Source organism: Rhizobium sp. YJ-22 (genome assembly GCF_029601685.1).
Lineage (GTDB): Bacteria > Pseudomonadota > Alphaproteobacteria > Rhizobiales > Rhizobiaceae > Metarhizobium.
In genome coordinates, this window is sequence record NZ_JARRIR010000003.1 from 233776 (window position 1) to 323480 (window position 89705).

General features: G+C 65.3%; 76 protein-coding genes and 1 pseudogene (1 of these 77 running past the window's edge). 29 read left to right on the forward strand and 48 right to left on the reverse strand.

Translation table 11 applies throughout. The features are described 5' to 3' along the window. The 4 genes in view from P7F60_RS09110 to P7F60_RS09125 are tightly spaced (at most 10 nt apart) and all read left to right on the forward strand, a layout consistent with a single transcriptional unit that may run on beyond the window. On the forward strand, window positions 1-6649 hold the 3' portion of the coding sequence (locus P7F60_RS09110; protein ID WP_277917417.1) for a hypothetical protein. The gene continues 581 nt to the left of window position 1, outside the view; the window shows 6649 of its 7230 coding nt (coding positions 582-7230); its start codon lies beyond the left edge, outside the window; its stop codon occupies window positions 6647-6649. Window positions 6650-6659: 10 nt separating this feature from the next. After that, a complete protein-coding gene (locus P7F60_RS09115; RefSeq protein ID WP_277917418.1) occupies window positions 6660-8513 on the forward strand; it encodes a hypothetical protein in 1854 nt (617 codons plus the stop codon). Then, window positions 8510-9103 (forward strand): SCO family protein, encoded by a 594-nt coding sequence (locus tag P7F60_RS09120; RefSeq protein ID WP_277917419.1) that lies wholly within the window; start codon window positions 8510-8512, stop codon window positions 9101-9103. The genes P7F60_RS09115 and P7F60_RS09120 overlap by 4 nt, the downstream gene beginning before the upstream one ends. Continuing rightward, on the forward strand, window positions 9100-10404 hold the full coding sequence (locus tag P7F60_RS09125; RefSeq protein WP_277917420.1) for a hypothetical protein: 1305 nt from the start codon (window positions 9100-9102) through the stop codon (window positions 10402-10404). Before P7F60_RS09120 ends, P7F60_RS09125 begins: the two co-directional genes overlap by 4 nt. 33 nt (window positions 10405-10437) lie before the next feature. Here the strand turns inward: P7F60_RS09125 and P7F60_RS09130 are convergent, their stop codons facing one another. After that, on the reverse strand, window positions 10438-12423 hold the full coding sequence (locus tag P7F60_RS09130) for an oleate hydratase (protein ID WP_277917421.1): 1986 nt from the start codon (window positions 12421-12423) through the stop codon (window positions 10438-10440). A gap of 104 nt (window positions 12424-12527) precedes the next feature. Here P7F60_RS09130 and P7F60_RS09135 point away from each other — a divergent pair, with 104 nt between their 5' ends. The 8 genes from P7F60_RS09135 (at window position 12528) to P7F60_RS09170 (ending at window position 18395) form a co-directional block, all read left to right on the forward strand. Continuing rightward, entirely contained in the window at window positions 12528-12725 is a 198-nt protein-coding gene (locus P7F60_RS09135; protein ID WP_277917422.1) for a hypothetical protein, read from the forward strand. A 139-nt stretch (window positions 12726-12864) separates the two neighbouring features. Then, window positions 12865-13722: an amino acid ABC transporter permease gene (locus P7F60_RS09140; RefSeq protein WP_277917423.1), complete on the forward strand. Its 858-nt coding sequence runs from the start codon at window positions 12865-12867 to the stop codon at window positions 13720-13722. After that, the gene (locus tag P7F60_RS09145; protein WP_277917424.1) at window positions 13719-14483 is read left to right on the forward strand and encodes an amino acid ABC transporter ATP-binding protein; all 765 of its coding nucleotides are present in this window, start codon (window positions 13719-13721) and stop codon (window positions 14481-14483) included. The genes P7F60_RS09140 and P7F60_RS09145 overlap by 4 nt, the downstream gene beginning before the upstream one ends. Before the next feature lie 31 nt (window positions 14484-14514). Next, on the forward strand, window positions 14515-15372 hold the full coding sequence (locus tag P7F60_RS09150; protein WP_277917425.1) for an ABC transporter substrate-binding protein: 858 nt from the start codon (window positions 14515-14517) through the stop codon (window positions 15370-15372). A 21-nt stretch (window positions 15373-15393) separates the two neighbouring features. Beyond that, window positions 15394-16176 (forward strand): GntR family transcriptional regulator, encoded by a 783-nt coding sequence (locus P7F60_RS09155; RefSeq protein WP_277917426.1) that lies wholly within the window; start codon window positions 15394-15396, stop codon window positions 16174-16176. A gap of 28 nt (window positions 16177-16204) precedes the next feature. Beyond that, entirely contained in the window at window positions 16205-16945 is a 741-nt protein-coding gene (locus P7F60_RS09160; RefSeq protein ID WP_277917427.1) for a BtpA/SgcQ family protein, read from the forward strand. After that, entirely contained in the window at window positions 16942-17442 is a 501-nt protein-coding gene (locus P7F60_RS09165; protein WP_277917428.1) for an ureidoglycolate lyase, read from the forward strand. The genes P7F60_RS09160 and P7F60_RS09165 overlap by 4 nt, the downstream gene beginning before the upstream one ends. Continuing rightward, entirely contained in the window at window positions 17439-18395 is a 957-nt protein-coding gene (locus tag P7F60_RS09170) for a carbohydrate kinase family protein (RefSeq protein ID WP_277917429.1), read from the forward strand. The genes P7F60_RS09165 and P7F60_RS09170 overlap by 4 nt, the downstream gene beginning before the upstream one ends. 35 nt (window positions 18396-18430) lie before the next feature. On the opposite strand, the gene P7F60_RS09175 is transcribed toward P7F60_RS09170, so the two are convergent. The 20 genes from P7F60_RS09175 to P7F60_RS09270 form a co-directional block, all read right to left on the reverse strand. Continuing rightward, the gene (locus P7F60_RS09175; protein ID WP_277917430.1) at window positions 18431-19309 is read right to left on the reverse strand and encodes a 3-keto-5-aminohexanoate cleavage protein; all 879 of its coding nucleotides are present in this window, start codon (window positions 19307-19309) and stop codon (window positions 18431-18433) included. 1 nt (window position 19310) lies between these two features. After that, the gene (locus P7F60_RS09180) at window positions 19311-19694 is read right to left on the reverse strand and encodes a RidA family protein (RefSeq protein ID WP_277917431.1); all 384 of its coding nucleotides are present in this window, start codon (window positions 19692-19694) and stop codon (window positions 19311-19313) included. Between the two features lie 13 nt (window positions 19695-19707). Beyond that, window positions 19708-21033 carry an aspartate aminotransferase family protein gene (locus P7F60_RS09185; protein ID WP_277917432.1) on the reverse strand — a complete coding sequence of 442 codons (1326 nt, stop codon included), beginning with the start codon at window positions 21031-21033 and terminating at the stop codon, window positions 19708-19710. A gap of 13 nt (window positions 21034-21046) precedes the next feature. Next, complete coding sequence (locus P7F60_RS09190) at window positions 21047-23086, reverse strand: FAD-dependent oxidoreductase (RefSeq protein ID WP_277917433.1); 2040 nt, start codon at window positions 23084-23086, stop codon at window positions 21047-21049. Between the two features lie 56 nt (window positions 23087-23142). Continuing rightward, window positions 23143-24630, reverse strand: a complete 1488-nt coding sequence (locus P7F60_RS09195) for an aldehyde dehydrogenase (RefSeq protein ID WP_277917434.1) — start codon at window positions 24628-24630, stop codon at window positions 23143-23145. 188 nt (window positions 24631-24818) lie between these two features. Further along, window positions 24819-25622 (reverse strand): IclR family transcriptional regulator, encoded by an 804-nt coding sequence (locus tag P7F60_RS09200; RefSeq protein WP_277917435.1) that lies wholly within the window; start codon window positions 25620-25622, stop codon window positions 24819-24821. A 14-nt stretch (window positions 25623-25636) separates the two neighbouring features. After that, complete coding sequence (locus P7F60_RS09205) at window positions 25637-26986, reverse strand: FAD-binding oxidoreductase (protein WP_277917436.1); 1350 nt, start codon at window positions 26984-26986, stop codon at window positions 25637-25639. A gap of 5 nt (window positions 26987-26991) precedes the next feature. Beyond that, window positions 26992-27792: an ABC transporter permease gene (locus tag P7F60_RS09210; protein ID WP_277917437.1), complete on the reverse strand. Its 801-nt coding sequence runs from the start codon at window positions 27790-27792 to the stop codon at window positions 26992-26994. Window positions 27793-27794: 2 nt separating this feature from the next. Further along, window positions 27795-29069, reverse strand: coding sequence for an ABC transporter permease (locus tag P7F60_RS09215; RefSeq protein ID WP_277917438.1), 1275 nt, complete (start codon window positions 29067-29069; stop codon window positions 27795-27797). Window positions 29070-29114: 45 nt separating this feature from the next. Continuing rightward, window positions 29115-30170: an ABC transporter substrate-binding protein gene (locus P7F60_RS09220; RefSeq protein WP_277917439.1), complete on the reverse strand. Its 1056-nt coding sequence runs from the start codon at window positions 30168-30170 to the stop codon at window positions 29115-29117. A 15-nt stretch (window positions 30171-30185) separates the two neighbouring features. Further along, entirely contained in the window at window positions 30186-31298 is a 1113-nt protein-coding gene (locus tag P7F60_RS09225; RefSeq protein WP_277917440.1) for an ABC transporter ATP-binding protein, read from the reverse strand. Window positions 31299-31532: 234 nt separating this feature from the next. Next, complete coding sequence (locus tag P7F60_RS09230; protein ID WP_277917441.1) at window positions 31533-32102, reverse strand: cytochrome b; 570 nt, start codon at window positions 32100-32102, stop codon at window positions 31533-31535. 223 nt (window positions 32103-32325) lie between these two features. Further along, complete coding sequence (locus tag P7F60_RS09235) at window positions 32326-33516, reverse strand: serine hydrolase (RefSeq protein WP_277917442.1); 1191 nt, start codon at window positions 33514-33516, stop codon at window positions 32326-32328. A 28-nt stretch (window positions 33517-33544) separates the two neighbouring features. Continuing rightward, a complete protein-coding gene (locus P7F60_RS09240) occupies window positions 33545-34471 on the reverse strand; it encodes a MurR/RpiR family transcriptional regulator (RefSeq protein ID WP_277917443.1) in 927 nt (308 codons plus the stop codon). A gap of 12 nt (window positions 34472-34483) precedes the next feature. After that, a complete protein-coding gene (locus P7F60_RS09245; protein ID WP_277917444.1) occupies window positions 34484-35935 on the reverse strand; it encodes an amidase in 1452 nt (483 codons plus the stop codon). Then, window positions 35925-37589: an ABC transporter ATP-binding protein gene (locus P7F60_RS09250; RefSeq protein WP_277917445.1), complete on the reverse strand. Its 1665-nt coding sequence runs from the start codon at window positions 37587-37589 to the stop codon at window positions 35925-35927. The genes P7F60_RS09245 and P7F60_RS09250 overlap by 11 nt, the downstream gene beginning before the upstream one ends. Continuing rightward, on the reverse strand, window positions 37586-38437 hold the full coding sequence (locus P7F60_RS09255) for an ABC transporter permease (RefSeq protein WP_277917446.1): 852 nt from the start codon (window positions 38435-38437) through the stop codon (window positions 37586-37588). Before P7F60_RS09255 ends, P7F60_RS09250 begins: the two co-directional genes overlap by 4 nt. A gap of 11 nt (window positions 38438-38448) precedes the next feature. Further along, on the reverse strand, window positions 38449-39387 hold the full coding sequence (locus tag P7F60_RS09260; protein ID WP_277917447.1) for an ABC transporter permease: 939 nt from the start codon (window positions 39385-39387) through the stop codon (window positions 38449-38451). Between the two features lie 65 nt (window positions 39388-39452). Next, on the reverse strand, window positions 39453-40997 hold the full coding sequence (locus P7F60_RS09265; protein ID WP_277917448.1) for an ABC transporter substrate-binding protein: 1545 nt from the start codon (window positions 40995-40997) through the stop codon (window positions 39453-39455). Between the two features lie 516 nt (window positions 40998-41513). After that, a complete protein-coding gene (locus tag P7F60_RS09270) occupies window positions 41514-42593 on the reverse strand; it encodes a D-TA family PLP-dependent enzyme (protein ID WP_277917449.1) in 1080 nt (359 codons plus the stop codon). Between the two features lie 193 nt (window positions 42594-42786). Between P7F60_RS09270 and P7F60_RS09275 the strand changes: the two genes are divergently transcribed. From P7F60_RS09275 to P7F60_RS09300, 6 genes are all read left to right on the forward strand, one after another. After that, window positions 42787-43626, forward strand: coding sequence for a transporter substrate-binding domain-containing protein (locus tag P7F60_RS09275; RefSeq protein WP_277917450.1), 840 nt, complete (start codon window positions 42787-42789; stop codon window positions 43624-43626). Window positions 43627-43739: 113 nt separating this feature from the next. Further along, window positions 43740-44402 carry an amino acid ABC transporter permease gene (locus P7F60_RS09280; RefSeq protein WP_277917451.1) on the forward strand — a complete coding sequence of 221 codons (663 nt, stop codon included), beginning with the start codon at window positions 43740-43742 and terminating at the stop codon, window positions 44400-44402. 6 nt (window positions 44403-44408) lie between these two features. After that, window positions 44409-45068: an amino acid ABC transporter permease gene (locus P7F60_RS09285; protein WP_277917452.1), complete on the forward strand. Its 660-nt coding sequence runs from the start codon at window positions 44409-44411 to the stop codon at window positions 45066-45068. Between the two features lie 13 nt (window positions 45069-45081). Further along, window positions 45082-45852 (forward strand): amino acid ABC transporter ATP-binding protein, encoded by a 771-nt coding sequence (locus tag P7F60_RS09290; RefSeq protein ID WP_277917453.1) that lies wholly within the window; start codon window positions 45082-45084, stop codon window positions 45850-45852. A gap of 69 nt (window positions 45853-45921) precedes the next feature. Continuing rightward, entirely contained in the window at window positions 45922-46311 is a 390-nt protein-coding gene (locus P7F60_RS09295; RefSeq protein WP_277917454.1) for a RidA family protein, read from the forward strand. A gap of 17 nt (window positions 46312-46328) precedes the next feature. Continuing rightward, window positions 46329-47123: an IclR family transcriptional regulator gene (locus P7F60_RS09300; RefSeq protein WP_277917455.1), complete on the forward strand. Its 795-nt coding sequence runs from the start codon at window positions 46329-46331 to the stop codon at window positions 47121-47123. Window positions 47124-47126: 3 nt separating this feature from the next. Here P7F60_RS09300 and P7F60_RS09305 read toward each other — a convergent pair whose 3' ends face one another. The 7 genes from P7F60_RS09305 to P7F60_RS09335 form a co-directional block, all read right to left on the reverse strand. Next, window positions 47127-49610: a serine/threonine protein kinase gene (locus P7F60_RS09305; protein ID WP_277917456.1), complete on the reverse strand. Its 2484-nt coding sequence runs from the start codon at window positions 49608-49610 to the stop codon at window positions 47127-47129. Then, on the reverse strand, window positions 49610-50362 hold the full coding sequence (locus tag P7F60_RS09310; protein WP_277917693.1) for a protein phosphatase 2C domain-containing protein: 753 nt from the start codon (window positions 50360-50362) through the stop codon (window positions 49610-49612). The genes P7F60_RS09305 and P7F60_RS09310 overlap by 1 nt, the downstream gene beginning before the upstream one ends. Next, window positions 50362-51015: a type VI secretion system-associated protein TagF gene (tagF, locus tag P7F60_RS09315; protein ID WP_277917457.1), complete on the reverse strand. Its 654-nt coding sequence runs from the start codon at window positions 51013-51015 to the stop codon at window positions 50362-50364. The genes P7F60_RS09310 and tagF overlap by 1 nt, the downstream gene beginning before the upstream one ends. Window positions 51016-51017: 2 nt before the next feature. Continuing rightward, window positions 51018-54599 (reverse strand): type VI secretion system membrane subunit TssM, encoded by a 3582-nt coding sequence (tssM, locus tag P7F60_RS09320; RefSeq protein ID WP_277917458.1) that lies wholly within the window; start codon window positions 54597-54599, stop codon window positions 51018-51020. A gap of 21 nt (window positions 54600-54620) precedes the next feature. Continuing rightward, the gene (tssL, locus tag P7F60_RS09325; RefSeq protein WP_277917459.1) at window positions 54621-56192 is read right to left on the reverse strand and encodes a type VI secretion system protein TssL, long form; all 1572 of its coding nucleotides are present in this window, start codon (window positions 56190-56192) and stop codon (window positions 54621-54623) included. Window position 56193: 1 nt separating this feature from the next. Further along, the gene (gene tssK / locus P7F60_RS09330; protein ID WP_277917460.1) at window positions 56194-57519 is read right to left on the reverse strand and encodes a type VI secretion system baseplate subunit TssK; all 1326 of its coding nucleotides are present in this window, start codon (window positions 57517-57519) and stop codon (window positions 56194-56196) included. A 250-nt stretch (window positions 57520-57769) separates the two neighbouring features. Continuing rightward, a complete protein-coding gene (locus P7F60_RS09335) occupies window positions 57770-58183 on the reverse strand; it encodes a DUF1036 domain-containing protein (RefSeq protein ID WP_277917461.1) in 414 nt (137 codons plus the stop codon). Window positions 58184-58223: 40 nt separating this feature from the next. On the opposite strand from P7F60_RS09335, the gene P7F60_RS09340 reads away from it, so the two are divergent. Continuing rightward, window positions 58224-58397, forward strand: coding sequence for a hypothetical protein (locus tag P7F60_RS09340; RefSeq protein WP_277917462.1), 174 nt, complete (start codon window positions 58224-58226; stop codon window positions 58395-58397). 6 nt (window positions 58398-58403) lie between these two features. On the opposite strand, the gene P7F60_RS09345 is transcribed toward P7F60_RS09340, so the two are convergent. Together P7F60_RS09345 and tagH are read right to left on the reverse strand one after the other, a co-directional pair. Further along, window positions 58404-59168 carry a hypothetical protein gene (locus P7F60_RS09345; protein ID WP_277917463.1) on the reverse strand — a complete coding sequence of 255 codons (765 nt, stop codon included), beginning with the start codon at window positions 59166-59168 and terminating at the stop codon, window positions 58404-58406. Window positions 59169-59197: 29 nt separating this feature from the next. Further along, window positions 59198-60448 (reverse strand): type VI secretion system-associated FHA domain protein TagH, encoded by a 1251-nt coding sequence (tagH, locus tag P7F60_RS09350; protein WP_277917464.1) that lies wholly within the window; start codon window positions 60446-60448, stop codon window positions 59198-59200. A gap of 253 nt (window positions 60449-60701) precedes the next feature. Here tagH and tssI point away from each other — a divergent pair, with 253 nt between their 5' ends. The 4 genes from tssI to P7F60_RS09370 all read left to right on the forward strand — a co-directional run bounded on the left by tssI (window position 60702) and on the right by P7F60_RS09370 (window position 65272). After that, window positions 60702-62702 carry a type VI secretion system tip protein TssI/VgrG gene (gene tssI / locus P7F60_RS09355; RefSeq protein ID WP_277917465.1) on the forward strand — a complete coding sequence of 667 codons (2001 nt, stop codon included), beginning with the start codon at window positions 60702-60704 and terminating at the stop codon, window positions 62700-62702. A 30-nt stretch (window positions 62703-62732) separates the two neighbouring features. Beyond that, a complete protein-coding gene (locus tag P7F60_RS09360) occupies window positions 62733-63491 on the forward strand; it encodes a PAAR domain-containing protein (RefSeq protein WP_277917466.1) in 759 nt (252 codons plus the stop codon). Window positions 63492-63510: 19 nt separating this feature from the next. Beyond that, window positions 63511-63801, forward strand: a complete 291-nt coding sequence (locus P7F60_RS09365) for a YrhB domain-containing protein (RefSeq protein ID WP_277917467.1) — start codon at window positions 63511-63513, stop codon at window positions 63799-63801. 139 nt (window positions 63802-63940) lie between these two features. Further along, complete coding sequence (locus P7F60_RS09370; RefSeq protein ID WP_277917468.1) at window positions 63941-65272, forward strand: APC family permease; 1332 nt, start codon at window positions 63941-63943, stop codon at window positions 65270-65272. On the opposite strand, the gene P7F60_RS09375 is transcribed toward P7F60_RS09370, so the two are convergent. After that, window positions 65273-66040, reverse strand: a complete 768-nt coding sequence (locus P7F60_RS09375) for a LuxR C-terminal-related transcriptional regulator (protein WP_277917469.1) — start codon at window positions 66038-66040, stop codon at window positions 65273-65275. Between the two features lie 105 nt (window positions 66041-66145). On the opposite strand from P7F60_RS09375, the gene P7F60_RS09380 reads away from it, so the two are divergent. Beyond that, complete coding sequence (locus P7F60_RS09380) at window positions 66146-67576, forward strand: amidase (protein ID WP_277917470.1); 1431 nt, start codon at window positions 66146-66148, stop codon at window positions 67574-67576. A 98-nt stretch (window positions 67577-67674) separates the two neighbouring features. After that, complete coding sequence (locus P7F60_RS09385) at window positions 67675-69129, forward strand: CHAD domain-containing protein (protein WP_277917471.1); 1455 nt, start codon at window positions 67675-67677, stop codon at window positions 69127-69129. 3 nt (window positions 69130-69132) lie between these two features. Here P7F60_RS09385 and phnN read toward each other — a convergent pair whose 3' ends face one another. The 12 genes from phnN to phnG form a co-directional block, all read right to left on the reverse strand. Beyond that, a complete protein-coding gene (gene phnN / locus P7F60_RS09390) occupies window positions 69133-69732 on the reverse strand; it encodes a phosphonate metabolism protein/1,5-bisphosphokinase (PRPP-forming) PhnN (RefSeq protein ID WP_277917472.1) in 600 nt (199 codons plus the stop codon). After that, window positions 69722-70861, reverse strand: coding sequence for an alpha-D-ribose 1-methylphosphonate 5-triphosphate diphosphatase (locus P7F60_RS09395; protein WP_277917473.1), 1140 nt, complete (start codon window positions 70859-70861; stop codon window positions 69722-69724). Before P7F60_RS09395 ends, phnN begins: the two co-directional genes overlap by 11 nt. Window positions 70862-70880: 19 nt before the next feature. Then, a complete protein-coding gene (gene phnE / locus P7F60_RS09400) occupies window positions 70881-71714 on the reverse strand; it encodes a phosphonate ABC transporter, permease protein PhnE (RefSeq protein WP_277917474.1) in 834 nt (277 codons plus the stop codon). 173 nt (window positions 71715-71887) lie between these two features. Next, window positions 71888-72874, reverse strand: coding sequence for a phosphonate ABC transporter substrate-binding protein (gene phnD, locus P7F60_RS09405; protein ID WP_277917475.1), 987 nt, complete (start codon window positions 72872-72874; stop codon window positions 71888-71890). Between the two features lie 25 nt (window positions 72875-72899). Next, a complete protein-coding gene (phnC, locus tag P7F60_RS09410; RefSeq protein WP_277917476.1) occupies window positions 72900-73739 on the reverse strand; it encodes a phosphonate ABC transporter ATP-binding protein in 840 nt (279 codons plus the stop codon). Further along, window positions 73736-74437 (reverse strand): DapH/DapD/GlmU-related protein, encoded by a 702-nt coding sequence (locus tag P7F60_RS09415; RefSeq protein WP_277917477.1) that lies wholly within the window; start codon window positions 74435-74437, stop codon window positions 73736-73738. The genes phnC and P7F60_RS09415 overlap by 4 nt, the downstream gene beginning before the upstream one ends. Further along, on the reverse strand, window positions 74437-75165 hold the full coding sequence (gene phnL, locus P7F60_RS09420) for a phosphonate C-P lyase system protein PhnL (protein WP_277917478.1): 729 nt from the start codon (window positions 75163-75165) through the stop codon (window positions 74437-74439). The genes P7F60_RS09415 and phnL overlap by 1 nt, the downstream gene beginning before the upstream one ends. Window positions 75166-75167: 2 nt before the next feature. Then, a complete protein-coding gene (gene phnK / locus P7F60_RS09425) occupies window positions 75168-75944 on the reverse strand; it encodes a phosphonate C-P lyase system protein PhnK (protein ID WP_277917479.1) in 777 nt (258 codons plus the stop codon). Further along, complete coding sequence (locus tag P7F60_RS09430; protein WP_277917480.1) at window positions 75941-76840, reverse strand: alpha-D-ribose 1-methylphosphonate 5-phosphate C-P-lyase PhnJ; 900 nt, start codon at window positions 76838-76840, stop codon at window positions 75941-75943. Before P7F60_RS09430 ends, phnK begins: the two co-directional genes overlap by 4 nt. Next, complete coding sequence (locus tag P7F60_RS09435) at window positions 76837-77937, reverse strand: carbon-phosphorus lyase complex subunit PhnI (RefSeq protein ID WP_277917481.1); 1101 nt, start codon at window positions 77935-77937, stop codon at window positions 76837-76839. The genes P7F60_RS09430 and P7F60_RS09435 overlap by 4 nt, the downstream gene beginning before the upstream one ends. 3 nt (window positions 77938-77940) lie before the next feature. Beyond that, entirely contained in the window at window positions 77941-78546 is a 606-nt protein-coding gene (phnH, locus tag P7F60_RS09440; protein ID WP_277917482.1) for a phosphonate C-P lyase system protein PhnH, read from the reverse strand. Beyond that, entirely contained in the window at window positions 78546-78998 is a 453-nt protein-coding gene (gene phnG, locus P7F60_RS09445; RefSeq protein ID WP_277917483.1) for a phosphonate C-P lyase system protein PhnG, read from the reverse strand. The genes phnH and phnG overlap by 1 nt, the downstream gene beginning before the upstream one ends. 102 nt (window positions 78999-79100) lie before the next feature. Here phnG and phnF point away from each other — a divergent pair, with 102 nt between their 5' ends. Both phnF and P7F60_RS09455 read left to right on the forward strand, forming a co-directional pair. Beyond that, window positions 79101-79880: a phosphonate metabolism transcriptional regulator PhnF gene (gene phnF, locus P7F60_RS09450; protein ID WP_277917484.1), complete on the forward strand. Its 780-nt coding sequence runs from the start codon at window positions 79101-79103 to the stop codon at window positions 79878-79880. A 245-nt stretch (window positions 79881-80125) separates the two neighbouring features. Next, window positions 80126-80605, forward strand: a complete 480-nt coding sequence (locus P7F60_RS09455; protein ID WP_277917485.1) for a DUF882 domain-containing protein — start codon at window positions 80126-80128, stop codon at window positions 80603-80605. A 26-nt stretch (window positions 80606-80631) separates the two neighbouring features. Here P7F60_RS09455 and P7F60_RS09460 read toward each other — a convergent pair whose 3' ends face one another. From P7F60_RS09460 to P7F60_RS09480, 5 genes are all read right to left on the reverse strand, one after another. Then, window positions 80632-81123, reverse strand: a complete 492-nt coding sequence (locus P7F60_RS09460; RefSeq protein WP_277917486.1) for a GAF domain-containing protein — start codon at window positions 81121-81123, stop codon at window positions 80632-80634. A 79-nt stretch (window positions 81124-81202) separates the two neighbouring features. After that, window positions 81203-81709, reverse strand: a complete 507-nt coding sequence (locus P7F60_RS09465; protein WP_277917487.1) for a hypothetical protein — start codon at window positions 81707-81709, stop codon at window positions 81203-81205. A 262-nt stretch (window positions 81710-81971) separates the two neighbouring features. Beyond that, window positions 81972-83504: a SpoVR family protein gene (locus P7F60_RS09470; RefSeq protein WP_277917488.1), complete on the reverse strand. Its 1533-nt coding sequence runs from the start codon at window positions 83502-83504 to the stop codon at window positions 81972-81974. Window positions 83505-83516: 12 nt separating this feature from the next. Next, the gene (locus tag P7F60_RS09475; protein WP_277917489.1) at window positions 83517-84839 is read right to left on the reverse strand and encodes a YeaH/YhbH family protein; all 1323 of its coding nucleotides are present in this window, start codon (window positions 84837-84839) and stop codon (window positions 83517-83519) included. 69 nt (window positions 84840-84908) lie between these two features. Then, complete coding sequence (locus tag P7F60_RS09480) at window positions 84909-86858, reverse strand: PrkA family serine protein kinase (protein WP_277917490.1); 1950 nt, start codon at window positions 86856-86858, stop codon at window positions 84909-84911. A 360-nt stretch (window positions 86859-87218) separates the two neighbouring features. Between P7F60_RS09480 and P7F60_RS09485 the strand changes: the two genes are divergently transcribed. Next, window positions 87219-88910 (forward strand): amidase, encoded by a 1692-nt coding sequence (locus P7F60_RS09485; RefSeq protein ID WP_277917491.1) that lies wholly within the window; start codon window positions 87219-87221, stop codon window positions 88908-88910. Between the two features lie 413 nt (window positions 88911-89323). Next, window positions 89324-89705, forward strand: a pseudogene (locus P7F60_RS09490) (plasmid partitioning protein RepA); the annotation flags it as partial.

Below are 89705 nucleotides of genomic sequence, written 5' to 3' on the forward strand. Positions count from 1 at the left end.
TTGCCTCACGGACACGGCCGGCACGCGCGCCGAGGCGAAGGCTGGGAGGGAGCCGGACACCGATGCGCCGGCGACACGCCTGCTTTCCATGGCGATCCAGGGGCTGACGCTGGTGCCGAGCGGCGTGGAGGCGGACGACCGGGCCTGCCTCGGCCAGCGCGGCATTTCGCCCGGCGCATTTGCGGTCTGCACCTACCGGGTGGATGACGAGGGCACCTATTTCCTTTCCAGCACGGCCGCCCCCGCGGGCGGCGAAGGCGACGGCGGCTCGATCACCTATGGGCTCTTCGGCGCGGTGATCGGCGAGCCGAAGGGCTCGGCCTGGTATCGCAGCCAGATCACCGCCAAGGCGTTTCGTGACCTGTGGGGCGCGAAATCCATGCCCCGGCATGCGGTACGGGAGCTGCGCGACACGTTCGATGGCCTGCCGGACGGCGTCGGAGGCGTGCCGATCCTGGCGATGGCGAAGCGGGTGAACGACGGGCTGCTCGAAATCGTCCATTCCGACCTCAACGCCATCGTCGAACGCGATCCCGCAACGCGCCTCGACGGCCGGCCGCAGAGCTTCCGCGAATTCTCGGTTTTCTTCCATGACGAGCTCAAGACCTTCTACACGCGCAATTTTTCCGAGCTGAGCAAGTTCGGCGAGGGCCAGCTCGCCGGCGTTCGCGACGGCTTTGCCATCAACTACGGCTCCAGCGGCATGGGGGCGGCGCTGCTTGCCAACCGCAAGGGCATCGGCCCGGCCGCCAATTGCGCCGAATGCCTCTATGAGGAATTCTTCCTCACATCGTGGGCCAATGGCGATCCGGCGCTGCTCGAACAGTTCAGTGACGACCCCTCCAACGTCCACCATTCCTACCTGAACGACCCGATCGTTTTCCGCAACTTCCATGCCGGCCCGAAGGAGACGCATGTCTTCCACCTGCACGCCCATCAATGGTTCTCGGGCAACGATGCGAACCGGGGGACCTATCTCGATTCCCAGACGGTCGCGCCGCAGCAGGGCTTCACGTACGATATCTACGGTGGCGGCATGCAGATCTACCGCCGGGGCGCGGCCGGCGAGAGGGGCTGGTACGAGACGCTCGGCTCCGGCAACCGCAACCGCACGGTCGGCGATTCGATCTTCCACTGCCATCTCTATCCGCATTTCGCGCAGGGCATGTGGGAACTCTGGCGCGTTCACGACGCGCTGGAGGATGGCACCCGCAAGCTGCCCGACGGACAATGGGAAGCGGGCCTTTCGCTCGCCGAGATGAGCAAGGATACCCGTGCGCGCAAGCGGCCGGGCTCGGTCAGCGCGAACGGCGCGTGGATCAATCCGACGGCGGGCGCCCCCGGTTATACCGTGGGAACGCCGACGCCGGCGCTCGTTCCCCTGCCCGGCGAAGCCTGGCCGCTGCTGCCGACCTATAGCGGCGAGACGACCGTCGCCGCCGTCACCGAGGGAAGCACGCCTGAAGTCGCCGAGATCCACGCCTTTCCGGGCTACCCCTACTATATCGGCGGCAAGCCCGGCCACCGTCCGGCGCAGGCGCCGCTCGACATCGCCAGGGCCACGGCCGGCGATGGCGTGCCGGAGGGCGAATATCTCGATGGCGGTCTGCCGCGCCACATCATGCTCGACGCAGCCGAACGCAAGCCGGGCGTCGCGGTGCCCGAAGGCTTCCTGGAAGCCTATGCCCCTGACGAGGTAACGGACCGCGCCGGCGCCGAGAACAATGTGGCGCTGCGTAAGCGCGAAGCCCGCCAGACGCAGCTCGTCGCCAAGATGCTGGCGCTCGGCGACCTGACGATGCATATCGAGAAGGCGCCGCTGAAGCTGTTGCCTTATGACGGGACGGCGCTGGAAAAGGCCGCCATGGCCTTCCACCACAACGGCTCCGGTCTCGATCTGCTCCTCGCGGACGGGGCGAAGGCCGAATACGACCTTACGCGCGGCGGTTATGCGCGCGCGGCGGCAAGCGCCGGCCCGCTCTTTGCCGTCAATGGCGGCAAGGCCAAGCCCGGCGCCCCCTTCGCCGATCCCTGCGCCGCGCCCGACAGCTACCGGACGCTGGTGCGCGTTCCGGGCTCGGGAAGCGATCCGGCCAGCTACACGTTCGAGGACCGGCCGCTCTACTTCGCCGCCGGCCCGGTGGATGCGATCCCGGCGGGCGCGACGCCGGTTGCGGCCCGCGACGAGGAGGTCTCCAACTGGGTCAAGTGGCGCCGGTCGGACAGGCGGATCGCCAAGCGGCCGACCCTTTACTATCTCGACGACAACCAGCGCCCGACCGCGCTTGCCAGTGGCGAGATCGTCATGGTGAGCGAAGTCGATCCCTTCACCGGCGAGGCGGGCCTGACGACCGATCCCGGCGTCATCGGCTTCCGCCGCTACAAGGCGTCCGCCGTGCAACTGGACATGGTGACCAACAGGGCCGGCTGGCATGATCCGCAGGCGCGCATCAACGTCTTGACCGAGCGTTCATATGCCTACAAGGGCGAGATCGGCAGCCGGCGCATTTCGCCGTTGATCAGCGCCAGCGAGCAGCCATTCTTCTTCCGGGCGCTGTCCGGCGAATGCATCGAGTTCCGCCACACGAACGAATTGCCGAAGGAACTGGCGCTCGACGATTTCCAGGTCAAGACGCCGACCGACACGATCGGCCAGCACATCCATCTCGTGAAGTTCGACGTGACCTCGTCCGACGGCTCGGGCAACGGCTTCAACTACGAGGACGGCACCTTCGCGCCGGACGAGATCGCAAGCCGCATCTGCGCCGCCAAGAACGCCGGCATGGCGACCTATGCGGAGGGGAATGCGACCGAGCCCCGGCTGCGCGAATTCCCCGGCCTCTGCCGCAACGATGCGGCCGCCGACGAAGACCCCCACTGGGTCGTGGACCGGCAGGAAATCTGGCGGCTTTCCATAAAGGAGGGTAATCAGCGCCGCCTGTTCCAGACGACGACACAACGCTGGTTCGCCGATCCCCTGCTCTCGCCCGTGCGCCGCAAGGGCGACGGCGGCGCGCAGAAGAAGGACGAAGATTTCGTCGACCGCACGCTTCGCACCGTCTTCAGCCACGATCACTTCGGCCCCTCCTCGATCCAGCAGCACGGCTTCTACACGGCGCTGCTGATCGAGCCGCAGGGATCGCAGACCTGCGAGGTCGATGGCAAGGACTGCACCAGGCCCCGCATCGACCGCACGCTGGTCGAGGCCGGGCCGATCGATGTCGGCAGGGACAAGATCATTGTCGATTTCGACGCACTGGACGACGTGTCCACCCGGGAATTCGCCCTGGCGGTCGCCGATTTCGCCACGCTCTACGATCCGAGCGACACGATGGCGAAGGAAACGCTCCTTGCCGCCTTCCCGGACAGGAAGGTCGACAGCACGAAGTCCGAAGCCGCGCTGGAGGAACCGAGGCTGGCAAAAGGCATGGCAACGCTCTATTGCGAGGCGAAATATGCCCGGCTCGGCCAAACCGGCAACATGAACGAATTTTGCGGCTCCGGCCTCATGCGGGACAAGGGCGCGGTCTTCGCCGCGCCGGGCGACGTTTCGCCGGCATGGCTTGCGGCCGCCATGCCGCACGATACGAAAACGCATTCCGCAGACCTCCTGCCCGGGCTGATCACCGCCGACGACGTCGACAGCCTGCGCGACTATCTGATTGCCTATCGCCAGAAGGCGGCGGGCAATGACGGAAATGGCGTGATGGCCCGGCCGGTCGCCGCCGTGAAGCGGCCGGAGAGCATTTCGGTCGATCACCACGACCCCTATCTCCTGAACTATCGCGGCGAGCCTATCCCGCTGCGCATCGGCACCGACGATGCGCAGAAATGCCAGTTCAAGGACGACACGCCCGAACAATGGGTCGGCAAGCTGGAGGCGGGCATTTCGGGCCGCGACTCCTGCAGCATCGCGGTGCAGAAGAAGGGACCGGAGGGCGATCTCGCCAACGTGTTCCTGTCGGCCTACCACAACGATCCCGCCACCCACACGATGAAGACGATGACGGGCGACCGGGTGCTCTTCAGGCTCATCCAGGGCGCGCAGGAGGTCCAGCATACCTTCAATCTGGAAGGCTACACCTGGCCGCGCAACATCGACCAGCGTTTCCCGGCCGCCGCCTGGCCGCGCGACGAGACCGCGCCGCGCGCGACCCTGACCCAGAAATGCGATGACGTTACCTTCCTTGCCGGCGGCAATGCGATGCGGCTCATCGATGCCGGCCATGCGGATGAATATTTCTACTGGCTGCGCAATGGCGCCGCGAGCCTGCCGGAGTCACTCGATTTCTGGGAGGCGGCCGAAGAGGGCATGGCGTCCTGTCTCAACCGCGAAGGCCGCGTCAGCGCCCAGGAAGTGGGGATCTCTGAGCATTTCGAATTCGCCGGCACCTATCGCAACGACGTCAATACGGAACGCTTCGGCGCGGCGGACGCCCTTGCGAACGCCGCCGATCTTCCCTCCGATACGCTCCAGCACTTCGGCTCGCAGGACGCGCTATGGAACGGCGCCTGGAGCCTGCTGCGAACCTATCCCAAAGGCAGCGAGGATCTCGTTGACATCAGGAAAGTGCAGGCGAAGGCCAAGACGCTGAAATTGGCACTCGGTGATTCAGCGAAGAACGCGCTCATCAAGGACAATCCCATCGACGAAGCCACACAGGCGGGCGCCTTCGCCAACACCCAGCCCGCCGCCTGCCGCTACGAGGCGCCGGTGGTCCATGCCGCCGTAGTTGCTATCGAGACGCGGACGGTCTTCGGCCCGGACGCTTCCCTCGGAGACACCGGTGTCGCCTATGGCCCGGGGCTTTACGACCGCAACGGCCTGTTCCTGGCGCAGGTCGATCCGATGGCGGTCGCCAATCGCAAGCCGGCCGATATCGCCTGGCCTGACTATCTTGAAAGCCCCGACGCCTGGCGCGACATCAGGCTGGAAACGGTGGTCGGCGCCGTCAAGGCGGCCTATGCGCATCCCGAACCGCTCGTCCTGCCGGTGAAAGCCGGCGATTGCGTCGTGCTGACGGTCATCAATGCGCTCCGAGACCATACCGGTGCGAAAGGCCTGATCGACGATCTCGGCGACGCGCGGATGCCGGCGATCACCGCCCTTAACACCGAGCCACAATGGGCGACCGGCGACAAGGAGAAGGAACTCGGCCCCTGGCATTTCACGCAGGAAGACGGCGCGAATGTCCGGCCGTCCTCGCGTCTTGCCCTGATGCTGCCGCTGCCGACGCTGAGTTATACCAATGCGATCGCCCGGCCCTTCGGCGCCAATGCGACGGGCGCGCTTGCCGGCCTTCCCGCCGGCGGCACGATTTTGACCATGGACGAGGCCGGCACCGGCATTCGGCGCACTGCGCAGATCGAGCAGATATCATTCTATGCCGGCCGCGCGGCGGCGAAGTCCAACGAGGATCTGACGACTGTCACGCTCGACGAGAACTATGCCGAAGATTTTGTCGCTGCATTGAATGTGGCGCTTGCCGGCGCGTCCGGGGCACGCACCGTCGCGAAACTGAGCGGCATCGACCTTGCCGAGGACGGCGCCTTCGTCTTCGCCGGGCGCCGCTACAAGGTCAGCGTGAGCCTCGGCGACGGCAGCGTGGCCGATCTTGCGAGCCTTGCGTCCGCAAATGCCGCCGCCCGGCCGGCCGTGGATCGGTTGTGGCGGGCCTATGCGCGGCTCGCCCTCAGCGAGAAGATCAATTTCATTCCCTATGCCTATGGCGCGTTGCCCCTGAAAAGCATGGGCGACATCATCGGCCATCCGACCCATGGCCTGATCGGCGCGATCGACGTCCTGCCCGCCGGCGCGGTGGTGACCGGCGAGACCCGCATCGAGATCGGCCATCTCACCTTCGAGCGGGATCTCTGCGACGATACGAGACCGTCCAACCGCGGCCAGGACTGCAAGGTTCTGGTCACCCGGCCGATCGCCGGCCGGACAGGTCGCGTCGATCCGTTCGGCGCGCTGCGCATCGCCACGAAGGACCCGCAAGGCGTGGAGCATGCCATAAGGGCCTTCACGCTGTTCTGGCAGGACGGTCTGAACCTTCGCGACCGTTTCACCACCGACAGTTTCGCCGCGCGCGGCGGGGCGCGCCCGAAGCTCGTCAGCGATTGCCGGATCTGCGACGACACCTACGACTTCGGCGATCAGGGCGTCAGCTACCGCTCCGGGCCCTTCCATATCCGCCTGCGCGATGAGCCAGACAATGCCGGGCTTCCCCAGCCCGAGCGACATGCCGACCTCAATGCCTATCGCTTCCCCGCCGAATTCCTGCGCCTGAAAAAGGCCGAGATCGGCAAGCGGGAGTCGCCGCCGGTCCTGAAGGTGGTGGCGGGCGAGGAGATCGTCGTGCATGTGGTGCATCCGGGCGGGCGTGCCCGCCAGCACGCCTTCGCGACGATCGGCCAGAACTACAACGACCTGTTCCCCGGCTTCGGCTTCCCGCGATCGGCGCTGGTCGCGCCCGGCAAGGCGATCACCGCATCGCTGACCCGAAAGGCTGAAGTCGGCTGCTATCTCTTCCATGACGGGCCGGCCTATCTGCAGGCGGGTGGCCTCTGGGGACTGATCGACGTCGTCGCGAACGAAAAGGACCTCGACAATCCCGCCAAGACCTCCTGCGCCCGCGCACCGTGAGGCCGCCGCGATGGTGACGGGCGTCTCGAAACAGGGATCGGCGCTGTGGCTTTGCGTTGCCGTCGTGTTGGCGGCAGCCCTGCCGGCAGCAGGCCAGCCGACCGACAGCGGGCTGGCGGTCGAGATGACCATTCGTGATCGCACGGGGCAGGCGCTACGCATGCCGAGAAGCCGGGAGCCATTCCGGCTCGTGCTGAAAATCTCCGATGCCAAGACCGGCCAGCAGCCGGCGGGCTTGAAGCCGGCCGCCTGGATCCGGCCCGTCGCGGCAGAGAATGCCGCCTGCGCGGATACGGCCCGCGCGCTCAGGGCAACGCGCGGCACGCCACGCGGCGTCATCGATCTCAATGGCGAATTGATCGGCGTGCTCAACGACGATGCGAGCTTCGGCGTCGTGGACCGCCGGCTCGACCAGAGCGGCGCAAACATGATCGCCGCCGCGACCTTCGACCGCCGGCCGGACGCCATCGCCTTCGATCCGGCGGGTATGCGCGCGCTTACGGTTTTTACCGCCGAGGGCCGGATCGAGGATGTCGACCTCCTGACGGGAGAACGGCGGCATCTTGCCGAGAACCTTGCCGCGCCGAGCGACGTACGGGCGACGGCCGCCGGAAGCGTCTGGATCGCCGAAACCGGCCGCGATGCCCTCCTCAGGCTGAAACCGGATGGAGTGGTCGACGTACGCCTTGTGCTGCCCGGCGGATCGGGCGCGGCGGAAAACGGGCTGTCTCTGCGCGAGACCGGCCTGCCGGGTCTGCTCGGTGTCTATTCCGGCGACGGCCGGGTCGCCCTCCTCGACGACTGGGCATCCGCCATCGTCTGGAGCGCTTCGGGACCGCCCATCGCCGATTCCCGCTTTATCGGGAGCGGAACCGTCGTCCTGTTGCCGGCCGGCGAGAAGGCGCTCGACATCCGCTATACGGACGATCCGGGCGAACCGTTGCGCATTCCCATCGGCATCGATGCGACGCGCCTTGCGGTCAGCGCGGACGGGCGCCATGCCATCGCCTACAGCCCGGGAAAGCCGATTTTCGTCATCGTCGACCTTGCCACGGCGCGGCTCGTCGAGGCCGGCCACATGCAGGAACGGATGGCGGTGCAGGAGGCGGCGTTCGTCGGCAAAAACCTCTATATCCTCAGCGAGGATGGTGGAGCGGTGGCGATTTTCGAAACCGCGGCGCTCGGGCGCAAGGACCGCCCCGCGCCGCGGATCATCGGCCTTGCCCGCGGCCAGCCGGAGGCCGGCGGCGCCGGCACGCGCATCGCGGCGCTCGACGCATCCCGCGCGCTGGTCGTCGACCGGGGCGGCGGCATGGGGCTCATTCTCCATGACGCCATGGCCATCGGCAACGTGCCGCCGGAAGACTATGTGCGCCTGCGCAGCGGCGTTCCGCTCTCCATCGGCGTCATCGACCGGAGCCTGAGGGAGGCCGCGCCCGGCCGCTTCGAAACCGTCGCGCGCCTCGAGGCCGGCGGTGAACACGAGCTGATCCTCACCACCGGCATCGGCGGCCTCACCACCTGCATCCGCTTCGCGGTTGAAGGCGACGGCGCAGGCGAGGACCGGGTCTTCACCCTGAAGGCATCGCCACGCGACGGGCGCTACCGCGCCGACCGGCCGGAAACGGTCTTCTTCGAATTTCGCGACGGCGACGGCCGGGAGATCGCGGTGCCGCGCGCGCGCCTCCTCGTCTCCAGCCTGCAATCCTCCTGGACGATGCCGGTGGATGCGCAGCGCGACGGGGACAACCGCCTCGCGGCGCAGATCCGTTTTCCCCATCCGGGCATTTTCTCGATCAGCCCGGTCGACATACCGCAGGCATTCGAGCTGCGGGAGCCGGCCCTCGCACAGGTGTCGCCATGAAAAGGATCGCCTCCATCGCCCTCCCCCTTGCCCTCCTTCTCGCTCTCCTGGCGTCGACAGCGATCGTTGCGAGCCGGGTCGCGCCCTCCTCGCAGGTCGCGACGCTGGCGCGGGAGCCGGTGGACCTTCCCGACGTGCGCCTGACCGATCAGCACAGGCATGAGGCGGCGCTGGTCAGCGAGCTTGCGGGTAACGATCTCCTGGTGGTGACATTCAACTACACCAGCTGCCAGTCGATCTGCGGGGTCGGCAATGCGATCATGCAGGAACTCGACAGGACCGTCGCGCCGCGCGTCCGGCGGCCCGTCCGCCTGGTGTCGATAACCATCAATCCGGCGGTCGATACGCCGGACATGCTCGCCGAGGCGGCGCGAGAATGGGCGCCGAGCGCGCGATGGCTCTGGACGACCGGAGCGGCGGGCGATATCGACAAGGTGCTGCGGCAGGCCAATGCCCGAACAGCCGATATCGAGCTGCACGAGCTCGTCTTCATCGTCGGGGATGGAATGCGGAAGGATTTTCGCCGCGTGCCGGTCAACGAGGCGACCGTGTCCGGCATCGCCGCGGCGCTCGATGGATACGGCAGTTGAAGTTTCCCGCTCTCGCCGGCCTGTTGCTGCTGCTCGGGACCGCTCCCGCGGCCGGCCAAGAGAGGCCGGACATCGGCGGCAGCCTGTATAACGGCATCGGCCAATCCACGGCGACGGCCTCGGTCGGTGGCGCGGCGGCGCTTCCGGCGACACGGTTTCCGTGTCGCGCCTGTCACGGGCGCGATGGCGCGGGTGGCCGGGAGGGTGCCGCGCCGCCGATCCGGGGAAGCGATCTGTTTCGCGCCACTCCTGCCCGTCCGGCCTATGACGCCGCCAGCCTGAGAGATGCCCTCGAGCAGGGACGAACGCCGGACGGACGTCTCCTCGCCAGTCTCATGCCGCGCTACGCGATGGACGACCAGACCTTCGCCGGCATTTCCGCCTATCTCGCCCGTCTCGACAGTTTGCAGCGGCGCGGTGTCCATCCGCGCGCGATCACCTTGGCCGTTGCCGTTCCGCCGGACAATGCGGCAACCGCGCGCCGCTATGCAAAGGCGCTCCAGGCGGCATTGGACGAGCTTCTCGGCGGCCAGCCGATCCATGGGCGCAAGATTGCCGTTGCGCTGCTTGCCGGAGACAGCGCGTCGATCCTCGCCGGGACCGAGGATGCGGTCGCCGTCGTCGGCCTGGCGCCGTCGACACGGCTCGATGTCACAGCCTTCACCGATCGGCAGGTTCCCGTCCTCTTCCCCCTGTTTCCGCTTGCCGGAAGCGAGGACACGACGATCGTGCGCGGACTGATGGCGGATCGGCAGGATGCGCTTCGCGCCATCGCCGACCGCCTCGCATCCAATAAGGCGACGGCTGTGACCGTCATCGACGCGCCCGGATGCGGCGATGATGCAGGCAGTTTCGCGGCATGGTTTCCAGGGGCCGGCACCCGCTACACGCTATCGCGCCTGCCGCTCCCCGGAGACCATCCGCGCGACGTGCTCCTGCTGTGTCCGGACCGGCGGATGGCGCGGCGGATCCTTCACGATCTTCCCGCCAGTTCCCGGATCTACGGGCTTGCGGGCGAGCTCCTGTCATCCGCGGAGGCCGGCCGCCATCATCTGGTCCTCGCATCGCCCGAGGCATCCCTTGTTTCTGGGGCGGCGCCTGGACATATCGTGGACGTCCATGCGAGGACCGTCGCACGGCTTCTCGTTTCCGCATTGACGAGCGCCGGCCGAGATCTCGACCGGACGTCCCTCGTGGCCGCCATCGGCACCGTTCGCGATGCCGAAGCGCAACTCGATTATGCGAGCGACGCCCTCAACGGCACGGCCATCGTTTCCTTCATCGAGACGAAGCCGCGCTGAGCAAGGGATCCTTTTCTCCGTGAAAGAAGCCGATCAGCCGTCCTTTCCCCGGGTGGTGAAATTCTCGCGCATTTTTTCCAGCCAGCCTAGCACGCGACCGGCCGCCTGCTCGCCGGCGCCGAGCAGGCCTGACAATTCGCTTTCCACCCGTTCGCGCATGGAGGAGCCTTCCTGCTCGGGAAGAGGCGGCAGGATATGCGCGAAATAGGTCTTGTCGAGCAGGCGGTGCAGCAGGCGCTCGCCCGGAAACGGCTCGTCATTGTTGAGCGCCCGCGCCGCCTTGAGGAGCGTGCGGATATCGTATTGCACGGGGCTGATGTCCGGCACCTGCTTGCGCAGGCCGAGCAGGGTATAGACCCCGACGCGCGCGGTGCGGACAGAGCTGTCCATCGTGAAGATGATATCGTTGGACGTTTCGACGAACTGGCCCAGCAGCGCCAGGTTCGTGCAGCCGGCGGGCACCACATGAGGCCGATCGCCGGCCGCGCGCGGCATGAACATGGCGGTGATGTAGGGCATGAGGGCAAGCCGCGCCTTCGTGTTCGCGACAACGGCCTCGAGCTGGTCCTCGATGCCGAGATGATAGCATAGCTCGGCGATGATCTCGCGTCCGGTGCAGGCGGGCATCGTCTTCCTGACGTAGTTGCCCTCCTTGTCCATCAGCAGCGCATAGACCCAGACGACCAGCACGTCGTCCGGCTGGCCGGGAAAATGCGGCTGGCGATTGCAGGTGACGCTGAGCACCCAGCTCGAATCGGTGAAGGTGATGATGCCGCCGGTCACGGTCTTTCCCGAATAGGGATCATTGACAGACAGCTCCCTCAGCTTTTCCACGAACGGCGAGGGTTTGCATGTGAGGGTGACCGACTCCCACATCGACTTTTCCGTATCGCCATAGAATTTTTCCGGCTTGCCGAAAACCGGGGATTTTTTCGCGAGATTCTTCCACAGCGCCCAGTCGCTGGCCTCGCCCGGCTCGTGCCGGCCGCGCTCGAGCACGGGCGCCGTCTCCATGTCGCCATAGGCGGTGCCTTCGGTCATCGATCCGGTCAGGGCGAAAACCACGTCGTCCGGGCCGACATCGATCACCTCGTCCTTTCCATCGATCCTGGCACGGATCGCGGTTACGGTTCGAGACTCGCCGTCGACCGTCATGTCCAGATCATAGGCGCGTGTGCCGAACCGGACCGTGACGCCCGTCTGCTTCAAGTGCTCCACCAGCGGCCGCACGAAGCTGTCATATTGATTGTATTTGGGAAAGACCAGCGCCGACATGTCCTTGAGCCCGTCGAGCGCGTCGAGGAATCGATGCATGTAGAGCTTCATTTCGAGCAGGCTCTGCCAGTTCTCGAAGGCGAACATCGAGCGCCAGAGATACCAGAAGTTGGTTTCCAGGAAACCGGCGCTGAAATATTGCTCGATGGTGATGTCGTCGAGTTCTTCCTTGCGCTTCAGCAGCAACCGGATGAGCTCCCATTGCTGCGAGCGCGACAGGCCCAAGGTCGAGAAATCGCGGATCTGGCCGCGCTTGTGCATCAGGCGGGCTTTGGAGAAATTCGGGTCGTTGTCGTTGACCAGCCGGTACTCGTCGAGAACGCTGTATCCTTCGGGCAGTTCCAGCGCCTGGACGTCCTGGAACATGTCCCAAAGGTTGTCGTAATTCCAGTTCATCTCGCGGCCGCCGCGAATGATGTAGCCGTCGTCCGGATTGCCCGCCCCGTCGAGCGAGCCGCCCGCGATATCCATCGCGTCGAGAATGGTGATGTCCTGTCCGGCCATGCCGCCGTCGCGGATCATGTAGAAGGCCGCCGCCAGTCCGGCGATTCCGCTGCCGATGATCCACGCCTTGCGCCCTTCGACCTGGTTGCCGGGCACCGGACGGTTGCGCATATAGGCGCCCATCATATCCGGCGGGGGCAAGGTATTTTCCGGGCGATGGTGCCAATAGCCGGCGGTCGTATCGTTTTCGACGCGGAAAGGCGTGTGGCTGTCGATATCGGGGATTTTTGCCTTGGTCATGCAAACTGCCTTTTTATCCAACCCAAGATAGAGAGGCAGAATACACCTTTTCGCAAAGGTAGATAGTTCGTCCTTGTCGCGGCCGCGCCGATGGCGCGGCGTCCATGGCGGGCAACAGCAAGGCCAAGGTCGCGGTGGTGGCTGGCATCTTGATCTCGCCCGCTGGAATATGCGCCGTGCCGGAGAAGAAGTCCGGCCCCTCCGGCATTCTTGTTCTGCCGCTCATCTACCCGACGCGGAACGAACGCTTCCCCTCTTGGGGAGGCGAACCCGAGCGGTTCCTGTTGGCCTTCGGCGTGTAGCAGAATGGCGCTTGACTAACCGGCTGATTATGCCTATCAAGTTGTAGGCCTAACCCTACAATTGGACGCCATGCAACAATCCTCTTCGAAAACACTCGCGACGCTTTCGCCAGCAGACCTTCCCGGTCGGGACGTGACTGTGCGTCGCTTGCGACATCCCGGCCGCTGGATCAGCGGCGGCATCGTTTTGTTGCTGCTCGCCGTCATCGTCCGCGCTTTTGCCGTCGGGCAAATCCAATGGCCTGTGGTCGGCAAGTTTCTGACGGCCGAGGTGATCATTGTCGGCTTCGGCTGGACGTTGCTGATCTCGGCCTGTGCGCTGGCGCTCGGCGTCGCACTGGGGTTCGCCTTCGGCATCATGCGTCTTTCGGAAAACCCGATCCTCCGTTTTGCCGCCTGGCTGTATGTCTGGGTGTTTCGCGGCACGCCGGTGCTGTTGCAGCTTCTCATCTGGTTCAACATCGCGCTGGTCTTCCCGCGGCTCTACATTCCCGGCCTCGTCGATGCGCGCATGGTCGATGTGGTCACGCCCTTCGTCGCCGCCGTGCTCGGACTTGGCGTCAACGAGGGCTCCTATCTCACCGAAGTCGTGCGCGGCGGCATCGGCGCCGTCGACAGGGGGCAGAAGGAGGCGGCGCATACGCTCGGCATGACGCCCGGCCAGACGATGCGCCGCATCATCCTGCCGCAGACGCTGCGGCTCATCCTGCCGGTGCTCGGCAACAGCGCCATCGGCATGCTGAAATTCTCCTCGCTCGCCGCCACCATCGCCATGGGCGAAATGCTGAACGCGGCACAGCGCATCTATTTCATCAACGGCGCCGTCATCGAACTGCTGTTCGTCTGCGCCGTCTGGTATCTCCTCGGCACCACGGTGCTGTCCATCGGCCAATATTATCTCGAACGCCATTTTGGCCGCGACGCCTCCGCTGCCCCGACCGGGCGCGGCTGGTTCGCCGGCTGGTCGCGCCGCCCGGCCGCACCGGAGGAAGCATGAGCCTCGCAGTCAAGGCGGTCGGTATCCGCAAGTCTTTCGGCAGTCACGAAGTCCTGAAGGGCCTCGATCTCGATGTTTCCCACGGCGAGGTGCTGTGCATCCTCGGCCCCTCCGGCAGCGGCAAGAGCACCTTCCTGCGCTGCATCAACCACCTGGAGACGCCGAACGGCGGTTATGTCTGGGTCGACGGTGCGATTATGGGCTACGACTATGCCCGCGGCGCCCTGCAGGAGCTGCCGGTCAAGCGGCTGCGCGCCCAGCAGAGCCAGCTTGGCATGGTGTTCCAGCATTTCAATCTCTTCGCCCACCGCACCGTGCTCGGAAATGTCATCGAGGGGCCGATGGTGGTGCGCGGCCTCAAGCGCTCCGAGGCCGAGGCACGCGCCATGGATCTGCTGGAGCAGGTCGGCATGGCCGGCAAGGCGCAGAGCTATCCGTCGCAGCTTTCCGGCGGCCAGAAGCAGCGCGTGGCGATCGCCCGGGCGTTGGCCATGCAGCCGCGCGTCATGCTGTTCGACGAGCCGACCAGCGCGCTCGACCCGGAACTCGTCGGCGAGGTGCTGGAGGTGATGCGCACGCTGGCGCGCGGCGGGACCACCATGATTGTCGTCACCCATGAGATCGGCTTCGCCCGCGAGGTCGCCGATCGCGTCGTGGTGATGATCGACGGCGAAATCCGCGAGATCGGCGCCCCTGGCGACGTTCTCAGCAATCCTTCCGATCCGCGCGTGCGCTCGTTCCTGAGCCGCGTGCTTGCCTGATCTTTCAAGTCCAACAATGGGAGCACGAAGAATGAAAACAATTCTGCCGATGGTACTGGGGCTTGCCTCCGCCACGTTCATCAGCCTTGCCGGCACGGCCTTTGCCGCCGGTGACGAGAAGCTGGCGGCCGCGCTGCCCGAAGCCGTGCGTTCGGCCGGCAAGCTCAACGTCACCATCAGTCTCGCCTATCCGCCGATGGAATACAACGATGCCGGGTCGACCGACCTCAAGGGTTTCGACATCGACCTCGCCAAGGCGATCGCCGAGCGTCTCGGCCTGACGGCGGAGTTCCAGAACGTCGAATTCCCGCAGCTCATCCCGCAGGTGGTCACCGGCCGTTCCGACCTGATCATGACCGCCTTCTCCGACAAGGTGGAGCGCCAGACGCAGCTCGATTTCATCGACTACTTCAAGACCGGCAATGTCTTCTATTCCAGCATCGACCACAAGGATGAGATCAAGACCGAAGCCGATCTCTGCGGCAAGACGGTCGCCGTCGCCACGGGCACGAGCTGGGTCACCTGGGCGGAAGAGCTTGGCAAATCCATCTGCCCGGCCGACAAGCTGATCACCGTCATCCAGATCCCGACCCAGGCCGAGCACATCATGCAAATCCGCCAGGGTCGCGCCCAGGCTTCCGTCATCGGTCTCGAAGGTCTGCTCGACCTGATGAAGCAGGAACCGGGCAAGTTCTACCAGATCGGCGATATCGGCGAAGTCAACCATTACGGCATCGCCTTCGCCAAGGCGAACGGCCAGCTTCGCGATGCCGTGCACGCCACCCTCGAAGCCCTGAAGGCCGACGGCACTTATGCACAGATCCTCGACCGCTACGGCTTGAAAGAAGCGGGCGTGGAAGCGTTCAAGATAAACGGAGCCACGAAGTAACCAGCCTCGCCGGAGCCGATCTTGACCCAGCCTTCCCCACCAGACGCCGCAAATCCGGGTGACCGCCCGGACGACGGGCTGACGCGCTTTCGCCTCGATGCCTATTCCGGCGAACAGCTCTACCGGCAGCTTTACCGGGCCTTGCGCGCCGCCATCCTCAGCGGCGATTTCTCCGAAGGGGAGGCCATCCCCTCGGAGAACCAGATGCGCGACCAGTTCGGCATCGCCCGCACCACGGTGCGCAATGCGATGGCGCTCCTGGTGTCGGAAGGGCTGGTGCAGCAGGTGCGCGGCCGCGGCACGATCGTCTCGCACCGGCCGATCAGCCACAATATCTGGAACTTCGGCAGCTTTACCGAGCTTGCCCGTCGCCAGGGGCAGCGTCCGGTGACCAAGGTGCTGGAGCACAGGATCGAAAACGGCGAGCTGCTTCTGGTGCGCGCCCGCGGTCTTGCCAATGGCGAGACCATCGCCTGGCTGAACGTCGATACCTCGCAGCTCGATCTCGCCCTCTATCCCGGCATCGAGACTTACGATTTCGCGGCGCAATCGCTCTACGAGGTGTTGCGCCGCGATTACCACCGACATCCGCTGCGTTCGGAACTGCTGCTCACCGTCGTGCCGCCGTCCGAGCGCCTGAGGGAGGTTTTTGGCCCGGCGACGGATGTGCCGGGCTATCTTTGCGCCAGCGGGGATGTGCTCGATGCCGACGACCAATTGGTCGAGCGCACGTCGATCGTCTATTCGCCGGCCGTCCAGATGAAATTCGCAACGCGCTGGGGGCGCGATACCGCGCCCGCCTGAGGGCGGCGCGCCGCAGGAGAAACCGACAATGAACCGTCTCACCGAGACATTCGCCACCGTAAAACCTATCCTCGGCATGCTGCATCTGGCCGGGGACGGCCCGGCGGCAAAGCTTGCCCAGGCAGAACAAGAAGCACGCATCATGGCTGGCGAAGGCGTCGACGGGCTGGTGGTGGAAAACTATTTCGGCGAGGCCGACGATGTCGAGCGCGTCCTGGAGCGGCTGAGCGGCCTCGATCTCGGCGCGCGCCTCGGCGTCAACGTGCTGCGCGACGACGCCCGCGCCTTTGAACTCGCCGGGCGCTATCCCGTCGCCTTCATCCAGATGGATTCCGTCGCCGGCCATCTGGCCCCAGAGGCGGATATCGTCTTCGCGGCCGATCTCGCTGCGCGCCGCGCCGGCGTTGCGGCGCTGCTGCTCGGCGGCGTGCGTTTCAAATACCAGCCGGTGCTGTCCGGCCGGCCGGAAGAGGAGGACGTGCGCATCGGCGCCGCCCGTTGCGACGGACTGGTTGTCACCTCCGACGCCACGGGACAGCCGACCGACATGGAAAAGGTCGCCCGCTTTCGCGCCGCGACCGGCGGTCGCGTGCCGCTGCTGATCGGCGCCGGCCTCACCGAGGCCAATGCCGTCGAACAACTGGCGCAGGCCGATGGCGCCGTCGTCGGAAGCTGGTTCAAACACGACCATAAGGATAGCGGCCGCGTCGAGGCGGCCCATGTCGCCGGGCTGATGCGCGCCGTGCGACTGGCAAGGAGTGCCGCATGAACGCGCTTCTCGCAAGGCCGGTGACAGGAGAGAATTTCGCCCGCTATGGCCGTGTCTCCGATCTCACTGGCGATGCCGATCCGGCTGTCGTCTGGACGCGCGGCGACGGCTGGAGCGACGGTTTCACCCGCACGCCGCTGATCGAGGGCTCCGGCCATCTCGGCATCACCCGCGGCGGCGGCGCGCCCTGGCTCTGCGCGGCGATGGAACGTCATCCGCGCACCGAGGAGGCGATCTTCTGCGCTGCCGAACCCATCGTGCTCGCCGTCGCCCCGTCCGGCGATGTGGAGGCGCCGCTGGCGGGCGAGATCGAGGCTTTCGTCATCGCGCCCGGACAGGCTGTGGTCATGAATCGCGGCGTCTGGCACGATGCCTGCCGCGGCGTTTCCGGCCCGACGCCCTATTACTGGATGGCGATCTGCGGGCTCGGCGAAAGCCCCTGGGTGCCGGTGTCGGGCGGCCCGCGCCTGGTGCGGGTCGAGGGAGCGGCCGCATGACCGCCTTCTTCATCGGCGACGTGGCGCTGGACGAATATTACACTGCCGACCGCTGGCCGGGCCGGGCCGACAAGGGCATGGTGCAGGAATTGCCGGCCGAAATCGGTGGCTCGATCGCCAATGCCGCCGTCGTCCACGCCGCACTCGGCGGCGATACGCAATTCATCTCGCTGCTTAATGACAGCCCGCTATCGCAACGCCTGATCGCCGATCTCGGCGAAAACGGCGTCGGGGCCGATCACATGCTCACCGATCCCACCATCCCGGAATCGCGCAACTTCATCTTCCTCATCGATGGCGAGCATGTGGTGCTGACCGTCGAGATGGGCGAACAGCCGATGTGGCTGGCGCCGCAAACGCTTGCCGCGCTGCGCCGGCCGGGCTTTCTCTACACCACCCTCTACCGCGTCCGCCGCCTGCATGCGCGGACAGACGATGGCGTGCTCAAGCAGGCCGACCTGCTTGCCGACCTGTGCCGCCATGGCCGTCGCGCCATCTTCGATCTCGATGTCGGCGGCTGCACACCCGAGGACATGCCCTATCTCACCGGAGCCGCCGTCGTCATCTTCAACCAGGTCGGTTTCCGTGCCGCCTTCGGCCATGACGATCTCTCCCGTATCGGCGGCTGGATACGGGACCATGACATCGGCTGGGTCGTGCGCACCATGGCAGCGGCGGGCGCCGAGGCCTTCGACGGCGAAACGCAGGAGCAGGCTGCCGGCTACGCCGTGAATGTCGTCGATGTGACCGGCGCCGGGGACACCTTCGGCGGGGCATTGACCTGGTGCCTGACGCAAGGGCATCCCTTCGCGGACGCGTTGGATTTCTCCGTCGCCGCTGCGTCCCGCTCTGTCACGGTCCACGGGCCGCGCGGCGGCAAGGCCGGCGCCGAAATGGTGCTTGCATGGCGAGAGGAAAGACGCTGCCTTCCGGCCGGCCGGATCGAGGGTTAAGCGCGGCGGTCCGGCCGACACATAGCGGACCGAAACTATTGCGGAGCCAGTTTCAACATTTCGCGCGCGGCACCCGCGCTCGCGGGCCGTCCGCCCAGCAGCTTCAGGATATGCACCGCGCGGTCGACGAGTTCGGCATTGCTTTTGACCAGTTCGGTTCTGGAAAGCCGGATCATATCCTCCATTCCCACCCGCACATGGCCGCCGAGAACGAAAGCCTGCGCCAGCATCGGGAACGCCATGCGCCCGATGCCGAAACCGGTCCAAATCGCATCCTTCGGCAGCATCCCGCGTGCGAAAAGCATCGTCTCGGGCGTTGCCGCGAAACCGTATTTCACGCCGAGGACAAGGCTGGCCAGCGGCGGCCCGCGAAACACCCCGGCATCGATGAAATCCCTAAGCAGGTTGATGTCTCCCGTGTCGAACAATTCGAACTCGGGCCGCACGCCGCAATCATAGATGATTTCGGACATCCGTTTTACGTAAGGGGGCGTGTTGATGACGATCTCGGTCCCAAACGTCATGGTGTTGAGGTCGAGCGTGCAGATCTCGGGCTTGAGATCGACGATATGCGCCACGCGCCGCTCGGCGGTAACGAAGTTCGTTCGCGGTCCCGCCACCTTGGGGTCGTCGTCGCCGGGCTGAAACCGCCCGCCGGGGCCGGTCGTCACGTTCAGGATGACCTCGTTGTTCTTCGCCCGGATAAGGCGTACGACCTCCCTGTAATGGTCGAGCTCCATCGAGGGGCGACCGTCGGGATGGCGCACATGCAGGTGCAGGATGGCGGCGCCGGCATCGGCGGCTTCCAACGCCGATGCGGCGATCTGCTCCGGCGTCACCGGAAGATTCGGGTTGTCCTCGGGGCGCGTGAGGCTGCCGGTCACGGCGCAGGTGATGATTGTCGCGGCCTGCATGTCATTCTCCTACGATCGCCGTCGCCGCGATCTCCACCAGCATATCGGGATCGATCAAGGCTCCGGCCTGAAGCAATGTTGTCGCCGGGCGGGCCGATGCGAAGGCGCGCGCATGGGCATTGCCCACCGCCTGCCAGTCCGCCATGTCGCGCAGGAAGACGCGGGTCTCCACGACATCTTCCAGCGAGGCCCCCACCGCGTCAAGAGCTTCGCCGATGCGTTGCAACACCAGTTCGGCCTGTCCCTCGGCATCGCCCTTATGAGACACGCCTGCCGGCCCTCCGGCGGACGTGCCCGAGACGATGACAAGATTGCCGGCGCGAACCGCGCGGGAATAGCCGATCCTGGCCCCCCACTCAGACGCCACTTCGACACGTCGTTTCATCGTTCATCCTCCCTTATCGGTTTTCCTGCTGCGCCAGGCGCTTCAAGGCCCGGTCGAAGGTCTCGGCGATCTCGTCGATATCGGCTTCGGTCATGGCCGTGGAGAACGCCATCAGCCCGTTGCCGCCGATGATGACGCCCTCGTCGAAAAGCATCCGGGCAAGCGCGGCCACGCGCCTCGCGCCCTCGGCGGACGCCACCGTGGAGCGATAGTCGGTGAGCGGGGCGCGTGTCAGATGCACGCGCCGCAGGGAGCCGAGGCCCGTCACCTGCCCGTCGATGCCGTTGCGGTCGAAACATTCCCGGACCCGGTCGTCGAACCGGCTTGCCAATCGCTCCAGCCGCTCGAAATCCGCGGGATCCAGCGCCAGCAGCGCCGCCGCCCCGGCCGCCATCGACATCGGGTTTGCGCTGAACGTGCCGCCATGCGGAAGGGCCGGGGGCCCCTTCGAGGGATCGAAGACCGCCATCACCTCGGCCTTGCCGCCGATGGCGCCAACGGGAAACCCGCCGCCGATGACCTTTCCCAGCGTCGTCAGATCCGGATCGACCGCGAAGCGGCCCTGGGCGCCGTTATAGCCGAGACGGAACGTGATCACCTCGTCCAGGATCAGCAGCGCCCCCAGATCGCGCGTGACCTGCCTCAGCATCCGCAGGAAGGAGTCGCTGGCCGGAACCAGCCCCGCGCGGTTCGGCATGACGTCGACCAGCACGCCGGCGAGCGAGTTGCCGTTCGCCCGCAATATCCGTTCGGCAACCTCGACATTGTTGAACGGGATGACGACGATATCGTCGAGAACGCCCCGGGGCGTGCCCTTCGCCGTTGGGACCGACAGCGGCTCGTCGGCATTTCCCCAGTTGGAAGGGTTGGCGTCCTGGCTTGTTTCGGCGGGATCGTAGGTGCCGTGATAGGCGCCTTCGCATTTGGCGATCTTGGGGCGTTCGGTGAAGGCGCGGGCGGCCTTGATCGCATTCATCACCGCCTCGGTGCCGGAATTCGTGTAGCGCAACCGCTCGACCGAAGGCAGGCGTTCGCACAGGATTTCGGACAGGACGATCTCGCTTTCCGTCGCCATGCCGAAGCTGGTGCCCAACGCCAGTTGCCGGGCGGCGGCGGCGGCGACATCGGGCTGGCCGTATCCATGGATGAGCGCGGTGAAATTGCCGTTGGCATCGATCCGGGCATTGCCGTCGACATCGATGATCCTGCAGCCTTCGCCGCGCGCCGCATAGACCTGGTGAGGCTGTCGAAACACTGTGGTGCGGGTATTGCCGCCCGGCATCACCTTCTGCGCCCGTTCATACAGGCTCGCGGAGACCGGATTCTGGAGATCTCGCATAATTGTTCCCCTTTCAGGCTTGAAGGTCGATGCGCTCGCGGCGGAAGACCGGCGCGGCGTTTTCGAAATCCCGGGCGAAGCGGTGGCCAGAATAGACGGCGGCGAAAATGGCCGCCGGGGCTTCGCAATCCCCGATCCTGCTGACGGCGGGACAGTGCCCGTCGTCGGCCATGCCTGCGGCCAGTTCCCGGAAGAGCGCGTCGTTCGGCAATCTCGCGGTCACCAGCACGAGGGCGTCGGATCGGCGCCGCTCGGCCGCTCCGGTCCTGGCGTCGAGAAACGCGATCTCGTCCTTTTCGCTTCCGGCCAAGGCCTGGTGGGTCGCCATCGCGATCCCCAGCGCGTGGAGCCGTTTGGCGGTGCGCAGGTTTTCGAGGGTGTTGACCGTGAATGCGGAGATATCCGCCGCCGGCGTCACCAGGGTCACGCGGCAACCCGAAAGGGCGAGCTTTTCCGCGATGACGGCGCCCATGTAATAATGATCGTCGTCATAGACGACGACCTCGCCCTGCGGCAGCCGGCCGCGCATGATATCGTCGGGGGTGAAGAGCGGCATCGTCGCGGAGAAGCTTTGGGGGCGATGGGCCGCGCGCCCGACACCATCGGACCGCCATGTGGAACCCGTGGCGAGGACCACATGGTCGGCCCCGAAATCCCTGACATCGGCCGCCGAAAGCGACGAGCCGAGATAGATATCGACATTCGCAAGCTTGTGAAGCTGCGTCACCCGCCAATCGCGAACACGTTGCCATTCGCCGAGGCCGGGAAGCTTTCCCTCCAGGGAGACCCGCCCGCCGAGATAGGTCTCGCCTTCGGCCAGCGTCACCCGATAACCCCGCTGTCCGAGCGCCCTGGCGCATTCGAGGCCGGACGGCCCTGCTCCGATGACGAGGATCGATGCATCGGACGTCTTCGGCGCGATCTTTTCCGGATGCCAGCCGCGGCGCCATTCCTCTCCCATGGTGGGGTTCTGCGTGCAGCGCAGGTTCGTCATGGCGAAGTGGCTGGAGACGCAGATATTGCATCCGATGCATTCGCGGATATCCTCATATCGGCCTTCCTCGATCTTCTTCGGCAGGAAGGGATCGGCGATCGAGGGCCGCGCCGCGCCGATCATGTCGAGGACGCCGCGGCGGATGAGGCCGGCCATCGTGTCCGGCGAGGTAAAGCGCCCGACGCCGACCACGGGCCGGGTCGTCACCGATTTGATCCCGACCATGAAGGGTTCGTGATCGTTTTCGGCGGCGAAGCGCGAAGTGGGCGAATCGTCCGCCCAGGTGCCGACGACCAGATCCCATAGATCCGGCAATTCGGCGAGAAGGCCGATGGCCTCGATGCCCTCGTCCGCGGCGCGCAGCCCTTCCGATCCGAACAACTCGTCGATGATCAACCGGACGCTGACCGCGCAGCCATCGCCGCCGCCTTCGCGCGTCACCTCGATCAGTTCCTTCAGCAGGCGGATGCGGTTCTTCAGCGGGCCGCCATATTCGTCTGTGCGCTGGTTGCGCGGCGATATGAACTGGAAGGCGATGGTCGAGAAATTGGCGTCGACATTGAGGATGTCGAAGCCGGCCTTCCTGGCCCGGACGGCCGCGTCCTTCCACCAGCCGAGAAGCGCCCTGATGTCGGACTTGTCCATGGCGCGCACCTGGACGGGATGATGTCCGCTCACGGGGCGATCCATGGGGCCGAGCGGAACCTCGCGCGTCAGCCGGTTGCCGTTGTAATAGGCGGGATAGGCCAGTTGCACCCCGGCCAGCGCGCCATGCTGGTGGACGGCTTCCACCATCCTGGCGAGCGGGGGAATATCGCCGTCGTCCCACAGCATCTGAAGCACTTCCGGCATGAGGTCGCCGGTCGGATGCACCGAACAGTGCTCCGTGTTGATGACCGCCCAGCCGCCCTCGGCCTTGACGCCGCGCATGGCGGCATGAGCCTGCGGACGCAGGTTGCCCATGCCGTTGCAATGCGGGGTCTGATAGAAACGGTTTCGGGCGGTGACGGGGCCGAGCTTGACCGGCTCGAACAGGATATCGAATCGTGAATCGCGCATGTTGCACCTGGAAATGGCCTCCCGCGGGAGGCCGTTGACAGACAAGGCCGCGCCGTTCAGGCGCGAATCTTGATCCAGGTCGCCTTGAGCTCGGTATATTTGTCGATGGCGTGCAGGGATTTGTCGCGGCCGAAGCCGGACTGCTTGTAGCCGCCGAACGGCATGGTGATGTTGCTTTCGTCGAAATTGTTGACCCAGACGGACCCGGCGCGCAGGCGGCGGGCCGTGGCCAGCGCCGTGTCGATGTTGTCGGTCCAGACGGCGGCGGCAAGGCCGTAGATCGTGTCGTTCGCGATGCGGACGGCCTCCTCGGCATCCTTGAAGGTGATGGTCGAGAGGACGGGGCCGAAGATTTCCTCCTGGGCGATCCGCATCCCGTTGTCGACATTGTCGAACACGGTCGGCTCGACGAAATAGCCGCCCGACTCGGTGCGCACCTGCCGGCCGCCCGATTTCAGCTGCGCGCCTTCCCTGGAGCCGATCTCGATATAGTCGAGCACACGCTCCATCTGGGCCTTGCTGACGATGGCGCCGAGCCGCGTCTCGGCATCGAGGGGATCGCCAGGCTGAAGCGAATTGCCGACGGCGATGACCTTCTCCAGGAATTCATCCTTGATACGGGCGTCGACAAGAAGGCGCGAGCCGGCGTTGCAGACTTCGCCCTGGTTGAAGAAAATGCCGAATGCGGCTGCGCTCGCCGCCTCGTCGAGATTGCCGCAATCGGCCATGACGATGTGCGGCGTCTTGCCGCCGCATTCCAGGGCGATGCGCTTCATGTTGGATTGCGCCGCATAGCTCAGGAACAGCTTGCCGACCTCGGTCGAGCCGGTGAACGTCACGCAGTCGACGTCCATGTGCATTCCGAGCGCCATGCCGGCGGTCTCGCCCAGCCCGGTGACGACGTTGAAAACGCCGTCGGGAATGCCGGCCTCGGCCGCCAGTTCCGCCAGGCGGATCGCCGACAGCGGCGATTGCTCGGCCGGCTTGAGGATCAGGGAATTGCCGGCCGCAAGCGCCGGGCCGATCTTCCAGCAGGCCATCAGCAGCGGGAAGTTCCACGGAACGACCGCGGCGACGACGCCGACCGGCTCGCGCGTGATCATGCCGAGCGCGCCGCTGCCGGTCGGTGCGATCTCGTCGTAAATCTTGTCGATGGCTTCCGCATACCACAGGATCGTGTTGGCCGAACCGGGCACGTCGATGGAACGGGCATCGGAAATGGGCTTGCCCATGTTCAGGGTTTCGAGCAGGGCGAGTTCGTCGGCATGGCTGAGCATCAGCTCTCCGAAGCGCTGCAAGACCTTCTTGCGCTCCGATGGCGAACGGCGCGACCACACGCCGCTCTCAAACGCGCGCCGGGCCGATTTCACCGCGAGATCGACATCGGCGCGATCGCAGGAGGCAACGCTGGCGAGCGTCTTGCCGGTGGCCGGATTGATGGCGTCGAACTGCTTGCCCGAGGCCGCTTCGACAAACTTGCCGCCAATGAAGGATTGCCCGCGCGGCTTGAGGTCGGCGGCAGCCTGCTTCCAGTTTACTGACATGTTCTCTGCTCCCTTATATTCTCAATTATCGAGACTTAATATCATTTATCGATATGAAGTCTCATTGCTCCGCAGGCGTTTGTCAACTGTTTTTCTTCGTCGCGATGGGGATGGGAAAGGCGTGCGCGCGCAAGCGCCCGCCGCGCCGCAGGCGGGGCGGATGCGAACGGAAAGCCTGTCTGGATCGGTCAGTCGGTGAGGGACGGATCGCCCTGCATCTTGCGTTCCAGCATTTTCGAAAGACGCTCCGCCATCTTGCGCACCAGCGCGATATTGCGGTCTTTTGCGGCCTCGAACAGGCTATGCGTGGTGCCCGTGATGCAAAGGCTTTGCTGGACGCGCTGGCCGCCGACGAGAATGGGCGCGGCGATCGCGCCGAAACCCTCGACGTCTTCGTTCACGCAGTAGGCGATACCTGACGACCGGATTTCCTTCAGTTCCGCCTGGAGTTCGCCCACATCCGTCCTGGTGTATGGAGTGAACTTCACCAGCGGGTTGCCGAGCACGCTGGCGATGAAGTCATCCGATTGATGGGCGAGGATGGCCTTCGCCGAGGCCCCCGCATGCAGCGGTATCTCCTGGCCCGGAATGATATAGGCGCGCAACTGGTTGTTCGGAGCGACCATCTCCATGCTTCTCACTGCAAAGCCCGACAGGCGGGCGACGAAACAGGCCTGGCCCGTTTCCGCCGCAAGCTCGTTCAGGGTGGGCAGCGCGGCGGAGACGAACCAGTCGTCGGCGGCGCTGGAGAAGAGGATGCGCGTCAGGCGTTTGCCTATCCGGCAGGTCGCGGCCGGCGGGGCGGTCATCTCGACCAGCCCGACCTCCGCCAGGCTTCTGATCAGGCGATAGGCGGACGCCTTGGGCAATTCCAGCATATCGCCGACAACCGCCGGAGAAACGCCGTTGGGAAAACCCGCGATGATTTCCAGAATTCGGGCGTAACGCTCCAGCGGCTTTTCGGTCACAGCCTTGGCGGTGGATTCATTCATGTGCAGCAACTTGGTTATTCTTTCGCGATTCTACGATCATGCCAGTCGAAGTATCGCATCGCCAGAGGCACGAACCAAGGACGGCCGCGGTAAAATGGGAAAGTCGGAAAGCGGCCCGTGTCGAACACCGATGCCGTGTCGCCCTGCCCCAGGATGCGGTTGGCGATGATCGAGCCGAAGTGGGTGCCGATCGGAATGCCGGCGAAATTATACCCCAGCCCGAAGTGGACATTGCCGTTGCGCCCGATATGCGGCATGAAATCGAAGGTTCCGGCGCAAAAGCCGGTCCAGGCGCGGCTGAGGCGAACGCCCTCCAGGTCGGGAAGAATATCGACCAGCCTGTCGCGCAGCGGAACCGCAAGCGGAATCGCCGAGGCGCTTTTCGTGCCGGTCATGCCGCCGAACAGGATCCGGCTCGAGTCCGGCGCCGGGCGAATGAAGTCGATGTTCATCTTGGTGTCGAGATAGGTGCGCCGCTGAGGCAGAACCTTGTCGATCAGCTCCTCCGGAAGCAGTTCGGTCGCGACGATGAACCCGCTGAAGGGAATGACGCGCCGCGCGTGCCATTTCAGCTCTGCGCCGGTATAGCCGTTCGTCGTGATCACCACATGCCTTGCCGCGATGGCGCCGCGCGATGTGTGGAGGTTATGCCTCGCCCCGCTTTCCTCGATCGCCGTCACATATGTGCGATCATGGAAACGAACCCCGGCATGGACGGCGCGCTCGACGAGGCCCTTGTGGTAGAGGCCGGGATGAATGGATCCGAGGTCGGGAATGACGGCGCCGCCGTGATAGCGATCCGACGCGATCTCGCTTCTGACGTTCTCCGGCTCGATCACCGAATAGTCGAAGCCGAGGCTGCGGCGCGTTTCCTCGAGATCGTCGACGAGGCCACGGAAATGCGATTGCGAATTGGCGCCGATGAAGCGGCCGCAGGTGCGATGATGGCAGTCGATCCCCTCGCGGCCGACGAAGCGTTCCACACCCTTCAAGGCCCGGTCCAGCTCCCGGTAGACCTCGATCGCATGTTTCTGCCCGGAATGGCTGGTCAGCCAGGCAACGGATCGCTTCAGCGTTCGGCCGATGAAGCCGGCATTGCGCCGCGCCGCGCCCTCCCCGATCCGCTGGCTGTCGACCACCACGACATCGAGCCCGGATCGCGCCAGTTCGAGCGCCGCCACGGTGCCGGTAATGCCTGCTCCGACGACGACGACGTCCGCCGCATCGGGAAGCACGGCCGCGCCGTCTTGCGCCGCCTCCGGCATCGCCGCCGTCCACCAGTAGGGTTCCTCGCGAAAATCCGGGGCGAAAACCGCGTCCTGGGACGGCTTCGCAGCGCGCCGGCTATGGGCGGAGACAGTCATGGAATTTACCTTTTCTTGGTCGAAAAACGAAGCACGGCCAGCAGGACGCCCGTCAGGACGATCATGAGGCCGGCCGCCGCGATGATCGTGGGATCGAGTTGCTCCCGCAGGCCCGTGAACATCTGCTTGGGAAGGGTGCGCTGGTCGGGGCCGGCGATGAACAGCACCATGACCACCTCGTCGAAGGAGGCGGCGAACGCAAACACCGCCCCCGCCGCCACGCCCGGCGAAATGATCGGCAGCATTACCGTCCTGAAGGCCATGACCTTTCCGGCGCCGAGGTTCGCCGCGGCCTGCATGAGCCGGAAATCGAACCGCGTCAGGGTCGCCGTCACCGTGACGACGACGAAGGGCGTGGCGAGCACCGTATGCGCGAGCACGACGCCGAGATAGGTGTAGTTCAGCCCGAGCGGGGAAAAGCAGATGAACAGGCCGAGCCCGAGGACCACGACGGGAACGACCATCGGCGAGATCGCCAGGGCCATGACCGCGTTTCGATAGCGAAAACGCGGGTTGACCAGGGCGACGGCGGCCAGCGTGCCGAGCGCGGTCGCCAGCACCGTCGTCGTCGCGGCGATGATCAGGCTGTTTACGATCGCCGAACGCCAGAGCGGCGACGACAGCAATTGCTCGAACCAGCGCCACGAAAACCCGCTGAGCGGATACCGGAACCAAGGCTCCGCATTGAAGGCGATCGGCAGCGCCGCGGCGAGCGGCACGATCAACAGGGCGAGAATGACGGCCGCGAAACCGTAAAGGGGCAGCCTGACGACGGCCGGCAGATCGGAATAGGTCTTTTGCGTCATGGTCATTTCCGTTCCGAGGAATGCCTGGAGATCAGGCGGGCGAAAGGCAGCGCGCAGACGCCCGCGCCGACCACCAGCAGCGTGCTGAGCGCCGATGCCAGACCCCAGTTCAGTTCCTCGTTGGTGAAGCGGGCGATGAAGTAGCTGATCATCTGGTCCGAAGCGCCCCCGACCAGCGCCGGCGTCAGGTAAAAGCCGAGGCACAGGACGAAGGTCAGCAGCCCACCCGCCGCGATCCCCGGCACGGCCTGCGGGAAGTAGACGTTGAAATGCGCGCGGATCGGCCCGGCGCCGAGGCTTCTGGCGGCCCGGACGTGACTTGCGGGGATCGCCCGCATGACGCCGAGCATGGGCAGAACGGTGAAGGGAAGCTGGATCTGGAACATGACCAGGATGGTCGCCGTCCTCGTGTACAGCCACGTCACCGGTTCCGTCACCGCGCCGATGCCCGTCAGCACGCCGTTCAGAACCCCGTTGGTCTGCAGCACGACGATCCAGGACATCGTCCGGACAAGCAGCGACGTCCAGAACGGCAGCAGGATGCAGAACAGCATGAGGCCGCCGACCCAGCCCCGCGACGTTGCGATCACATAGGCCAGCGGATACCCCACGACCAGGGTCAAGGCCGTGACGGCCAGGCTGATCAGGATGGTGCGCAGATAGAACAGGCGGAAATCATAGCCGGTTTCCATGGAGGGCCGGCCGTCCTTGTCGAGCTTGGTCTGGAAGCCCGCCGCCCATCCGAGATAGAACGTGCTGTAGGGCGAACCATGCTGCTTGACGATCGTCCAAATCCCCGGCGCGGCATAGGCGGGATCGATATCCGTCAAGGCCGTCCGGGCGGCGGCGGCATCGGTGGCGGCCCCTGATCGGGCGACGCCGCCGGCCTTCTGGATGAGGTTCATGCCGCGATCGAGCTGGTAGCCCATGCGGCGGCCCAGTTGCCGCAGCGTCGCGCGCTCGTTCGCCTTTCCGATCTCGCCGAGGAAGATCGCATAGACCTCGGGCGGTGGCGTACCGTCGCCGTTCCAGTCCTGGAGCGCGGCGACGGTCTCGGGAAGGTTGTCGGCGATCTCCCGGTCGGAGATCGCCGTATGAAAGATGAAGAGAAGCGGCAGCACGAGGAAGCAGGACAGGAAGACGAGAAGCGGCAGGGCGGGCAAGGCGGAACGCATGGCCTGCATCCGCTCCCCCCTTGCCGCCCCGACCGCGCGGCCGCGAACGACCGTCCCGCGATCCAGAGCAGCCTTGTCGGCCTGCGCCGTTTTCATTCGCATCTGTCGTTTCCCGGCCACGATTTCGCTCATCGTTCGATCAACCCCTTATTGCGCGACCCAGGAGGCGAAACGGGCATTCAGGGCATCGCCATTGGCGCCCCAGAAACCGCCGTCCTGGGCAAGGGCGCCATCGCTGTTCGACGGGGCCGAAGGCAGGCTGTCGAGCAGGGCCTTGTCGACCAGCGCGCTTGCCGCCTCCACCGTCGGGCCGTAAGCGATGAACTTGCTCAGTTCGGCATTGACCTCGGGCTTGATCGTGTAGGACACGAAATCCTTGGCCAGCGCCGCGTTCTTCGTCCCGACCGGGATCACCCACATGTCGAACCCGCGTATCTGGTTCTTCCAGGCGATGCCGAGATCGGCGTTTTCCTTGGCGTTGGCGTCGGCGATGCGGCCGTTCCAGGCCACGGCCATCTTGACCTCGCCCGATTTTAGCAACTGCGCCGGCTGGGCCCCGGCCTCCCACCAGACGATATCTGCCTTGATCGTATCCAGCTTCTTGAAGGCCCGATCGATGCCCTCCTGTGTCTCCAGGGTCTTGTAGATCTCGCCAGGCGCGACGCCGTCCGCCAGCAGCGCGATTTCGAGCGTGTCGACCGGGCTCTTGCGGAAGGCGCGCTTGCCGGGGAACGCCTTGGTGTCGAAGATGTCCACCACCGAGGCGGGAGCCGTCGGAAATGCATCCTTCTGGAAGGCGAGGATCGTCGCATAGGTGCTCGTGCCGACCGCGCAGTCGGTCAGCGCGCCGTCGACGAGGCCGGCATTCTTGAAGGCGGCATCGTCGCCGATCCGCTCCAGCAGTCCCTGCTCGCAGGCGGCGGCGGCCGTCTGGGGATCCATGTCGACCACGTCCCAGACCACGTTGCCGCTGTCGACCATGGCGCGAAGCTTGGCGAGCTCGCCGCTCCAGGAATCCTGGGTCACCTTGGTTCCGGTCTCCTTGGAGAAACCGTCGAAGAACACCTTCGCCTGCGCCTCCTGCAGCGCGCCTCCCCAGGAAACGACCTTCAGCTCGGCCGCCAGCGCCGGGGCGCCTGCCCCCAGCATCATTGCAAACATCAGGCTCAGGCAGGCACGTCCACGATATCGCATTGTCATCATAGGTTCCTCTCTTCGTTATTGATTGGCCTGTTTTGGATCGAGCACCCAGGCTTGCCCGGCATTCCAGCTCAGGAATACCGGTGCGCCGACCTGCGTGCCGGCATGGGCGGCGCCGGGGCTGCTCTTGATGACGACCAGGGCGCCGTCCGACAGCTCGACATGCGTACGCAGTTGATCGCCGTAGTAGACGACGTCGCAGACGCGGCCCTCGACAACGCCGTCCCCCTCGCCGCCGCAGAAATGGAGATCCTCGGGGCGGACCGAGATGGTCGCCGCAGCCCCGATGCGGGCGTGCTGCGTCTGCCTGGCGGAGACGACAGCCCCTCCCGGCAGACGCGCGCGGACCACGTCGCCGTCGATGGCGATCACCTGCGCGCACAAACAGTTGTTGTCGCCGACGAATGACGCGACGAACCGGTTGGCCGGCCGGATATAGATGTCCCTCGCCGTGCCAATCTGCTGGATCTTGCCGTCGTTGAAGATCGCGATGCGGTCGGACATCGTCAGCGCTTCCGACTGGTCATGCGTGACATAGACGACGGTCAGGTCGAGCTTGTCGGCGATATGGCGGATTTCGAGCTGCAAATCCTCGCGCAGCTTCTTGTCGAGCGCACCCAGCGGCTCGTCCATCAGCACCAGGCGAGGCTCGAACACCAGCGCCCGCGCCAGGGCCACGCGCTGCTGCTGCCCGCCCGACATGGCCGCCGGCTTGCGATCGGCGAATTGCTCCAGCTGCACCATGCGCAACGCATCGGCGACGCGGCGGTCGCGCTCGGCCTTGTCGACGCCCCGCACGCGCAAGGAGTAACCGACGTTCTCGGCCACGCTCATATGCGGAAACAGCGCGTAGTTCTGGAACACCATTCCGATATCGCGCTTTTCAGGCGGCCGGTCGTGCATCGCCTGCCCGTCGAAGGCGATGGAACCGCTGGTCGGATATTCGAACCCGGCCAACATCATCAGCGTCGTCGTCTTGCCGGAGCCGGAAGGCCCGAGAAGCGTCAGGAACTCGCCCTTGTCGATATCGAGATCGAGATCGCGAACGATGAAGGTTTCGCCGTCATAGGATTTGGAGACGCCGCGCAGGCAAATATGTCCCGGCGGCTGTTGTGCAGCCGTGATTAACATCTTCGTTCCCATAGTCTCGATTAGTGAGACTTATTATTGAATATCAAGACTATTGCAGGAAGAGGACGTGGTGTCAATAACGGTCGATCGCAAGACGCTATCCCGCAGCGGCGCAGGACGAGGCGTTAAACAAGGCGATGGTCTTTCATGGGGAGAAGGCGCGCCGACAGGCAAGCAGCCGTGGCGTGGTAGCAAGCGCGAGCCGCTGCCACACGGTCGATTGAGCGGGGCGCTTCAAAGCATGCGTGGAAGAACGTCGGTCTCGCCGCCCTTGTCCTGCAGCCGATGCTTCAGCGTGCCCGCCATGTGCAGGGCGATGACGGCCAGCAGGAGATAGGCGGAGTATCCGTGCAACGCCTGGAACACCGCGAACGCATTGTCGCTTTTCGGCAGGATCTCCGGCACATGCGAGAGGAAGAAGAACGGCACGCCATCGCCATCGGTGATGCTGCTCGACATGGCGTAGCCCAGCATCGGCGTGATCAACGTCAAGGCGATGAGCAGTCGGTGGCATCCGTGGGAAAGCCATTTCTCCCATCGCTTCAGAGCCTCCGGCGCAGGCGGTAGCCTAGCGCTATACCGCCAGCGCAGGGTCAGTTGCACCAGCGCCAGTAGCCAGGCCAGAACCCCGAACTGCTTGTGGTTGGGATACAGGATGCCGGCGGTGGGGTCGTCTTCTGCACGGCCGGTCATGTACCAGCCGCAGGCGATCAGGCCCAGGATCAGCACCGCGCGCAACCAGTGCAGGATACGCATCGACACCGGATATTTGACGCCGGGGCGTCCTGGAAATGTTGCCGTCACGCGGTCATCCTTGTTTGAGCCGGTTTGCGGCCGGCATGGGTTTCCGAGGGACGCTACGTGCGGAGTATTGCGTTTTCGTGCGGGTTGGATGGAGGTCGCGTGAATGTGATCCGGCTTGAACATTTCCGGTGAACACAGGTTCGCCGGAAATGCTCTCTTTTTGTGTTTGGCGCTTTGGCCTGGGCCGGGGCTATCCCGCACAAAGCGGTGAATCGCCCGCTGGCTACGCTGACAGCGCCTCGCGAACGGCCCTGACCGCCGCAAGCGCCGTCCGCAGCCGCGTCGTGCTCACGAATTCCGGCCAGCTCGACAGGATGACCGCCGCGAAATCCGCTTCCGGGTCGATGTAGATCAGTTGTCCGAAGACGCCGCGCGCCATATAGGCGCCGCGTGCGGTATCCTCGATCCAGAACTGGTTGTGATAGGCGCCGGCGGGCAGGGCCTCTCGATAAATGTCGCCGAAGAGCGCCGGATCGGCACCGAAGCGCGTTGCGGCAATCCAGCCGGGCGACACGATACGCCGGCCATCGATCTCGCCGCCGCGAAGATGCAGCAAGGCGAAACGCGCATAATCGCGAAGGGTCGCGTTGAACCCGCCGTCACCCAGCGCATAGCCGGCGGTATCCACGGTGAAATAGGCGTCTTCCTCCGCCCCCATCGGCGCCCACAATTCGCGGCTGACGAGTTCCGCAAGCGGCGCTGCGGCGGCGCGTTGCAGCACGAAGGCCAGCACATCCGTCTCGATCGAGCGATAGCGGAAGGAGGCGCCGTGCGGGCATTCCAGATCCTTCAGGGACAGGATCAGATCCCAGACATGCGTGGGCCAGTCCGCGTTCGGGCTATCCTTCCAGCCGCTGGCGACATCCAGCTGCGCCATGTGGGAATCGAGCGCGGTATAGGTCTCGTCGAAGACCACGCCGCTGGTCATGTCGAGGACGTGCTGGACGGTCGCGCCGCGATAGGCTGTCGCCTCCAGTTCCGGAAGGTAGTGCGTCAGGAGCGCGGCGGGGTCGACCACGCCGCGATCGATCAGGATGCCCGCCACGGTGCCGACGACCGATTTGGCGACCGATTGCGACAGGTGCTGGGTGTGTGGCGCCATTCCGTTGAGGTAGCGCTCGGCCACGATCTTTCCGCCGTGGAGCACCAGGAAGCCATCGGCATAGCTCGTTTCGAGGAAGCCGGCGATGGTGTGGCTCTGCCCCTCCGCCGCGAAGGAAACGGCATCGATATCCCGCAGATCGACCGGCAAAGGGCTTGCCGGCCCCGTTCCGCGCCAGACCTTCGTGGTCGGCAGAAGCTCCCGGACATGCTGGAAGGTCCAGCGATTCCAGGGCGCGCGGTCCCAATCCTGCCTTGGAATATGGGAATTGCCGGGTACGGTCGGATCGCGGAAGGGCGGAACGGTGTTCATGCTTGGCCTCGTTTGCGGTTGGAGCGGATCAATCGTTACGGCGAAGATAACTGCCGCCGACGAATTCTCCGAAGAGGGTGCCCATATCGCTCATCATGGCGAAGTTGCGCTTGGCCTTCGGCCCGAGCTTGGTGGCGACGGCGTCGATCAGCAGGTTGAGCACGACACTGAGGCTCGCCGTCGAATCCCAGAAGGTTTTTACATGCGTATGCGCCTCGAATACGAAGCGCGTATAGGCGAAGGCCCAATGACTGAACTTGTCGGTGACGATGACCAGCGGCATGTCCATCGACTTCAGCTTCTCCACCAGCTTGATGCCGCGCGTCGCATAGGAGGCGGTGTCGACGAGGACGACGACGCTCTGCCGGGGATCCGCATTGATGATCTCGCCGAAGGTGCCCGAGGCGTTGTCGATGAAAATGACGTTGGAACGCGCCCAGAGCAGGCGGCTGGCGAAATCCAGCGCCAGGCCCTTCGAGGCCTGGAAACCGACGACATAGATGGTGCGGGTCGTCGCCAGCAGGCCGGCGGCCTCGTCCCACACTTCGGACGTGGTCAAGGCATAGGCCTTGACGATGGCATCCAGCTCCAGCCGCAGGCTCTCCTGCAGCATCTGCTGCCGGCCCTCGCGCATCTGAAAGCGGGCCATGTAGTCGTCGATTTCGCTGTCCTTCTCCGTGACCGCCACGCGCAATCGCTTCTTGAGGTCGCGCAGGTTCTCGAAGCCGAGGCCGCGAACGAACCGCGTGACGGTCATTTCGCTGACGCCGACTGCCTGTGCGATGCTGCTGCCGGTCTCGAAGGGCAATATCTGGATATTGTCCAGCAGATAGGCCGCAAGGCTTTGCTCCGAGGGCGAAAAACCGGGCATGCGGTCGCGCAGGATCGCTTCGATGTCGATCTTCTCCTCGCCATTCGCTCCCTCGGCGCCCTTGCCGTTTCGTGCTTTCGCCACAGTGACAGCCTCCTAGAAATTGCCGGCATGAACGGCCGGGCGCCCCTGTCCCCAGATTCCGGGCGCGCCTTCTACCTCTTCCTCGATTTGTCGCGCAGCCGCAAGCAGCAGGTCTTCGCGTCCGAAGCGGGCGACGAGCTGGATGCCGATGGGCAGGCCGTCGCGGCTGCGCCCGAGCGGCAGGGAAATCGCGGGTTGTCCCGTGGCGTTGAACAGCGCCGTGAACGTCTCCTTCGGCGCGAGGTCGTCGAACACGCCGTCCACGTCGATGCCCGGGCGATCGGGATCGAAGGTGCCGATCGGTTCCGGCAGCATGGCGCTGGTCGGAGTCAGCAGGAGATCATAGCCGGCGATGAAGCGCCCGAGCTGCCGTGTCACCCGATCATAGACGGCGAGCGCATCGATAAGCTGCGCGCCGCTGATGCCGAGGCCCCAGCGATACAGGGCATGGACGCTTGCGCCAAGCGCCTCTTCCGGCGCGCGGTTCATCTGCCGCGCCATAGCCGGCATGTGCGCGGCGGCATCCGCAGCCCAGATGACCTTCTGCGCCTGCAGGAAAGCCGGATAGTCGAAGTCCGGCGATGCCTCCTCGACATGGTGGCCAAGCGCGGCGAACCGCTCCGCCGCCGACCTCGTCGCCGCTGCGACCTCCGGGTCGATCTGCACGCCGGACCAGGACTGTGTACAAAGGGCGATGCGCAGCCCCTTCGGCCTGTGCTCGATGACATCGAGATAGGGGACTGCCGGCGCCGCGATTTCATAGCCGTCGCCGGCATCCGGGCCATGGCACCGGTCGAGCAGGGCTGCGGTATCGCGCACCGAGCGGGTGAGCATGAAGGCCGTCGCCAGGCCCAGAAGCGGCGCATTGGCATTGGGCGATCCCGTCACCCGGCCACGCGACGGCTTCAATCCGATCAGCCCGCAGAACGCGGCCGGATTTCGGATCGATCCGCCACCGTCGCTGCCTTGCGCAAAAGGCACGATGCCGGCCGCGACGGCCGCCGCCGCCCCGCCACTGGAACCGGCCACGCCGCGCGCCGGGTTCCACGGATTGCGTGTGGCGCCATAAAGCGGCGATTCCGTCGCCGCCGGCACGCCGAACTCGGAACTCGCCGTTCGCCCGGCATTGACCAGGCCGGCCGCGCGCAAGCGCGTCCAGTACACGGCATCGTGAGCGGCGCGAAACCCCTGTGCCAGGCGGCTACCGAACTCGGCGGGCCGCGCCGCCTCGATGGGAAAGTCCTTGGTCAGCGTCGGAATGCCACCGAAGGGCGTGGCGGTCCCGGCCTCGGCCAAACTGTCCAACGCATCCGGATAAAGCTCGATGACGGCGTTCAGCGCGGGATTGACCGCCGCAACCGCTTCCTCGACGCAGCGGCCGAGTTCCCTCGGCGTGATTTCCCCCTTCGCCAGGAGGCGGGCGAGGCCGGTGCCGTCATGGGCGGTGTATTCGTCAAGTCGCATGATGTGATACCGATTGTGAATGGGGGGCTGTACGCTCTGTCGGCAGGCGGGCCAGCGAGGCGACCAGCGCCTGGGTATAGGGATTTTGCGGCGTGGTCAGAACCTCGCTCGCCACGCCTTGCTCCACGATGCGTCCCGCCTTGAAGACATAGACGCGCTGGCACAGGCTGCTGACCACGGAAAGGTCGTGCGAGATGTAGAGCAGCGTCAGCGCCCTCTCCCGCTGCAGCCGCACCAGCAATTCCAGAATCTGCGCCTGGGTCGTGACATCGAGCGCCGAGGTGATTTCGTCGGCGATGAGCAGTTGCGGCTTCAACGCCAGCGCCCGCGCAAGGCCGACGCGCTGGCATTGGCCGCCGGAAAGCTGGCGCGGCTTGCGATCGCGCAGGCTGCGTGGAAGTTCAACCGTCTCCAGCAGGGCATCGGCCTGTTTGCGTGCCGTCTGCCGATCCGCAAGGCCATGCCGCCAGATCGGCTCGGCGACGGCCTCGGCGATCGTCAGGCGCGGATTGAGGGAGTCGTACGGGTTCTGGAACACCATCTGCACCCGGCGGCGGAACGCCGTCAGCGCATCGCCGGCAAGTGTTCCCACATCCTGGCCGTCCATGCGGATCGTGCCGCCGCTCGGCGTATTGAGGCGCACGATCGAGCGGGCGAGCGTGCTCTTGCCCGAGCCGCTTTCGCCGACGATACCCACGGTTTCGCCGGCGTTTATCGTCAGATCGATGCCGTCGAGGGCGCGGAAGGAATGATCACCCCCGATGCCGCCAAGCAGGCTCCGGCTGGCGCCGAAGGTCACCGAAAGCCTCGCGATATCGAGCAGAGGCGCGCTGCCGCCGGCGGTCGCGGTCGTGCCATAGGTCCTGCGGCCAGGCTGCGAGTCGATCAACAGCTTCGTATAGGGATGGCTCGGCCGGTTGATGACTTCGTCGATCGGCCCCTGCTCCACCACCTCCCCGCCGCGCATCACAACCACGCGCGAGCAGATATCCGCGACGACGCCGAGATCGTGCGAAATGAGGATCATCGCCAGGCCGGTCTTGCGGTTCAGTTCCTTGAGCAGTTGCAGGATGCGGGCCTGCACGGTGACGTCGAGCGCGGTCGTCGGCTCGTCGGCGATCAGCAGCTTCGGCTGGCAACCGATGGCACAGGCGATCATCGCCCGCTGCTTCATGCCGCCGGAAAACTCATGCGGATAGGACCGCGCCCGCTTTTCCGGCTCGCGAATGCCGACATCGTCCAGCAGCCTGACCGCGCGCTGCCAGCCTTCCCGCTTGCTGATGCCGAGATGCCGGATCATCGGGGCCGCGACCTGCTGGCCGATGCGGCGCAGCGGATCGAGATGCGATGCCGGGTTCTGGAAGATCATGCCGATGTCGCGGCCGCGAATGGCGCATAATTCGTCCTCGCCGAGCGCCAGCAGATCGCGGCCATCGAGCGCCACGCTGCCTTGCGCGCTTGAGCCGGCCGCCAGCAGCCGCATCACCGCGCGGCAGGTCACGGACTTGCCCGAGCCGCTTTCGCCGACGATACCGAGGATTTCTCCCGGCTGGAGCGTGAACGAGACGTTCTTCACCGCCGCGAAAGCGCCGAACGTGACGGAGAGGTCGCGAACATCAAGCAGTGGCGGCTTGCCGTTTTCCAGCCCAGTCATGCCGTCACTCCTCGACGTTGTATCTGTCCAAGCCCGTCGCCAAGCAATGCAAAGCCGAGGCCCAGGGAAATCGCGGCCAGGCCGGGGAACAGGCAAATCCACCAGGCCTGCTGCACGAAGGCCTGCCCATCGGCGATCATGACGCCCCATTCGGCCAGCGGCGGCTGCGCACCCATGCCGAGGAAGCCGAAACTTGCGCCCGCCAGCATGACGAGCACCGCATCGCTGACCGCATAGGCGATGACCGGGCCGATGGCGTTCGGCAGCACATGATGACCGAGGATGGCGACCGGCCGGTAGCCCAGGCATTTGGCCGCCTGGATATATTCGCTTTCGCGGATCGTCAGCACCTGCGCGCGCACCAGCCGCGCATAGCTGACCCAGCCGACCAGCGTCAGCGCCAGGATGAAGTTGAGAAGACCCGGCCCGAGCACGCCGACGATGGCCAGCACCAGCACGAAGAAGGGAAAGGCCACGGTGAGGTCGTAGATGCGCATGAACACATTGTCGACGACACCGCCAAAATAGCCGCTCAGCAAGCCGATGGTGGTGCCGATCAGCAGCGGCGGAAGCACCCCGGCGACGCAGAGCAGCAGATCGACGCGGCTTGCGAAAAGAACCCGGGAGAAGACATCCCGTCCAACCTGATCGGTACCGAACCAGTGAAGCGCGCTCGGCGGCGACAGCATGTTCATGATGTCGATGGCATCGGGGTCATAAGGTGCGATGACGGGGGCCGCGAGCGCCAGCGCCAGCCAGCCGCCAAGGATGGCGAGGGCGACAAGCATGGTGGGCATGGGCTTGCGAAAGGATGGCATGGCTTGTGCCAAGACAGGGGTGTCGATCATGGACGATCTCCTCAGAACCGGACGCGCGGATCGATGAAGGCGGTGAGCAGGTCCACGGCCAGCGTGATCAGAACGGTCGAGACCGCGAAGACCAGCGTCAGCCCCTGCACGACGTAGTAGTCGCGGCCAAGCAGGGCGTTGACCATCAATGTACCGAGGCCCGGAACCGCATAGACCGTCTCGACGATGACGGCGCCGCCGATCATGAAGGCCACCATGACCCCCAGCAGGTTGAGCGTCGGCAGCACGGCATTCGGCAGCATGGTCTGCCAGAAGATCTGCCGTTCCGTCGCGCCCTGCGCCCGCGCGGCGGTGACGAAATCGGCCGTCGTCTTTTCGATGAGGGCGGCGCGCAGGCTCTGCGTCAGGACCGGCACCAGCCAGATGGCCGTCGAGACGGCCGGCAGGAAAAGATGGTGGAGGTGCCCGGTGAAGCCGGTGCCGTAGCCCGACACCGGGAACCAGCCGAGGCTGACACCGAAGAAGCGCGACATCATGATGCCGAGCCAGAAGACCGGGATGGTGAGGCCGGCGATACCCACGAGGCGGATGATCTGGTCGCCAATGCCGCCGGGGCGGCGCGCGCCGAGAATGGCGAGCGCGACCGTCGGCGGAACGGCAAGGCACAGCACATAGCCGGTCAGGAACAGCGTCGGCCACATGAACTGCTCGATGAGCTGGATGACAGGCCGCTGGAAACGCAGCGACAGGCCGATATCGCCGGAAACAAGATTGGCGATATAGGTCAGGAACTGCCGCCAGAGCGGCAGGTCGAGCCCGTATTGCGCGCGGATGGCCGCGATGCTTTCCGCGCTCGCCCGCTCCCCGGCAAGAAGCCGTGCGGGATCGCCCGGGGCCATGTGCACCAGAAGGAACGTCACGAGGCTGATACCGGCGAGCACGCCGATCAATTGCAGCAAGCGCCGCGAAATGAGTTGCAGGAGGGGCAATCCGGTTCTCCGGTTCGAGCGTCAAGGACGCGACGCTCTCGCAAGCGACGCGTCCTGGAGGCGGCTCACTGGCCGATCGAGGTTTCTTCCAGCGTCCATTGCAGCGAGGGCGTCAGCCGGAGGCCCTGGAGCCGCCTGGAATAGGCAACCGCGTTCGGCGCATAATAGAGAGGGATCTGCGCGACCTCTTCGGTGGTGATCCGCTGGATCTCCTTGTAGATTTCCGCGCGCTTGGCCGGATCGGCCTCCCTTGTGCCCTGCTCCACCAGCGCATCGACCTTCGGGTTCTCATAGAATGTGTTGTAGGAGTTCGATCCGCAGGTGCCGCAGACGGCCCAGCGCACGGCAAGGTCCGGATCGGGGGTCTCGTTATACCACCAGTTGGCGGCGGCGTCGTAGTCGCCCTTGCCGGTGGCATCCCACCAGGCGCCGCCATCGACATTGACGATCGACGGTTTCAGGCCGATCGCCTGCCATTGGGCCTGGATCAGCAGCGCCATCTGCTGCGACAGCGCGTCGGCGGTTGCGAGGATCTTCACCTCGCGCCCGGCCATGCCGGATTCGGCCAGCAATTCCTTCGCCTTGGCGGGCTCGTAGGAAATGCCGGGATAATCCTTGTCATGGAAATCGACGCTGCCCGGCAATGTGGTGTTGGCCGGTTCGGCATAGCCGCGCGTGATGGCCTTGGCCATGGCCTTGTTGTCGATCGCCATGCCGGCCGCCTGCCGCGCCTTCAGGTTGGAGAAGGGCTCGCGCTTGTGGTTGAGCAAGGTCATATAGATGGTGGTCGAGGGCTCGAGCCGCATATCCACCGTCTCGACCGTCTTCAGATCGTCGACCTGCGCCCACGGCACCGCACGCACCACGTCGATCTCGCCAGCCTTGAGCATGGCGATGCGGGTCTCGGGCGATGCGATCTCGATCAGTTCGACCGTGGCGTCCGACTTCGGATAGCCCTTGCGCCAGTAGTGCGGATTGGGCTCGAGAACCAGTTTCTCGTTCGGCTTCCACTGCTTGACCTCATAGGGGCCGGAGGTCACCGGAACCGAGGCGAAAGCCTCCTCGCCGCGTTTGTCGACATCGGCCTTCGAGACGATGCCCATGTTCCAGATTTCGGCATTGCCGAGGAACGGCGCGAAGGCCGACTTGAGCGTGACCACCACGGTTTTCGCATCCGCCGCGCTCACCGCTTCGACAGCGCCCAGCGGCGCGGGATAGGCCGATTTCTTGTCGGTCCGGATACGCTCCAGGCTAAATGCCACGTCGGCGGCCGTGATCGGCGAACCGTCCGAGAACTGGGCATCGCGCAGATGGAAGGTGTAGGTCTTGCCATCCGGCGAAATGTCCCATTTCTCGGCCAGCCCCGGCTCCAGCGCGCCGGTTTCGGCATCGCGGCGCAGCAGGCGCGAATAGAGCTGGCCATAGGTTTCGATGTTGCCGGCCGCCGCCGAGCGCATCGGGTCGAGCGTCGTGGTCTGGAACGGCGACACGACGCGGATGACGTCGGCGGCAAAGGCCGGAACGGTCCAGCACAAACCCATCGCCATCACGACAGCCCCGTGCAGTACCGCGCTCGCAGCCCGCATGCGGGATCGGCTCAAGGAATTCATCTTTTCTCCTCCCAATGTTTCCCTTTCGACATGAGGCGGAGGTTATGTGATATTACTAACTTCTGTCAACAGTCAGGTTGAAAAGATAACAATGGCCGTCGTCATCGGCGCGGCGGAATTTTTGGTATGGAGTGCGCCCCGATTGCGCCCCCTGCAACTGCGTCGCTGGAACAACGTCCTCGGAGGTACTCGCCGTAGAATACCTTGCGTCTGCCGACGGCCCGCTGATGCATTTCGACGTTTCGTCGAAGTCGGGATGCATGGCGCCGGAGGCGACGAAGATGCTCTTGGTCGTGGTGGAGGAAAAAAGGCAATTTCACGCGCGCGGCGGCTCGGCTCGGCGTTTCCCGGTCCGCGCGGAGCGTGCTATGGCCGGCTGTGGCCGCAACGATATCGTACGCAATCGCGATCCAGGGGGCGAGGCGCATCGCCTGACCCCCTGGCCTGATTTGCCGGATGCAACTTCATTGTCGCGCAGGCTGTCCGCCCGGCCCGCATGGCTTCCCGGAACGGAAATCAGACGATCCGGCCGCGGGCGGCGACGGGCCAGGTTTCGATGCCGTCATGGCCGGCGCCGGTGATTTTCAGCGTATCGACCATGTTGGTGACGACGCAGGCGTGGTTGGGGACGATGCGGAGCTTGTCGCCAACCTTCAGGCCGATCGGGCCGGTGCTCACCAGCCGCCCATGCTCTTCCGAAAGCTGGTCGATGGCGATGTCGTCGCGGCCGAGCACGTGCCCGTAGCCGGAAAGGCCAAGCAGGTCGGAGGTCAGCGTCTTCGAACCCGCGTCGATGATCGCGCGGTCGGGCGCGGGAACCGAGACGACGGTCGCCAGCACCGTCAGCGCGCAATCCTCCCAGCCGCAGACGCCGCGCGAAACCAGCGAGCGGTCGTTATAGACATAGGTGCCAGGGCGGTATTCGGTGGTCACCGGGGCGTCCGCCGCATGCATCATCGACGGCGTGCCGCCCGAGGTGATCATCGGCACCGCGATGCCGCGCGCCTCGATCAGTTCCTTGGCCGCGCCCATGAAGCGCTCGACGCCCGCCTCTCCTCCAGCCGGCGGATAGGTCATCAATCCGCCGAAGACGAGGCCGGGCGCGGCATCGATCACGGCCGCCAGCGTATCCGCCTCCTCCGGCGTCGCGACGCCGCAGCGGTTCGCGCCTGTGTTGCATTCGACCAGAACGGAAAGCGGCGCGGCCTCGCCGGCAAAGGCGGCGGAAAGGCCGTCGACCACCGTGCTATTGTCGGCGACGACGCGGAGTTTCACCTTTTTCGCCAGGGCCTTGAGGTGCTCCAGCTTCTCGCCGCCCAGGATGTTGTAGGTGATCAGCACGTCGCGGATGGCGTCGCTGCCGGCAATCATCGCCTCGGCTTCCGAGACCTTCTGGCAGGTGATGCCGATGGCGCCGGCGGCAAGCTGCATCTCGGCGATCGCCGGCAGCTTGTGCGTCTTGATATGCGGGCGCACCGCGATGCCATGCGCATCCGCATAGGCCTGGAAACGGGCGATGTTGGACCGGGCGATATCGAGGTCGACCAGGACAGCCGGTGTATCGATGGTGGCAAGGGACGTCTCGGGAAAGGGCATGGGAACCTCGGGATCAACAGTGCAAACGGCTAGCAGGACAGCGCTTCGGATTGGCCGGCAGGGGCATGGCTTTTATCGGCGAAGGTCTATTGACAATTCATTGACCAGGGCGCTCATTATGTCAATCCAATAAAACGGACTCATGTCCGCTATACTGGACAACTGGGAAAGTTTCATTCAAAGGGGAACGTCAATGACCATCTCTTTCCGCGCCGGCGCGCTGTCGCTGGCCGCCGCCCTCCTCATCTCGTCGCCGGTTTTCGCCGAAGGCAGCAAGCTCGATGCGGTTCTCGCCCGCGGCCACCTCGTGCTCGGCACCGGCAGCACCAACGCGCCCTGGCACTTCAAGAGCGCCGACGACAAGCTGCAGGGTTTCGACGTCGACATGGGCCACATCATCGCCAAGGCGCTGTTCGGCGATCCCGACAAGATCGAGTTCGTCAACCAGTCCTCGGATGCGCGCATTCCCAACATCACCACCGACAAGGTCGACATCACCTGCCAGTTCATGACGGTGACCGGCGAGCGCGCCCAGCAGATCGCGTTTACCATTCCCTATTATCGCGAAGGCGTCGGCCTGATGCTGAAGGCGGACGGCAAATATGCCGATTACGCGGCGCTGAAGGCCGCCGGCTCCTCGGTCACGATCTCGGTGCTGCAGAACGTCTACGCCGAGGCGATGGTGCATGCCGCACTTCCCGAGGCCACAGTCGACCAGTATGATTCCGTCGACCTGATCTACCAGGCGCTGGAATCCGGCCGCGCCGACGCTGTCGCCACCGACCAGTCGTCGCTGGCCTGGTACATGACCCAGAATCCCGGCCGCTACAAGGACGCCGGCTATGGCTGGAACCCGCAGACCTATGCCTGCGGCGTCAAGCGCGGCGACCAGGACTGGCTGAACTTCGTCAACACCGCCCTCCACGAGGCGATGACCGGCGTCGAGTTCGATTTCTACGCCAAGTCCTACAAGACCTGGTTCGGCAAGGATCTCGCCCCGCCGCAGATCGGCTTCCCGGTCGAGTACAAGTAATCCACGGAGGAGCGGGGCACTCCCCGCTCCTACGCCCTGAAGCATTTCCAGGAAAAGTGGATACCGGTTTTCCGTTCGGAAATGCAAAAATGCCCTGAAGGGATGGCCCGCCCATGGGTTACACGCTCAATTTCGCCGCCGTCTGGCGCAACTTCGATTTCCTGCTGAGCGGCCTTGCCCTCAGCCTCGGCCTTGCCGTGATTTCCATCCTCATCGGCGCGGCGATCGGCCTCGTCACCGCCTTCGCGCTGACCGCGAAGAACCGGTTCGCCAGTGCTCCAGCCCGGATTTACGTGACGGTCATCCGCAACCTGCCGATCCTGGTGCTGGTGCTGTTTGCCTATTTCGCGCTTCCGCAGATGGGTTTCCGCATCGGCAAGATCCAGAGTTTCGTGGCGGTGCTGTCGATCTACTCCGGCGCCTATCTGGCGGAAGTGTTTCGCGCCGGCCTTCTGTCGATCCCGCGCGGGCTGACCGAAGCGGGGCTTGCCATCGGGTTGACGCCGATGCAGATCCGCGGCTCGATCATCGCCCCCCTGATGTTCCGCAACGTGCTGCCTTCGCTGTCGTCGACGGTCATCTCGCTGTTCAAGGATACGTCGCTGGCCGCCGCCATCGCCGTGCCGGAACTGACCTTTGCGGCGCGCAAGATCAACGTCGAAAGCTTCCGCGTCATCGAGACGTGGATGGTCACCTCGGCGCTTTATGTCGTCACCTGTTTCCTCATTGCCGCCATCATGCGCTTCGTCGAGCGCCGGCTGGCCCTGCCGAGGTAAGCGCCCATGGCTCCTTCCTTTCTCGAACAACTCTGGATCGCCCGCTATGTCATTCTCAGCGGTCTCGGCATGTCGGTGTCGATCTCGGCTCTGGCGATCATCGCCGGCTCGGTCGTCGGCGTCTTCGTCGGCCTGGCGCTGGTTTATGGCGGCGGTGTGCTGCGCTTCTTGGTGCGCGCCTATACCGACATCATCAGGGGCACGCCGGTGCTGGTGCTGGTTCTCGCCAGCTATTATGTCTCGGCGGCGGTCGGCCTCGATCTCGGCCCGTTCTCGGCCGGCGTCCTGGCGCTCGCCATCTTCTGCTCCTCGCATGTCGGCGAGATCGTGCGCGGCGCGCTGCAGGCGATCCCCAGGGGGCAGACCGAGGCCGCCAAGGCGATCGGCCTGACCTTCAACCAGACCTTCACCTCCGTGCTCTGGCCGCAGGCCATGCGCCAGTGTCTGCCGGCCTGGGACAATACGGCCGCCGAAATGGTCAAGGCCTCGACATTGCTCTCGGTCATCGGCGTGGCGGAACTGCTCCTGCGCACGCAGGAGATCATCTCGCGCAACTTCATGAGCCTGCAATTCTATTTCCTGGCGGGCGCGCTGTATTTCATCGTCAACTTCGGCATCGAGCGGTTCGGCAAATATGTCGAGCGCAAGACCGTCCTGCCGACCTGAGGAGGCTATCGCGATGGCCAAGACCATTCTCGACATCAAGGGCCTGCGCAAGACCTACGGCCAGAACGAAGTCCTCAAGGGCGTCGACTGTGCCGTCGGCGAAGGCGAGGTCATTTCCATCATCGGTTCGTCCGGCTCCGGCAAGACGACCATGCTGCGCTGCATCAACATGCTGGAGGAATTCCAGGGCGGCACGATCAGCCTCGACGGCGAGGAGATCGGCTACCATGTCGACGGCGTCAATCGTCGCCGCAAGAGCGAGAAGGAAATCGCCCGCCAGCGCGCGCTGACTGGCATGGCCTTCCAGCAGTTCAACCTCTTCCCGCATATGAGTGCGGCCGAGAACGTCATGCTCGGCCTGATCAAGGTCAAGAAGATGGCCAAGCCGGAAGCGCGCGCCATCGCCGAAAAATGGCTGGACCGCGTCGGCCTCGCCGCCCGCACCGATCACTATCCCGGCCAGCTCTCCGGCGGCCAGCAGCAGCGCGTGGCGATCGCCCGCGCCATCGCCATGTCGCCGCGGCTGATGCTGTTCGACGAAGTGACCTCGGCGCTCGATCCGGAACTGGTGGGCGAGGTGCTGCAGGTCATCAAGGGGCTGGCGGCGGACGGCATGACCATGCTGCTCGTCACCCATGAAATGCGCTTCGCCTACGAGGTTTCCTCGCGGGTGATCTTCATGAACCAGGGCGTCATCTGCGAGGAGGGCGACCCCAGGGAAATGTTCGTCAAGCCGAAGACCGAGCGGCTGGCGGAATTCCTCAAGACCTCAAGCTTCAACTGAAGCATTTCCAGGAAAAGTGTGAAGCGGTTTCCGTCCGGAAAATGCGATAGATAGAGAAAGAGAAAGCATATGACGATCAAGCGTTACGGCGGCGGTGAAACCGGGGCCGGCGGACAGCCGCTGCCCTTTGCCCGGGCGACCGAGGCCGCAGGCTGGCTCTATGTCTCCGGCCAGGTGCCGATGGAAAAGGGCGAGATCATTCCCGGCGGCATCGTCACCCAGAGCCGCAAGGCCATCGAGAACATGATTGCCATCCTGCATGAAGCCGGCTACGGCGTGGAGGATGTGGTGCGCGTCGGCGTCTGGCTCGACGACCCCCGCGACTTCTGGAGCTTCAACGGCGTTTATGCCGAGTATTTCAAGGGCAACGCACCGGCCCGTGCTTGCGTGCAATCGCATATGATGGTCGACTGCAAGGTCGAGGTCGATTGCGTGGCGTATCGCGCGGACAGGGCGTAAACACTTCTGGAGGCAGCATGGCCGAGGCCGGCGATACCATATCGCGACGTATGCGGGGACTGGATCGCGCGTTCGAGATCCTCGAATTCCTGCGTGTGAAGCGCCAGCCGATGCGCCCGAACGAGATCGCCTCGGAAATCGGCGCGCCGCGCTCCTCGGTCTATGAACTCGTCAACCTGCTGCTCGCTCAGGGCATGCTTGATTATCAGGGCGGCGACGGCCGGGTCTATCTCGGCCGCCGTCTTTACTATCTCGGCACCGCCTATGCCGAACAGTTCGACCTGATGCGCGAATGCGACCGCATGCTGGTTCGCCTTGCCGAGGAGACTCGTGAAACGGCGCAGATGTGCCTGCTCGAAGGCAACAAATACACCGTGGCGATGATGCGCGAGGGCATCCGCCCGTTCCGTATTTCCTCCAATGTCGGCGAACTCGTCTCCATTCCCTGGACGGCGTCGGGCCGTCTCCTGGTCTCGCATCTCCCGGATGCGGAGATCCTCGCCCTTATCCCGCCGGAAGATTTCGTATTGCCGAGCGGCCGCCGGCTCGATCCGGCCGAATTCATCGCCGAGGTGCGCAGTGCTACCCGCGACGGCTATTTCACCTTCAACAGCGAGGTGGAGAATTTTACCCATTGCTTCGCCGTGCCGGTGTATCAGGCCGATGGCGCTTGCATCGCCACGCTTTGCCTGGTCACCCCGCGCGAGGACGGGCTGCGCAATCGCGACCACTATCTCGACAGCCTGCTTGCCGCCGCGCATGAGATTTCCGACAAGCTCGGTTTCAACGTCGCAAGGCGTCGCGTTTCCTGAGGCTCATTGGCCGCCGAGCAGGAAGAAGGCGAAGCCGTAATCGACATCGATGCGACCTTCCGCAATCGTCCGCCCGAGCCTTTGCAGAAACGCGGCGTTTTCGGCAGGTTCGTCGATCTGGCTGCCGGGGATCGGCGCATCGCTTGATAGCGCCAGCACCAGTTGCGGCCGTGGCTCGCTCTCCGGCTGCTCGATGCGCTCCACCGTGAAGGAGCCGTGGCTGCCGCTGCGCTGCAGCAGCGAATCCAGCCGGTAGACGATGCCGTCATTGTCGACGAGATAAAGCACGATCACCTTTTTCGTCAGGTTGCCGAGCGCGCCCTTCAACGCATCGCCGTTCTTCAATTCGTCCTTTTCCAGCGTGATCGACAGGCTGGACGGCCTTTGCCGCGATAGCCCGCTGAGAAAGCTCGCCACGCCGCATTGGGTCTCGGCGATCTGTCGGCCCTGGATATCGGGGGCGTAGCCGAACGCCTTGGTGAAGCCGGTATCGAGCGTGTCGAAGGGCGCGGCGCTGGCGGCCATGCCCTCGATTTCGATGGTGTTCGGCGAGCTCGTCACCGCATCCGCAAAGAAACAGCCGCCGCCATCGAAGGCGCTGAGCCAGGCCAGACGCTTGTCGATGGGGCTGACCGATGGTTCGGGAGCGCTGCCCTGCCCGGTCTGCGGCAGCGCCTCCGGAATGACGGTTTTTTCCTTGGGCGGAATGACCGCGACCTCTTTCGGCGGTGGAGATTTAGGGGTCTGGATCGGCGTCGCGACCTCCGGCTCCGGCAGCGGTTGCACCTCCGCGACCGGCTTGTCGGGAATGGGTTTGAGCGGCAGGTCGGAGATATCCGGTTCTTCAGGTGCGGTGGCGACGATCTCGGGCGCGGATACCGGCGATTCCGGCTGCGGCGCGATCGGGGGGACCGTCTCCGGCGTCACCATCGCCGATTGCGGCTCGGGCGCGGGCGGGGTCTCCGCCTGCGCGGAAGGCGTCGGCGTCACCGGTTCCGGGGCAGGCAAGGTCGGCAAGGTTGGCGGCGGTCCAGGCGGCGCGGCGACGATCTCGGTCGGAGTCTTGTCCAGCCGTTCCTCGTTCTTTTGTGTGACGCCGGGCGTCGGCGGTTCGGCGGGGGCGGCCTCGATCGACGGCACCTCGTTTTTTTCCGCGATAACCGGCTGCATGTCGGGAGACGAGTCCTCCTGCGGGGTTTCCGCAAGCTGTTTTGGCGGGCCGCTGAAATAGCCGAGGCTATAGAGCGCGCCGGCTCCGGCCCCGGCAAGTAACAACAGGGCGAGCAGGCCATACAGCGGCAGGCGCGAGCGGCCTTTGGCCTGCGGTTTCGGCGGCACGATTGGCGGCGGTTCGGCCGGGCCGGATTCGATGCGGATATGGGCGAGCGGATCGTGCTCCGGTACCGGCGGCAATACGACGGGTTCGTCGCGCCAAGGCTCGGAGGATCGGTCGTCCTCGGGCCAGCTTTCGTCCGCAGGCCAGCGACCGGTCTGCGGCGCAACGACGGTCGGTTCCACCGGCGGCCGCGACGACAACGCAGCGGCGGGCGGCGGTGCCGTCGGCGTGGGGGGCACGGTCGAGGAGGTCGGCGGCAAGGTTTCGCGGGGGAAGGCGGTGGTCGGCGGGCGCGTGGCGTGCGGCAGCGTCTCCTCGCCGGAGCGCAGCCAGTCTGCGATTTCGGCCATGGAGATCGTCCGCGCGGCAGGATCGGGCTGCAGCATGAGCTCCAGCAACGGGCGCAGTGTGGCGTCGATGTCGGAAAGATCGGGGATGCTGCGGCGTTTTTCGATCACCTCAAGCGGCGTGCCGTTCATGTCGACGGGGGTTCCGCGCAACGCGTTCACCATCACCAAGGCGAGGCTGTAGACATCCGAGACCTCGGTGACCTCGCCGCCGAAAAGGCCGAGCTGCTCGGGCGAGACAAAATTGTATTTGCCGGCGAACTTGCCGCCGAGCAGGGTGCCGGCGCCGATATTGGTGGCGCGGGCGATGCCGAAATCGATGATCTTCGCCGCCCCCACCCGGCCGCCGGGCAGGATGATGTTGTCGGGCGAAATATCGCGGTGGATGACGCCGGCCTTGTGCGCCGCATCCAGCGCCGAGGCGACTTGCGCGAGCAGAATGCGGGCATCGCCGCTCGCCATCGGCTGGCCGTCGATGACGCCGGCCAGCGACGGGCCATCGACATATTCCATTACCAGATAGGGCCGCTGCACCACCGGATCGATGCCGAAGACGCTGTAGCGGACGATGGCCGGGTGATGCAGCGTATTCAGCACCTTGGCTTCCTTGAAGAACAGGCCGACGACCGTCTCGTCCCTGGCCAGTTCCGCCAGCACCACCTTGATGGCGACGGGATCGCCGGTGGCGATGTTGCGGCCGCGATAAACCTCGCCCATGCCTCCCGCCGCCAGCCTTTCGTCGATGACGAACATGCCGTTCAGCGTCGTGCCGGGGCCAACCTTGGCCGGGATGTCCTCCGCCATCACGCCCACCCCGCCTCGGTTCCGGCATCGAGGAAGCGCACGACATTGACCGTGACATTGTCGCTGCCGCCGCGCTGCAGTGCCGTGTCCACCAGTTCCTGGCAGATGTCGCGCGCCGGGCGGCCGGTCATGATCTGGCCGATTTCGAGATCGTCGAGATGCGCCGTCAGCCCGTCGCTGCACAAGAGGAAGACATCGCCGGCCTGCACGTCGCCATCGGCATAATCGAGATAAGCGTCCTGCCCGATGCCGATGGCATGGGTGATGGCGTTGCGGCGCGGATAGGTCTTCGCCTCCTCCTCGCTCAGCAAGCCGCGGTCGATCAGATCCTGCACTTCGGAATGGTCGCGCGTCAGCTTGGCCAGCATGTCGCCGCGCAGCAGATAGGCGCGGCTGTCACCGGACCAGTAGCAGCGATAGACCTTGCCGAAGGCGAGCAGGCCGACCACCGTCGTGCCGATGGTCTGGCCGCGCTGAAGCGCGGCGGCGTGGATCTCGGCATTGGCATCGAGGATGGCGGCGCGGAAGGCGGCTTCGAGATCGACGGCGGAACCCGCGTCGAAGGCGCCGGCCTGCAAATGCCGCAGAACGGTCTCGCTGGCGAAATCGCCGGCCGAATGGCCGCCCATGCCATCCGCCACCACCCAGACGCCGTTGACGGGATCGGCATAGGCGCGGTCCTCGTTGAGCTGTCGCACCATGCCGACATGCGACAGCACCTCCGTATCGAGGCGAAACAGCGGCCCGGCCATCACGACGACCCTCCGACGATCATATCGCCATAGAGCGCGGGATCGGGCAGCCCTTGCATGGAGAGAAGCTGCGCCGGCACATATTGGCCGCCGCGCGTCCAGAACAGGCAACGCCCGCGCGCCGCCGCGCGCATTTCCAGCGCCGCGAAGCGCGCGAATGCCTCCGGCCCTTCAGGCAAGGCCTGCCGATAGCCGCCGGGTATGGTTTCCACACCCTGGCCGGTCATCGCCGCCAGCGGGTCTTCGAGACCGGCCATCAGCGCTTCGGGCTCCGGCCCCTCGCCTTCCGCCAGCGCCGAGAGCAGCCTTGCATGCAACGCCTCGATCCACTCCCCCGAGATTTCCTCGAACAGCGGAAAGGACAGGCCGGGCGGCGCGTGCGCCACGAGGCAGAGAGGAAAATACCGCCCGACGCCATCGACCGAGGGCATCAGCGCCCCGAGGCAATCGGCCCCGGCGATGTCTTCGCCGAGGCGAAAATTCCAGATGGGATGGACGGAATAATAGCTCAGCCATTGCCGCCCCAGCCGCTCGCGGCTGATCGCCACCGCCTTTTGCAGCCAGGTTTCCAGCACCGTCACCACCCCCTTCGGCAGGTTGAGCGCCAGAAAGTCCCGCTTGGCCGGATATTTGCCGAAGAGACCGACGGGCATGGCTATAACCCCGCCGGGCATTTGAATTCGGAAAGCGCGGGCAGCAGGAAGGGATTGCTGACCTGCCCCAGCTCGATGCGATAGGAGACCTCGCGCCCGCCGATGACGAAGCGGGCGCCGAGCCCGTCGCCGCCGGCCGAAACGCTGCCCATGGTCAGGAGCCGCAGCAAGGCCCAGGGGCCGCTCGCGGCAATGTTCGAGGTGCGGCCGGCCATTTCCGGAAAGATCGAGATGCTGGCCGAACCGGCGCCGGTGCCCGGCCAGGTGAGATTGACGGGCGCGTTGCCGACCTGCTGCGACTGGATGACGGTGCCGTTGACCTCCAGCAGCGCGAAATCGGCATTGCCGGAGAGCGTCTGCGGCTTGACCACCATTTGCAGCGCCAGCATCGGCGAGCCCGCCGGGAAGAAGGCATCGCGGATCTCCGCCGCCCGCTGAAATTCGCGCAGCGTCGCCTTGGAGAGATCCTGGCCGACGCGCTCGCCCTGCTTCCAGTCCCAGCCGCCCGGCGCCATATCGACCAGCGGCGACAATTTCTCGCTGAAGAACTTGTCGATGACGCCGCCCGGGCCGAAGAGTTTGGTGAATTCGGCCAGCGGCACGTCGCGATTGCTGTCGCGGGCGAAGGGGTAGCGATTGGCGATGACGCTCTGGCAGGCGCGGGTGACCAGCGAATTCATTTCCTGGTTGAGCTGGTCGATGGTGGAACCTGCTGCATCGCCCTCGAAATCGCTGACGGCGCTCTGCATCATCCGCGCCAAGGGCGGCGGCAGGCGCGAGACGTTGGATTTCAGGCTGGCGATCTGCATCGGCAGGTTGGCCATGGCGCGCTGCGTCTGCGAGGGGTTGTTGGCGAGGATCAGGCTCTGGGTGATCTCGTTGAGATTGGCGATCAAGAGGTCGATGGCCCTGCGCCCCGGCTCGCCCTCGACGAGTTGGTGATAGGGGCGGAAATAGGCCTCGATATTGGCGCCGGGTACGACGGGCGCGCCGCCGGCGCTGCCCATGCGGTTCTGCGACTTGGTCAGCGCGGCATCTATGCCGATGCGCGACCAGCCGGAGGCGCGGCTCTGGACGCGCTGGAGCGCCAGTTTCTTGGCTTGTTCGGCGATTTCTCCAAGGGCGGCGTCGCCATTGTCGGTGGCCGGCGGCGGCGCGCGCTCCTGCGTCAGCTTGGTCTCGGCGGCAATCGATTCGAACACGGCGCGGATCGGCGACAGCGGCCCGGAGGCGATCTGCAACGCCACGTAATCCGGCTTGTCTGCCGACATGCGCTTCAGGCGGAAGGAGCCGAGCGCGCCATCCCAGGCGGCGATGAAGTCGCGGCGATAGCGTTCCAGCAGCTCCGGCCCGAGCTTGGAGAATTGCGATTCCACCGCCTCCTGCTGGGCGAATTCGCCCAAGACCCATTGCTCGGCCAGCATCTTGTCGGCGACGATGCCGAGCTGTTCCAAAAAGTAATCGTGGAAGCCGGCATAGGTGAACAGGCCTGATACCTCGATGCTTTCCAGCGGCTTGCCGTCCAGCGTCTCGAACACGGCGTCGGTTTCCGCCCCGCCGCGGGCATCGAGGCTCCAGGGTTCCAGCGGCTCGGTGAGGCCGGCGGTCTTGATCAGCGTATAGGCGCGGTCGGCGAGGCTCATGCGCGTCAGCGTCTTCTGCGCCGCCTGCACCAGCGTGCCGTTCAGCTCGATTTCGGGATTGTGGACCTTGCCCAGCGCCAGCATCGCCAGCAGATGCTGCTCCAGCTCGTCGCGCACCGGCTTGTTGCCGGCGCCGGGATAGAGATTGTTGACCCAGTCGTCGCGCATCCAGGTGACGATCAGATCGTCGTCGGTCTTCGGCGCCTTTCCGCCGAGCATGAGGTAGACTTTCAGCGCCTCGTAGATGACGAGCGGATCGTTGATATTGGTCTCGATCTGCTTTTCCAGCCGCAGGATGAGGCGCGAACGCAGCACGCGCTCCAGCGCCTGCCGATAGGCCTCCTCGCCGGCCGAGGACAGGCGGGCGCGCTGGCTGAGCCCAAATCCTTCCGACCATGGGGCGGCCACGTCTCGATTGGCATAACCGGTTTCCATGTAACGCAGCTTGTGAAGAAGGTCGACGACCTTGTCGAGATCGGTGTCGGCGACAGGCTCGGCATTCAGCGCCAGCCCGCCGATGGTGCGGTATTCGGCGACCGCCGCATTGGCGCTGGTGACCAGTTGCCGGTTCTGCATGTAGCTCCACAGCCAGAGCGACGACAGCGCCACGGTGATCAGCGTCATCGCCGCAATCGCGCCGTAGCGGAGCGTCGCGGCGCGGCGGATGGCGCCGAGATCGCGCGACACCCAGCCGGCCTCGGGGAAGATGACCTTGGTCATCAGGTCGTGGATGAAATAGCTCTTGCCCTTGCCGGACATGAAGCCGGTGCCGGCGGCGCCGAAACTCGTCTCCATCGCGCCGAGCATCTGGTCGATGGGCGTTCCCTGCTGGGTGCCGGAGGAGAAATAGAAGCCGCGCAATTGCGCGCTGGAATGGTAGCGCGTTGGCTCGAAGATCGCCGAGAGGAATTGCGACACCGGCTCGCGCAGCGCCGCGATCTGCGCCGGGAAACCGAAGGCGAGGATGCGCGCCATCGGGTCGGGTTCGGACTGCAGGTGCTCGGCGGTCTCCTCGGTCAGCCGCATGACGAGGTCGTCGATTTCGCCGGGCACGCGCTCGACGAAATTCTTCTTGCGGTCCTCGGTCTGGAAGGTCGCGCCCCAGACCTGCCGGCGGCGATCCTCGGGGAAGGAGCCGAAATATTCGTTGAAGCCGGCGATCAGATCCGCCTTGGTGAACAGCGCATAGACGGGGAAATCCACTTTCAGCTCGGCGTTCAATTCCAGCAGCCGCTTGCGGATGGCACTCGCATGGGCGTTCAGCTCCTCCGGCTTCAGCGTCATGATGTCTTCGAGGCTGATGGCGATGATGACGCCGTTGATCGGCTGTTTGGGGCGCTGCGCCTTCAACAGCGACAGGAAGGACAGCCAGCTCTTGCGGTCGGATTTCTCGTCGGAATCCTGCGTCGTGTAGCGGCCGGCGGTGTCGATCAGCACCGCATCCTCGGCAAACCACCAGTCGCAATAGCGCGTGCCGCCGGCACCGGCGATGGCCGCCTTGCCGCCTTCGGTGGAGAGCGGGAATTTCAGGCCGGAATTGACCAGCGCCGTCGTCTTGCCGGTGCCGGGCGGGCCGATGATCACATACCAGGGTAGCTCATAGAGGAAATTGCGGCCCGGAAAGGTTTTGCGCAGTGTCGTCAGCGCTTCCGTCATGCGCTCGGAAAGCTGGTCGCTGTCGTCGGTGACGCTGTCCTGCGCCACCACAGCCGCCTCCAGCGCCCGCTCGGCCTTGCGGTGGCGGCGGTAGCGCCAGAAGAGAATGCCGAGAAACACGAGCCAGAGAACGAGGATGATCGACAGCCGCACCAGCGCGCTGTCGAAGGGCGCGATATCGGCGATGACCAGCATCGGCGCGACGAACCATACGACCAGCGACACCAGCACGACCGCCAGCGCGCTGAATCCATAGATTGCTATTTTCAACGCCTTGTCACGCATGCGGTCCCGGGCTTTCAGCGGTTAGGGATTGTTGATCAGCGTTTCTTCCTTGGGTATGGCAAGCTCGACGCGGCGGTTTTTGGCGCGGCCTTCCGCCGTGTCGTTGGGCTCTACCGGCTGGTCCTCGCCCCGGCCGGCGACGTCGAGGTGGGCGGCATCGTCGAGATGCTTGGCGAGCACATCGGCCACCGCCTGCGCCCGCTTCACCGACAGGTCGAAATTCGACTTGAACCGGCTCGATGCCTTCGGCTTCACATTGTCGGTATGGCCGACGATATGGATCTGGCCGGGCTCCTTGTTCAACGCAGCACCAATGCGCTGCGCCAGTTGCTCGAAATCCGGCTTGACGTCGGCGCTGCCGGACTCGAACAGCAGCAGGTTGTTGATGCGCACGACGATGGAATCGCCGACCGGCTCGACCGCCACCAGATCCTTGTCGATCTCCGGCGCCAGTACGCCGCGAATGCGCTGTAGCTGCGTCGTCACCGCCAGCGACGGCTCGGGATCGGGCAGCGGCACGAAGGCGGAGCGGCTGATCTCGATGGGACCGGACGGATGCAGGCGCACCAGCGTGCCGGCCGCCGCATCGGCATCGCCGCCGAGCAGGATGCGCAGCAGCAGATACAGCCCGGCGACGAGGGCGAGGAAGACGCCGGCAATCGCCCACAGCGGAATGCCGTCCGCCAACCCGCGCACGCGGATCTCGTTGCCGCGCCAGCGCGGAGAAATATCCGCCGCCGCCCCCGGCCGCACGGTGCGCAGCGTCATGAACACATCGCGGCGCACCCGCTGCAGCTCGATATCGCCGCCCTTGGCACTGCGATACTGCCCCTCGAAGCCCAGCGACAGGCAGGCATGGATCAGCTCCAGCAGGCTGTAATAGACGGTCGGATTGGTGCTGAGCTGGCGGATCTTGTCGAAGAAGCCGGTGCCGGAAGTGCGCACCCCGAAGAACTGCGCCAGCATGCTGTATTGCAGCCAGAGATGCTTTTCCGTGCCCGGCAGGTTCTGGACGATATCGTCGGCGGTGGCGCAGAGCGCGTATTTGGCGATCGTCGCCTGGTCCTCCGGCACGCCGGCCGCGAGGATGGTCTTTTCGAAGTCCTGGATGGCGCGCGCCACATGCTGCATCAGCGGCACCGCATCCATGTCCACCACCATCTGCCGCAGACGGCCGAGCAGGATGAGCAAGGGTGCCGCCGCCTGCGTGATAGGATTGGCGGATTTGATGCCGGGATTGGCGCGGGCGCCGAGCGCGATGTTCAGCGGAATGCGCCGGCGGTTTTGCGGTGGGGCGACCGGTTGGGCGGGCGGAAATTCCGGCGACATCCAGTTGCCGCCGAAGGGATCGTCGCCGCTGGCCGGCGGCGCGGGCGTCGGCGTCGGGCGTGGGGTGGCCGGCCAGAAGGAAGCCGGGTCCGGGGCCTGCCCGGCATTGCCGCCAAGCGGGCCGGGCGAGATGATCGTGGTGTTCTGGCCGGAGGGCGGCGGGCGGAACTCGTTTCCGAAGCGATCGTTCGGCGGCGGCACGCCGCCGGGCTGCGGCCGGATGACCGTCTTGCCCTGCCTGTCGGGATCGTCGGATTGGCCCATGTCAGTCGTCCATTATCGCCCAGAGGTCCAGTTGCAGCTCCGGCCAGTTGCCGGCGAAATGCATGGCGATGCCGCTCGCCGTGCTGAATTCGGGCCAGAGCGGCGAGGCCTTGTCGAGATAGAAATAGACATGGTCGGTCATGCTGCGGATCTGGCGCGGCGGCGTCGGCATGTGGACGATATCGATGCCCGGCAGATGCGTCTGGACGATCTCGCGCATCTTGGTGTTCGGCCCGACCTTGCAGAGATCGGGAAAGCTCTGCTGGATCTGCGACAGCGGCATCGCCGCCGAGACCTCGACCACGAAGCGCGCCGTGCGAAACAGGTTGCGATTGGTGACATTGGCGAGGAAGGCGTTGGGCCGCACCTGGGTCAGATCCAGCCGGATCGCCCGGCCGATATCGAGGCTGAGCTGGCGCTGGATGATTTCGAGGATCGGCTCGAACACCTCATGCAGCCGATCATGGTCGTAGCGCGGAAAATCCGGCGCCATGCGGTTTCCCGAAAAGGTGGAAAGCTCCCCGGCAAAGCGGATGAGGTCGACATAAAGCCGCTCGGGATGCAGGTATTTCGAGGCGCGGCTGTGGCGCAGAACGTTCACCTGACCGTTCAGCAATTGCAGCATGAAATAGTCGTAGGCCTGCAGCCCGCCGCCGGAACTGGGATCGGTGGCATAACGCGACAGCGCCTCCAGCCTTGTCTCCACCCAGCCGATCACCCGGTCCAGCCAGCCGGTGGTGACCGGATGGGCGTGGCAGCTGAGCACCGGCGGGGCGACGCGCTCGTCGAGCACGATGGTCTTGTCGCGCACCTCGACGATGCGGGCGATGGCGAGGTTGTGATAGCCGGGGCGCGGCGTCTCGCGCACGGAAAATTCGATGCGCGGATGCGCCACCTCGATATCCTGCGCCACATGCATGCCGGAGGCGGAATCGACGAAGGTTTCGAGATCGAGCGTGTAACGGCTGCCGTTGCCGCCATTGGCAGCCGCCACCTCGCGGCCGTTCGGCGTCGCGACCGGCATGGTCATCCAGACGATACGCCGCTCCGAACCCTCGGGAATATCGACCGGGGCCGGCAGCGGGCTGTTGCCCGGCATGTCGAAGGGCACGCCATCCTGGAAGACGCCGGAGGCGCGGCGCAGGCCGAACTTGTTCTGCTGGGCGAGATCGCGGTCGATCTCCAGCTCGACGAAGCCCCAGGGATAGGGGGTGATATAGCCGACGCGGTTTTCGAGGAGTTTTTCGACATAGCGGTCATGCTGCTGCAAATGGTGCTGATGGAGGAAAAGCCCTTCCGACCACACGACCTTGCTGTACCATGACATTGCCCACACTCCCCCGACACCGGTCGCACCTGCCATGACAGCGTCCTTTGGGCCGGTGGCGACGCCGGGGGACGATGTTACGCTTTATCTTCGCACGTCTTGCGGAATTGCTTCATGTATAGGTCTTGTAAGGATTTGGCCTGCGGCAAAGGCTTTGTTCCGGTTTGACTTAGTAAATCTCCAAAACAGTTTTTTTTCAACTGCGCAGATCCGGTGCGGGGATCGGGAGGCGCGGATGGATGGCGTGTGCTCAATCGTTCCTAAGAAACAGCGTCCAGCGCTCCTGTTCGCGCGTATCCACCTCGAGGAAATCCGCTTGCTTGTAGCCGCGCAGCCAGCACTGCTTCGTGCCGCGAATGAGGAAGCGTCTGGTGCCGATGCAGGAGGGAATGGAGCCCGCCGTCACCGGCTGGCCGAAGACATCCTCCGCATAAACATAGACATAGCGGCTGGCGAGCGGCTTGCGGATCACCTCGGCGCAGCGGTTCGCCCCGACGCTCCACCAGCCCTCTGTCTGGAACTCTCCGTCCTCCTCATAGCCGATGGCGACGTTGAGCACGTCCAGCGACTGGTTGCAGACGGAAAATTCCGCTCGCGCCGGACCTTGCAGCAACAGCACCATGGGCAGCGCCAAGAATTGCGCTCTTGCCAAGCGCGCCGACATGCGCCTTAATTCCCGCATCGCTTTGTGGAGTTTCCAGCCCATGACGAAGACGATCCTGTTTCTTTCGGCCTGCCTGTCTATAGCCGGCTGCTCCACCACGCCTGCGCCTCCCATGGCCCCGCCCAAGCCGGAAAAGATCGGCCCCGCCCCCTCCCAACCCGGCAATTGTTTCTATCGCGGGCCGGATGGCAAGGTGTTCATCTCCGCCTGCTGAGCACCCTCACCGCACCGGTTTGCCGAACCGGCCCGCCGCCGGCATGCCTTTGACGGCGAAACGGGCGTCGACGAGACGGCGCAGCACGCCCTCGCGCAACAGCACTGCGAGACTCCCGGCCGCCGCTTCGGCAAGCTCCGGCAATTGCGCGTCGGAGGGTATGCGGCGCACCGCCTCCAGCACCTCGCCCAGCCGGTCGATGGCTTCGAGAATCGAACCTGGCACGGTGAACAGGCTCGATCCGAGGATCGAAAGGCTGACGCCCGGCAGCGTCATGGCGGCAAGGCCGGCAAGCAGCGCCCGTTCATCGCCTGCGGCCAGCGCCTCGAATTCCTGCCGCACCGTTCCCTCCAGATGCGCCGGCACGAGCCTGACGACGACCCGCAACCGCCCGGGAAAATCGTCGGCCGTCCCTTCCTGCGCCATGCGCGCATCCAGGTCTTCCGTCATCTTCGAAAAGGCGACGACCGGATCGGCGGCCAGCGCCACCGCGATGACGCCGCTGCCCGCCGCGCGCGCCAGAACCTCCGCCAGCTCTCCACGCCCGGCGGCGCGGACAGCGGCGGTATCGATGCCCCAGCGGCGCAGGAAGGGGCGCACCCGCTCCTCCGCGCCGGGGCGCGACAGGAAGGCGGCCAGCGCATCGCGCAGAGACAGCCGGTCGCGCAACAGCACGCGCGGCGCCTGCACCGGAAAGGCCGAAAGCGGCCCGACGAAAAGCGTCTCGCGCGCACTGCGCAGCGACACGATATCGGTGGCGGAGCTGCTCATGAGTCAGCCTGTCGTTTCGGTCATGGCCATCATTTCCCCTTCGCGTTCATCTGCTGATAGGCTTCGGAGAAATAGGCGAGGAAGACGTCGAGCATGCCGTTGGCATTGGCCTCGGTCTTGGCTTCCCAGCGGGCGACGAAGGTTTCCCAGGCCTTGGCCTTGCGGTTGGAGAAGGGCGATTGCGCAACCTTGGCTTCCACCGCCTCCGGCGAGAGGTCGTCGAGCAGGCGGGCGAGCGCCCGCTGCATGGCGGCATAGGTGGCCATTTCGTGGCGCTTCAAGTCGGCGAAGGCCTGGATGAAGGCGCGCTGGCCGTCGAGATAGCCGAGGCGATCGCGGCTGAGCATGGCCTCCAGCGCTTCCGAGGCGCCCGGCAGAAATTTCAGCGGATTGTTGTCCTGTGCGCCGATCATGGTGCGGTCGGCGGTCTTGACCATCGCGCGCGCCGAGGCTCGTGCCTTCAACAATTGCGCCACCTCGTCGGACACGGTCAGCATCATCGCGCCGATTTCGCGGAACAGTTCGGCCGCATCGCGATTGGCGAGCATGTGCGGTGAAAGCTGCGCGCCGTCGCAGAAGGCGGCGAGCAACCGTTCCTCCCGCCCGGCGGATGCGGCCGGCGGCCGGCGGGCGAAGGGATCGGCCTGCGGCTCCGCGGCCGGCGGAATGGGAATGGCCGGCTGCGGCGGCAAGCCACCGGCTGGGCCCGGGCGCGGATAGGCCCCGAAGGCACCGCGATCCGGCGAAACGGACCCATTGTCGGGCGGCGCATTGCGCGCAGCGGGCATGTCGATATGGGAGTCGACGAAATCCGGCAGTTTCTGCCGTGCCGCCGGCGGCTGGAAATCGCGCCGGTTCATGGGCGGCGCAGGCGACGGCCGGCCGGCGCCCCAGATATCCTCTTCGTCGTCGTCCCCCCAGGGGTTGTCGGCGGCCACGGGCGGAGCGGCAAAGCCGGCCGCCTGCGACAGGCGCACGAGGATGACATAGGTGCCGATGGTCAGCACGTCGCCGTCGCGCAGCAGATAGGGGCTTTTCACCCGCTGCTGGGCGCCGTTGACGAAGGTGCCGTTGCGGGAGATGTCGTTGAGCAGATAGCCGTCCGGCCCCGGCGCGATCTCGCAATGCCGGCCGGAAATATAGAGCTGCGGATCGGCCAGCGCCCAGTCACGGAAGGGATCGCGGCCGATCTCGAAGCGACCGCCGTTTGCGGTATAGCTCGTCGGCCCGCCATCCGGCAGGCGATCGATATTGGTGATCGTCAGCGTGATCGTCTGCATGGTCCATGTCCTTCCCGGATGACGGGGCGAGTGGGCGATCTCCCGAGGATACTTCACTATAAAACCGCCGGGCCTGCAAACAACGTTCTTGGATCGGCCGCTTCGGACTTGCTTTTTTTCTTGCGATGGCGGCAAATATTGGCGACCGGCGATCGCCCGCGCGACGATACGGCCTTTTCGAAAGTGCATCCGAAAGTGAAGGCCGGCTTTCGAGCACGCGCTCCGGGCCGGAATGGCGCCGGAGACTTTGACCATGACGGTTTTGCCGCGACAGGGGAAGCGCGCAGCGGTTCTCACCACAACCAAGGAGGCCGATTACCTCGTCGTCTCCCGCTTCGACGGTTCCGAAGCGGTGAGCGAGCTGTTCGAATACCGCGTGGAAGCGCTGAGCACGAAGGAGGACATCGACTTCGACGAGCTGCTCGGCAAGCATATGACCCTGACGCTGAACAGCATAAACGGCGTGCAGCGCAAGTTCGACGGCATCCTCACCGAGACGCAATGGCTCGGCATGCGCGATCACTTTTACGCCTACCGGCTGGTGCTGCGGCCGTGGTTCTGGCTGCTGGCGCATCGCAGCGATTGCTTCATCTTCCACGATTCCACCGTGCAGGACATCGTCAACGCCGTGTTCGGCCGGCATGGTTTTTCCGATTTCGAGGATCGCACCGGCGGCTCCTATCCGAAGCTGGAATATTGCGTGCAATATCGCGAAAGCGACATGGCCTTCGTCGCGCGTCTGCTGGAGGAATTCGGCATCGGCTATTTCTTCGAGCACAAGGAAGGCAGCCACAAGCTGATCCTGGTCGACGACAACTCGAAATTCGAGACCGCGCCCGGCGGCAGCCGCCCCTATCGGCCGCTGGAGGGCCAGGACCGGCGCATGGAGGAATGTTTCGACCACTGGATCCCCGAGCGGCGCTTCACCTCCGGCCGCGTCACCATGCGCGACTATAATTTCAAGACGCCGAATGCGCAGATGCAGGCGGATTATTCCGGCCTCGGCTCCTACGAGCATGCCGATCAGGAAGTCTACGACTATCCCGGCCGCTACGAGAAGCAGCCGGACGGCAAATCCGCCGCCACCTGGCGGCTGCAGGCCGAGGAGGCGCTGGACAAGCGCTGCATGGCGACCGGCAATTGCGTGACGCTCGCCCCCGGCCACACCGTCACGCTGACCGACCATCCGGTGCCGAGCTACGATACCGAATATGTGCTGCTGCGCGCCCGGCACAGTTTCGTCTCGCAAAGCTATCGTTCCGGCAGCGGCGCGGGCGGCGAGGAAAGCTATGACGGGCAATACGAGCTGCTGGCCAGCGACATTCCCTTCCGCCCGCCGCTAACCACCCGCAAGCCGCTCATCCACGGGCCGCAGACGGCCCTCGTCGTCAGCCCTTCCGGCGAGGAGATCGATTGCGACGAATACGGCCGCATCCTCGTGCGCTTCTTCTGGGACCGGAAAGGCGATCATTCGATCCGCTGCCGCGTCAGCCAGAACTGGGCCTCGGCCAAATGGGGCGGCATGGTCATCCCGCGCGTCGGCATGGAGGTGATCGTCGAATTCCTCGACGGCGACCCGGACCGGCCGCTGGTCACCGGTTGCGTCTACAACGCCAACAACATGCCGCCAAACGTGCTGCCGGCCCACAAGACGCGCTCGGTTTTCATGAGCTCGACCCATCGCGGCAGCGGCTTCAACGAGGTCCGCTTCGAGGACGAGAGCGGCGAGGAGGAAATCTGGGTCCATGCCCAGAAATACATGAACACCGTGGTCGGGTCGCAGGAAACCCACGCCGTCGGGGCGAGCCGCGACACCACCATCGGCGCCTCGGATTCCGAAACCGTGGGCGGCGAGAAGGATGTGACGGTCGGCTCGAATTTTCGCGAGGCGATCGGCGCAAGCTATCACCTGACGGTCGGCAGCGACCGTGCGCAAAACATCGGCAAGGATGACAGCCTCTCGGTCGGCGGCAGTTCCAGCATCGATGTCGCCAGGGCGCAGCATGTCCATGTCGGCGCCAGCTATTACCTCAAGGCCGGCACCGCCATCGTCATCGAGGCCGGCGCCACCATGTGCCTGCAGGCCGGCGGCAGCTATATCACGCTGAGCCCCGCCGGCATCCAGATCGAGGGGCCGATGGTGCGGATCAATTGCGGTGGCGCCCCCTTCCAGGGCGTGCCCGTGCCGAAGAAGGCAGCCGACAAGACCAAGGGGCCGCACGCCAAGCGTTACGACCGGTCCTTCAAGAAATAGGAGCGCCGGGATGAGCAAGGACACCTGCCCATGAAACCGGCGGCCAGACTGGGGGACATGCATACCTGCCCGCTGGCGACGCCCGGCACGCCGCCCATTCCCCATGTCGGCGGGCCGATCATGCCGCCCTGCTATCCGCCTGTCATGGTCGGCAACCAGCCGGCGGCCCGGGTGGGCGACATGTGCATCTGTGTCGGCCCGCCGGATGCCATCGTCGAGGGCTCGATGGGGGTGTTGATCGGCAACCAGTTCGCCGCCCGCATCGGCGATGCGACGGCGCATGGCGGCGTCATCACCGCCGGCTTGCCGAGCGTGCTGATCGGCGAAACCGGTGGCGGCGGCCATGGGCTGGCGAGTGCGGTCGCCGACATCAATCCGGCAAACAGCACCATCAATTGCGGCAATATCATCGATGCCGCCGCCGCCCGTCTCAACGGCAGCGACCCGGATGCCGCCGCCCCCGCCGGCCAGGACGGCACCTTTCCGCAGATCGAGCAGCGCTTCGGCACGACTTTGACCTGGGGCTCGGATTTCCAGAGCGCCTTCGACGCCGTGCGCGCTGGCGGCGACGGCACCATGGCGGTGGTCGGCATCGGCTATTCCGGTGGGCGCGGCTCGCATGTGGTGCTGCTCGCCAATGACGGCGGCTCGGTCGGCATCGTCGAGGGGCAGGATTGGGGCGCGGGCAATCCGCCGGAGGCGATCACCGATGTCAATCGCGCGAACACTCGCTACAATTCTGATGGCGGCAGCAATATCGGCTGGGGCATCGTCCCGCCCCGCCCCTGAAACGAACAGGAACGGCACAATGGATGTCCACAATGCAGCGGAAGCCGAAACCATCTTCAGGACGAAATTCCTGTCGACGCTGAAGCATGATTTCGTGGTGCTGGAAACCCAGGAGCACGATTTCGGCTGGGTGTTCCTCTACACCACCCGCCGCTATGTCGAGACCAAGGATCCGAGCACGCTGGTGCCCGGCAGCGGTCCGGTCGTCGTGCTGCGCAACGGCGACGTCGTGCCGCTTACCACCTCCGCGCCGCCGGACATGGCGATCGCCGCCTTCGAGGCGGACTGGCGCAAGGCGCAGGGGCGATAGGCGTTTTCAACGCCGCCTTCGCCCCCGGAACCCGCGATTTTCCGGCGTCGCGGAAGGCGGCCTTGCGGTAATACCCTGGGGTTATTGGCTTCGGCCCCGCTTTCGCCGACTCTCGCTCCCTCATCTGGAGGAGGGGAACATGACAGAATCCATCAAACTCGACCGCACGCTCGGCCTGTGGTCCGTGGTGCTGTTCGGGCTGGCCTATATGACGCCGATGATCGTGTTCGGCACGTTCGGGGCGCTGGCCTCCGTCAGCGCCGGCACGACGGCCATGGCCTATTTCATCGCGGCGGCGGCGATTTTCCTGACGGCGGTCAGCTACGGCATCATGGCCAGGGTCTATCCGGTCGCCGGCTCGGCCTATACCTATGCCCGCAAGTCGCTGAATTCCGGCGCCGGCTTTCTCGTCGGCTGGGCGGTACTGCTCGATTATTTCTTCCTGCCGATGGTCATCTGGCTGATCGGCGCGGCCTATCTCACGTCGGCCTTTCCGACCGTGCCGGCCTGGATGTGGATCGTCGGCTTCATCGTGCTGACCACCGCCGTCAACGTCGTGGGCATCGCCTTCGCCAACCGGGTGAACGTCGTCCTGATGCTGGTGCAGCTTTCGGTGCTGATTGCTTTCGTGGCGCTGGCCGCGCGTTATGTCGTCGCCCTCAACGGCGTCGGCGGGCTCGCTTCGGTGCGGCCGTTCTTCGAGCCTGGCGTGCCGTTCGGCGCCTCCGTCGCGGGTGCGGCGATCGCCGCCTATTCCTTCCTCGGCTTCGATGCCGTCTCGACGCTGACCGAGGAGACCCGCGACCCGACCCGCACCATGCCGAAGGCGATCATGATCATCGCCGTCATCGGCGGCCTGATCTTCACCGGCTCGGCCTATATCACCCAGCTTGCCCATCCCGGCGGCGAATTCGCCTCGGTCGATTCCGCCGCGACTGAAATCGCGCTGATGATCGGCGGCGACCTGTTCGTCACCGTCTTCCTGGCGACGCTGGTGGTGGCGCAGTTCACCTCGGGTCTCGCCGCGCAAGCCAGCGTCGGCCGCCTGCTGTTCGCCATGGGCCGCGACGGCGTGCTGCCGGCCGGCATCTTCGGCAGGCTGCATGAGACATGGCGCACGCCGGTCATGAACCTCGTCGTCGTCGGCATCGTCGGGCTTCTGGCGCTGACGCTCGACGTCACCACCTCGACCTCGTTCATCAATTTCGGTGCGTTCCTCGCCTTCACCGCCGTCAACGTCTCGGTGATCGCGCTTTATCTGAAGGGGAATGCCGTCGTGCGGCCGCTCGGTCCTCTCGTCGGGCTGCTCGTGCCGGTGGCGGGCGCGCTGTGCGATCTCTTCCTGTTGTGGAACCTCGACGGCAATGCCAAGCTGCTCGGCCTCGCCTGGCTGGCGCTCGGCATCTGCTATCTCGCCTATCTCACCCGCTTCTTCCAGACGGCGCCGCCGGAAGTGGAATTCGTCGAGTGATCAGCGACGGCTGAGAAAGAGATGGAACAGTTCCGCCTGGCTGGAAATGCCGAGCTTGGCATAGGCCTGGCGGCGGTGGACCTTGACGGTGTTGGGCGAAAGCCCCAGCGTCGCGGCGATGGAATAGGAGGAGTGACCCTTGAGAATGAGGGTCACGATCTCAAGCTCCCGCTTCGACAGCAGCGGATGGCTGATCGCTGCCGCCGCCTGGTCATCGCCGGCCGTCGGGCTGAAGCGCTCGAACCAATGCCGCTCGGCCAGCGCCTGCACCAGCGGCGCGGCACTTTCCAGCCGGGCGATGTCGCGGCGCGAAAAGGCCGGCACCGCGCCGATGCGCGACAGCGACAAGACCGCATCGGCATGGCGCAGCCGCAGGATGAAGCCGACCTCGTCGAGAATGCCGGTCGCCTGATAGTGGCGGCGGTAATATTCCGTCTCAGTAAACCGGTCCGGCGCCAGTCGCCGCATGACCAGCAAGCCCCGGCGCCCGCTGCGAACCGCATCGTGGAAGGGATCGACGATATAGGCGCCGGCGAGATAGTGGTCGACGATGGTGGTGCGGTCGCCGACGATGCGCTCATTGTCGAGATCGAAGGCCTTGCCGCCAGGCGCATAGGCAAAGCCGTTCATCATCTCGAAGGGGACGAGTTGTTTCAGCGCGTCTTCAAGCGCTGCCGGAAAGCCGGGTTCGCCAAGCGCCGTCACCGCCCCGGCAAGCGCCGCGTTCCAGTCATCGATATAGCCCACCGCGCCCGTCTTTGCCGTCACGTCTATCCCCCGTCGCGGGCAAAGCCGCCTTTTTACCTTCCCCGAATCGTGAAAACGCGCGCTTGCTCATTGACTTGAATTTTTCCTAGCACGGAGTCCGCCGCCATGCAGTCCGTTTCTGAAGACCCTATCCATCCGCTCGACCTGCCGGCAATGGAAATCGCCGCCGGCATTCGCACCGGCCGGTTTTCCGCCGAGGCGGTCGTTTGCGAATCCCTGCGGCGGGCGAAGATCGTCGACGGCGCGCTGAACGCCTTCACCCTGCTGCGCGAGGAGGCGGCACTTGCCGCCGCGCGCGCGGCCGACCTGCGCATCGCCAGCGGCGAAGACGTGCCCCCGCTGCTCGGCGTGCCCTTCGCCGCCAAGGATCTGACGCCGACGGCCGGCGATCTCACCACGCTCGGCTCCTGGACGCGCGGCGACTGGGTGCCGCAGGAGACGGCATTGTGCATCCGCCGGCTGGAGGCGGCCGGCGCCATCCTGATCGCCAAGACCACGACGCCGGAATTCGCCCATTCCAGTTTCACCGCCAGCCCGCGCTGGGGCATCACCCGCAATCCCTGGGATGCGACGCGCACCAGCGGCGGTTCCTCCGGCGGCTCGGCGGTGGCGGTGGCGACCGGCGTCGTTCCCTTCGCGGAGGGCACGGACATGGGCGGCTCGGTGCGCATTCCCGCCGCCCTTTCCGGCGTCGTCGGGCTCAAACCCAGCCTCGGGCGCATTCCCATGACCATCCTGCCGAGCGTCTTCGACAATATCTCGCATTTCGGGCCGCTGGCGCGGACGATCGCCGACGCCACCGCTTTCATGGCCGCCACGTCAGGGCCGGACGATGCCGACATCGCCTCGCTGCCGCTCACCTTTTCGGCGGAGCGGGCCGGCGCGGGCGCGCTTGCCGGCCGGCGTTTCGCGCTCTCGCTCGATCTCGGCTATTACGGCGTCGAGGCGCCGGTTCGGACCGCGATTCTTGCGGCGGCGGACAGGTTGCGTGCCGCCGGCGCGGTGGTCGAAGAGGTCGAGATCGGCTGGACGCGGGCGGTCAATGACGGCTGGTTCGATCTCTGGTGCGTGTTCATGGCCGCCTATTTCGGCGAGACGCTGCCCGCATACCGGGAGCGGATGGACCCGATCGTCGTCGATCTCATCGAGCGCGGACAGGGCATGAGCGCCGTCGCCTACAAGAGGGTCGAATTGTTGCGCACCGCCATGTGGCGCGATCTCGCCGCCATCCTGGCCCGTTACGATGCGCTTCTCTGCCCGACCTGCGCGGTGACCGCGCCGCCGGCCGAGGCCGATGACAACGATTACGCCGCCGATCTGCCGGACGGGCGGCTGGCCGGCCTCGACATGACCTGTCCGTTCAACCTGCTGCCACAATGCCCGGCCCTGTCGGTGCCGGCGGGGCTGGCGGGGGGCATGCCGGTCGGGCTGCAGATCGTCGGCCGGCGCTTTGCCGACGAGGCGGTGCTGTCGCTCGGCGGCGCGATCGAGCGGACGCTCGGGACCGGCGGACGGGCGCCCGGCTGGCGCTGGTAAGCCGGCTGGCCGGCAAGGGCCGCCATCGCGACGATAGGCCTGTTTTCTTTCGGGAACGGTATGTTAGGCTGGAAGCGTTCACCGGCCACGGAGATGGGATGAACGCCGAAACCGAAATCAAGCTGGAGATCGCGCCTGACAGCGTCGAGGCGCTGCTGGCGCTGCCGTCGTTTTCAGCGACGCCGCAGGCGCTGGTGCGGCGCTCGATCTATTTCGACACGCCGGCGCGGGCCCTGTTTAGTGCCGGCATCGTTTTGCGCATTCGCGAGGCCGGCGGGCAGCATACGCAATCTGTGAAGGCAGCGGGGCTAGGCAAGGGACCGTTCCCCCGGCAGGAATGGGAGATGCCGGTCGCCGGCCAGCGGCCGGTGCTGGATGGTTTTGCCGCGCTGTTTGCCGAGGCCGGAGCCGACCTGCCGGAGATCGTGCCGCTGTTCGAGGTGCGCAATCACCGCCTGCTGTGGACGATCGAGGAGAACGGCGTCCGCATCGAGGCGGCGCTGGATCGCGGCCTGGTGGTCGCCGGCGAGCGGCAGGCGCCGGTCTGCGAGATCGAGTTGAAACTCGGACAGGGCGATGCGGACACCCTGTTTGCCCTGGCGCGGCAGATCGGAGGGCAGCTTCCCGTGCGCATCGGGGCGCTGTCGAAGGCCGAGCGCGGCTTTCGCCTGACGGAGGCGCAGCCGGCCTCGATCAAGGCCGAGCCGGCGGCGCTGTCGGCCGATCTCGGCGTTATCGGCGGTTTTCGCGCCATCGCCGCCAATTGTTTCCGGCAGTTCCGGCTGAACGAGGATATCCTGCTGCATCGCCGTCATGCCGATGCGCTGCATCAGGCCCGGGTCGGCCTGCGCCGACTGCGCTCGGCCTTCACCCTTTACAAGGACCGCCTGGTGAGCCCCGAGAGCCGAAGGCTCAAGGAGGAACTGCGCTGGCTGGCGGCCGCGCTCGGCGAGGTGCGCGATCTCGACGTCCTCATGCGCAAGGCGCGGCAGGACGGGTTGCGCATCAAGCTGCGCGACATCCGGGCGCAGCGATACGCGGCGCTGGCCGACCTCCTGAAATCGTCCCGCGCCCGCGCCATCGGTCTCGACCTTCAGGCCTGGCTGCATTGCGATGCCGATCTGGCCTTGGCGGAAGCGGAGGCCGAGACGGTCACCGAATTCGCCACCGCCGTGCTCGATGGCCGCCGCCGGAAATTGCGCCAGCATGGCGCATCGCTTGCCGATCTCGACGATGCCCATCGCCATGAGGCGCGCAAGGACGCCAAGAAGCTGCGCTATGCCGCCGAATTCTTCGCGCCGCTGTTTTCCGACAAGCGCAGCCAGCGCCGCCGCCGGCAGTTCACCGAGGCGATGGAAGAGTTGCAGGACCGGCTCGGCGCCCTCAACGATCTCGCCACCGGCCATGCGCTGGTCGATGCGCTCGAACTCGGCACCCATCCCGGCGTCGAAGACTTGATCGCCACCGGCGACCGCGACGAGTTGCTCCGAGCCGCCCAGAACGCCCTCGACGCCGTCATCGACGCCAAGCGGTTCTGGCGCGCCAAGGCGTAAGCCTCAGGGTTTCAGCGAAAGCGACAGAAGATGGGTGACGAAGGCATCCACGGTCGGCTGCAGCGCGCCGGAATTGTCGAGGCGCAGATAGGTGTCGGCAAGGTGGAGAACGTCGACCTCGACGCGGCGGGCGACGCGGGCCGAGGCGGCATCGGCGCCCTCGCGGCCGCGCCCGGCGATGCGGGCGGCAAGGATCTCCGGCCTCGCGGCGATCTCGACAACAGCGATGCCGCCAAAACGCCTGGCGGCATCGGCAAGCGCGGTGCGCGACAGGTTGGCGACGACGGTCTGGCCATCCGCCAGCCGGTCCCCGATGGATGCCGGCAGGCCGTAAAAAAGGCCATGCGCGCCCCAGCTCAGGCAGAAGGCGCCGCTTTCGCGTGCCGCGATGAAATCGTCCGGCGACAGGGTCGCATGGTCCTCGCAGGCCGCATCCGCCTCACGGGTGATGACGCGGCGCACGAAATGCACGCCGGCCTCGGCCTGCAGCATCCCGGCCGCCGCCTTGAGCACGGTATCCTTGCCGGCCCCGCTCGGGCCGACCACGGCTACGAACACGCCCTTTCGGCCCGGCGCCTCTTCCGGCGATGCTTCAGGCGACACGACGCCCCTCCCGCCAGACGCCGGCCACCTGCGGCGGCAGGCCATCCTTGCGGCGGATGCGGATCAGGTCAGCGCGCCGGCCGATCTCGATGCGGCCGCGATCGTCGAGACCGGCGGCCTCGGCGGGATTGGCGGTGACGAGCCGCACGGCTTCCGCCAGCGGTGCCTCGGCCTGGTCGGCCAGCAGGAAGACGGCCTGCACCAGGCTGAACGGCACGTAATCCGAGGACAGGATATCGAGCGCGCCGGCCCGCAGCAGCTCGATGGCCGAGACATTGCCCGAATGCGAGCCGCCGCGCACCACGTTCGGCGCGCCCATCAGCACCTTCAGCCCCGCCTTGCGCGACAGCACCGCCGCCTCGACAGTGGTCGGGAATTCGGCCAGCGCAATGCCGAGATCGATGCTTTCCTTGACATGGGCGGCGGTGGCATCGTCATGGGAGGCCATGGCGATGCCGGCGGCCTGGCAACGCTTAGCGATCAGCTTGCGGTTGCGGGCGGAATTGGCCTCGGATTCCGCGATGCGCCGGGCGCTGTAGGCGGCGAATTCCGCATCGGAGAGCTTCTTCTTGCCCTGGTAATAGATGCGATAGGCGTCAAGGCTGACGAACTGCCGCTGTCCCGGCGCATGGTCCATCAGCGAGGCGAGCCGTACGCGGCCATTGTCGCGAAACGTGTCGAAATGATCGATGACGTCGCCGACCGAGACCTCGCAGCGCAGATGGATGAAATGCTCGGCGCGCAGCCGGTCGGCGCCTGCGGCATCGGCGATCGTGCCGGCCATGGCGGACATGTCGGCGGCGCCAAATTCGGTATCGCCCTCCAGCCCGACGCGCAGCGCATCGAAAACAGTGGTGATGCCGGATGTAGCGACCTGCCCGTCATGGGCTTGCAGGGCGGCGTCGAGATTCCAGCGCACCTTGGGGCGCGGCTGCAGGTGGGTTTCGAGATGGTCGGTGTGCAGCTCGATGCAGCCCGGCATCAGGATGTCGCCGTTCCAGTCCTCGCCGGCGCGGGTCTTGCCTGCGCCGATATCGGCGATGCGACCGTCGCGCACCACGAGCGCTCCATGGACGACGTCGTCGGCGAGGACGATGCGGGCGTTCGAGTAAATCTGTTCCTGGGTCATGGGTCGTCAGTCTCGCCGGTCAGATCGCCAGCTTGCGCAGTTGCTGAGAAATCAGGTCCATGATCGTGACGGTCACGACCACGACGATGAGGATAGCCGCCGATTGCGGATAATAGAAAGCGCGGATGGATTCGAAGAGCACCTGGCCGATGCCGCCGGCGCCGACGACGCCGAGGACGGTCGCCGAGCGGATGTTGGATTCCAACCGGTACAGTGAAAACGACATCCACAGCGGCAGCACCTGCGGAATGACGCCGAAGATTACCTGCTGGATGCGCGAGGCGCCGGTAACGCGGATTGCCTCGACGGGCCGCGGATCGATGGCCTCCACGGCTTCCGAAAACAGCTTGGCGAGAATGCCGGTGGTGTGGACGAACAGCGCCATGACGCCGGCGAACGGCCCGAGGCCGACGGCGACCACGAAGAGCACCGCGAACACCACCTCATGGATGGCGCGGAACAGATCCATCAGCCGGCGCACGGGATGGACGATCCACCACGGCGCCATGTTGTGCGCCGAGAGGATGCCGAAGGGGATCGACAGCAGCACGGCAAGGAAGGTGCCCCACAGCGCCGTCTGGATGGTGACGATCATCTCCTCCAGATAGAAGCGCCAATCGGTGAAATCGGGGCGCAGGAAACCGGAGGCGTATTCGGCCATGTTGCCGGAGTCGGTCACCAGATAGGTGAAGCGGCTCATTTCCGCCGGCCCCCAGCTGATGGCGAGCAGCAGGGCCAGACCGGCGATCAGCGTATAGTTGCGCATACGGCCGGGCATGAGCGCGGCCTCGGCGCGCGGCGCGGCGCGATCCTTGGACTTGCCCGACAGGGCGGTTTCGCTTCCGAGTGCCATGGTTTGGGTTCCGTTGGGTGTCGTTGTATCGGGTCAGCCAAAGACGGAAAGGCGTCGCAGCGGCGAGCGTCTCCATCGTCATGCTCGGGACAGGCCCGAGGATGACGTGGCGGCTGGAGCGGCGGATTGCCGGAAGACGAGGAGAAGCGGCAAACCGCCTCTCCTGCACCGGATCAGCCGGCGGCCAGTTCGGCTTCGAACTTGGCCTTCTGGGCGTTCAGCTCTTCCAGCCTGGCCTTCTTGGCCTCTTCGGTCATGGAAGTGTCGGCCTCGATCTTGGAGATCGCCTTGGCGGTTTCCATGACGCGGATCGGCAGCAGCTGCTTGTCGGAGGAAGCACGGAACGGTGCCCATTTCAGGCCGGCCAGAACTTTCTTCTCTTCGTCGATGTTGCCGCCGGATTTCTCCGTGCCGTAGGTCAGGAAGAAATCGCGGATCTTGGTCTTTTCGGCCTCGGAGAGATCCTTGCGCCAGACGATCGGGTCGGACGGGATCAGCGGCGAGCGCCAGATTTCGCGGATGTTTTCATAGGCCTTGGGTTGGTTCTGCTGGATCAGCGCCATGTTTTCGGTGTTGTTGGCGGCGGCGTCGACCTGTTTGTTGGCAACCGCCATGGCGTTGGTTTCATGGTTGGCGTTGGTGACGTTCTTGAAGCAGGCCTTGGGGTCGATGCCCTTGGCGCCGAAGACGAAGGTCATCGGAACGAGGTAGCCGGAGGTGGAGTTCGGATCGCCGAGGCCGAAATTCAGCGAATGATCGCACTTCAGGAGGTCGTCGACGGTCTGGATCGGCGAATCCTTGGGGACGATGATCACCGACCAGTAGCCCGGCTCGCCGCCGACGGGAACGCTCTGCACGAAGACTTCGCCATCGGCGCGGTCGACGGCTTCCATGGCCGACTTGTTGCCGTACCAGGCCATTTGCACCTTCCCGAAACGCATGCCTTCGATGATGCCGGCATAATCGGAGGCGAAGAAGGGCTTAATGTCCAGGCCGGTCTTTTCGCTCATGGCTTTCAGCAGCGGTTCCCAGTTCGCCTTGAGGTTCTGCTGGGATTCGGTCGAGATGATGCCGAAGTTGATGACCTCGGCGGCAAGCGCGGTCGAGGTCATCAGGCAGGCGAGCGACAGCGCCGCAACGCTTTTCAGGATCGCGTTCATGGATTTTCTCCGGGTTTGGCTGGGGTCAGACGGTCTCTGGGACCGGCGTTTCATGCCTGTTCGCCGGCTTGAAGCCGGCAGGGGATTCGGCCGGCGCATCCGGCAGAACCAGTTCTTCCGAGGCCTCTCCGTAGAGTTCGGCCAGGAAATCGTTCGTGAGCGCCGTGGACGGCCCGTCGAAGACGATGCGGCCGTCCCGCATGGCGACCGTGCGCCGGCAATAGCGCCGCGCATATTCCACCTGGTGCAGCGACACCAGCACGGTGATGCCCTCCTGACGATTGATGTCGGAGAGCACGTCCATCACGCGGCGCGCGGCGGCCGGGTCGAGCGCCGAAATCGGCTCGTCGGCGATGAGGATTTCCGCCTCCTGCACGAGGCTGCGGGCGATGGCGGCGCGCTGCTGCTGGCCGCCCGACAGCGTCGAGGCGCGCTGGCCGGCCAGATGATCGATGCCGACGCGGGCCAGCGCCGCGCGCGCCTTGTCCTTTTCCGCCGCATTGAACAGGCCGAGCGTGCCGCGCAAAGCGGGCATGCGGCCCAGATGCCCGACCAGCACATTGGTCAGCAGCGACAGGCGGGCGACCAGATTGAACTGCTGGAAGATGACGGCGATGCGGCCGCGCCGCCGGGCGCGATTGAACCGGCCGGACTCCTGGCTGACTTCGCCCAGCACGGCGATCCTGCCCTTTTCGCCGTCGCCGGCTTCAAGGCCGGCGATGTGGCGGATGAGCGTGCTCTTGCCCGAGCCGGAGGCGCCGATCAGCGCAACCATTTCGCCGCGCCCCAGTTCCAGGCTGACATCGTCGAGCGCACGGGTCTTGCCGTATCGTTTCGAAAGGTTGAAAACGCTGATGGCGGTCATGTCTCAGGTCTCCGTTTCCGTGTGCATACGTCAGGCCGGTAACCGGGCGACGACAGTTTCGTGACGGTTCGATGAAGCCTGGACCTCTCGTAACGGTCGAGGAAGTCTTCCGCCGTCATCTGGCGAAAGTCCTCCAGCGCCGAAAACAGCCGGTCGTGCGGCCAGTCCCACCAGGCCAGCGCATCCATGCGATTGCCGATGGAGGCCTCGAAGCGCTGGCGGATGAGTTTCGCCGGCACGCCGCCGACGATGGTGTAGGGCGCCACGTCACGCGCGACGACAGCGCCGGCACCGATCACCGCGCCGTTGCCGACGGATACGCCCGGCAGGATCGTCGCCCCGTGGCCGATCCAGACATCATGGCCGATGCCCACCGCATGGCCGCGCCGCCACTCGAAGAAATCCACCTCGTCCTCGGCTCCCTCGAAATAATCGCCGGCGCGGTAGGTGAAATGATGCAGCGTCGGTCGCCAGGTCGGATGGTTGGTGGCGTTGATGCGCACGGCGGACGCAATGTTGACGAACTTGCCGATGCGGGCGCACCAGATGGCGCAATCCTGCATGACATAGGAATAGTCGCCGAGTTCCGTCTCGGAGAGGCGCGAGCGCGCCTCGATCTCGACATAGCGACCAAGCGTCGAGGCATGGACCTCGGCGGTGGCGTGGATAAGCGGGCTATGCTCGGAAAGCTTGGGCATCACGCGGCCTTTCGGGCGGAGAAGGCGGAAACGTCGATAATGCGGGTCGCCACCGCCTCGCGCACCGGAATGTCGTGGAAGATGCCGAGAATGGCGGTGCCGCCGGCCAGCTTCTCGCGGATCATCGTCACGACGATGTCGCGGTTGGCGGCATCCAGCGAGGCGGTCGGCTCGTCGAGCAGCAGCACCGGATGATCGGTGATGAAGCCGCGGGCAATGTTGACGCGCTGCTTCTCGCCGCCCGAGAAGGTGGCCGGCGGCAGCGAGAACAAGGCTGGAGGCAGGTGCAGCCGCTCCAGCATCTCCCCTGCCTTCGCTGTCGCGGCCGTGCGGTCGACGCCGCGAGCGATCAAGGGTTCGGCCACGACGTCAATCGCGCTGACGCGGGGCACGGCGCGCAGGAACTGGCTGACATAGCCGATACTGTCGCGGCGCAGGTCGAGGATGACGCGCGGATCGCCGGCGGCCAGATCCGCCATCTCGCCGCTCGCCCTGTCGCGCACCAGGATCGAGCCGCCATCGACGGCATAATTGCCGTAGACCATGCGCAGGATCGAGGATTTGCCGACACCCGAGGGGCCGCCGAGCACCACGCATTCGCCGGGGACAAGCCGGAAGGAGACATTCTCGACCACCGGAAGCTGAATGCCACCACGCAGATGCATGGTGAAGGATTTTCTGACGCCATCGACGCAGAGCAGCGGTTCGATATCGAGTGCTTTGATCATCTTCAGCTCTCCGGGATCGAGGCGACGAGCAGTTGCGTATAGGCATGGTGGGGATCGTCGAGCACGCGGTCGGTCAGTCCCTGTTCGACGATGCGGCCGCTTTTCATGACGATCATGCGCTGCGACAGCAGCCGCGCGACGGCCAGGTCATGGGTGACGATGACGACCGACAGGCCGAGATCGGCGACCAGCATGCGCAGGAGATCGAGTACACGCGCCTGCACCGACACATCGAGGCCGCCGGTCGGTTCGTCCATGAAGATCAGGCGCGGATGGGTGACGAGGTTGCGGGCGATCTGCAGGCGCTGGCGCATGCCGCCGGAAAAGGCGACCGGCTGATCGTCGATGCGGGCGACAGCGATTTCCACGCGCTCCAGCCAGTCCGTCGCCGTCTGGCGGATGTTGCCGTAGTGGCGCTCGCCCACCGCCATCAGCCGCTCGCCGACATTGGCGCCGGCCGAGACGCGCATCCTGAGGCCATCGGCCGGGTTCTGGTGGACGAAACCCCAGTCGGTGCGCATCAGGAAGCGGCGCTCGGCCTCGGTAAGATCCGCGAGATCGGGAAAGCGGCCATCGCGCATCCGGTAGCGGATTTCTCCGGCGCTGCGCTCCAGCCGGCCGGAAATGCAGTTGAGCAGCGTCGTCTTGCCGGAACCGGATTCGCCGACGATGGCGACGACTTCACCGGGGAAGACATCGAAGGAGATATCGGTGCAGCCGATGAAATGGCCGTAGCGGCGTTCGAGACCGGCGACGGAAAGGATGGGCGCGGCGCTCATTCGGCAGCCTCCTGGATGGAACTCTCCTGCGGCAGACCGGGACCGAAGTGGCCCTCGGCGCGGCGCGTTTCGCAATGATCGGTGTCGGAGCAGACGAACATGCGCCCGCCCCGGTCGTCGGTCACGACTTCATCGAGATAGACATTGGCCGCATCGCAGAGCGCACAGCGCGACGAGAATTTCTGCACCTGGAAGGGATGGTCCTCGAAATCGAGGCTGACGACATCGGTGAACGGCGGCAGCGCATAGATGCGCTTTTCACGGCCGGCCCCGAAAAGCTGGAGGGCCGGCGACCTGTGCATCTTTGGATTGTCGAATTTCGGGATCGGCGACGGGTCCATGACATAGCGGCCCTCGACCTTGACCGGATAGGCATAAGTGGTGGCGATATGGCCGTGCTGGGCGATGTCCTCGTAAAGCTTGACGTGGATCAGCCCGTATTCGGCAAGACCGTGCATGACGCGGGTCTCGGTTTCGCGCGGTTCGAGGAAACGCAAGGGTTCGGGGATCGGCACCTGATAGACGATCGTCTGGCCGGCCCGCAGCGGCGCCTCGGGAATACGGTGGCGGGTCTGGATGATGGTCGCGTCGGAGGTCTTCGTCGTCGTTGCCACATTGGCGACCTTGGCGAAGAAGGCGCGGATCGAGACGGCATTGGTGGTGTCGTCGGCGCCCTGGTCGATGACCTTCAGAACGTCGTCCGGCCCGAGGATCGAGGCGGTGACCTGCACGCCGCCAGTGCCCCAGCCATAGGGCATCGGCATTTCGCGCGAGGCGAACGGCACCTGATAGCCGGGAACGGCAATCGCCTTCAGGATGGCGCGGCGGATCATCCGCTTGGTCTGTTCGTCGAGATAGGCGAAATTATACGCCGGCAAAGTGGGAGCGGCACTCATTCTGCGGCCTCGCGGGTGGCGTGTTCGTTTGCTTCGCGGCGCAGGGTGCGCAGCAGATCCAGCTCGGCCTGGAAATCGACGTAATGCGGCAGCTTCAGATGCTCGACGAAGCCGGTCGCCTGCACGTTGTCGCAATGTTCGAGGACGAATTCCTCATCCTGCGCCGGGGCATTGCGCTGCTCACCGAACTCGTCGGCCCGCAGCGCCCGGTCGACGAGGCTGACGGCCATCGCCTTGCGTTCGCTCTGGCCGAAGACGAGGCCGTAACCGCGCGTGAAGCGCGGCTCGCCATCCGGCCCGCCGCCCTTGCCACCTTTGAATTGCGAGACCATCTGGCATTCGGTGACGCGCACGCTGCCGACGCGCACGGCAAAGCCCAGTTCCGGCACATCGATCTCGACATCGACCATGCCGATGCGGATTTCGCCGACGAAGGGATGGGTGCGGCCATAGCCGCGCTGGGTGGAATAGCCGAGCGCCAGCAGAAAACCCTCGTCGCCGCGCGCCAAGGCCTGAAGGCGCAGATCGCGCTCGACCGGATAGGCCGTGGCGCTGCGGGTGAGGTCCGCAGGCTCCGCGTCACCCAGCACATCCGGCTCGATCAACCCTTGCCCATCGAGAATATCGGTGACGCGCGGGCAGGCCGTGTTGTCCTCACGCTCTCGGCGCAGCGGCTCGGCGACCGGCACGTCGCCGGCCATGGCCGGGTCGATCAGGCGATGGGTGTAGTCGAAGGTGGGGCCGAGAAGTTGGCCGCCGGGGATGTCCTTGAAGGTGGCGGAGACGCGGCGTTCGATGCGCATGGCGTTGGTTTCCAGCGGTTTTGCGTTGCCGAAGCGGCTCAGCGTCGTGCGATAGGCGCGCAGTAGAAAGATTGCCTCGATGAGATCGCCGCGCGCCTGGCGTACCGCCATGGCTGCCAGTTCCGGATCGTAAAGCGAGCCCTCGGACATCACCCGGTCGACGGCCAGCGACAATTGCGAGGCGATCTGCTCGATACCGAGCGCCGGCACGGACCGGTCGCCACGGCGGCGATCCGCCATCAGCGCATGGGCATTTTCGATGGCCTTTTCGCCACCCTTCACCGCAACATACATGGATCAGACCTCCGTCAGTCGCGTGGTGCGCGGCAAGGCCGAAACCCGGCTGCCGCAAACGAGGAGAATATCGAGCCCCAGCGGATAGAGCGCCGCATTGGCCTGCATCGCCGCCACAAAACCCGCCGGCAGACCGCGCGGCGCGATGCGCGCCTGTGTTTCGATGCCGGGGCCGGTGAGGATCAGCTCCGCCCCGCCCTCAAGCGCCTCGACCGGCAGCAGAAGCGTCGCCGAGGCATCGGGATAGGAAGAGGTGCCGGTGGAAAAGCGCCGCCAGTCGGTCACCGCGCTTCCCCTGGCGAGCACGGCGAAAGCGGCCTGTTGCGGATCAGCCATGACCGGCGCGCCGGTCTGGAATTCGACCCAGGCGATGGCGGCCTCGGCATCCTCCACCTCGAACCAGACGGGGCTGTCGTAATCGGCAAGTGCTGCAAGGAAAGCGGCGGCGGCCGTCTCCAGCGGTGCGGGGGCCGAAACCGGCTCGGCCAGATCGACAATCGTGCCCGGCCGCGCCATCGCGTCCATCACCGAACGGAAGGCGGCCTGCGCGCCAAAAACCGGGCTTTCGAAACCGCCTTCGTAAGCGGCGCTATGGGTTGTCGCCTGCATCAGTCTTCTCCACGGACCATGGTGAAGAAATCGACGCGAGTCGCCTCCACCTCCTCCACCCGCCGGCGGCGCTCCTCGGCTTCCGCTTCCAGCGCCGGGGCAACGAAACGTGTCTCGACGGTCGCCCGCCAGTCGTCGCGCTGGGCAAGCGCATCGAGGTGGGCGACCATGCGCGCCTTTTCCATATCGCGGCCGAGCAGCACGGCATGGCCGATCTCGCCGCTTTCCAGCCGCACCGTGGCGCGGGTCACCGTCGCCTCGCCGAGATTGAAAGGCTGGCCGCCGCCGCCGATGCGACCGCGCAGCATGACCATGCCGATTTCGGGGCCGCGCACCGGCAAGGCCTGCGGCATGGTGGCGGAGAGCGCCTCATAGGCCTGCGCCAGCGGCCGGGTCGCGGCGGTCAGCAGAGCGTCGAGCACGCGTTTTCGATCGGGGATGGTTGCCTGCATAGGAACAATCTTTATTTGTCTAGTTGTCTATACATTTGATCTGATCTAGGTTTTAACACCGAGGCCATGACGGCTTGATGACAACGTTCGAAGGTTGAAGACATGAGCCCTGAAACAGACGGCATCGCGCTCTGGCGGCGCGTCGCCGACGATATTCGCAGCGCCATCCATGACGGCAGCATCACTGCCGCCCTGCCGCCGGAAACCGATCTCGCCAGCCGCTTCGGCGTCAATCGCCATACCGTGCGACGGGCGATTGCGGCGCTCGCCGCGGAGGGGCTGGTACGGGCCGAGCGCGGGCGCGGCACCTTCGTCAATGCCGCCAAGCCGCGGATCGTCTACCCCATCGGCGCGCGCACGCGCTTTTCGGAAAGCATGGTGAAACAGTCGCTGGAGCCGTCGGGCCGTCTGATCCGGGCCGAGCGCGTGACGGCCGATGCGACCATGGCCGAGCTTCTCGATTGCCGGCCGGGCGCCGCCCTGCACCGGCTGGAAAGCCTCGCCGTCGTCGAGGGCGTGCCCTTGTCGCGCTCGGTGTCGCATTTTTCGGCCGAGCGTTTTCCCGGCATCATCGATGCCTATGCCGAGACCGGCTCGATCACCGAGGCGCTGAAGCGCGAGGGCCTGTCGGATTATCGCCGCCGCCAGACGCGGCTGACCGCCGAGCGTGTCTCGATGAAGGACGCCGCCCTGCTGAGCTGCCCCTCCGACGCCATCGTCTTGATTAGCCGCGCCGTCGACGAAGATCTGGAGGGCTGCCCGGTGCAGGTCATCCGCACCAAATTCCTCGCCGACCGGATGGAACTGGTGCTGGAAAACACGACGACCCCGCAAGCCGCTGACCGGTGGCGAAATGCGGTCGCCAATGTCATGGCGAAATGATGACGCCATCAAAACAAATGGAATATTTTCCTCAGTATCCTCATTCTATATACTGAAAATGGCTATTTTTCGGCTTAGCCCTTTCGAATTAAAAGCATAATCTTTCACAAAAATGCTTTATTCGGGATGAAATTACCCTTTCGCCTGTGGCCGCCCGATGCAGCGGCGGCCTCGCCCGGAAGCGCATGGCGTGCCGTCCGCATCGACATGCCATGCCGCCGGGCATCTGCAAAAGGGGGATTGCCATGCGTCCTGTTCTTTCGATTGCCTTGACCTGCCTGCTCACCCTGTCCTTCCTCGCCACCGGCGAAGCCCGGGAGAAGCGGCGCAAGGCCAGACTGCCCACGCACAGTGTTTCGCTTGCCTATGCGACCCAGACCGTCAGCGTCCGCACCGGCTGTTTTTCACCGCGCCTGCAAAGCATTCTCGCCCATATCGGTGCGCGCACCGGCCGCCGTCCGCTAGTGACCTCGGGCCATCGGCCGCGCTCGGCGCGCAGCGGCTCGCTGCACCGCACCTGCCAGGCAGCCGATATCCGCGTGCCCGGCGTTTCCGAGCGGTCGATCATCGCCGCCGCCCTTTCGGCGCCCGGCATCGGCGGCGTCGGGCGATATTGCAACGGCATCATCCATGTCGATACCGGCGCGCGCCGTAACTGGGCCTATTGCGGCAAAGGCAAGGGCGGCTTGCTCAGCGCCCGTCGGCATGTCGCGCGGCAAGGCTGAGGCCTTTCCATCCGCGCGCTTCAGCCTCAGGGGTCGCTTGCCGCGACATAGAGCGCGGCAAGCGCCTCGAAGCCCTGCTGATCTTCATTGGTGAAGCGGCCGGGAAGCGGGCTGTCGAGATCGAGCACGCCGAAGACGGCGCCATCGCGGATCAAAGGCACCACGAGTTCCGAGCGCGAGGCGGAATCGCAGGCGATATGGCCGGGAAAGGCATGAACATCCGGCACCAGCAGGCTGCGGCCCTTAGCCACCGCGCCGCCGCACACGCCCTTGCCGACGGGAATGCGCACGCAGGCGACCTTGCCCTGGAAGGGGCCGAGCACCAGCTCACTTGGCGTCTTCAGGAAATAGAAGCCGGTCCAGTTGAGATCCGGCACGGCGTCATGGATCAGCGCCGAGAGATTGGCGGCATTGGCGATGGCGTCGCGCTCGCCCTGTAACAAGCCGCCGGCCTGGGCAAGTAGTTCGCGATAAAAGCCGGCCTTGTCACCGGCTTCGATTTTCTGGGCTACAAACATGGCCGTCCTCGATTTTTGCCGATCATAGCCGGTCGGGACCGCTGGTGAAACCGCGTTCCGCGCCATCGCTGGACATGCTTTACTTCCGCTGTAAGGCGATATTGCTGGTGACGACGGTCTTTCCGGATGCAGGGTCGCGGTCGGTGATCGTCAAGGTCAGGCCGCGCTGGCCGACGCGGTTGACGAGCAGGGTGGCGTCACGGTCGCCGTTGAGCGGCTTGGCCCAGCGGATCGCCAGCCGCAGGGCATTGCCGCGCCGGGTGCCGGAAAGCGCGGCCGGGCCGGAGCGGGCGCCGGTATAGATGCCGCTGTAGCGCGTGCCCGATACCTTGAGATCGGCACCGACGCTGCGCGAGACCAGCACCAGTCCCCGGCAACGGCCGTTCAGCGAGAGGGTGGTGGCCGAAGAGGTGGCATTGAACGTGCAGTTCACCTTGATCGTGCTCGAATTGGTGCGCAGCCGCACCGTTCCCTGCCCGCTATAGGCCCCCTGCAACCCCTTCAGAAAATCGCCCTCGCCGGCGGCATGCGAGACGCCGGGAACGGCCAGGAATATGAGCGGGATCAGGAAGGCGAATCTGGGCATTTTCGGCTCCGCGCGATGGGGTTCATCGTCATCGAACGCGGCGGCGGGAGTGAAGTTCCCTTGAAAGCGCGGCGAAGGAGCGGCGCGAGAGCCGCCTCGTGCTTGAAAAAGCGGCGCGGCATATCGCTTCTCCCTTAAGGGAAAAAAGGATTTCGACGCGGGTGTGCCACATGCCCGGCTGGCGCGCGTCCCGCGCGCTGGCGGAAGAGGCGCGCAGGCAAAATGAGCGAGAGGGCTTGGGCTGGCATCGAAGCCCCTGCCCTCACGGCACGGAGTGCTCGTAGAGCGTCGCCCCGGACGTTGCATCGACCCCGGCGAGGCTGACTTCGTAGCCCCAGAGGCGGCGGATGTGGGTCAGCGTGGCGTTGCGGTTGGCCTCTTCCAGCAACATGCCGCTCTTGATCGTGTGGCGCAGGCGGAGCTGGCGGTCGCCGAGCAGGTCGACGTCGATGACCTGGATGTCCGGGCGGTTGGCGCCGGGATCGTAGGCGCGGGCAAGGGCGGCGCGGACGTTGGCGTAGCCGCGCTCGTTGTGGATCGAGGCCACCTCCAGGAACCGGTCGGTAGCCCGGTCGGAAAGGTGGAACAGGCGCAATTTGCGCATCAGGGCCGGGCTTAGGTATTGCAGGATGAAGGATTCGTCGCGGTGGTTTTCCCAGGCGTCGATCAGCGTGCCCATCCAGTCGCCATTGCCGGCGATATCCGGAAACCAGTCGCGGTCCTCGGCGGTCGGCTTCGTGGAAATGCGCTCGATGTCCTGCATCATCGCAAAGCCCAGCGCATAGGGGTTGATGCCGGAATAGCGCGGATCGTCGAAGCCCGGCTGGAACACGACATTGGCATGGCTCGCCAACAGCTCCAGCATGGCGCCCTCGCTCATCCGGCCCTGGTCGAACAGCCGGTTGATGATCGTGTAATGCACGAAGGTGGCGCAGCCCTCGTTCATCACCTTGGTCTGGCTCTGCGGGTAGAAATACTGGGCGATGACGCGGACGATGCGCAGGATTTCCCGCTGCCACGGCTCCAGGATCAGGCTGTGCTTTTCGAGGAAATAGAGCAGGTTTTCTTCGGGAAGGTTCAGCACCTTCTTGCGCTCCAGCGCCTCGCGCTCGGCTTCCTCGATGCCGTTGCTGCCGGCCGCCGTCGGCAGGGTACGCCACAGGTCGCTATAGGTCTGCTCCTCGTATTCCAGCCGCTCGCGCGCCCGCTCCGTCACCTTTTCCGAGGACAGGCGCGGCGGGCGGCGATAATGGAAGACGCCCTGGTCCATCAGCGCATGCGCCGAATCGAGGATCTCCTCCACCGCATGCGTTCCATGCCGCTCCTCGCAGCGGGCGATGTATTTCTTGGCGAAATCCATGTAGCCGAGAATGGCGCCGGCATCCGTCCATTGCCGGAAAAGATAGTTGTTCTTGAAGAAATGATTGTGGCCGAAGGAGGCGTGCGCGGTCACCAGCGCCTGCATCGGCATGGTGTTTTCTTCCATGAGATAGGTGATGCAGGGGTTGGAATTGATCACCAGCTCATAGGCCAGCCCTCGCCTGCCCTTGCGGTAAAGCTGGCTTTCGAAGACGAAACGCTTGCCGAACGACCAGTGCTGATACATCAGCGGCATGCCGATCGAGGAATAGGCGTCGAGCATCTGCTCCGACGAGATGATCTCGATCTGGTTGGGATAGACGTCGAGACCCATCTCGCCGAGCGCGATTTCCTCGATGGCGTCATAGGCGCGCGACAGCGTCGAGAAGTTCCATTCCGATCCGCTAAACAGCAGGCTGGAGGCTGGCTTTGCCATCTCTTTGTCCCTTCACCGGCGCATCTGCACGGCCTGATGCCGGGCAAAGAGTTTGCGGAACACGGGATAGATGTCGGAGGGCCGGGCGATGCGGGTCATCTGGAAATTCGCCACCTCGCCATCCACCATGCGATAGGCCCGCCACAGCGAGGTGCCGTTGTCGGTGGTGCCGAAGATTTCGCTCTCGCGCTCGTCGATGATCTCGACATAGGCGTAATACTGGCAGAGCTTCATCAACTCGTCGCGCAGCAGCGTGGCGCAGCGCTCGGAATCGCCGGTGGCGTTGTCGCCGTCCGAGGCCTGGGCGGCATAGATGTTCCAGATATTGGAGGGATAGCGGTCGAGGATGATGCGCTGCATCTCCTCCAGCGCCGTGGAAACGATGGTGCCGCCGCTCTGCTTGCTGAAGAAGAAGGTCTCCTCGTCGACCTCGTGCGCCTCGTCGGTGTGGCGGATGAAGACGATGTCGATGCGCTGATAGCGGCGCTTGAGGAACAGGTGCAAGAGCACGAAGAAGCGCTTGGCGAGGTCCTTTTCGCGCTCGCCCATCGAGGCGGAGACATCCATAAGGCAGAACATGACAGCGCTGGCATTGGGCACCGGCTGGCGGTCGAAGCGGTTGAAGCGCACGTCGACGGGATCGACATACGCGATGCGCTTGCGCCGCCGCTCCAACAGGTCTAGCTCCTCGCGCAGACGCGCCAGCCGGCGGCGCTGCGCCTGGGTCGGCGGCCGGACCTGCTCCAGTTCGGCGATCTCGTCGGCCACTGCCTGGAATTCGGTCTCGCTCGGGCGACGGAGCGCAATGCGCCGGCCGAAACTGTTGCGCATGGTGCGGCCGATATTGATGTTGCTCGGCGTGCCCGAGGTGGTGAAGCCGACGCGATGCGGCTTGTAGGTCACGGTTTCCTTGAGGTTGAGCTTGATGAGGTCGGGAAGCTCCAGATCCTCGAAGAACAGGTCCAGCACCTCCTCGCGCGACAGCACGAACAGGAATTCGTCGTCGCTTTCGCCGCGCCCGGCGCCCTTGCCGGCGCCACCCCCGCCTCCGCCGCTTTCCTGCTTGCCGATGCGGTCGCCGGGGGAAAAGCTTTCGTTTCCGGGCAGGACGTGGTGGCGCTCGCCGCTGCCGGGCGCATGGCGGAAGCTCGGCTCGTCGGCGCCGCGTCGCGGCACCGGCACGCCATGGGCGGCGTCGACATCGGCGATCTTGTCGGATTTGACCTGATCGCGGATCGCCCGCTTTAATTCGTCATGCACACGCTTGAGGAAACGTTGCCGGTTGCCGAGGCTGCGGTCCTTCGGATTCAGCCGGCGATCGATGAAATTCGGCATGGGCCAGTCCCCGCTCCCGAGCGTTTCCGCCTGTTTCAGAGGACGGAAACGCTCTTGCTTTTCGCCTTGTCAGCCGGCCTTGTTGACCCGCATGTACCAATCGACCAATCGCCGGACCTGGCGCACGGTATAGCCGCGCGCGGTCATGCGATCGACGAATTCGGCATGCTGCTTTTCGGTCGTGCTGTCTTTCTTCGAGCCGAAGCTGATGACGGGGAGCAGGTCTTCCACCTGGCCGAACATGCGTTTCTCGATCACCTCACGCAGCTTTTCGTAGCTCGTCCAGGAGGGGTTCCTGCCGCCGTTGCGGGCGCGGGCGCGCAGCGTGAACTTGACGACCTCGTTGCGGAAGTCCTTCGGGTTGGCGATGCCGGCGGGTTTCTCGATCTGCGACAGCTCGCTGTCGAGGATCTCGCGGTTGAGGATCTGGCCGGTATCGGGATCCTTGAAATCCTGATCCTCCAGCCAGGCGTCGGCATAGGCGATATAGCGGTCGAACAGGTTCTGGCCGTATTCGCTATAGGATTCCAGATAGGCCTTCTGGATCTCGTGGCCGATGAATTCGGCATAGCGGCTGGCGATTTCCGAGCGGATGAAATCGAGGTAATTGGCCTCGACCTCCTTGGGAAACTGCTCGCGGCGGATCGCCTGTTCGAGGATGTACATCAGGTGGACGGGATCGGCCGAGACCTCCTTGGTGTCGTAGTTGAAGGTTTCCGAGAGAACCTTGAAGGCGAAACGGGTGGAAATGCCGGTCATGCCCTCGTCGACGCCGGCGGCGTCGCGATATTCCTGCAGCGACTTCGCCTTCGGGTCGGTATCCTTGAGGTTCTCGCCGTCATAGACGCGCATCTTGGTGTAGGTCGGCGAATTCTCGTGCGGCGTCAGCCGGGTGGCGACGGTGAAGCGCGACAGGTTTTCCAAGACTTCCGGGGCGCAGGGGCTGTCGGAAAGCTCGCTTTCGCGCAGCAGCTTCTCGTAGATCTGCCGTTCTTCGGTCACGCGCAGGCAATAGGGCACCTTGACCACGAGGATGCGGTCGAGGAAGGCCTCGTTGTTCTTGTTGTGCTTGAACTGCAGCCATTCGGATTCGTTGGAGTGGGCGAGCACGATGCCCTGATACGGGAAGGCACCGAAATTCTCGGTGCCGTTATAGCTGCCTTCCTGGGTGGCGGTCAGCAGCGGATGCAGCACCTTGATCGGCGCCTTGAACATTTCGACGAATTCCAGCAGCCCTTGCGTCGTGCGGTTCAGGCCACCGCTGTAGGAATAGGCGTCGGGGTCGGCCTGGCTGTAGTTTTCCAGCTGGCGGATGTCGACCTTGCCGACCAGCGTCGAGATATCCTGGTTGTTCTCGTCGCCGGGCTCGGTCTTGGCGATGCCGATCTGGCGTAGCCGCGAGGGCATCAGCTTGACGACGCTGAATTTGGAGATGTCGCCGCCGATCTCGTCTAGCCGCTTGGCGGCCCAGGGGGAGATGAGGCCGGTAAGGCGGCGCTTGGCGATGCCGTATTTGTCCTCCAGCAGGTCGCCCATGCGATCGCGGCTGAAAAGGCCGAGCGGCGATTCGAAGACCGGGCTGATCTTGCCGTCGATGGCCAGCGTGTAGATCGGCTCCTGTTCCATCAGCTTCTTCAGGCGCTCGGCCAGCGACGATTTGCCGCCGCCCACAGGCCCGAGCAGGTAAAGGATCTGCTTTCGTTCTTCCAGGCCTTGCGCGGCATAGCGGAAATAGCCGACGATTCGCTCGATCGTATCCTCCATGCCGTAGAAATCCGCAAAGGAGGGGTAAATCTTGATCGTCCGGTTGGCGAAGACTCGGCCCAGCCGCTCGTCGGCGCTGGTATCGACGAGCTTCGGCTCGCCGATGGCCGCGACCATGCGCTCCGGCGCGGTCGCATACATGCTCTTGTCGTCGCGGCACGCCAGCAGATACTCCTGCAGGCTTAGCTCTTCTTGCGCACCGCTTGCATAAGTCTTTGAGAAAAGATCGAAAACATCACTATCGCTGGTTTTCATGGAACTCTCCCGCGGACGCCGGAAGACGGAAGCGTTTCCTCGCGTCCACTTTCTCTTCAACGAAGCTCGGCTACAAATTGTTCCCTGGTCATGCCTGCGGAAAAGCCTGTTTTCCGTCCGTCGGCGCAGCTCTTGCGCTGTCCTGCGCCATGCGAACCGGAGGGGCCCAAGCCGCACCGTCATCATCCTTTCGCGCTAGGACAGTATGGGCGCGGACGCCGCGCCGGTAAAGGGGTTTGTGGTTTCATCATACCTAAGAAATCACCCGATAATTCTCATGGGCCGATCATGCGGCCCTTCTCCCGGCGCTGATTTTACGGCAAAACGCCAGGCTGAACGAACCGGAGAGGAGCCGTCCCGATGCAACTGGTGGAAACGTCGATCGCCGCGCTGCGCCAAGCGCTGGAAGAGGGCCGCGTGACGTCTCAGGCGCTTGTGGAGGGCTATCTGGCGCGAATCGCCCGTTACGACCATGACGGCATCCGGCTGAACGCCGTCGTGATCCTCGATCCGCAAGCCGTCGAGGAGGCGCGCGCCTCCGACCGGCGCCGGGCGGAGGGACGGTTGCGCGGGCCGCTCGATGGCATTCCCTACACCGCCAAGGACAGCTACAAGGCACGCGGGCTGACGGTGGCCGCGGGCTCGCCGGCCTTTGCCGATCTCGTCGCCAGCGAGGATGCCTTCGCCATCCAGCGCCTGCGCGCCGGCGGCGCGGTATTGATCGGGCTGACCAACATGCCGCCCATGGCCAATGGCGGCATGCAGCGCGGTCTCTACGGCCGCGCTGAATCCCCCTATAACGGCGACTACCTGACGGCGGCCTTCGGCTCGGGCTCCTCCAACGGCTCGGGCACGGCGACCGCCGCCAGCTTCGCCGCCTTCGGGCTCGGCGAGGAAACCTGGTCGAGCGGCCGCGCGCCCGCCGCCAATAACGGGCTGTGCGCCTATACGCCGAGCCGCGGCGTCATTTCGGTGCGCGGCAACTGGCCGCTGGTGCCGACCATGGACGTGGTCGTGCCGCATACGCGCAGCATGGCCGACATGCTGGAACTGCTCGACGTCATCGTCGCCGACGACGAGGAGACGCGCGGCGATCTCTGGCGCAGCCAGAACTGGGTGGCGATCCCGAAATCCTCCGAGATCCGCCCCGCCTCCTATCCGGCGCTGGCGGCGTCTGCCTCGCTGAAGGGCAGGCGCTTCGGCCTGCCGGCCATGTATATCAATGCCGACCCGCTGGCCGGCACCGCCGAAACCCCCGGCATCGGCGGCCCGACCGGCCGAAAGATCGAGACGCGCGCCTCGATGCTCGCCCTGATGGACGCCGCCCGCGCCGCGCTGGAGGCGGCGGGCGCCGAGGTCGTGGTCACCGATTTTCCCGTGGTCTCGAACTACGAGGGCGACCGCCCCGGCGCGCCGACGATTTTCACCCGCGGGCTCGTCAGCCCGGATTACCTGCGCCATGAAATGCTCGACCTCTGCGCCTGGTCGTGGGACGATTTCCTCGCCGCCAACGGCGATCCGACGCTGTCGCGGCTTGCCGATGTCGACGGCGCGGCCATCTTCCCCGCCCCCGAGGGCGCCCTGCCCGACCGCTACGACGGCTTCGACGACTTCCTGCCCGCCTATCCCGCCCATGCCGCCGCCCATCCCGGCCGCGCCCTCCACGATATTCCGCACCTGGAAGCCGGTTTTCGCGGGCTGGAGGAAACCCGCAAGCGCGATTTCGAGGACTGGATGGACGGTCTCGGGCTCGACGCCGTGATCTTCCCGGCGGTCGCCGATATCGGCCCGGCCGATGCCGACATCGACCCCGCCTCGGCCGATCTCGCCTGGCGCAACGGCACCTGGGTCGCCAACGGCAACCTCGCCATCCGCCATTTCGGTATCCCCACCGTCACCGTGCCGATGGGCATCATGCCCGACATCGCCATGCCCGCCGGCCTCACCTTCGCCGGCCGCGCCTATGACGACAATGCCCTGCTCTCCTACGCCACCGCCTTCGAGGCGACCGGCGGCTATCGCAAGGCGCCGCCGCGCACGCCGGAACTCTGAGCGACCGGGGATGAATTTTATGCGCAGCCGGGCGGAAATGTCCGACTGCGTTTCCGTCTGCCCCCCCTTATGAAACAGGACGGGCACCGAAAAACCCCTTCTCCGCCAGGAGAGAAGGGAATTTCCGCATCGCCCCGCCCCCACCACAATCCGGAATCGTCCCCGCCGATTCTCTCCCCGCCCATGCGCCCTATGCTTCGATGTCGCCGCAACGGTCGAAACCGCCCGGCCTCGGTCGCGGAGAAAGGAAGATGGAAGTGCCTGTTTCGATTGAATATTCTGTCGCAGGCCGTCCTCTTCTCTCCCGCCATCGCGGCGGCGCAAACGGCCGGGACTGGACGCGAATCGAGAATCGTGGCCTAAGTTGTCGGGGTAAGGCCGATAAAACGCGTGTCGGCCGACAAGAGGGATTCATGGCGACAAGGTCGAATACTAAGCCGGTCGTGGCGGCGCGGGAAGATGCCGCCGAAAAGATCGTGCGTCATGCGGGCATGCTGTCCAACCAGCTGCAGCAGCTGCGCGCGCGCATGTATCCGCCGCGCGCCGAAAAGGGCCTGCGCTATTTCCTGACCAACGAGGTCTCGAAGCTGACCTCGATCCCCGATTCCACGTTGAAACTGCTCTCCAACGAGGGCCGCGGCCCGGTGCCGAGCCGGCTGGAGAACAACCACCGCGCCTATACCCTGCCGCAGATCAACGAACTGCGCCGCTTCTTCGCCGCGCAAAAACCGTCCGAGGCCCAGCGTTTCCTGCCGCATCGCCGTCCGGGCGAGCATCTGCAGGTGTTGGCGATTT

Bases quoted from the DNA above. Each gene is read 5' to 3' on its own strand.
- P7F60_RS09115 (WP_277917418.1), top strand. From the start codon at position 6,660: ATGGTGACGGGCGTCTCGAAACAGGGATCGGCGCTGTGGCTTTGCGTT.
- P7F60_RS09120 (WP_277917419.1), top strand. From the start codon at position 8,510: ATGAAAAGGATCGCCTCCATCGCCCTCCCCCTTGCCCTCCTTCTCGCT.
- P7F60_RS09130 (WP_277917421.1), bottom strand. From the start codon at position 12,423: ATGACCAAGGCAAAAATCCCCGATATCGACAGCCACACGCCTTTCCGC.
- P7F60_RS09135 (WP_277917422.1), top strand. From the start codon at position 12,528: ATGGCGGGCAACAGCAAGGCCAAGGTCGCGGTGGTGGCTGGCATCTTG.
- P7F60_RS09145 (WP_277917424.1), top strand. From the start codon at position 13,719: ATGAGCCTCGCAGTCAAGGCGGTCGGTATCCGCAAGTCTTTCGGCAGT.
- P7F60_RS09150 (WP_277917425.1), top strand. From the start codon at position 14,515: ATGAAAACAATTCTGCCGATGGTACTGGGGCTTGCCTCCGCCACGTTC.
- P7F60_RS09160 (WP_277917427.1), top strand. From the start codon at position 16,205: ATGAACCGTCTCACCGAGACATTCGCCACCGTAAAACCTATCCTCGGC.
- P7F60_RS09165 (WP_277917428.1), top strand. From the start codon at position 16,942: ATGAACGCGCTTCTCGCAAGGCCGGTGACAGGAGAGAATTTCGCCCGC.
- P7F60_RS09170 (WP_277917429.1), top strand. From the start codon at position 17,439: ATGACCGCCTTCTTCATCGGCGACGTGGCGCTGGACGAATATTACACT.
- P7F60_RS09175 (WP_277917430.1), bottom strand. From the start codon at position 19,309: ATGCAGGCCGCGACAATCATCACCTGCGCCGTGACCGGCAGCCTCACG.
- P7F60_RS09180 (WP_277917431.1), bottom strand. From the start codon at position 19,694: ATGAAACGACGTGTCGAAGTGGCGTCTGAGTGGGGGGCCAGGATCGGC.
- P7F60_RS09185 (WP_277917432.1), bottom strand. From the start codon at position 21,033: ATGCGAGATCTCCAGAATCCGGTCTCCGCGAGCCTGTATGAACGGGCG.
- P7F60_RS09190 (WP_277917433.1), bottom strand. From the start codon at position 23,086: ATGCGCGATTCACGATTCGATATCCTGTTCGAGCCGGTCAAGCTCGGC.
- P7F60_RS09195 (WP_277917434.1), bottom strand. From the start codon at position 24,630: ATGTCAGTAAACTGGAAGCAGGCTGCCGCCGACCTCAAGCCGCGCGGG.
- P7F60_RS09200 (WP_277917435.1), bottom strand. From the start codon at position 25,622: ATGAATGAATCCACCGCCAAGGCTGTGACCGAAAAGCCGCTGGAGCGT.
- P7F60_RS09205 (WP_277917436.1), bottom strand. From the start codon at position 26,986: ATGACTGTCTCCGCCCATAGCCGGCGCGCTGCGAAGCCGTCCCAGGAC.
- P7F60_RS09210 (WP_277917437.1), bottom strand. From the start codon at position 27,792: ATGACGCAAAAGACCTATTCCGATCTGCCGGCCGTCGTCAGGCTGCCC.
- P7F60_RS09215 (WP_277917438.1), bottom strand. From the start codon at position 29,069: ATGCGAATGAAAACGGCGCAGGCCGACAAGGCTGCTCTGGATCGCGGG.
- P7F60_RS09220 (WP_277917439.1), bottom strand. From the start codon at position 30,170: ATGATGACAATGCGATATCGTGGACGTGCCTGCCTGAGCCTGATGTTT.
- P7F60_RS09225 (WP_277917440.1), bottom strand. From the start codon at position 31,298: ATGTTAATCACGGCTGCACAACAGCCGCCGGGACATATTTGCCTGCGC.
- P7F60_RS09235 (WP_277917442.1), bottom strand. From the start codon at position 33,516: ATGAACACCGTTCCGCCCTTCCGCGATCCGACCGTACCCGGCAATTCC.
- P7F60_RS09245 (WP_277917444.1), bottom strand. From the start codon at position 35,935: ATGCGACTTGACGAATACACCGCCCATGACGGCACCGGCCTCGCCCGC.
- P7F60_RS09250 (WP_277917445.1), bottom strand. From the start codon at position 37,589: ATGACTGGGCTGGAAAACGGCAAGCCGCCACTGCTTGATGTTCGCGAC.
- P7F60_RS09255 (WP_277917446.1), bottom strand. From the start codon at position 38,437: ATGATCGACACCCCTGTCTTGGCACAAGCCATGCCATCCTTTCGCAAG.
- P7F60_RS09265 (WP_277917448.1), bottom strand. From the start codon at position 40,997: ATGAATTCCTTGAGCCGATCCCGCATGCGGGCTGCGAGCGCGGTACTG.
- P7F60_RS09270 (WP_277917449.1), bottom strand. From the start codon at position 42,593: ATGCCCTTTCCCGAGACGTCCCTTGCCACCATCGATACACCGGCTGTC.
- P7F60_RS09275 (WP_277917450.1), top strand. From the start codon at position 42,787: ATGACCATCTCTTTCCGCGCCGGCGCGCTGTCGCTGGCCGCCGCCCTC.
- P7F60_RS09280 (WP_277917451.1), top strand. From the start codon at position 43,740: ATGGGTTACACGCTCAATTTCGCCGCCGTCTGGCGCAACTTCGATTTC.
- P7F60_RS09285 (WP_277917452.1), top strand. From the start codon at position 44,409: ATGGCTCCTTCCTTTCTCGAACAACTCTGGATCGCCCGCTATGTCATT.
- P7F60_RS09290 (WP_277917453.1), top strand. From the start codon at position 45,082: ATGGCCAAGACCATTCTCGACATCAAGGGCCTGCGCAAGACCTACGGC.
- P7F60_RS09295 (WP_277917454.1), top strand. From the start codon at position 45,922: ATGACGATCAAGCGTTACGGCGGCGGTGAAACCGGGGCCGGCGGACAG.
- P7F60_RS09300 (WP_277917455.1), top strand. From the start codon at position 46,329: ATGGCCGAGGCCGGCGATACCATATCGCGACGTATGCGGGGACTGGAT.
- P7F60_RS09305 (WP_277917456.1), bottom strand. From the start codon at position 49,610: ATGGCGGAGGACATCCCGGCCAAGGTTGGCCCCGGCACGACGCTGAAC.
- P7F60_RS09310 (WP_277917693.1), bottom strand. From the start codon at position 50,362: ATGGCCGGGCCGCTGTTTCGCCTCGATACGGAGGTGCTGTCGCATGTC.
- tagF (WP_277917457.1), bottom strand. From the start codon at position 51,015: ATGCCCGTCGGTCTCTTCGGCAAATATCCGGCCAAGCGGGACTTTCTG.
- tssM (WP_277917458.1), bottom strand. From the start codon at position 54,599: ATGCGTGACAAGGCGTTGAAAATAGCAATCTATGGATTCAGCGCGCTG.
- tssL (WP_277917459.1), bottom strand. From the start codon at position 56,192: ATGGGCCAATCCGACGATCCCGACAGGCAGGGCAAGACGGTCATCCGG.
- tssK (WP_277917460.1), bottom strand. From the start codon at position 57,519: ATGTCATGGTACAGCAAGGTCGTGTGGTCGGAAGGGCTTTTCCTCCAT.
- P7F60_RS09335 (WP_277917461.1), bottom strand. From the start codon at position 58,183: ATGTCGGCGCGCTTGGCAAGAGCGCAATTCTTGGCGCTGCCCATGGTG.
- P7F60_RS09340 (WP_277917462.1), top strand. From the start codon at position 58,224: ATGACGAAGACGATCCTGTTTCTTTCGGCCTGCCTGTCTATAGCCGGC.
- P7F60_RS09345 (WP_277917463.1), bottom strand. From the start codon at position 59,168: ATGAGCAGCTCCGCCACCGATATCGTGTCGCTGCGCAGTGCGCGCGAG.
- tagH (WP_277917464.1), bottom strand. From the start codon at position 60,448: ATGCAGACGATCACGCTGACGATCACCAATATCGATCGCCTGCCGGAT.
- tssI (WP_277917465.1), top strand. From the start codon at position 60,702: ATGACGGTTTTGCCGCGACAGGGGAAGCGCGCAGCGGTTCTCACCACA.
- P7F60_RS09360 (WP_277917466.1), top strand. From the start codon at position 62,733: ATGAAACCGGCGGCCAGACTGGGGGACATGCATACCTGCCCGCTGGCG.
- P7F60_RS09365 (WP_277917467.1), top strand. From the start codon at position 63,511: ATGGATGTCCACAATGCAGCGGAAGCCGAAACCATCTTCAGGACGAAA.
- P7F60_RS09370 (WP_277917468.1), top strand. From the start codon at position 63,941: ATGACAGAATCCATCAAACTCGACCGCACGCTCGGCCTGTGGTCCGTG.
- P7F60_RS09380 (WP_277917470.1), top strand. From the start codon at position 66,146: ATGCAGTCCGTTTCTGAAGACCCTATCCATCCGCTCGACCTGCCGGCA.
- P7F60_RS09385 (WP_277917471.1), top strand. From the start codon at position 67,675: ATGAACGCCGAAACCGAAATCAAGCTGGAGATCGCGCCTGACAGCGTC.
- P7F60_RS09395 (WP_277917473.1), bottom strand. From the start codon at position 70,861: ATGACCCAGGAACAGATTTACTCGAACGCCCGCATCGTCCTCGCCGAC.
- phnE (WP_277917474.1), bottom strand. From the start codon at position 71,714: ATGGCACTCGGAAGCGAAACCGCCCTGTCGGGCAAGTCCAAGGATCGC.
- phnD (WP_277917475.1), bottom strand. From the start codon at position 72,874: ATGAACGCGATCCTGAAAAGCGTTGCGGCGCTGTCGCTCGCCTGCCTG.
- phnC (WP_277917476.1), bottom strand. From the start codon at position 73,739: ATGACCGCCATCAGCGTTTTCAACCTTTCGAAACGATACGGCAAGACC.
- P7F60_RS09415 (WP_277917477.1), bottom strand. From the start codon at position 74,437: ATGCCCAAGCTTTCCGAGCATAGCCCGCTTATCCACGCCACCGCCGAG.
- phnL (WP_277917478.1), bottom strand. From the start codon at position 75,165: ATGATCAAAGCACTCGATATCGAACCGCTGCTCTGCGTCGATGGCGTC.
- phnK (WP_277917479.1), bottom strand. From the start codon at position 75,944: ATGAGCGCCGCGCCCATCCTTTCCGTCGCCGGTCTCGAACGCCGCTAC.
- P7F60_RS09430 (WP_277917480.1), bottom strand. From the start codon at position 76,840: ATGAGTGCCGCTCCCACTTTGCCGGCGTATAATTTCGCCTATCTCGAC.
- P7F60_RS09435 (WP_277917481.1), bottom strand. From the start codon at position 77,937: ATGTATGTTGCGGTGAAGGGTGGCGAAAAGGCCATCGAAAATGCCCAT.
- phnH (WP_277917482.1), bottom strand. From the start codon at position 78,546: ATGCAGGCGACAACCCATAGCGCCGCTTACGAAGGCGGTTTCGAAAGC.
- phnG (WP_277917483.1), bottom strand. From the start codon at position 78,998: ATGCAGGCAACCATCCCCGATCGAAAACGCGTGCTCGACGCTCTGCTG.
- phnF (WP_277917484.1), top strand. From the start codon at position 79,101: ATGAGCCCTGAAACAGACGGCATCGCGCTCTGGCGGCGCGTCGCCGAC.
- P7F60_RS09455 (WP_277917485.1), top strand. From the start codon at position 80,126: ATGCGTCCTGTTCTTTCGATTGCCTTGACCTGCCTGCTCACCCTGTCC.
- P7F60_RS09460 (WP_277917486.1), bottom strand. From the start codon at position 81,123: ATGTTTGTAGCCCAGAAAATCGAAGCCGGTGACAAGGCCGGCTTTTAT.
- P7F60_RS09465 (WP_277917487.1), bottom strand. From the start codon at position 81,709: ATGCCCAGATTCGCCTTCCTGATCCCGCTCATATTCCTGGCCGTTCCC.
- P7F60_RS09470 (WP_277917488.1), bottom strand. From the start codon at position 83,504: ATGGCAAAGCCAGCCTCCAGCCTGCTGTTTAGCGGATCGGAATGGAAC.
- P7F60_RS09475 (WP_277917489.1), bottom strand. From the start codon at position 84,839: ATGCCGAATTTCATCGATCGCCGGCTGAATCCGAAGGACCGCAGCCTC.
- P7F60_RS09480 (WP_277917490.1), bottom strand. From the start codon at position 86,858: ATGAAAACCAGCGATAGTGATGTTTTCGATCTTTTCTCAAAGACTTAT.
- P7F60_RS09485 (WP_277917491.1), top strand. From the start codon at position 87,219: ATGCAACTGGTGGAAACGTCGATCGCCGCGCTGCGCCAAGCGCTGGAA.